Origin of the sequence: Kitasatospora sp. NPDC058170 (assembly GCF_042883905.1) — a bacterium.
Lineage (GTDB): Bacteria > Actinomycetota > Actinomycetes > Streptomycetales > Streptomycetaceae > Kitasatospora.
On record NZ_JBHVUV010000028.1, the window covers coordinates 1 to 113,475 of the forward strand.

Annotated in this window: 95 protein-coding genes and 1 pseudogene (1 of these 96 only partly in view); 40 read left to right on the plus strand and 56 right to left on the minus strand. The window is 73.9% G+C overall.

Annotation, left to right across the window (positions count from 1 at the left end):
* Positions 1–103: 103 nt before the first annotated feature.
* From ACFVVX_RS28380 to ACFVVX_RS28390, 3 genes are all read right to left on the minus strand, one after another.
* On the minus strand, positions 104–2,422 hold the full coding sequence (locus tag ACFVVX_RS28380) for an acyltransferase family protein (RefSeq protein ID WP_387949587.1): 2,319 nt from the start codon (positions 2,420–2,422) through the stop codon (positions 104–106).
* Between the two features lie 229 nt (positions 2,423–2,651).
* A complete protein-coding gene (locus ACFVVX_RS28385; protein ID WP_387949589.1) occupies positions 2,652–4,385 on the minus strand; it encodes a glycosyltransferase family 2 protein in 1,734 nt (577 codons plus the stop codon).
* Between the two features lie 130 nt (positions 4,386–4,515).
* Complete coding sequence (locus ACFVVX_RS28390) at positions 4,516–5,376, minus strand: helix-turn-helix domain-containing protein (protein ID WP_387949591.1); 861 nt, start codon at positions 5,374–5,376, stop codon at positions 4,516–4,518.
* Positions 5,377–5,492: 116 nt separating this feature from the next.
* Here ACFVVX_RS28390 and ACFVVX_RS28395 point away from each other — a divergent pair, with 116 nt between their 5' ends.
* The gene (locus ACFVVX_RS28395) at positions 5,493–6,266 is read left to right on the plus strand and encodes an SDR family NAD(P)-dependent oxidoreductase (protein ID WP_387949593.1); all 774 of its coding nucleotides are present in this window, start codon (positions 5,493–5,495) and stop codon (positions 6,264–6,266) included.
* A 73-nt stretch (positions 6,267–6,339) separates the two neighbouring features.
* On the opposite strand, the gene ACFVVX_RS28400 is transcribed toward ACFVVX_RS28395, so the two are convergent.
* Entirely contained in the window at positions 6,340–6,915 is a 576-nt protein-coding gene (locus tag ACFVVX_RS28400; RefSeq protein ID WP_387949595.1) for a GNAT family N-acetyltransferase, read from the minus strand.
* Positions 6,916–7,340: 425 nt separating this feature from the next.
* On the opposite strand from ACFVVX_RS28400, the gene ACFVVX_RS28405 reads away from it, so the two are divergent.
* Positions 7,341–8,252, plus strand: a complete 912-nt coding sequence (locus ACFVVX_RS28405) for a lysozyme (RefSeq protein ID WP_387949597.1) — start codon at positions 7,341–7,343, stop codon at positions 8,250–8,252.
* A 190-nt stretch (positions 8,253–8,442) separates the two neighbouring features.
* On the opposite strand, the gene ACFVVX_RS28410 is transcribed toward ACFVVX_RS28405, so the two are convergent.
* The 3 genes from ACFVVX_RS28410 to ACFVVX_RS28420 form a co-directional block, all read right to left on the minus strand.
* The gene (locus tag ACFVVX_RS28410; RefSeq protein ID WP_387949599.1) at positions 8,443–9,648 is read right to left on the minus strand and encodes a cytochrome P450; all 1,206 of its coding nucleotides are present in this window, start codon (positions 9,646–9,648) and stop codon (positions 8,443–8,445) included.
* Between the two features lie 91 nt (positions 9,649–9,739).
* On the minus strand, positions 9,740–9,958 hold the full coding sequence (locus ACFVVX_RS28415) for a ferredoxin (protein WP_387949601.1): 219 nt from the start codon (positions 9,956–9,958) through the stop codon (positions 9,740–9,742).
* A gap of 218 nt (positions 9,959–10,176) precedes the next feature.
* Entirely contained in the window at positions 10,177–10,395 is a 219-nt protein-coding gene (locus ACFVVX_RS28420; protein ID WP_387949603.1) for a hypothetical protein, read from the minus strand.
* Positions 10,396–10,460: 65 nt separating this feature from the next.
* On the opposite strand from ACFVVX_RS28420, the gene ACFVVX_RS28425 reads away from it, so the two are divergent.
* Positions 10,461–10,796, plus strand: coding sequence for a hypothetical protein (locus ACFVVX_RS28425; RefSeq protein ID WP_387949605.1), 336 nt, complete (start codon positions 10,461–10,463; stop codon positions 10,794–10,796).
* 25 nt (positions 10,797–10,821) lie between these two features.
* Here the strand turns inward: ACFVVX_RS28425 and ACFVVX_RS28430 are convergent, their stop codons facing one another.
* The 19 genes from ACFVVX_RS28430 to ACFVVX_RS28520 all read right to left on the minus strand — a co-directional run bounded on the left by ACFVVX_RS28430 (position 10,822) and on the right by ACFVVX_RS28520 (position 28,831).
* Entirely contained in the window at positions 10,822–11,763 is a 942-nt protein-coding gene (locus ACFVVX_RS28430) for an NAD-dependent epimerase/dehydratase family protein (RefSeq protein ID WP_387949606.1), read from the minus strand.
* A gap of 63 nt (positions 11,764–11,826) precedes the next feature.
* Positions 11,827–12,717 (minus strand): aminoglycoside phosphotransferase family protein, encoded by an 891-nt coding sequence (locus ACFVVX_RS28435; protein ID WP_387949758.1) that lies wholly within the window; start codon positions 12,715–12,717, stop codon positions 11,827–11,829.
* Between the two features lie 180 nt (positions 12,718–12,897).
* On the minus strand, positions 12,898–13,146 hold the full coding sequence (locus ACFVVX_RS28440; RefSeq protein WP_387949608.1) for a hypothetical protein: 249 nt from the start codon (positions 13,144–13,146) through the stop codon (positions 12,898–12,900).
* Between the two features lie 96 nt (positions 13,147–13,242).
* A complete protein-coding gene (locus ACFVVX_RS28445; RefSeq protein WP_387949610.1) occupies positions 13,243–13,650 on the minus strand; it encodes a hypothetical protein in 408 nt (135 codons plus the stop codon).
* Between the two features lie 222 nt (positions 13,651–13,872).
* Entirely contained in the window at positions 13,873–14,970 is a 1,098-nt protein-coding gene (gene hypE, locus ACFVVX_RS28450; RefSeq protein WP_387949760.1) for a hydrogenase expression/formation protein HypE, read from the minus strand.
* A 7-nt stretch (positions 14,971–14,977) separates the two neighbouring features.
* Positions 14,978–16,102 (minus strand): hydrogenase formation protein HypD, encoded by a 1,125-nt coding sequence (gene hypD / locus ACFVVX_RS28455; protein ID WP_387949612.1) that lies wholly within the window; start codon positions 16,100–16,102, stop codon positions 14,978–14,980.
* Entirely contained in the window at positions 16,099–16,473 is a 375-nt protein-coding gene (locus ACFVVX_RS28460) for a HypC/HybG/HupF family hydrogenase formation chaperone (RefSeq protein WP_387949613.1), read from the minus strand. The genes hypD and ACFVVX_RS28460 overlap by 4 nt, the downstream gene beginning before the upstream one ends.
* Before the next feature lie 14 nt (positions 16,474–16,487).
* Positions 16,488–18,812 (minus strand): carbamoyltransferase HypF, encoded by a 2,325-nt coding sequence (hypF, locus tag ACFVVX_RS28465; protein WP_387949614.1) that lies wholly within the window; start codon positions 18,810–18,812, stop codon positions 16,488–16,490.
* Positions 18,809–19,651, minus strand: a complete 843-nt coding sequence (gene hypB / locus ACFVVX_RS28470; protein WP_387949616.1) for a hydrogenase nickel incorporation protein HypB — start codon at positions 19,649–19,651, stop codon at positions 18,809–18,811. The genes hypF and hypB overlap by 4 nt, the downstream gene beginning before the upstream one ends.
* Positions 19,652–19,656: 5 nt before the next feature.
* Positions 19,657–20,028: a hydrogenase maturation nickel metallochaperone HypA gene (hypA, locus tag ACFVVX_RS28475; protein WP_387949618.1), complete on the minus strand. Its 372-nt coding sequence runs from the start codon at positions 20,026–20,028 to the stop codon at positions 19,657–19,659.
* Positions 20,029–20,152: 124 nt separating this feature from the next.
* Complete coding sequence (locus ACFVVX_RS28480; protein WP_387949619.1) at positions 20,153–20,254, minus strand: DUF6893 family small protein; 102 nt, start codon at positions 20,252–20,254, stop codon at positions 20,153–20,155.
* Positions 20,239–20,889 carry a hydrogenase maturation protease gene (locus ACFVVX_RS28485; protein ID WP_387949622.1) on the minus strand — a complete coding sequence of 217 codons (651 nt, stop codon included), beginning with the start codon at positions 20,887–20,889 and terminating at the stop codon, positions 20,239–20,241. Before ACFVVX_RS28485 ends, ACFVVX_RS28480 begins: the two co-directional genes overlap by 16 nt.
* A complete protein-coding gene (locus ACFVVX_RS28490; protein ID WP_387949624.1) occupies positions 20,886–22,262 on the minus strand; it encodes a hypothetical protein in 1,377 nt (458 codons plus the stop codon). Before ACFVVX_RS28490 ends, ACFVVX_RS28485 begins: the two co-directional genes overlap by 4 nt.
* Complete coding sequence (locus ACFVVX_RS28495; protein WP_387949626.1) at positions 22,259–22,921, minus strand: DUF6084 family protein; 663 nt, start codon at positions 22,919–22,921, stop codon at positions 22,259–22,261. The genes ACFVVX_RS28490 and ACFVVX_RS28495 overlap by 4 nt, the downstream gene beginning before the upstream one ends.
* On the minus strand, positions 22,918–23,571 hold the full coding sequence (locus ACFVVX_RS28500) for a DUF5947 family protein (RefSeq protein ID WP_387949628.1): 654 nt from the start codon (positions 23,569–23,571) through the stop codon (positions 22,918–22,920). The genes ACFVVX_RS28495 and ACFVVX_RS28500 overlap by 4 nt, the downstream gene beginning before the upstream one ends.
* Positions 23,568–24,062, minus strand: a complete 495-nt coding sequence (locus ACFVVX_RS28505) for a hypothetical protein (RefSeq protein WP_387949629.1) — start codon at positions 24,060–24,062, stop codon at positions 23,568–23,570. Before ACFVVX_RS28505 ends, ACFVVX_RS28500 begins: the two co-directional genes overlap by 4 nt.
* Positions 24,059–25,840 carry a nickel-dependent hydrogenase large subunit gene (locus ACFVVX_RS28510; RefSeq protein ID WP_387949631.1) on the minus strand — a complete coding sequence of 594 codons (1,782 nt, stop codon included), beginning with the start codon at positions 25,838–25,840 and terminating at the stop codon, positions 24,059–24,061. Before ACFVVX_RS28510 ends, ACFVVX_RS28505 begins: the two co-directional genes overlap by 4 nt.
* 94 nt (positions 25,841–25,934) lie before the next feature.
* Positions 25,935–26,990, minus strand: coding sequence for a hydrogenase expression protein HypE (locus ACFVVX_RS28515; protein WP_387949632.1), 1,056 nt, complete (start codon positions 26,988–26,990; stop codon positions 25,935–25,937).
* Between the two features lie 164 nt (positions 26,991–27,154).
* On the minus strand, positions 27,155–28,831 hold the full coding sequence (locus tag ACFVVX_RS28520) for an enoyl-CoA hydratase-related protein (RefSeq protein ID WP_387949634.1): 1,677 nt from the start codon (positions 28,829–28,831) through the stop codon (positions 27,155–27,157).
* 293 nt (positions 28,832–29,124) lie between these two features.
* Here ACFVVX_RS28520 and ACFVVX_RS28525 point away from each other — a divergent pair, with 293 nt between their 5' ends.
* The 3 genes from ACFVVX_RS28525 to ACFVVX_RS28535 all read left to right on the plus strand — a co-directional run bounded on the left by ACFVVX_RS28525 (position 29,125) and on the right by ACFVVX_RS28535 (position 31,349).
* Complete coding sequence (locus ACFVVX_RS28525) at positions 29,125–29,868, plus strand: TetR/AcrR family transcriptional regulator (protein WP_387949636.1); 744 nt, start codon at positions 29,125–29,127, stop codon at positions 29,866–29,868.
* Positions 29,869–29,963: 95 nt separating this feature from the next.
* Positions 29,964–30,278, plus strand: a complete 315-nt coding sequence (locus tag ACFVVX_RS28530; RefSeq protein WP_387949637.1) for a hypothetical protein — start codon at positions 29,964–29,966, stop codon at positions 30,276–30,278.
* A gap of 6 nt (positions 30,279–30,284) precedes the next feature.
* The gene (locus ACFVVX_RS28535) at positions 30,285–31,349 is read left to right on the plus strand and encodes a M14 family metallopeptidase (RefSeq protein ID WP_387949639.1); all 1,065 of its coding nucleotides are present in this window, start codon (positions 30,285–30,287) and stop codon (positions 31,347–31,349) included.
* Positions 31,350–31,458: 109 nt separating this feature from the next.
* Here ACFVVX_RS28535 and ACFVVX_RS28540 read toward each other — a convergent pair whose 3' ends face one another.
* Positions 31,459–32,088, minus strand: coding sequence for a TetR/AcrR family transcriptional regulator (locus ACFVVX_RS28540; protein ID WP_387949641.1), 630 nt, complete (start codon positions 32,086–32,088; stop codon positions 31,459–31,461).
* Positions 32,089–32,206: 118 nt separating this feature from the next.
* On the opposite strand from ACFVVX_RS28540, the gene ACFVVX_RS28545 reads away from it, so the two are divergent.
* From ACFVVX_RS28545 to ACFVVX_RS28560, 4 genes are all read left to right on the plus strand, one after another.
* Positions 32,207–32,983, plus strand: coding sequence for an SDR family oxidoreductase (locus ACFVVX_RS28545; RefSeq protein WP_387949643.1), 777 nt, complete (start codon positions 32,207–32,209; stop codon positions 32,981–32,983).
* Positions 32,980–33,768 carry an SDR family oxidoreductase gene (locus tag ACFVVX_RS28550; RefSeq protein ID WP_387949644.1) on the plus strand — a complete coding sequence of 263 codons (789 nt, stop codon included), beginning with the start codon at positions 32,980–32,982 and terminating at the stop codon, positions 33,766–33,768. Before ACFVVX_RS28545 ends, ACFVVX_RS28550 begins: the two co-directional genes overlap by 4 nt.
* The gene (locus ACFVVX_RS28555) at positions 33,765–34,751 is read left to right on the plus strand and encodes an NADPH:quinone oxidoreductase family protein (protein ID WP_387949646.1); all 987 of its coding nucleotides are present in this window, start codon (positions 33,765–33,767) and stop codon (positions 34,749–34,751) included. The genes ACFVVX_RS28550 and ACFVVX_RS28555 overlap by 4 nt, the downstream gene beginning before the upstream one ends.
* Before the next feature lie 137 nt (positions 34,752–34,888).
* Complete coding sequence (locus ACFVVX_RS28560; protein ID WP_387949761.1) at positions 34,889–38,110, plus strand: tetratricopeptide repeat protein; 3,222 nt, start codon at positions 34,889–34,891, stop codon at positions 38,108–38,110.
* Positions 38,111–38,162: 52 nt separating this feature from the next.
* Here ACFVVX_RS28560 and ACFVVX_RS28565 read toward each other — a convergent pair whose 3' ends face one another.
* Positions 38,163–39,026 carry an NAD(P)H-binding protein gene (locus ACFVVX_RS28565; protein WP_387949647.1) on the minus strand — a complete coding sequence of 288 codons (864 nt, stop codon included), beginning with the start codon at positions 39,024–39,026 and terminating at the stop codon, positions 38,163–38,165.
* A gap of 126 nt (positions 39,027–39,152) precedes the next feature.
* Between ACFVVX_RS28565 and ACFVVX_RS28570 the strand changes: the two genes are divergently transcribed.
* Entirely contained in the window at positions 39,153–39,566 is a 414-nt protein-coding gene (locus tag ACFVVX_RS28570; protein ID WP_387949648.1) for a winged helix-turn-helix transcriptional regulator, read from the plus strand.
* Between the two features lie 110 nt (positions 39,567–39,676).
* Here ACFVVX_RS28570 and ACFVVX_RS28575 read toward each other — a convergent pair whose 3' ends face one another.
* The 3 genes from ACFVVX_RS28575 to ACFVVX_RS28585 form a co-directional block, all read right to left on the minus strand.
* A complete protein-coding gene (locus tag ACFVVX_RS28575; protein ID WP_387949649.1) occupies positions 39,677–40,969 on the minus strand; it encodes an alpha/beta hydrolase family protein in 1,293 nt (430 codons plus the stop codon).
* Between the two features lie 154 nt (positions 40,970–41,123).
* Positions 41,124–42,341 carry an acyl-CoA dehydrogenase family protein gene (locus ACFVVX_RS28580; RefSeq protein WP_387949651.1) on the minus strand — a complete coding sequence of 406 codons (1,218 nt, stop codon included), beginning with the start codon at positions 42,339–42,341 and terminating at the stop codon, positions 41,124–41,126.
* A gap of 3 nt (positions 42,342–42,344) precedes the next feature.
* Positions 42,345–43,385, minus strand: a complete 1,041-nt coding sequence (locus ACFVVX_RS28585) for a phosphotransferase family protein (RefSeq protein ID WP_387949653.1) — start codon at positions 43,383–43,385, stop codon at positions 42,345–42,347.
* A gap of 133 nt (positions 43,386–43,518) precedes the next feature.
* Between ACFVVX_RS28585 and ACFVVX_RS28590 the strand changes: the two genes are divergently transcribed.
* Positions 43,519–44,613 carry a hypothetical protein gene (locus ACFVVX_RS28590; RefSeq protein WP_387949655.1) on the plus strand — a complete coding sequence of 365 codons (1,095 nt, stop codon included), beginning with the start codon at positions 43,519–43,521 and terminating at the stop codon, positions 44,611–44,613.
* Between the two features lie 63 nt (positions 44,614–44,676).
* On the opposite strand, the gene ACFVVX_RS28595 is transcribed toward ACFVVX_RS28590, so the two are convergent.
* The 3 genes from ACFVVX_RS28595 to ACFVVX_RS28605 form a co-directional block, all read right to left on the minus strand.
* Positions 44,677–45,576, minus strand: a complete 900-nt coding sequence (locus ACFVVX_RS28595; protein WP_387949656.1) for a Gfo/Idh/MocA family protein — start codon at positions 45,574–45,576, stop codon at positions 44,677–44,679.
* A 118-nt stretch (positions 45,577–45,694) separates the two neighbouring features.
* A complete protein-coding gene (locus ACFVVX_RS28600) occupies positions 45,695–46,363 on the minus strand; it encodes an O-methyltransferase (protein ID WP_387949658.1) in 669 nt (222 codons plus the stop codon).
* A gap of 141 nt (positions 46,364–46,504) precedes the next feature.
* The gene (locus ACFVVX_RS28605; RefSeq protein WP_387949660.1) at positions 46,505–47,173 is read right to left on the minus strand and encodes a DedA family protein; all 669 of its coding nucleotides are present in this window, start codon (positions 47,171–47,173) and stop codon (positions 46,505–46,507) included.
* Between the two features lie 598 nt (positions 47,174–47,771).
* Between ACFVVX_RS28605 and ACFVVX_RS28610 the strand changes: the two genes are divergently transcribed.
* Entirely contained in the window at positions 47,772–49,145 is a 1,374-nt protein-coding gene (locus ACFVVX_RS28610; protein ID WP_387949662.1) for an MFS transporter, read from the plus strand.
* 124 nt (positions 49,146–49,269) lie between these two features.
* Here ACFVVX_RS28610 and ACFVVX_RS28615 read toward each other — a convergent pair whose 3' ends face one another.
* Both ACFVVX_RS28615 and ACFVVX_RS28620 read right to left on the minus strand, forming a co-directional pair.
* Complete coding sequence (locus ACFVVX_RS28615) at positions 49,270–50,265, minus strand: alpha/beta hydrolase (protein ID WP_387949664.1); 996 nt, start codon at positions 50,263–50,265, stop codon at positions 49,270–49,272.
* A 37-nt stretch (positions 50,266–50,302) separates the two neighbouring features.
* The gene (locus ACFVVX_RS28620; protein WP_387949666.1) at positions 50,303–51,370 is read right to left on the minus strand and encodes an alcohol dehydrogenase catalytic domain-containing protein; all 1,068 of its coding nucleotides are present in this window, start codon (positions 51,368–51,370) and stop codon (positions 50,303–50,305) included.
* Between the two features lie 146 nt (positions 51,371–51,516).
* Between ACFVVX_RS28620 and ACFVVX_RS28625 the strand changes: the two genes are divergently transcribed.
* A complete protein-coding gene (locus tag ACFVVX_RS28625; protein WP_387949667.1) occupies positions 51,517–52,164 on the plus strand; it encodes a CGNR zinc finger domain-containing protein in 648 nt (215 codons plus the stop codon).
* 73 nt (positions 52,165–52,237) lie between these two features.
* Here ACFVVX_RS28625 and ACFVVX_RS28630 read toward each other — a convergent pair whose 3' ends face one another.
* Positions 52,238–53,650, minus strand: coding sequence for a hypothetical protein (locus ACFVVX_RS28630; RefSeq protein ID WP_387949669.1), 1,413 nt, complete (start codon positions 53,648–53,650; stop codon positions 52,238–52,240).
* Between the two features lie 476 nt (positions 53,651–54,126).
* Between ACFVVX_RS28630 and ACFVVX_RS28635 the strand changes: the two genes are divergently transcribed.
* Positions 54,127–55,416 (plus strand): MFS transporter, encoded by a 1,290-nt coding sequence (locus ACFVVX_RS28635; protein ID WP_387949671.1) that lies wholly within the window; start codon positions 54,127–54,129, stop codon positions 55,414–55,416.
* Positions 55,417–55,423: 7 nt separating this feature from the next.
* Here the strand turns inward: ACFVVX_RS28635 and ACFVVX_RS28640 are convergent, their stop codons facing one another.
* From ACFVVX_RS28640 to ACFVVX_RS28680, 9 genes are all read right to left on the minus strand, one after another.
* On the minus strand, positions 55,424–56,191 hold the full coding sequence (locus ACFVVX_RS28640; protein ID WP_387949673.1) for a ricin-type beta-trefoil lectin domain protein: 768 nt from the start codon (positions 56,189–56,191) through the stop codon (positions 55,424–55,426).
* Between the two features lie 377 nt (positions 56,192–56,568).
* Positions 56,569–56,925 carry a hypothetical protein gene (locus tag ACFVVX_RS28645; RefSeq protein ID WP_387949674.1) on the minus strand — a complete coding sequence of 119 codons (357 nt, stop codon included), beginning with the start codon at positions 56,923–56,925 and terminating at the stop codon, positions 56,569–56,571.
* A gap of 124 nt (positions 56,926–57,049) precedes the next feature.
* Positions 57,050–60,373, minus strand: coding sequence for a tetratricopeptide repeat protein (locus ACFVVX_RS28650; protein WP_387949676.1), 3,324 nt, complete (start codon positions 60,371–60,373; stop codon positions 57,050–57,052).
* A gap of 15 nt (positions 60,374–60,388) precedes the next feature.
* Entirely contained in the window at positions 60,389–60,778 is a 390-nt protein-coding gene (locus tag ACFVVX_RS28655; protein ID WP_387949677.1) for a trypco2 family protein, read from the minus strand.
* Positions 60,779–61,024: 246 nt separating this feature from the next.
* Complete coding sequence (locus ACFVVX_RS28660; protein ID WP_387949679.1) at positions 61,025–61,861, minus strand: class I SAM-dependent methyltransferase; 837 nt, start codon at positions 61,859–61,861, stop codon at positions 61,025–61,027.
* A gap of 127 nt (positions 61,862–61,988) precedes the next feature.
* Entirely contained in the window at positions 61,989–64,310 is a 2,322-nt protein-coding gene (locus ACFVVX_RS28665) for a transporter substrate-binding domain-containing protein (protein WP_387949681.1), read from the minus strand.
* On the minus strand, positions 64,276–64,656 hold the full coding sequence (locus ACFVVX_RS28670; RefSeq protein ID WP_387949683.1) for a hypothetical protein: 381 nt from the start codon (positions 64,654–64,656) through the stop codon (positions 64,276–64,278). The genes ACFVVX_RS28665 and ACFVVX_RS28670 overlap by 35 nt, the downstream gene beginning before the upstream one ends.
* Positions 64,657–64,911: 255 nt before the next feature.
* The gene (locus ACFVVX_RS28675) at positions 64,912–65,706 is read right to left on the minus strand and encodes a spermidine synthase (RefSeq protein WP_387949685.1); all 795 of its coding nucleotides are present in this window, start codon (positions 65,704–65,706) and stop codon (positions 64,912–64,914) included.
* Between the two features lie 131 nt (positions 65,707–65,837).
* Positions 65,838–66,794, minus strand: coding sequence for an alpha/beta hydrolase (locus tag ACFVVX_RS28680; protein WP_387949687.1), 957 nt, complete (start codon positions 66,792–66,794; stop codon positions 65,838–65,840).
* Between the two features lie 209 nt (positions 66,795–67,003).
* Between ACFVVX_RS28680 and ACFVVX_RS28685 the strand changes: the two genes are divergently transcribed.
* Positions 67,004–68,416 carry a selenium-binding protein SBP56-related protein gene (locus tag ACFVVX_RS28685; protein ID WP_387949689.1) on the plus strand — a complete coding sequence of 471 codons (1,413 nt, stop codon included), beginning with the start codon at positions 67,004–67,006 and terminating at the stop codon, positions 68,414–68,416.
* A 133-nt stretch (positions 68,417–68,549) separates the two neighbouring features.
* Here the strand turns inward: ACFVVX_RS28685 and ACFVVX_RS28690 are convergent, their stop codons facing one another.
* The 4 genes from ACFVVX_RS28690 to ACFVVX_RS28705 all read right to left on the minus strand — a co-directional run bounded on the left by ACFVVX_RS28690 (position 68,550) and on the right by ACFVVX_RS28705 (position 79,297).
* Positions 68,550–68,987 (minus strand): nuclear transport factor 2 family protein, encoded by a 438-nt coding sequence (locus ACFVVX_RS28690; RefSeq protein WP_387949691.1) that lies wholly within the window; start codon positions 68,985–68,987, stop codon positions 68,550–68,552.
* An 86-nt stretch (positions 68,988–69,073) separates the two neighbouring features.
* Positions 69,074–70,294: an FAD-dependent monooxygenase gene (locus tag ACFVVX_RS28695; protein ID WP_387949693.1), complete on the minus strand. Its 1,221-nt coding sequence runs from the start codon at positions 70,292–70,294 to the stop codon at positions 69,074–69,076.
* Between the two features lies 1 nt (position 70,295).
* Positions 70,296–77,558, minus strand: a complete 7,263-nt coding sequence (locus ACFVVX_RS28700; RefSeq protein WP_387949694.1) for an amino acid adenylation domain-containing protein — start codon at positions 77,556–77,558, stop codon at positions 70,296–70,298.
* Between the two features lie 755 nt (positions 77,559–78,313).
* On the minus strand, positions 78,314–79,297 hold the full coding sequence (locus tag ACFVVX_RS28705; RefSeq protein WP_387949696.1) for a helix-turn-helix domain-containing protein: 984 nt from the start codon (positions 79,295–79,297) through the stop codon (positions 78,314–78,316).
* Between the two features lie 132 nt (positions 79,298–79,429).
* Here ACFVVX_RS28705 and ACFVVX_RS28710 point away from each other — a divergent pair, with 132 nt between their 5' ends.
* The 9 genes and pseudogenes from ACFVVX_RS28710 to ACFVVX_RS28750 all read left to right on the plus strand — a co-directional run bounded on the left by ACFVVX_RS28710 (position 79,430) and on the right by ACFVVX_RS28750 (position 85,160).
* On the plus strand, positions 79,430–80,575 hold the full coding sequence (locus ACFVVX_RS28710) for an NAD(P)-dependent alcohol dehydrogenase (protein WP_387949698.1): 1,146 nt from the start codon (positions 79,430–79,432) through the stop codon (positions 80,573–80,575).
* A gap of 378 nt (positions 80,576–80,953) precedes the next feature.
* Positions 80,954–81,193, plus strand: coding sequence for a hypothetical protein (locus ACFVVX_RS28715; RefSeq protein ID WP_387949699.1), 240 nt, complete (start codon positions 80,954–80,956; stop codon positions 81,191–81,193).
* Positions 81,159–81,677, plus strand: a complete 519-nt coding sequence (locus tag ACFVVX_RS28720) for a DUF6879 family protein (protein ID WP_387949701.1) — start codon at positions 81,159–81,161, stop codon at positions 81,675–81,677. The genes ACFVVX_RS28715 and ACFVVX_RS28720 overlap by 35 nt, the downstream gene beginning before the upstream one ends.
* A 9-nt stretch (positions 81,678–81,686) precedes the next feature.
* Positions 81,687–81,893, plus strand: a pseudogene (locus ACFVVX_RS28725) (helix-turn-helix domain-containing protein); the annotation flags it as partial.
* Between the two features lie 51 nt (positions 81,894–81,944).
* A complete protein-coding gene (locus ACFVVX_RS28730; RefSeq protein WP_387949763.1) occupies positions 81,945–82,541 on the plus strand; it encodes a DUF5753 domain-containing protein in 597 nt (198 codons plus the stop codon).
* A 99-nt stretch (positions 82,542–82,640) separates the two neighbouring features.
* Entirely contained in the window at positions 82,641–82,802 is a 162-nt protein-coding gene (locus tag ACFVVX_RS28735) for a hypothetical protein (protein WP_387949703.1), read from the plus strand.
* 113 nt (positions 82,803–82,915) lie between these two features.
* The gene (locus ACFVVX_RS28740) at positions 82,916–83,248 is read left to right on the plus strand and encodes an ATP-binding protein (protein ID WP_387949704.1); all 333 of its coding nucleotides are present in this window, start codon (positions 82,916–82,918) and stop codon (positions 83,246–83,248) included.
* Entirely contained in the window at positions 83,245–84,690 is a 1,446-nt protein-coding gene (locus ACFVVX_RS28745) for an ASCH domain-containing protein (protein ID WP_387949706.1), read from the plus strand. The genes ACFVVX_RS28740 and ACFVVX_RS28745 overlap by 4 nt, the downstream gene beginning before the upstream one ends.
* A complete protein-coding gene (locus ACFVVX_RS28750; protein ID WP_387949708.1) occupies positions 84,687–85,160 on the plus strand; it encodes a low molecular weight phosphotyrosine protein phosphatase in 474 nt (157 codons plus the stop codon). Before ACFVVX_RS28745 ends, ACFVVX_RS28750 begins: the two co-directional genes overlap by 4 nt.
* A gap of 228 nt (positions 85,161–85,388) precedes the next feature.
* Here ACFVVX_RS28750 and ACFVVX_RS28755 read toward each other — a convergent pair whose 3' ends face one another.
* From ACFVVX_RS28755 to ACFVVX_RS28765, 3 genes are all read right to left on the minus strand, one after another.
* Positions 85,389–85,910, minus strand: coding sequence for a DUF6114 domain-containing protein (locus ACFVVX_RS28755; protein WP_387949710.1), 522 nt, complete (start codon positions 85,908–85,910; stop codon positions 85,389–85,391).
* Between the two features lie 2 nt (positions 85,911–85,912).
* Positions 85,913–86,578, minus strand: a complete 666-nt coding sequence (locus tag ACFVVX_RS28760; protein ID WP_387949711.1) for a DUF6230 family protein — start codon at positions 86,576–86,578, stop codon at positions 85,913–85,915.
* 140 nt (positions 86,579–86,718) lie between these two features.
* Complete coding sequence (locus tag ACFVVX_RS28765) at positions 86,719–87,492, minus strand: TetR/AcrR family transcriptional regulator (RefSeq protein WP_387949712.1); 774 nt, start codon at positions 87,490–87,492, stop codon at positions 86,719–86,721.
* Positions 87,493–87,873: 381 nt separating this feature from the next.
* Between ACFVVX_RS28765 and ACFVVX_RS28770 the strand changes: the two genes are divergently transcribed.
* From ACFVVX_RS28770 to ACFVVX_RS28810, 9 genes are all read left to right on the plus strand, one after another.
* The gene (locus tag ACFVVX_RS28770) at positions 87,874–88,542 is read left to right on the plus strand and encodes a Tat pathway signal sequence domain protein (protein WP_387949714.1); all 669 of its coding nucleotides are present in this window, start codon (positions 87,874–87,876) and stop codon (positions 88,540–88,542) included.
* Positions 88,543–88,711: 169 nt separating this feature from the next.
* A complete protein-coding gene (locus ACFVVX_RS28775; RefSeq protein ID WP_387949716.1) occupies positions 88,712–89,581 on the plus strand; it encodes an AAA family ATPase in 870 nt (289 codons plus the stop codon).
* The gene (locus tag ACFVVX_RS28780) at positions 89,578–91,116 is read left to right on the plus strand and encodes a VWA domain-containing protein (protein WP_387949718.1); all 1,539 of its coding nucleotides are present in this window, start codon (positions 89,578–89,580) and stop codon (positions 91,114–91,116) included. Before ACFVVX_RS28775 ends, ACFVVX_RS28780 begins: the two co-directional genes overlap by 4 nt.
* A gap of 611 nt (positions 91,117–91,727) precedes the next feature.
* Entirely contained in the window at positions 91,728–91,910 is a 183-nt protein-coding gene (locus ACFVVX_RS28785; RefSeq protein WP_387949720.1) for a thiazolylpeptide-type bacteriocin, read from the plus strand.
* Positions 91,911–92,109: 199 nt separating this feature from the next.
* Positions 92,110–94,761 carry a lantibiotic dehydratase gene (locus tag ACFVVX_RS28790; RefSeq protein ID WP_387949722.1) on the plus strand — a complete coding sequence of 884 codons (2,652 nt, stop codon included), beginning with the start codon at positions 92,110–92,112 and terminating at the stop codon, positions 94,759–94,761.
* Between the two features lie 148 nt (positions 94,762–94,909).
* Positions 94,910–96,064, plus strand: a complete 1,155-nt coding sequence (locus ACFVVX_RS28795; protein WP_387949724.1) for a lantibiotic dehydratase C-terminal domain-containing protein — start codon at positions 94,910–94,912, stop codon at positions 96,062–96,064.
* Positions 96,061–97,938: a hypothetical protein gene (locus ACFVVX_RS28800; protein WP_387949726.1), complete on the plus strand. Its 1,878-nt coding sequence runs from the start codon at positions 96,061–96,063 to the stop codon at positions 97,936–97,938. The genes ACFVVX_RS28795 and ACFVVX_RS28800 overlap by 4 nt, the downstream gene beginning before the upstream one ends.
* Positions 97,935–99,986, plus strand: a complete 2,052-nt coding sequence (locus ACFVVX_RS28805; RefSeq protein WP_387949728.1) for a TOMM precursor leader peptide-binding protein — start codon at positions 97,935–97,937, stop codon at positions 99,984–99,986. Before ACFVVX_RS28800 ends, ACFVVX_RS28805 begins: the two co-directional genes overlap by 4 nt.
* An 88-nt stretch (positions 99,987–100,074) precedes the next feature.
* Complete coding sequence (locus ACFVVX_RS28810) at positions 100,075–101,781, plus strand: thiopeptide-type bacteriocin biosynthesis protein (protein ID WP_387949730.1); 1,707 nt, start codon at positions 100,075–100,077, stop codon at positions 101,779–101,781.
* Positions 101,782–101,878: 97 nt separating this feature from the next.
* Here ACFVVX_RS28810 and ACFVVX_RS28815 read toward each other — a convergent pair whose 3' ends face one another.
* Positions 101,879–102,742, minus strand: a complete 864-nt coding sequence (locus tag ACFVVX_RS28815) for a siderophore-interacting protein (RefSeq protein ID WP_387949731.1) — start codon at positions 102,740–102,742, stop codon at positions 101,879–101,881.
* 92 nt (positions 102,743–102,834) lie between these two features.
* Between ACFVVX_RS28815 and ACFVVX_RS28820 the strand changes: the two genes are divergently transcribed.
* From ACFVVX_RS28820 to ACFVVX_RS28835, 4 genes are all read left to right on the plus strand, one after another.
* On the plus strand, positions 102,835–103,638 hold the full coding sequence (locus ACFVVX_RS28820) for a TetR/AcrR family transcriptional regulator C-terminal domain-containing protein (protein ID WP_387949732.1): 804 nt from the start codon (positions 102,835–102,837) through the stop codon (positions 103,636–103,638).
* A gap of 103 nt (positions 103,639–103,741) precedes the next feature.
* Positions 103,742–105,088, plus strand: a complete 1,347-nt coding sequence (locus tag ACFVVX_RS28825; RefSeq protein WP_387949764.1) for a D-alanyl-D-alanine carboxypeptidase family protein — start codon at positions 103,742–103,744, stop codon at positions 105,086–105,088.
* A 164-nt stretch (positions 105,089–105,252) separates the two neighbouring features.
* Entirely contained in the window at positions 105,253–107,076 is a 1,824-nt protein-coding gene (locus ACFVVX_RS28830) for an alkyl/aryl-sulfatase (RefSeq protein ID WP_387949734.1), read from the plus strand.
* A gap of 113 nt (positions 107,077–107,189) precedes the next feature.
* Entirely contained in the window at positions 107,190–107,606 is a 417-nt protein-coding gene (locus ACFVVX_RS28835; RefSeq protein ID WP_387949735.1) for a PPOX class F420-dependent oxidoreductase, read from the plus strand.
* On the opposite strand, the gene ACFVVX_RS28840 is transcribed toward ACFVVX_RS28835, so the two are convergent.
* Positions 107,590–108,519: an alpha/beta fold hydrolase gene (locus ACFVVX_RS28840; protein ID WP_387949737.1), complete on the minus strand. Its 930-nt coding sequence runs from the start codon at positions 108,517–108,519 to the stop codon at positions 107,590–107,592. The two genes, ACFVVX_RS28835 and ACFVVX_RS28840, sit on opposite strands and share 17 nt — an antisense overlap.
* 228 nt (positions 108,520–108,747) lie before the next feature.
* On the opposite strand from ACFVVX_RS28840, the gene ACFVVX_RS28845 reads away from it, so the two are divergent.
* A complete protein-coding gene (locus ACFVVX_RS28845) occupies positions 108,748–111,117 on the plus strand; it encodes a lamin tail domain-containing protein (RefSeq protein WP_387949739.1) in 2,370 nt (789 codons plus the stop codon).
* A gap of 131 nt (positions 111,118–111,248) precedes the next feature.
* On the opposite strand, the gene ACFVVX_RS28850 is transcribed toward ACFVVX_RS28845, so the two are convergent.
* Complete coding sequence (locus ACFVVX_RS28850) at positions 111,249–111,929, minus strand: hypothetical protein (protein ID WP_387949741.1); 681 nt, start codon at positions 111,927–111,929, stop codon at positions 111,249–111,251.
* A gap of 325 nt (positions 111,930–112,254) precedes the next feature.
* Here ACFVVX_RS28850 and ACFVVX_RS28855 point away from each other — a divergent pair, with 325 nt between their 5' ends.
* On the plus strand, positions 112,255–113,475 hold the 5' portion of the coding sequence (locus tag ACFVVX_RS28855; protein WP_387949766.1) for a TerD family protein. It continues 888 nt past the right edge of the window; only the first 1,221 of its 2,109 coding nucleotides appear in the window; it begins with the start codon at positions 112,255–112,257; its stop codon lies beyond the right edge, outside the window.

Genomic DNA, 113,475 nt, shown 5'->3' on the forward strand with positions numbered 1-113,475 from the left:
ACCCGGCAAACCCGCCACCCGGCCCCCGCACCGCGGGGGGGGCCCGGCGTCGGGTGACCCACGGCCCGCGGGCCCCCGCCACCGAAGCGCGCTTCCGCGCCGCTCACCCCTCCGGGAGCAGCCCCCGGTCCAGCCGGGGCACCAGTACCTGGGCCACGGTGTTGGTGATGTGCCCGGTGTCGCGGTACAGCACCACGCCCTCCAGTACCGCCGGGCAGTCCGGCCCGGTCCCGGGGCACAGCAGCGGGCCGAGGTCGAGCACCCGGACGCCGTACCGTGCGGCGAGCCCGCCGTCGATCACCGGGTCCGGCTCGAAGGCCGATTCCCGCGGGAAGAAGCAGGCGTCGGAGCGGCCGTCCGAGGCGGCCAGACAGGTCGGGATGTCCTTGCCGGGCATCGGCGTGTCGCCCAGGTAGGCGAGCGGTGCGCCGACGGCGGAGAGCCGGTCCAGGGTCCGGGTCCAGCCGTCGGCCCGTTCCGCCTGGGCGCCGTACCGGTTGAGGCCCGCCATCAGGATCAGCCGCGGCCGGGGGCCGGTGGCCAGCCGGGTCAGGGTGTTCTCGCGCCAGCGGTCGCACTCCTCGAAGGTGCGGCCGAGGACGTTGTTGCGCACCGTCAGGGTGGCCAGCGGGCAGCCGGGCTTGACCAGCACCTCCAGGGCCCAGTTCCGCCGCTCGGCCATGCCGAGCGCGCCCGAGATCCACTGGCCGGCGTGCGAGTCGCCGATCAGGACGATCCGGTCGGGGCTGGCCTCGTTGCCGAACAGGCAGCGCGGGCTGTTCTCGGCGCCGAGCGGGATCTCGCAGCCCTTGCCGGGCGGGAAGTCCTCCCGGGCGCGGGCCAGCGAGGGCGTCAGGGTGAGCACCCGTGTGCCGGGGGCCAGCAGGGCCGGGCCTTCCGCCGCGCCGGCCGGGGCGCTGACGGGTGCGTCGGCGCTGCCGAGGGCGCGGACCGTGCCGCCGCCGAGGGTCAGCCCGGCGATCAGCGGGATGACCAGGGCGCTGGCGCCGACCGCGAGGCCCCGGCGCGGGGCCGGGCTGCTGCCGTAGCGCAGCGGCTGCTCGACCAGCCGCAGGGTGAGCCAGGCCGGCAGGGCGCTGGCCGCGGTGAGCGCGACCAGAGTCGTCCACGGCAGGCTGCCGTACCGGGCCTGGGCGATCGTCAGGACCGGCCAGTGCCACAGGTACCAGGCGTACGAGAGGCGGCCGGCCGCGCGCAGCGGAGGGGTGTCGAGGAGCCGGCCGACGTCGGTGCGGCCGAGTGCGCGGTGCGCGGGGCCGGCGAGCAGGACGGCGGCGGTGCCGAGGACGGGGAGCAGGGCGGCGCTCCCGGGGAAGGGGGTGTTGCGGTCGTAGTGGAAGACGGCGACCAGGACGGCCGCCGCGCCGCCCCAGCCGAGCAGGCGCAGCGCCCAGCCGGTGGCCTGGCCCGCCCGTCCGGCGCGGGGCAGCCATCCGGCCAGCGCCGTGCCGAGCAGGGCGGCGCAGGCTCCGGCGGCGAACTCCCAGAGCCGGCTGGCGGTGGAGAAGTAGCCGAGCGGCGCGGAGCCGGCCGTCCAGCGCACGCACAGCAGCAGCGAGACGCCGCCGATGGCGACGGTGGCGAGGGTGATAGCCGCGGTGCGGTGGCGGCCGCGCAGGTAGCGGGCGAGGCCGAGCAGCAGCACGCCCCAGAGCAGGTAGAACTGGTTCTCCACGCCGAGCGACCAGAAGTGCTGCAGCGGGCTCGGGTCGCGTTCGGCGGCGAGGTAGTCGGTCTGCTGGCCGACGAACCGCCAGTTGGCGAACTGCCCGGCGGCGGCGATCAGGTCGCGGGCGAGGTCGGTGCCGCGCAGCGGGTCGAGCAGTGCGCCGCCGGCGGCGGCGGTGGCGACCAGGACGACGGCGGCGGCCGGCAGGATGCGGCGGGCCCGGCGGGCGGCGAAGTCCCACAGGCCGATGGGGCGGCCGATCAGCACGCCGGTGATCAGGAACCCGGAGATGACGAAGAAGACGTCGACGCCGACGTAGCCGCCGGTGAAGGCGGGGACGGCGGCGTGGAAGGCGAGGACGGACAGCACGGCGACGCCGCGCAGGCCCTCGATGTCGGGGCGGAAGGACGCCCGCTTGCGCGGTTCCTCGGTGGCGGTCGCCAGGGCGGTGCCCTGAGCGGTCACCAGGGTCGTGCCCGGGGCGGGCGCCGGTTCGGCGGCGGACGCAGGCTCGGTGGCGGGCACCCGGTCGGCGCGGACCGCCTGCGCGACGAGCGCGTTCGAGACGAGGTCCCCGGCGGCGAGGCCCTCGGCGGCGCGGTCCGTGGCGGCGACGGCCGTGGGTGCGGCAGCCGGGGATGCGGCAGTCAGGGGTGTGGCAACAAGGGATGTGGCAGTAAGGGGTGTGGCGGCGCCTGACGTCGAGGCGCCGGCTGGTTCGGCCGTTGACACGGCGGAGCTCCTTGCAGGGGGCTGGCAGCGGTGGTGGGGCCGCCGGGCCGATGGGGCGGCCGGGCGGCGGAGTCCGCGCCGGTGGGGCGACGCGCAAGGAAGGCGGAGCGAGCAGGGCTCGGGCTGTCGGCAGGGGTCGGGCAGCAGCACGGGGGCCCACGGAACCGGCGGCCGGGTCGGCCTCCCGGGTCGTCTCGCGACCCTCCGTCAGAACATCAGCGGGTCAGCGTCAGAACATCAGCGGGTCCGCCCACCCGGAGGCGAGCACGCCGCAGAGCAGCAGCACGGCGGTGACCGCGACCGCCTCCGCGTGACCGAAGCGCAGGTCGGAGGTGCGCCGGGCGGGCGGGGCCACGTCGGGGACCGCGACGGTGGCGCCGTTGCCACCGCGCAGCAGCGGCCACAGGGACCGGATGAGCGGGATCATGGTGTAGGCGGTGAGCGAGAGCAGGGCCGTCAGCGCCCAGTACGGCTGCCAGCCGTGCAGCGCGATGGCCCGGGCGAGTCCGGCGGCACCGGCGAGGATGACGAGTCCGAGCCAGCCGACGCCGATCCGGGCGACCGTCCGCGCCAGCGAACTCCCGCCGGAGACCGCACCGGTGGGCACCCATTCGGCACTGCGGCGGCGCACCGCGTGCGCGATGGCGACCACGTGGCAGAGTCCGCCCAGGAGTTGGACCCGGGTGACCTCGAACCGCCAGCGGGTGCGGGACATCGCGGGCAGCAGCACGAGGGCGACCCAGATCGGCGGCAGGAACGGCAGGACCTGCCAGGGCTCGATCTCCTCGGGCGCGAAGAACAGCATGATCAGCGCCGGCAGCGGGATGGCGAAGACGTTCACCGCGCTGGTGAGGTAGCCGAGGATGCCGTTCCAGAAGCAGAGCCGGGCCGAGCGGGAGAGCGGGCCGCGCCGGAAGCCGGGGTCGCTCACCAGGGCGAGCGAGCCGAGGCACCAGCGGTACTGCTGGCTGATGAAGGCGGGCAGGCCGGTGGGGGACATGCCCTTGGCGACCAGCGCGGGCACGTACCGGGTGGTCCACCCGGCGCGGGCCAGCGAGAGGCCGGTGTAGAGGTCCTCGCTGTGGTCGATCTCCGCGAAGCCGCCGACCCGCTCCAGGGCCGCCCGCCGGTAGAGGGCGTTGGTCCCGCAGCAGACGGTGCCGTCCTGGGCGTCCCGGGAGGGCTGGATCCAGCGGTAGAAGATCTCCTGCGTCGCGCCGGCGGCCCGCTCCAGCCAGGACATGTCCGGGTCGGTGTCGAAGCACTGCGGGCTCTGCACGATGCCGACCTCGGGGTTGTCGAGGTAGGGCACCAGGTGGTTCAGGAAGTCGGGGCGCGGGCAGAAGTCGGCGTCCAGGACGGCGATGATGTCGCCGTTGCCCTCGGCCAGGCCGTGGTTGAGGTTTCCGGCCTTCTTGAACCGGCCCCGGTCGGGGCGGGCGCGGTACTGGAAGCCGTAGGACTCGGCGAGTTGGCGCACCTCGGGTCGGGCGGCGTCGTCGAGGACGATGACGGTCAGCGCGCCGGGCCAGCGGACGGCGGCGCAGTGGCGGTAGGCGTTGTCGAGGACGGCGAGCGGCTCGCCGGCGGTCGGCAGCAGCACGTCCACGCCGGGGTACCGGGCGGGCCGCCAGGCGCGCATCAGCAGGTCGTGCGAGTCGCGGGTGAAGCGGCGGGCGCGCTGACCGTCGGTGAGGGAGAGCAGCCAGGTGACGGCGTTGAGCACGGTCATCACCAGGAAGGGCCAGAGCAGCGGCCGGCTGAGCGCGAACAGGCCGAGCGTCGCGGTGGCACCGGCGTAGGAGAGGGTGGCGCAGAGCAGCACCCATCGGCGCTGCGGGCCGAAGTACCAGTAGAGCTCCTGGTCGTCGGGTGGGCTGGGCAGTCGGAGGGACGCGTCGACGGGTATCCGGCGCGGACCGGTGTCGAGTGCGGGCATGGCGGTGCCATGGAGTACGGGCATGCGGAGATAGCCCCCCTGGGCTTGGACGGAACGTGGCCGTTCGCGCCCCAGCCTCTCACATTGGCCTAGACCAATCGTTAACGAGGTATGACATCTTCGCGTTGCCGCAGGTCAGGACTTTGACGAAGCGTCACGATCGATCGCTCGTGGAGCGTTCCTCCAGTGCCGCGCGGAAGACCTGCCGGGCCCGGCTGCCCGGCGGGGCGAGGCAGACGAACACGTGCCGGCCTTCCTCGGGTAGGGCGAGCACGGTGTACTCCAGCACCTCGGCGTCCAACTCGGGGTGCCGGACGTGCAGTCGGCCCTGCCGGGGCGGGCCGGCCCGGTGACGGTCCCAGAGCGCCGCGAACGCCGGGCTCTGCGCGGACAGCTGCCGCACCAGGGCCGCCAGCGCCCGGTCGCCGGGACGGTCGGCGTGGTGCGCGCGCAGGCCCGCCACCAGGTCGGCGCCGATCGAGCCCTCCAACTCCCGGTTGGCGGGCGTCTCGTCACCGTACGGGCAGCAGAACACCTGCCAGAGCAGGTTCCGTTCGTGCGGCGGGCGCTGCTCGGGCCAGGCCATCAGCAGACCGGCCGGGCGGTTCCAGGCGAGCAGGTCGAAGCTCGGGCCGGTGACGAACGCCGGTGCGGCGTCCAGGGTTTCCAGCAGCGCCAGGGTGGCCGCGGAGAGCGCGGGAGCCTCCTCGGCGGGGGTCACCGGTCCGGTCGTCCGCTGCCGCTGGTGCTCCGCCAGCCGGTGCAGGTAGGCCCGTTCGGGGGCGGCCAGGTTCAGCGCCTCGGCGATCCCGTCCAGCACCGGGCCGGTGGGGACGCGCTGGCGGCCCTGCTCCAACCGCGCGTAGTAGTCCGCCGAGATGCCCGCCCGCACGGCCACCTCCTCGCGGCGCAGACCGGGCGTGCGGCGGCGGCCGACCGCGGGCAGGCCCGCCTCGGCGGGCGCGAGGCGACGGCGGCGGGCGCTCAGGAACGCGCCCAGCGGGGTCTCGGACATGCGCCCACGCTGCCACAACCGCGCGCCCGCAACCAGGACCTGGCAGTCCCAGGCTGGGCCGGCCGCGGAAGGACCGGCCACTGGTACCCCGCCCCCGCCGGCGGCAGGCTCGGGGCATGGGACTTCTCGACGACAAGGTCACGATCATCACCGGTGCCGGACGCGGCATCGGCGCCGCCGCCGCGCGGCTCTTCGCCCGGGAGGGCGCCCTGCTGGTGCTGGCCGCCCGCACCGGGGCCGAGGTGGAGGCGCTGGCAGCCGAGCTGCGGGCGGGCGGCACCCCGGCGGTGGCGGTGGCCGCCGACCTCACGACCGCGGACGGCGCCGAGCGCACCGTGGCGGCCGCACTGAGCGCGTTCGGGCGGCTCGACGCGGCCTTCGACAACGCCGGTTCGGGTCCCGTCCCCGCGCCGCTCGCCGAGCGCAGCGAGGACGACTGGGACGAGGTGCACGCGCTCAACCTGCGGGGCAGCTGGCTCTGCCTGCGCGCCCAGCTACGGGTGATGGCGGCGGGCGGGCGCGGCGGGTCGGTGGTGCTGAACAGCGGCGTGGGGGCGCTGGTCGGCGGCTTCGGCGACGGTGTCCAGCAGGCCGCCAAGCACGGCCTGGCCGGGCTGGTGAAGGCGGCGACCGCCGACTACGCGGGCCACGGGATCCGGGTCAACGCCGTCGCGCCGGGCGTGGTCCGGACGCCCGCGACGGAGGGGTTCTTCGCCGCGGGCCCGGAGTTCGAGGAGACGGTGGCCCGCTCCACCCCGCTCGGCCGGCCCGCCCGGGACACCGAGATCGCGGAGGCGGCGGCCTGGCTGCTCAGCGACCGCGCCTCCTACGTCGCCGGGGTCACGCTCCCGGTGGACGGCGGGATCACGGCCACCTGGCGGCTCTCCTGACCCCGGCCGCCCTCTCCCGCCCCGGCCGGGGTCAGCCGCCCCGACGGCCCCGAGCGCACCGACCGGACGGGACCTACTCGGCCGACCCCTTCGAGAGCGCCTTGGTGAGCGTCTCGAACCGCAGGTCCGGCCGCAGCGGGACCCCGAAGCGCTCGTCCCCGTACGGGAAGGGCGTGTAGCGGCCGGTCCGACGGAATCCGCGGCGCTCGTACCAGGCGATCAGGTCGGACCGCTGCTCGATCACCGTCATCTCCAGCTCGCCGACGCCCCACTCCTCGGCCGCGACCCGCTCGGCCTCCGCCAGCACCAGCCGCCCGACGCCGCCGCCCTGGCGGCCGGGACGCACCGAGAACATGCCGAAGTAGGCGCGCTCGCCGCGGCGCTCCAGCTGGCAGCAGGCGAGCAGCTCGCCGGCCCGCTCGGCCAGCAGCACCACGCCGTCGGCGTGGGTGACGGCGGCGGTGACGCCCTCGGCGTCGGTGCGCTGCCCCTCCAGCAGGTCGGCCTCGGTGGTCCAGCCGGCCCGGCTGGAGTCGCCGCGGTAGGCGGACTCGACGAGCTCGACCAGGGCGGGGACGTCCGCGGTGGTCGCGGTCCGGAAGTCGAGGTCCTCGGTGGTGGTCCGGGTCTCGTGGGGCGTCTCGGGCATCGGTGGTGCGGTCCTTTCCGTCCAGCGGTGGTGCGGGCACGCGAGGAGCACGGCCCCCCGGCATCGTGCCACAGGGCCCGGACCGCCCCACCGGCCGGTCGGCCGCCCCGGCCGCTGCCCCGAGCAGCGCCGAGCGGCCCTGCACGGAGCCCCCTCGCCCCCCGCACGACCCCGTCCCGCCCCGCCCCTCCCCGCAGGCGAACCGGAGGCGGCCACAGGCCGACCACCGCCCGACCGGACGGCGAACTCCGCCCGCACCCCGATCTCCCAAGTCACCCTGAGCGGAGCACACGTGACGATCGTTCAGGACGTGACGCGCGAGGCCTGGCGGCCCTGGCGGGTACATGGCTACTCTCTCAGCGGCCGCACTACCCGGCCGCCAACCAGCCCTCACGGGCCACCAGCACCGGACCAGAGGAGTGTTCATGCCCAGCACTTCCCGCTCCGCCAGGCTCCACCCCCGCCACACCGCCCGACGCCGGCTGTCGGCCCTCGGCTCCCTCGCCGCCGCCGTCGCGCTGGTCACCGGCCTCGCCGCCCCCGCATCCGCCGCCGAGCCCACCGCTCCGGCCGAACAGCCCGAACAGGCCGCCCTCGCCGAACAGGGCGCGCAGCGCCCCGTCCTGCACCCCGACCTCGACTTCGCCGGCTCCACCGTCGCGGCGCACGAAGGCAGAGCCGGCACCCCGGGCGCCCTCGCCCTCAGCGTCACCCAGACCCCGGGGCTGGACGTCGCCAGCTACCAGGGCAACGTCAACTGGGCCTCGGTCAAGGCCAACGGCGCCCGCTTCGCCTACGTCAAGGCCACCGAGGGCACCACCTACACCAACCCGTACTTCACCCAGCAGTACAACGGCTCCTACAACGCCGGCCTGATCCGCGGCGCCTACCACTTCGCCCTGCCGGACCGCTCCTCCGGCACCGCCCAGGCCAACTGGTTCGTCGACCACGGCGGCGGCTGGTCACGCGACGGCAGGACCCTGCCGCCCGCCCTCGACATCGAGTACAACCCCTACGGCGCCACCTGCTTCGGCCTCGGCCAGAGCGCCATGGTCAGCTGGATCCGCTCCTTCAGCAACACCGTCCACACCCGCACCGGCCGCTATCCCACCATCTACACCACCACCAACTGGTGGTCGACCTGCACCGGCAACAACGGCGGCTTCGGCACCACCAACCCCCTCTGGATAGCCCGCTACGCCTCCTCCGTCGGCACCCTCCCGAACGGCTGGAGCTACCAGACCATCTGGCAGTACGCCGACTCCGGCACCTTCCCCGGCGACCAGAACGTCTTCAACGGCGCCTACGACCGCATCCAGGCCCTGGCCAACGGCTGATACCGCGGGAACCCGTCCGGGCCGAGCTCAGGAGAAACGATTCCTCGCCCGGCCCGGACGGACCCCGGCCCGCCCGCTTGACGTCTACGTCGGCACCGTCACCGCAGCCGCTCGCGTCATCCGGCTCCGCACATGATCGCCCGGACAGCTCCGCCTGGTACTCCGGTGGGAGTTCTCCGTCGGGCCCCGCTCACCAGGTCACGGGCAGTGACCGCATCCCGTAGATGAACGACTCGGTGCGGAACTCGCGCTCGCCGGCCGGCCGCAGCCCCGGCAGCCGGCGGAACAGCGTCTCCAGGGCGATCTGGAGTTCGGCGCGGGCCAGCGGCTGGCCCAGGCACTGGTGCACGCCGAAGCCGAACGCCAGTTGCCGCCGGGCGTCCCGGTACAGGTCCAGCTCGTCCGTCGCCCGATGGCCGGCGCCGCCGAACACCGCCTCGTCCCGGTTGGCGGTGGAGAGCATCGCCATCACGCCCTCCCCGGCCCGGACGGTGACGCCGCCCAGCTCCACGTCCTCCAGCGCCACCCGGGGCAGGCCGGTGTGCACGATGGTCAGCAGCCGCAACAGCTCCTCCACCGCGCCCGGCAGGGTGGCCGGGTCGGCCAGGCCGGGGATCTGCTCGGGGTGCTCCAGCAGCAGCGCGGTCGACAGCGCGATCATGTTCGCGGTCGTCTCGTGCCCGGCGACCAGCAGCAGCACGCCCATGGCGGCCGCGTCGTCCGGGGTCAGGTCGTCCCGCGCCGCGAGTCGGCTGAGGACGTCGTCCTCCGGCTGTGCGCGCTTGCGGGCCGTCAGGTCGCGCAGATATTCCAGGACCCCCTCCTGGGCCTCCCGGAGCTGCTCCACGGTGCTCTCCCGGTTGAGCATCGTGCGGCTCAGGCTCTGGAAGCGGTCGTGGTCCTCGTACGGCACGCCGAGCAGCAGACAGATCACCAGCGAGGGCACCGGCAGCGCGAACTCGGTGACCAGGTCGGCCGTGGTCCGGCCCGCGGTCATCCGGTCCAGTGCCTCGTCCACGATCCGCTGGATCTCCGGGCGCAGCTCCTCCACCCGCTTGACCAGGAATTCCCCGGTGAGCATGCGGCGCTGGCGGGCGTGCTCGGGGTCGTCGAGCCGCAGGAAGTCCGGATTGTCGGTGATCAGCTCGCGAGCGCCGGCGATCAGCAGCGGGAAGGACGGGTGGCGTATGTCGGCGCTGAACCGGCGGTCGGACAGCACGGTGCGGACCTCGGCGAAGCCGGTGACCAGCCAGCATAGGTCGCCGTCGGGCAGCTTGGCCCTGGTCACCGGCCCGGTGGCGGCGGCCTCGGGGTACGCGGGCGGCGGGCCGAAGGGGCAGCCGCCGGAGTGCCGGGCCGGCAGTGGGAGGACGGGGGTGGTGGGTGTGGTGGTCAAGGCGGGGGTCTCCTCACGTCGCGGGTGTTCTAGTGGGGTTCGGGGCCCGGGAAGGTTCCCGGCGGCCTGCGGGGCCGGCGGCGGGGGTCCGTCAGGCCCCGGCCCGCGCGGGCTCGTCCCCGGTGACGGTGATCGCCCGGCCCGGGCAGAGCTCGGAGGCGAGTCTGACGTCGTCGAACTGCTCGGGCAGCAAGACGGTCTGACGGAGCCTCACGAGACTGTCCCGGTCGTCCTGGTCGAAGACCGCGGGGGCGTTCGTCACGCACATGCCGGAGCTGCAGCAGCGGTCCCGGTCGACGCTCACCTGCATGTCGGGCACCTTTCGCCAGGGCGGCGCCGACTGCCCGGCGGCCGCCTCTCGTTGTCACGGTCAACCTAGCCATCGCTGGTCCGTTCACGGAGGGGTTCGGTGGCCGGATCGAGAATGGCTGATTCGGCCCCCGTGCGTGAACCCCCGTTGCGGCGCAGTGCGTTTCAACCCGCGGTACTTCGCCGGACGGGTCGGCGGACCCGTCCGCGCGGACGGCCTCACAAGCCTTCGGCGGTGGCCAACTCCCGTACGGAGGCCACCGGGTCGGCCTCGGCGGCGCTCCTGTCCGGCCGGTGGCGCACCACCCGGGCGAACCGCGGGGCCGCCCCGGCGGGGTAACGGGGGCTGCGCCGGAGGCCGTCGGAGGCGACCTCGACGACCGGTTCCGGCCGGACCAGCACCATCCGGGAGTCCCGCCCGGTCTCCCGGGCGGGCAACTCGGCGGTCTGCCGGGCGAGCGTCCGGTCGGTCCGGGTTCGCCGGTCGCCCGGGCCGTCGCCAGGTGTTCCCGGATGCCGGTCGGCCCGCTGTAGCCGAAGGGCCGCAACTGGGGTGCCAGGATGGCGAAGTAGCGCTGGGCCTCGAGCGCCTTGTCGTAGGGGCGGCCCGCGTAGCTCATGCCGGCATCGTCGCCGCCACCGGCACCCTCCCCGGCCTGCTCGCCCCCTTCCTCACCGGCCGGCTCCTCGACAGCGCGGCCGACGCCTCCGCCGGCTACCGCACCGCCTTCCTCGTCGCCGCCCTGGTGATGGCGGCGGCCGGAGCACTCGCCCTGATCGCCATCCGCCCCGAGCGCGACGCCCGCCGCCTGGGGCTGGACGCGCCCGGCCGCCCGTGACGCCTCCGGGCCGCCCTCGCCGCCGTCATCCAGCCGTGGCCAGGCGCGTACGCCACCAGTCCACCGTCGCCCCGACCTGCTCCTCGACGGGGGTGGCCCGGACGGTGAACTCGGCCTCGTAGGCGCTGGAGTCGACGACGAACGGGCGGTCGAACTGGTAACGGACCTCCTTCAACTCGCGGATCAGCGGGGAGAAGAGCGACGCCACGCCCAGCACGGCCGGCGAGAGCCTGCGCACCGCGACCGGTCCCGTCCCCGACCGGGCGGCCAACAGGTCGACCATCTCCCGGACGGACCGCGCGGGCCCCGTCGGGACGTGCCAGGCCCGTCCCCAGGCCCGTTCCTCCCCCGCCGCCTCGACCAGGGCCCTGGCCACGTCGGGGAGGTAGCTCCAACTGTGCGGGGCATCCGGATCCCCGAGCGTGGAGACCGGCTTGCCGCGAAGCAGCCGCGGCACGACCCGTCCGGCCAGGTATCCGCCATCGGTCACGCCGGGGCCGAAGAAGTCCGAGGCCCGCACCTCGACCGCCCTGATCCGGCCCTGCTCGTGCAGGGTCCGCGCCTGCTCCCAGACGGTGGCGCGCACCCGCCCCTTGGGTCCGGTGGCCGCGAGCGGCAGTTCCTCGGTCATCGGGCCGTCCACCGGACCGTATCCGTAGAGGTTGCCCAGCATGACCAGGACGGCCCCGGTCGCCTCGGCCGCCGCGCCGACCGACGAGGCCAGCGCCGGCCACTCACCCGCCCAGCGGTGGTAGGGCGGTGCGGCACAGTTGAGGATAGCGGCCGCGCCCTGCGCCGCCTCGGTCAGTGCGCCGCTCCCCGCCGCGTCCGACGCGACGTGCTCCAGGCCCGGTTCCGGGCTCCGGCCCGACCTGGTGACGACCCGGACGGAATGGCCCTGCTCGGCCAGCAGCCGGGCAGTGGCCGCCCCGGCGGGCCCGAATCCCACAACGACATAAAGGCTCACTCCGGCACACTAGCGCGCGTGTGCGGGTGGTCCCACGTCAGGGGCCGTGGCCCGTCCGGACGTTCAGGCACCGCCGTGGATGTCGGCGAGGGCGTCGGCCGCCGCGCGGTGGCCGACGCCGGCGAGCACGGGGTTCGTGACGCGGTAGTGGTGCTCGGCGACGAGCCCGAAGCACAGCGCCCAGCCGCGCCCCCGGGCCCAGGTCGCGTCGTCCAGGCCGGCCTCCGCACGGAACAGCTCGCGCGTCCCGGGAGTCAGGAGGGTCCAGGCGGCCATCATGTCGCACGCCGGGTCCCCGGAGCCGACCCCGCCGAAGTCGATGACGGCGCTGAGCCGGCCCTGCCGGGCGAGCAGGTTCCCCGGCTGGAGGTCGCCGTGCAGCCAGACGGGAGGCCCCTGCCACTGCGGAAGGCGCAGCACGTCCTCCCACGCGGCGGTCGCGGCGGTCGCGTCGACGATTCCGTCGGCGCCCAGGTCCCGGATCGCGGCGCGGACCTCCTCGTCGTTCGGACCCAGCGGTCCGCCACGGAAGGACGGTGGTGCGCCGGTGGCGTCGACGCTCCGCAGCGCCGCGACGAAGCGCCCCAGCCGGACGGCGGCATCCCGCAGCTCCACCAGGGGCTCGTCGAAGAGGTCCCGACCGTCGAGCCAGCGGTACACCGACCACGGTGACCCGAAGCCCTCACCCGGGACGCCCTGGCCGAGCGGCACCGGCACGACCAGCGGCAGGTGGGGTGCGAGGCGCGGCAGCCAGCGGACCTCCTTGGCTATCTGCTCGACGGAGGCGGGAATCCGCGGCAGCCGGACGACCAGCTCGGCTCCCAGCCGGTACATGGCGTTGTCCGTACCGGCCGAGCGGACCTTCGTCACGGGGAGGTCCGCCCACTGCGGGAACTGCGCGGCGATCAACCGACCGACGAGCGCCTCGTCCGTCTCGACCTCATCGACATGCATCGTCACGCCGGGCACCTCCTCTTCGTCGGGGCGGGCCTGACCAGTGCTCACCACCGCACTGCACCCGCGGAGACGGGAGCCTACGCACCCCGTTCGATCGAGCGCCAACGGTTTTCCCGATCCGTCGGCCCGCACCGGGTGGCGGTCTGCCCGACCGCCACCCGGGCCGGCAGGCGGGGCTCAGCGCAGCCGGGCGGTCAGCCTGCGGAGCGCGGAGGGCAGAGCGCCCGGCCGACGGTCGGCGCGGTCGGCGGCCCGGCCCGTGGGCGGTCGCTCGAACCCGGTCTCACCGACGGGCGGTTGCCCGGCGAACAGGTCGGCCGACGGGGCGGAGGGCTTGTTGGCGGACCGGCCGGCGGACAGCGCCGCGCTGCGGGCGGCCTCGGCGCGCACCAGCGCGCCCATGGCCGTGTAGACGTCGAAGGGCATGACGGAACTCCTGCGGTGTGAAGCTGACGGTGGACGCACGGGGCGCGGCCCGGGGGCGGACGGGGGTCGACCCCTTCGATCGCGGCCCGAGGCCTGTCAGCAGCGCAGGACGACCCCTCGCCCGGCGTCGGGGCGGGCACGGTCGGTGTGCCGGTCGGCGGCGGGACCGGGAGAGGACCGGGGTGCGGGGCCCACCGCCGAGCGGGGCCCGGGAGTGAGCAGGCCCGGCAGCGGCGCGCGGGAGTGGCCGACCCGGTGCGTGGAGGCGCCGGCCGGGGCGTTGCCGTGGTCACGTCGGCGTTCGCCGGGCTCAGGGCAGTCGTCCGCGTCGAACGGCACGGCGGGGGCGGCGGGGAGCTCCTCGGCCGCGGTACAGCGGTCCAGCGCGAGCCGGTGCAGGGAGTCGGCGGTACCGGCCCCGGTCACCAGGGCGATGACGGCGGCCAGCAGCACCGCGAGCGCGCAGCGCGTCGCGGAGCCACCGATCCGAGCCGTACGCCCCATTGCGGAACCCTCCGACGACATCCCTGTCCAGCCAACCGCCTGCCGCTGCCGCCACGCGCCCGCCTCACCCGAAAGGGCACCGGAATTCACTCCTCCGGGTCGGCGGACGCGGGGCGCCAGCGGGGCGGCACAGGCCGGGCAGCACAACCGGCCCAGCACAGGCGGCCCGGCGCGGGCGGCCCGGCGCGGGCGGCCCGGCGCGGGCGGCCCGGCGCGGGCGGCTCAGCAGATGCGGGGCAGCTGCTCGCCCAACGGGAGGTCGACGACCCGGGTGCCGCCCAGCGGTGTCCGGGCGACGACCATGCTCGGGTGGTCGGCCACGCATTCGCCGATCACGGCCGCCCCGGCGCCCATCGGGTGCGCCCGCATCGCGGCGAGCACCGCCTCGGCCGCGTCCCGCGGCACGAACGCGACGAGTTTGCCCTCGTTGGCCACGTACATCGGGTCCAGTCCGAGAATGGCGCAGGCGTTGGCGACCTGGTCCGGGATCGGCACCCGCCGCTCCTGGACGACGACGCCGACCCCGGCCGCCGCGGCGATCTCGTTGAGGGCCGCGGCGAGTCCGCCCCGGGTGGGGTCGCGCAGGACGTGCAGGTCCGGGGTGACGGCGAGCATGGCCTCGACCAGCCCGCCCAGCGGCGCGCAGTCGCTCTCGATCTCCACGCCGAACTCCAGGCCCTCCCGGACGCTCATGATGGCGACGCCGTGCAGTCCGATGGTCCCGCTGACGATCACCACGTCCCCGGGCTCGGCACGCTGGGGGCGGATGTCGACGCCGTCCGGGACGATGCCGATCCCGGCGGTGTTGAGGTAGATCCCGTCCCCGTGTCCGGCCTCGACGACCTTGGTGTCACCGGTCGCGATCTGGACCCCCGCCGCCCTGGCCGCGCGCCCGATCGCCTGGGCGACCCGGCCGACGACCGCCGTCTCGACGCCCTCCTCCAGGATGAACCCGCAGCTCAGGTAGGCGGCCCGGGCGCCGCTCATGGCGAGGTCGTTGACGGTGCCGTTGACCGCGAGGTCGCCGATGCTGCCGCCGGGGAAGAACAGCGGGCGAACGACGTAGGAGTCGGTGGAGAAGGCGAGCCGGGCGCCGCCGAGGGTGAGCACCGCGGAGTCGCCGAGGCCGGAGAGGATCCGGTTGCCGAAGGCCGGCACGAAGATGTTCTCCACCAGTTCGGCGGACATCGCACCGCCCCCGCCGTGGCCCATCACCACCCGGGGGTAGTCGCGCAGCGGGAGCGGGCAGCTCCAGCCCGAGAAGTCCGGCGCCTCGACGCCCGCATCGACGAGCGGATCGGTGATCGTCTCGGTGAGGATGTCGCTGTCAGCCAACGGGGCTCGCCTCCCGGGGAACGGCCGGCACACCGAGCCGGCGGTAGAGGTAGTACGCGGCGCAGGCACCCTCGTTGGAGACCATCGTCGCGCCGAACGGGGTACGCGGGGTGCAGGTCGTGCCGAAGGCCTCGCACTGGTTCGGCTTGATCAGCCCCTGCAGCACCTCGCCGCTGCGGCACTGCGAGGGCTCGCGGGTGTTGATGCCGGCCACGTCGAAGCGGTACTCGGCATCGTGGTCGCGGTAGCGCTCGGACAGCCGCCAGCCGCTCTGCGGGATGACGCCGATACCGCGCCACGCCCGGTCGGCCACCTCGAAGACGTCCTCCAGCATCGCGCGGGCGGCCGGGTTGCCCTCGTCGCGGACGGCGCGCCGGTAGGCGTTCTCCACGGTGTGCTCACCCCGCTCCAGCTGGCGCACGGCCCGCCGGACGCCCTCCAGGATGTCGAGCGGTTCGAAACCGGTGACCACGAGCGGCACCCGGTACCGCTCGGCGAGCGCCGGGTACTCCCCGGTGCCCATCACACTGCACACGTGGCCGGCGGCCAGGAAGCCCTGCACCCGGCAGTCCGGGGACTGCATGATCGCCTCGATGGCCGGCGGGACCCTCACGTGGGAGACCAGCATGCTGAAGTTGCCGATGCCGTGCTTCCGCGCCTGGTGCACCGCCATGGCGTTGGGCGGCGCCGTGGTCTCGAACCCGATGCCGAAGAACACCACCTGCTTGCGCGGGTTCTCCCGGGCGATCCGCAGCGCGTCGAGCGGCGAGTACACCACGCGGACGTCGCCGCCCTCGCCGCGCACCCGGAACAGGTCCCGGTCGGTTCCGGGCACCCGCAGCATGTCGCCGAAGGAGCAGAAGACCACGTCCGGCCGGGAGGCGATCTCCAGCGCCTTGTCGATCACCTCCAGCGGGGTGACGCACACCGGGCAACCCGGGCCGTGGATCAACTCCACCTCATCCGGGAGGAGTTGGTCGATCCCGTGCCGGATGATGGTGTGCGTCTGGCCGCCGCAGACCTCCATCAGCGCCCACGGCCTGGTCACGGTGGCCCTGATGTCCTCGAGCAGGCCGCGGGCCAACTCCGGGTTGCGGAACTCCTCCAGGTACTTCACCGCCCCGCCTCCTCGATCGCCTCGGCACCGGCCGGGCCGGCAACCGCACCACCAGGACCCGCACCACCAGGACCCGCACCACCACCAGCACCGGGGACGCCGGCCGCACCCGCAGCCGCCTCCCACGGATCGCCGAACTCCTCCTGCAGGAGACCGAGTTCGGCGAAGAGCTCCAGCGTCTTGAGAGCCGACTCCTCGTCCAGCCGCTGCAGCGCGAACCCGACGTGCACGATCGCGTAGTCGCCCACCACGAGGTCCGGCAGGTACTCCAGGCAGACGTCCTTGACGACACCGCCGAAGTCCATGACCGCCATCCGGGTGCCGTCGCGTTCCTCGACGTCCACCACTCTTCCAGGCACCGCCAGGCACATGGGCGCCCCTCCTCTCAGTCGGCCGACCGCGCGGCCACCATGAGCTGGCCCAGAGCCAGCCCTCCGTCGTTGGGCGGCACCCGGCGGTGGCGCAGCACGGTGAAGCCGTCCTCCCGCAGTCCGCGCGCACAGGCCGAGAGCAGTACCGCGTTGGCGAAGACGCCCCCGGTGAGCGCGACCGTCCGCACGCCGTGCCGGTCCCGGGCCGCCGCGCACCAGGACCGGACCAGGGCCGCCACCCCGGCGTGGAAGCGTGCCGCGATGAGGCCGGCGGGGGCTCCGGAGCGCAGGTCCGCGACCGCCGAGCGGAGCACCGGTGCCGGGTCCGCCAGCAACGGCCCCGCGGAGGAGCGCAGTTCGAAGGCGTAGCCGTCGGCCGGGCCGTGCGCCTGCGCCGCGGCCTCCAGCTCGATCGCCGCCTGGGCCTCGTACCCCGCCCGGTGGCACACCCCGGCCAGCGCGGAGACGGCGTCGAACAGCCGGCCCATGCTGGAGGTCGGCACGCAGTTCAGTTCGAGCTCCAACTGGCGCTCCAGCACCAGCCGTTCGTCGTCCGGGCAGGCGCGTACGCACGCCAGGTCGGGCGTCCAGGCAATGCCCGCCGAGCGCAGGTGCGCCAGCGCCACCCGGTACGGCCGGGCGACCGCGGCGTCGCCGCCGGGCAGCGGCACGTAGGCCAGGTGCCCCAACCGCTCGAAGCCGTCGTAGTCGGCGAGCAGCAACTCGCCGCCCCAGACGGCGCCGTCGTCCCCGTAACCGGTCCCGTCGAAGGCCACCCCGAGGACGGGCTCGGTGCCGTCGAGTCCGTGCTCGGCCATCACCGAGGCGATGTGCGCGTGGTGGTGCTGGACGGGGAGCACCGGCCGGCCCTGTGCCGTGCGCCGGGCGAGTGCACCGGACCGGTAGCCGGGGTGCCGGTCGCAGACCAGCAGTTCGGGCTTGACCCCGGTGAGGGCGCCCAGGTGCTCCACGGCCCGCCCGAAGGCGTCGAGGGTGGCCAGGTCGTCCATGTCCCCGATGTGCCCGGACAGCCAGGCGTCGCGGCCGTGTGCCAGCGCGAAGGTGTTCTTGAGGTCCCCGCCGACCGCCAGGACCGGCCGGACGGGCCGGGGGAGCGGCAGCGGCAGCGGCGCGTGGCCGCGCGACCGGCGGAGCGTCAGCGGCTCGCCGTCGACGACCCGGATCACCGAGTCGTCGCAGGGGACGTGGATCCGGCGGTCGTGCAGGAGCCAGCCGTCCACCAGCGGGGCCAGCCGATCCCGGGCCTCGCGGTCGTCGGTGACGATCGGCTCGCCGGAGAGGTTGGCGCTCGTCATCACCAGCGGCCCGGCGCCGGGAGGATCGCCGGGCAGTCCCAGCAGCAGGTGGTGCAGCGGCGTGTAGGGCAGCATCACCCCGAGGTCCGGGCTCCGCGGGGCCACCGCGTCCGCGAGCGTCTCCCCGGTCGGAGGGCGGCCGGCGGCGCGCCGCAGCAGGACGATCGGGCGGACCGGTCCGGTGAGCAGCTCCCGCTCGACCGGTCCGACGCAGGCCAGCGCCTCGGCCTCCTCGATCGAGCGCGCCATCAGCGCGAACGGCTTGTCGGCGCGGCCCTTGCGCCGCCGCAGGGTCGCCACGGCCGCCGGGTCGGAGGCGTTGCAGGCCAGGTGGTAGCCGCCGAGGCCCTTCACCGCGAGCACCGCCCCGTCGGCCAGCATCCGCCGGGCCCCTGCCAGCGCCTCCTCCCCCGCCAGGGCCGGGCCGCCGGGGCGGACGAGGGAGAGCCTCGGCCCGCACGCCTGGCAGGCCACGGGCTGGGCGTGGAACCGCCGGTCGGCCGGGTCGCGGTACTCGCGGGCGCAGTCCGGGCACATCGGGAACCCGGCCATCGTGGTGGCCGCCCGGTCGTACGGGAGCGCGGTGACGATGGTGAACCGCGGGCCGCAGTTCGTGCAGGTGATGAACGGGTGCCGGTGGCGCCGGTCCCCCGGGTCCGCGAGCTCCCGCAGGCAGTCGGCGCAGGTCGCGGTGTCCGGCGGGATCAGGGCCCGCCGGGGCCCGCCGGACAGCGAGGCCACGATGGTGAACCCCGGTGCCCCGGTGGCGCTCAGCGGCCGGTGCTCGACCGCGGTGACCTCGGCCAGCGGCGGGGCGTCGGCACGGACCCGTCGGCAGAAGGCGTCCAGCGCCTCGACCGTGCCCTCGATCTCCGCCACCACGCCCTCACCGGTGTTGGTGACATGGCCCGCCAACCCGAGTTCGGTGGCCAGGGAGAAGACGAACGGCCGGAAGCCCACCCCCTGGACGACTCCGCGCACGGCGAGCCGCCGGCGCTCGGTCGCGGTCGGACCTGTCGTCAAGACCGGCCCGCCGACGTGTGCGCGTGCTCGTGCGTGTGCCCGTCCCCGTGGGTGTGCCCCGCACCGTCCCCGTGGGTGTGCCCCGCACCGTCCCCGTGATCGTGATCGTGATCGTGCCCGCCCCCGTGCCCGTCGCCGTGATCGTGCCCCGGCGCGCAGGCCAGCACCGGGCGGTGCACCGGCCCGCCGGCGAGCACCGCGAGCGCACGCTCCAGCAGTTCGCCGCGCCCCTGCCCGGTGCGGGCCGAGTTGAACAGCACCTCCACACCCGGGTTGACCCGCGCGACGTTGGCCAGGAACCCCTCCCGGTCGAACTCGGCCGCCTCGGCCAGGTCGGTCTTGGTGACCACCACCAGGTTGGCCAGGCCGAACGCCGTCGGGTACTTGAGCGGCTTGTCCTCGCCCTCGGTGACCGAGGCCAGCGCCACCCGCAGGGACTCGCCGAGGTCGTAGGAGGCCGGGCAGACCAGGTTGCCGACGTTCTCCACGAACAGCAGCCGGGTGTCGGCGGGCAGCCAGCCTGCCAGGTGGCCGCGGAGCATGGCCGCCTCCAGGTGGCACAGCCCGTCGGTGAGGACCTGCTTGACCGGCATGCCCGAACGGGCCAGCCGCAGCGCGTCGTTCTCGGTGGCGAGGTCCGCGGTGAGCGCCGCGACCGGCACCCCGCGCTCGCGCGCCAGCGTCAGTTCGGCCTCCAGCAGCGCCGTCTTCCCACTGCCCGGACTGGACAGCAGGTTGACGGCCACGCAGCCCCGTTCGGCCAGCTCGGCACGCAACTCCTGTGCGCCGGCGTCGTTCTTGGCGAGTACGGCCTGGTGCAGCTCGACCATTCGGCACATGGTGTTCAGCCCTCCCGGACGATGGCCGAGTGGTCCGCCCACTCGGCGCTGAGGATCCGCAGCTCCCGACCGGACAACAGGGCGACCTGTCCGGAGGAGCAGTGCGGGCAGGTGAGGTCCGGGGGCATCCCGACCGCCCACTCGGTGTCGCAGCCGCTGCAGCGGGCGCACGCCGGCACGGTCTCGGTGACCAGCTCCGCACCGGCCACCACCGTGTCCGTACAGGCCAGTTCGAAGCAGAAGGCCAGGGCGTCGGGCACCACTCCGGCGAGTTCGCCGACCTGGAGCCGGACCGACCTGACCTTGTCCGCACCGGCCTCGCGGGCGGCCTGGGCCACCTGGTCCACGACGGCCGCCGCGATGGACATCTCGTGCATCGGCCTCACTCCCGGGTCGCTGGACAGCCGCTTCAGTAGAGAGCGCGGTGGCGGCGCGGGCTTCGAGCCGCGCCGCCACCGCATCCGAGGTCAAGCCGTTTGCAGTAGTGGGTCCGCGGGCCTCTCACATGCGCGAGATCCGCACGTAACGCCGCAGGTCGTCCAGGTTCCGCACGAGCGCGAAGGCGGCCGCCAACACGACCGCGCCGATCACGAACTTCCGCATGGTGACGCCTTTCTGTCCGCTCTGTCCGCCCGTTCGCCGGGCCGATCGTCTCGTTGTGCGGGCTGCTCCGCCCGCCCGCCGGGCCGCTCCGCCGGTTCGCCGTGCCGGGTCGCCGGTTCACCGGGCTGCTCCGCCCGCTCGCCGGGCGTCCGGTCCTCCTCCACGGTCCGCAGGATCAGGTCCACGGCGTGGTCGGCGGCCCGGTCCACCGCCGGGCTGAGCCCGATCCCCTCCTCCAGGGACTCCGGCTCGCAGCCCACCACCAGGATCCGGCCGGGCGGCGTGCCGCCCGTGCCGGCGCTCAGGGTGGCCAGCAGGGCGAGTACCGCGTCCGGACCCATCCGGTGCCCGTCCAGCAGGGCGGCGTCCGCCGCCTCCACCGGGCCGGCATCCGCCTCGATCAGGTACACGGTGCCGGGCGGCCCTCCCCGCATGGTGGCGTCCACCAGGATCAACGTCCGGTATCCGTCCAGGAGTTGGTAGGCGAGGTGAACGCCCCGGACACCGAAGTCGACCACCTCCACGTCCTCGGGCAGCGGTCGGGCCCGCAGCCGCCCCACAGTCTCCACTCCGAAGCCGTCGTCACCGAGGAAGATGTTGCCGACCCCGGCGACCAGGACGCGGCCGCCGCTCATGACTCCTCCAGCGGTTCGACCTCGTCCGGCTGGAAGTACCGGAAGCGGCCCTGCGCCCGCCAGAGGTCCGCGCCCGGATCGCCCTCGATCGTGACGGCCAGGTGCACCGAGCCGTCGACGTCGTGCAGCACGGCCTCCACCAGCGCCGTGCGGCCGTGCAGGAAGAGGTCCTGGGCGTCGGTGCGGCGCCGGCCGGGCTTCAGCAGCACGCGGCTGCCCGCCCCGACCGAGTGCTCGCCCACCTGGACCCGGTCCCGGTCCGGGTCGACGCCGGTGTCGCCGCCCGGGTCCCACCAGGGCTGCCCGTCTACCTGCTCGGTCGGGGCCGCGGTGACCTCGCGCAGCGCGCGGACGGCGCCGTGCAGGCGCTCCAGCACCTCGGGAGGCATCGAGTCGGCGAGGTCGATGACGGCGCCGGCCCGCGGGTCGGTACCCCGGGCCTCCCGCTTCTCCCGGTCGGTCAGGGCCGCCGTGCGCAGGGCGAGGATCTCGTCGATCTCGGTCGCGTCGTAGAGCTCGCCCGGGCTCTCGGGGGCCACCTGCGGGTGGTCCTCCAGGATGATCGGCGAGGACAGCAGGACGTCCGCGCGCCCGTCGCTCCCGGCCAGGACCGGCCAGGTGTGCTCGTTGCGGCACTCGGCCGCCGCCGCCCTGGCCCACTCGGGCGGGTCGGTGGCGGAGAGGAAGCGGCCGCGTTCGAGGCCGAGCAGCAGGTGCGCGGAGACCAGCGAGCGGGCCAGCGCCGCTTCGCGCCCGGCACCCGCCGGCGGCCGCCAGTCGGAGGTGTTCTCCACCACCGCCGTCAGCCGCAGCGTCCCGTACGGGCCCGGCACCTCCTGCACGCTCAACCGCAGGACCCCGTCGACCTGTTCGTGACGGCGCAGCAGCCGCCCGACCGGCCGGCCGTCCTCCTGGACGGTCTCCTTTTCCTCGCCGGCCGCCAGCCGAAACGCCCTGACCACCTCACCGGCCGCCAACTCGTCGACCGGGAAAACGAGTTCGACCCGCTCCTCGACGCCCTCGTCCCAGGGCACCAGCACCCGGTCGGCCAGCGCGAGTTCCTCCACCGTCTCGAACGCCCTGGCGCCGACGGCTCGTTGGACGGTGCGCCGGCGGGCGTGCAGGAACCGCAGCTCGACCGCCAGGCGGTCGCCGCGGCGCGGCTCCAGCAGGCACTCGGTGCGCTGGTGCGAGTGCTCGGCGCTGTCCCGCCCGTACCCGGGGGGCACCAGCACCCCGAACTGCCAGCGCAGCCGGTTCTTGGCCGCGGAGGCGCGGTAGGGGTAGAGGACGTAGCCCTCCAGGAGGACCGCGTCGGCGATCTTCCGGGCGGTCGCGAAGCGGTCCACCCGTTCTTCCGGTACGGCCGTCATCGGACACCCTCCTCGATCCGGGCGGCTCCGAGGAGTTCGCGGAGCGTCGCCTCCCACGACGTCAGCGCCCGGCTGGAGCGGTAGGCGAGCAGCTCGTCCATCAGGTCTCCCGGCAGCCGCAGCCAGCCGCAGCCGGGGAAGTGCTGCTCGATCATCTCCCGCCAGACCGCGACCGGCAGCCGCACCGCGGCCTCCCGGTCCCAGGGCACCGGCACCACCTGGAAGCCGCCGGGGCCGGCGAACGCGGTGCCCGAGAAGAGCAGCAGCACCGGGACCTCCCCGCCGTCGAGCGCCCGCAGGTAGCGGGTGGCGGCGATGTCCAGGTCGTAGGTGCAGGGCACCGGCAGGTCGACCTCGGTGGTGCCCGTGAAGCCCGGGACCATCAGGGCGACCTGCGCCAGCTGGATCGGGTGGAGCGTGGTCGCCCAGCGCTCGCGCTCGCCGAACAGGTCGGCCAGGCGGCCGCCCTCGGTCTCGTCGTAGCCGCGGCGGGCCGGTTCGATCCGCAGCTGGCAGCGCAGCGCGAGGGCGTGCACCCGCACTCCCTCGGGCGCCGTGATCCGCAGCCGGAAGACCAGGGTCGGCCCGGCGGCGTACGGGTCGGCCCGCACTCCGGTGCAGCCGAACCGCAGGCCGTCGCCGATCGCGTGCTCGCTCATGCCGGCTCCTCCTGGGGCAGCGCCCTGGCCAGGCCGGCCACGCGGGCGAAGAACGCGTCGAGTTCGCCGCGGGCCTCGGCCCCGCCGTCGAAGCCCTGCCAGAACAGCCGCATCCGGCCGACCAGTTCGTAGCAGACGTCGATCGGGACGAGGAAGCACTCGATCCGTCCTGCGGACCGGCGCAGCAGCAGCGCCTCGACGTCCGGCTCCAGCAGCCCGGCGAGCCGGCTGCCGGAGAGCGCCGCCTGCCAGGTCTCCTCGTCCAGCTCGCTCTCGGTCGCGCCGGCCGGGCTCGGGTAGAGCGCGACCAGGCGGTCCAGCGCCGCGTTGCGGAACAGGAAGGCGGTGCCGACCGGGATGCGCAGGGTGGCCCAGGCGTCCTCGTCCAGTCCCCTGCCGGGGTCGGCGAGGTAGCGGTCGGGCACGCCCCGGTAGCGGCCGCCGGCGGCGCCCGGCTCCCGGAACAGCACCCCGCAGGCCGTACAGGCGCAGACCAGCGCCCGCTCCTCGGTGTCCACCAGGTGCCGGTGCCCGGGCGGCAGGGTCAGGCCGCAGAAGGAGCAGCGCTCCGGCTGCGGGGGCGAGGGCTCGCGGAGCCTGCGCAGCAGCGCCGTTCCCGGCCTGGTCGACGCCGGCCGGACGGCGCTCACCGGGCCTCGGCCGGGGCCGGCGGGCGGGTGCCGATCTGCAGCAGCTGCGGGGCGCGGGCCAGGTCGACCGCCGTGACCTCCGGGGCGTGGCAGGCGAGCGCGCCCTCGATCGCCTCGCGTGCGGCCTCCTCCGTCCCGGCGCAGCCGCACCCGCCGCTCGCCGTCCGGGCGAGCCGCAGGGTGCCGTCCGCCGGGTCGAAGCCGAGGACCCGCACCGGGTGCTCGGGCAGGGACGCGAGCGCCCGTTCGATCCGGGCGGCGACCGGCTCCGGGTGGAGGTCGTGCAGCACCAGCAGGCCGGCGGCGGCCGGGTCGTCGAGCACCGCCGAGAGCGCGCTCTCGGGGACGAGCGCGACGATCCGGGCGAGCCCCTCGCCGTAGAAGGCCATCAGCTCGCGCACCAGGTCCTCGGCGACGGCGGCCTGGCCGCGGCCGGCCAGTGAGTCGAGGGCCTCCTGGACCCGTCGGCCGGTCTGCTCCGCGGTGGTCACGCGAGCCCGCTCAGGCCGGTGGGGACGTGCATCTTCTGCACGGTGCGCCCGCCGCCCACGTACATGTGCACGCCGCAGGGCAGACAGGGGTCGAAGCTGCGGACGGCGCGCATGATGTCGATGCCCTTGAAGTTCTCCGGGGAGTTCTCCTCGAAGATGGGCGTGTTCTGCACCGCGTCCTCGTACGGGCCCGGTGTGCCGTAGCTGTCCCGGACGCTGGCGTTCCACGGGGTGGGCGGGTACGGGTGGTAGTTGGCGATCTTCCCCTCGCGGATCACCATGTGGTGCGAGAGGACGCCGCGCACGGCCTCGGTGAAGCCGCAGCCGATGGACTCGTCGGGCACCTCGAAGCGCTCCCAGGTCTGGCTGCGCCCGGCCCGGACCTCGGCGAGCGCCTTCTCCGCGAAGTGCAGTGCGGCGGCCGCGGCGTAGGCCTGGAAGTAGGTGCGGGCCCGGTTGCGCTCGATGGCGTTGGACCACTGCGGGATCTTCCACTCGAAGCTGACCTCGGGCTTGGTCATCGAGCGGGGGAGGTTGATCTGCACGCTGTGGCCGGTGGCCTTGACGTAGCCGATGTCCACCAGGCCGGAGAGGGCGGTGGACCAGAGGCGGGCGATCGGGCCGCCGCCGGTGTCCAGGGCGAGGTGGTCCTTGCCGTCGAACCAGCGCGGGGACATCACCCAGCTGTACTTGTCGTCGAAGTCGCGCTTCTGCGGGGCGGGGATGGTGTGCTGGTTCCAGGGGTGGCGGGGGTCCACCGGGTTGCCGAGCGGGTCGTGGGTGACGAACTGCTCCCGGCCCTCCCAGTCCTGGTAGTACGAGCTGCCGAGCAGGATCCGGATGCCGAGGTTGATCTCGGTGAGGTCGTTGGTGACCAGCTTGCCGTCGACCACCACGCCCGGGGTGACGAACATCCGCCGCCCCCAGTCCGACATGTTGCGGTAGGTGAAGTCGCAGTGGTCGGGGTCGTTGAGCGCGCCCCAGCAGCCGAGCAGGACGCGCCGCCGGCCGACCTCCTCGTACCCGGGGAGCGCCTGGTAGAAGAAGTCGAAGAGGTCGTCGTGGAGCGGCACGACCTTCTTCATGAACTCCACGTACCGCATCAGCCGGGTCAGGTAGTCGGTGAACAGCTGCACGGTGGCGACCGTGCCGACGCCCCCCGGGTAGAGCGTGGACGGGTGCACGTGGCGCCCCTCCATCAGGCAGAACATCTCCCGGGTGTACCGGCTGACCTGGAGCGCCTCGCGGTAGAACTCGCCCTCGATGGGGTTGAGCGAGCGCATGATGTCGGCGATCGTCCGGTAGCCGTGGTCGCCGGCGTGCGGGGCGGGGGTGCGTTCGGCGAGGTCCAGGACGCCCGGGTTGGTCTCGCGGACCATCTTCTCGCAGTAGTCCACCCCGACCAGGTTCTCCTGGAAGATGTTGTGGTCGAACATGTACTCGGCGGCCTCGCCGAGGTTGATGATCCACTCACCGAGGTGCGGCGGCTTCACCCCGTACGCCATGTTCTGCGCGTAGACGGAGCAGGTGGCGTGGTTGTCCCCGCAGATCCCGCAGATGCGGCTGGTGATGAAGTGCGCGTCCCGCGGGTCCTTGCCGCGCATGAACACGCTGTAGCCGCGGAAGACCGAGGAGGTGCTGTAGCACTCCGCGACCCTCTTCTGCTTGAAGTCGATCTTCGTGTGGATGCCGAGGCTGCCCACGATCCGGGTGATCGGATCCCAGGACATCTCCGTCAGGCCGCTGCCGTCGCCGGCCGCCCTCGTCGTCTGTGTCATCGTGCCTGCTGCGCCCTTCTGGGGAAACGGGAGGATCGGGAGTGGCCGGGCGGGGGGCCGCCCGCGCGCGGCGGTGCGGCCCCCTGCCCGGTTGTCACCGGGGCGGTCGGTAGCCCGTGGTCAGGCGGTCGCCGGAGTGCCGCCACTTGGGTTCCTTGTCGACCGTGTGGGTCGTGATCGAGCGAAGCCGGCGGATCGCCGCGCCGTACGCCGAGCTGGCGGCGGTGGACACGGTGGAGCCGGGCGGCGGGTCCATGAACGGCATGAACTTGTCGGGGAAGCCGGGCATCGTGCAGGCGATGCAGATGCCGCCGACGTTCGGGCAGCCGCCGACACCGTTGATCCAGCCCCGCTTGGGGACGTTGCACTTCACCACCGGGCCCCAGCAGCCGAGCCGGACCAGGCACTCGGGCGTGCCGTACTCGGTGGCGAACTGGCCCTGCTCGTAGTAGCCGCCGCGGTCGCAGCCCTCGTGCACGGTGGCGCCGAACAGCCAGGTCGGACGGAGCTTGTCGTCCAGCGGGATCATCGGCGCGGACCCCGCCAGCTGGTACAGCAGGTAGGTCAGGGTCTCGGAGAAGTTGTCCGGCTGGATCGGGCAGCCGGGGACGCACACGATCGGCAGGCCGGCCTTGGACTTCCAGTCCCAGCCGAGGTAGTCGGGTACGCCCATGGCGCCGGTCGGGTTGCCCGCCATGGCGTGGATGCCGCCGTAGGTCGCGCAGGTGCCGATCGCCACGACCGCGGTGGCCTTGGGCGCCAGCCGGTCGAGCCACTCACTGGTGGTGATCGGCTGGCCGGTCGCCGGGTCGTCGCCGAAGCCGCACCAGTACCCCTCCGGTTTGATCCGCTCGTTGGGGATGGACCCCTCGACGACCAGGACGAAGGGGTCGATCTCGCCCCGGTCGGCCTTGAAGAACCATTCGACGAAGTTGTCCGCGCCCTGGACCGGACCGCACTCGAAGTCGATCAGCGGCCAGTGCACGGCGATCTTCGGCAGGCCCGGCAGCGCGCCGGTGACGATCTCCTCGATGCTCGGCTGCATCGCGGCCGTGAGCGAGACGGAGTCTCCGTCGCAGCTCAGGCCCGCGTTGATCCAGAGAATGTGCACCACGTCGGATTCGGTGGCGCTCGTTGTCGCAGCACCCATGAGGATGCCTCCTCGCAAAAGGGGTGAGCCGGACAATATGGGCTCTCCAGAGTCATAGCAGCCGTGGCGCGGACACGCCGGTCCGGAGGGCCGAAGCGGTCGCCCGGACGGCCGCAACCCGGCGGGGCCGTCCGGGCGGCCGGGCGTCCCCGCCCAGCGGGCGGCTACCCCTCCGGGGGCGGTGCCAGCTTGCGGACGAAGGCCGAGCGCAGCGCGTGGTACGGCTCGTCGGGGGAGAAGAACTGGCGGTGCATCACGGACAGCTCCTCCGCCCGGTAGGCCGCCAGGGGCCGGGCGCGTTCGTCGGCCTCGCGGGCGGCCTTCTTGGCGGCGATCCGCTCCTGGAGGGCCGGGGACGCGGCGAGCAGCCGGGCGAACCGCTCGGTCTGCGCCGTGAAGTCCCCCGGGGCGGCCTCGATCACCCGGTCGACCAGGCCGATCCGGTGCGCCGCGCCGGCCGTCAGCGGAAGGGCCCGCCCGGTGAGCCGCGCGGCCTCGGCCGTGCCCGCGCGCCGCGGCAGCGAGTACGTCCAGTACTCGGAGCCGTACAGGCCCATCAGCCGGTAGTGCGGGTTGAGCACGACGCCCTCGCGGCACCAGACCTCGTCGGCCGCGAGGGCCAGCATCACCCCGCCGGCCGCGGCGTTCCCGCCGAGCGCCGCCACCACCAGCCGGTCCGTGGTGGTCAGGACCTCCAGGACCAGGTCGTCGATGGCGTTGATGTTGGCCCAGGACTCGGCCGCCGGGTCGGCCGCCGCCTCGATCACGTTCAGGTGGATGCCGTTGGAGAAGAAGCCGCGCCCGCCGCCCAGGACCAGCACCGAGGTCGGCCGCCCGCAGGCGAACCGGTAGGCGGCCAGCAGCCGGCGGCAGTGGTCGGTGCTCATCGCCCCGCCGGGGAGGTCGAGGTGCAGCCGGCCGACGGCGCCGTCCTCGGTGTAGCGGATGTCCGTCCAGGTGTCCTCCCCCTCCTGCGGCATCAGCGGCGCCGCCACCTCGGGCAGCTCCGGCAGCAGCCCGCCCAGGGCCGACACCGCGGGGAGCTTGAAGGTGGCCGGGCCGCCCGGGCTGCGGCGCCGGCGCAGCTCGGGGATCCACACCGCGCCGTCCGCCGTCGCCCGGCAGACCGCGCCCGCCCGGGTGGCGATCAGCTCGCCGGGGCGCCCGCGCAGCCGGCCCTCGCGCCGGCCGCCGTGCAGGTACCACTCGGCGCCCAGCAGCGTGTCCAGCACCCCGGGCCGGGAGTCGGCCGTCCGGAGGCGGTGCAGGACGAGGTCGGTGGGGTCGCTCCCCCAGTCGATCCGCCGCAGGTCCTGGGAGAAGTGGGGCCGGGTACGGATCGCCGCCGGCCGGTCGGGGCCGTGCTGCGGGCGGGGCCTCCACCGCCCGGTGGCGAAGCGTTCGACCGCGAGCAGCACGGCGCCGACGGCCGCCTCGGTGACCTCGCCGCGGTACAGGTCGCTCTTGGCCTCCTCGGGCAGGACACACTCGGCGTCGGCCCAGATGTCACCCCCGTCCATCACCGCGCCGGCCTGCAGCACCGTCACCCCCCACCGGGCCTCACCCTCGTGGACCGCCCAGTCCAGCGCGGAGGGGCCGCGGTCGCCGGGAGGGCCCGGATGCACGATCAGGCAGGCGGTCCTCGACCAGACGCTCTCGGGCAGGGCCGTCGTCAGCATGGGCGCCACCACCAGCTCCGCGCCGGACGTCCGGACCGCCGCCCGCAGGCCCTCCTCCGCCGTGCCCAGGTGGACCGCCACGCTGTGCGCACGGTCCTGGAGTTCCGCGAAGACACGCTGCGTCAGGCTGTTGAACGCGGTCGCCACCAGCAGAATCCTCATCAACCGCCTCCGGGCTGCATCGACCAGTCAGTCACCGGGCCGATGCTGTATCACCCGGAGGCCGGGCCGAAGGAACGCGGCGGTCGCGGTCACCCGCCCGGCGCAGCGGCCCGGCACTGCGGCCCCGTGCCAGGGCGGCCTGCCGGGGCCGGGCCGGCCGGCGAGCGCACTATATGCCGGAAATTTACCTTGTATCCTGGTGCTGTCCGCCCGACGCGGCACCGGCGGACCCGGCTCGGGGGTCCGGTCCAGGTGGGGACCGCGGTGGCGGGGCGCACGTGAGGAGCGCGGACATGGTGGAGCAGGACGGCACCGAGCGGCGGCGGCGACTGAGCCGCCCGCTGGTGCTCGCCACGGCCGTGGCCCTGGTCGACCGCGAGGGGCTGGCGGCGCTGACCATGCGGCGGCTGGCCGCCGACCTGGGTGTCGAGTCGATGGCGATCTACCGGTACACGCCGGGCAAGGAGGCGCTGGTCGACGGCCTGGTCGAGGCGTTCTTCGCCGAGGTCAACGACCGGCTGCGGACCTCGGCCGACCACGACCGGGCCGAGGGCGCCGCCGGCCCCGCCGTGCCGGCCTGGCGGGCCGAACTGCGGCGGATCGCCCGCGCCTTCGCCGCCGTGGCGCACGCCCATCCGGAGATCCTGCCCCTGGTGGCCACCCGGCCGCTCAGCGTCCCGGTGGCCCGCCGGCCCGCCCCGGCCCTGCAGCTCACCGAGCACATCCTGGCCGTGCTCGGCCGGGCCGGCTTCGACGACACCACCGCGCTGACGGTGTACCGCGCGTTCGTGGCCTGGAACCTCGGCTGCCTGCTGGTCGACAAGCGCCAGGTGGTCGACAACCCCGACGAGCCGGACCCGCTGCTGCGGCTGGGCCTGCACCGGCTGCCCGCCGCCGACTACCCCCGGCTGCGCGCCCTCGTCCCGCGGCTCGCCGACTACGACGACGAGCGGGAGCTGCTGGCCGGCCTGGACAGCCTGCTGGACCGGATGCCCGAGGCCCCCCTTGACGCCTTCTACGACGGAAGCGCAGGCTGAGGATACAAGGTACGCATCGGACATATACGTACGTCAGCGCCCCGTGCCGTCGGAATCGCTGATGTGAGACCCGACGGCGCCCGAAAGAGGTCGCCATGTCCACTGCCCGTTATGACATCCACCGCGTCCGGGTGACAGCCAAGGACGCGGAAACCCTGCGCACACTCCTGCGCGAGGTCCGCCCCGACGTGGGCGGCCGCGCCCGCCAGGGCGAGGACGGCTCGTTCACCATCGACGCCTACGTCCCCGCCGAGCGGATCGCGTCCCTCTCCCGCGAGGGCGTCGAGGCGATCGACGCCGGGAGCGCCACGGAGGCCGGGCGCACCGCCCAGGCCGACGTGGGCCGGGGGGACCGGTTCGCTCCCGAGGCCGCCTATCCGCGCGGCCTGGCCGCCAAGGTGAGGGACTGACCCGCCATGCCGTATCTCAACATCACCGAGGTCGAGTCCGCCGTGGTCGGCCTCGCCAACGCCTTTCCCCGGCTCACCGGACTCGTCGAGCTGCCCGAGCGGTCCGCCGAGGGCCGTTCGAGCCACGCCCTGCGGATGGGCGCGGAGTCGCTGGCCCCCAAGGACGACGTGCTGCTGATCGGCGGCGTGCACGCCCGCGAGTGGGGCAGCTGCGAGATCCTCGTCCACTTCGCCGCGGACCTGCTGGAGGCCTACACCACCGGCACCGGACTCGCCTACGGCGGCACCTCCTTCAGCGCCGACCAGGTGCAGCGCATCCTCAACGAGCTGGACGTCGTCGTCTTCCCGCTCGTCAACCCGGACGGCCGCCACTACAGCCAGACCGTCGACCCGATGTGGCGCAAGAACCGCAACCCGGCGAACTCCGGCGGCGACCCGGACCTGATCGGGGTCGACATCAACCGCAACTACGACTTCCTCTTCGACTTCACCACCGCGTTCGCCCCGACCGCCGGCCCCCGGGTCTCGACCGATCCGCTCGACGAGGTCTACGAGGGCCCGGAGCCCTTCTCCGAGCCCGAGACCCGCAACGTCCGCTGGCTGCTCGACGAGTTCCCGCGGACCCGCTGGTTCGTCGACGTGCACAGCTACTCCGAGGACATGCTGTTCGTCTGGGGTGACGACGAGAACCAGTCCGTGCAGCCCCTGATGAACTTCCGCAACCCCGCCTTCGACCGCAAGCGCGGCGTGGCCGGCGACCTCGCCTACGCGGAGTTCATCCCGAAGACCGATGCCGACGCCGCCGTCCTGCTCGCCGAGCAGTTCTGCCAGGGCGTGCAGGGCGTGCGCGGCCGCTCGTACACCCCGATGTCCGCGTTCCACCTGTACCCGACCAGTGGGACCAGCGACGACTACGCGTTCTCGCGCCACCTCGTCGATCCGGACAAGGGCAGGGTCCTCGCCTTCACCATCGAGTGGGGCACGAGCTTCCACCCGCCGTGGGCCGAGATGCGGAACATCGTCCTCGACGTCGACGCCGGGCTCGTGCAGTTCTGCCTGTCCGCCGCCTGACGCCCGACGTCCGACATCCGACGTCCGAACACCTGCCGTCTGCCGGCCCGGCCCTGTCGCCGGGTCGGACCGGTCGGACCGGTCGGACCGGTCGGACCAGGCGGACCGGTCAGACCCGGGCGCCCAGCATCCGCAGCACCAGTTCGCCGTAGCGGCGGCCCAGCTCCTCCGGCGTCTCGCTGCTGCGGTCGGTGTACCAGCGGGAGACGTCGATGCCCAGCGAGGTCACGGCGCGGGCCGCCGTACGCACCTCGGCGACCTCGAAGGCGCCGGCCGCGACGCCCGCCGCGATGAGGTCGGTCACCTCGCGCTCGATGTCCAGGCGCAGCGCCGCGACCACGGCGTAGGCGTCCTCGGGCAGCGCGTGCAGCTCGTAGTTGACCACCCGGCCGACCGTCCGGGCCCGGGCGTGCCAGACGGTGAACTCCTCCATCACCCGGCGCATCCGCGCCACCGGGTCGTCCCCGCCGGCCGCCGCCGCCCGGACCAGCTCCAGGGTGGCCGCGTGCCCGGTCCGGCTGATCTCCGCCAGCAGGGCCGCCTTGGACGGGTAGTGGATGTACAGCGCGGCCGGGCTCATCCCGGCGGCGGTGGCGATGTCCCGGGTGGTGGTGGCGTGGAAACCGCGCTCGGCGAAGGACTCGACGGCGGCCTGCAGCAACCGGTGCGCCGCCTCGGGGCGGGCGTCGGTGCCGCCGGGCAGGGTGGGCCAGAGGTCGGCGATCGGCGTGCTGGTCATGACGCCATCCTCCCAGAAATGTCATACCGGCATCCCGGCCGGAGCGCCCCGGGGCGGGGCTGCGGACTGTTGACAGGTTCCCCCACCGACAGCATGCTAAGCAAGCGCTTAGTCAGCCATGTCGAAAGGACCCTCCGTGGTGCACTCCTTCAAGGGCCAGGTGGCCGTCGTCACCGGATCCAGCCGGGGCATCGGCCTCGGGATCGCACGGGAGCTGGTCGCCCGGGGAGCCAGGGTCTGCCTCACCGCGCGCAATCCGGAGCCGCTCGCCGAGGCCGTCCGCGACCTGGGCGGCCCGGAGGTCGCCCTCGGCATCGCGGGCAAGGCAGACGACCCGGCCCACCAGGAGGAGGCCGTCGCCGCCACCATGGCGGCCTTCGGCCGACTCGACCACCTGGTCAACAACACCGGCATCAACCCCGTCTACGGCCCGGTGCTGACCACCGACGAGGCGGCCGCCGCCAAGATCCTCGCCGTCAACGTGCTCGCCCCGCTCGCCTGGACCCGCCGCGCCCACGCCGCCTGGATGGGCGAGCACGGCGGCTCGGTGGTCAACGTGGCCTCCATCGCGGGTGTCCGCGCCTCGGCCGGGATCGGCATGTACGGGGTGAGCAAGGCCGCGCTGATGCGCCTCACCATGGAGCTCGCCGCCGACCTCGGCGGCCAGGGCATCCGGGTCAACGCCGTCGCGCCCGCCGTGGTCAAGACGCGGTTCGCCGAGGCGCTCTACGAGGGCCGCGAGGAGCAGGTCGCCGCCGCGTACCCGCTCGGCAGGCTCGGCGTACCGCAGGACATCGCGGGCGCGGTCGCCTTCCTGCTCTCCTCGGACGCCTCCTGGATCACCGGCCAGACCCTGGTCGTGGACGGTGGCATCACCCTCGGCGGCGGGCTGTGAGCGCCCCCGGGTTCGCCGGCCAGGGCGTCGTGGTGACCGGCGCGGGCCGGGGCATCGGCGCCGCGCTCGCCCGCGCCTTCGCCGCCGAGGGCGCCCGGGTGGTGGTCAACGACCTGGACGCCGGGGCCGCCCGCGCGGTCGCCGCCGAGTGCGGCGGCAGTGCCGTCCCCGGTGACGCGGCGGGCGCCGACGGCCTCGCCGCCCTGGTCGAGCGGGCCCGGGCCGAACTCGGCGAGATCGACGTCTGGTGCGCCAACGCCGGGGTCGCCCCGGTCGGCGGGGCCGATGCGCCGACCGCCGCCTGGACGAGCGCCTGGGAGGTCAACGTGCTCGCCCACGTCCGGGCCGCCGACCTGCTACTCCCCCGCTGGCTGGAGCGCGGCACCGGCCGGTTCGTCGCCACCGTCTCGGCGGCCGGGCTGCTCACCATGCTGGGTTCGGCGCCGTACGCCGTCTCCAAGCACGGCGCGCTCGCCTTCGCCGAGTGGCTCTCCGCCACCTACCGCCACCGGGGCCTGCGGGTGCACGCGCTCTGCCCGCAGGGCGTCCGCACCGACATGCTCACCTCGACGGGCGCGGTCGGCGAGGCGCTGCTGGCGCCGACCGCGCTGGAGGCCGAGGACGTCGCCGCGGCGGCCCTGGAGGGGCTGCGCGCGGAGCGGTTCCTGCTGCTGCCGCACGCCGAGGTGGCCGAGTACTACACCGCCCGGGCCACCGACCCGGACCGCTGGCTCACCGCGATGAACCGGCTCCAGCAGGGGCTGGAGAGGAGCGCGGCGCTGTGAGGGCCTGGCAGGTGGGCGAACTCGGTGAGCCGCGCGCGGTGATGCGGCTGGTCGACGGCGTGCCGCGGCCGGAGCCCGGGCCGGGGCAGCTGCTGGTCCGGGTGCGGGCCGCGGCCGTCAACTTCCCCGACGCGCTGATGGTGCGCGGGCAGTACCAGGTGCAGCCGCCGCTGCCGTTCACACCCGGAGTGGAGCTGTGCGGCGAGGTCGTGGCGGCGGGCGAGGGCGCCGACCGGGCCGCGGGCGAGCGGGTGATCGGCAATCCGGTGCTGCCCGGCGGCGCCTTCGCCGAGTACGCCCTGCTGGACGCGGCGGCCGCCTTCCGGGCACCCGACGCGCTGGACGACGCCGAGGCGGCCGCGCTGCACATCGGCTACCAGACCGCGTGGTTCGCCCTGCACCGGCGGGCCGCGCTGCAACCGGGCGAGACGCTGCTGGTGCACGCCGCGGCCGGCGGGGTCGGCAGCGCGGCGGTCCAGCTCGGCCGGGCGGCCGGGGCCCGGGTGATCGGCGTCGTGGGCGGCGCCGAGAAGGCGGCGGTGGCCCGCGAGTCGGGCGTCGACCTGGTGATCGACCGGACGGCGGAGGACTTCGTCGCCGTGGTCCGGGAGGCCACCGGCGGGCGCGGCGCCGACGTGGTCTTCGACCCGGTGGGCGGGGACGCCTTCACCGGGTCCACCCGCTGCATCGCCTTCGAGGGCCGGATCCTGGTGGTCGGCTTCGCCGGAGGCCGGATCCCGGCGCCCGCGCTCAACCACGCGCTGGTGAAGAACTACGGCATCCTGGGCCTGCACTGGGGGCTCTACAACACCCGTGACCCGCAGGCCGTCCGGGCCGCCCACGAGGAGCTGACCAAGCTCGCGGAGGCGGGCGTGGTCCGGCCGGCGGTGAGCGCCGTCGTCCCGCTGGCCGAGGCGGCGCAGGCCGTCCAGCGCGTGGCGGACGGGCTCAGCACCGGCCGGGTGGTGGTGCTCGGGGAGTAGGGCGTGTTCGCAGCGTCGCGCGCGGACCCGGCGGGACTCTGCCGACACCCTCGGTCCTGTCCGGCCGAGAAGACCGAGGAAGATGTCGGGTTCCGGCCCCACCGTGCCACCGGCGGGGCCAGACTCGGGTGGTGGCGATGGGGGAACGGGCCGGGGAGCTCTACGCGAGGCTGCGGACGCTGCGGGACGCCGCCCGCGCGGCCCGGGTGCGGTCGGGCCTGCCGTGGTCCGCACGCGAGGCGGAGCGCCAGGTGCGCCGGTCGGCGCTGCCCGACGCGGAGCGGTTCCGTGCCCAGCGGATCAGCGACTGGGTCCCGGACGACCCGGCGGCGGCGAAGGTGCCCGCGCCGGCCGGCCACCAGCAGGTCCTCGCCCTCGTCGCGGTCTGGTCCGACTGGGCCGGGCTGCCCGTCGACGCGCGCGGCTGGTCCGACCTCCTGGACCGCGCCCAGCCCGTGCGCGCCCAACCCGAGCGCGGCCGGGACGCGGCCGGCCCGGACCCCGCCGCCGTGCCGCCCAGGCTCGCCTCGCTGCCCGGACTGCCCGACGGGCTGGCCGGCCGGGAGAGCGAACTCGGCCTGCTGCTCGGCCTGTTGGGCCCGGCCGACGACGGCGGCGCCGTCACCGGCGGCGAGCAGGCGGCGCAGGGGGCGGCGCAGCAGGCCGTGGTGGTGGCGTCGATGGCCGGGCTGGGCGGGGTCGGCAAGACCACGCTGGCCCTGGCGGCCGCCCACGAGGCCCTGCGCCGGGGGTGGTTCGACGGGGTCCTGTTCGTGGACTTCCACGGCTACGACCCGCAGCCCCTGCAGGCCGCCCAGGCCCTGGAGTCCCTGCTCCGCACCCTGGAGCCGACGACCGAGCACATCCCGCCGTCCGCCGACGACCGGGCCGCCCTCTACCGCGCCCGGCTCGCCGCGCTCGCCGACCAGGGCCGCCGGATCCTGGTGATCGCGGACAACGTCTCGCAGCCCTCCCAGGTACGGCCCCTGCACCCCGGGGCCGGCGCGCACCGGCTGCTCGCCACCTCGCGGCACACCCTGCCCACCCTCGGCGCCCGCCTCCTCGACCTCGACGTGCTACAGCCCGACGGCGCCCTGGAACTCCTCGACCGGGCCCTGCGGACCGCCGACCCGGCCGACGGGCGGGTCACCGCCGACCCGGGCGCGGCGGCCGAGGTCGCCCGGCTGTGCGGATGGCTGCCGCTGGCCCTGCAGATCGCCGCGGCGCTGCTGATCCGCTCGCCCGGCCGCAGCCCCGCCCGGCTCGCCGCCGAGCTCACCCGCACCGGACGCCGGCTCAGCCGGCTGGACGACGGCGAGCGGACGGTGCGGGTCTCCCTCGACCTCTCCTACCGGCTGCTCACCGACGAGCAGCGGGAGCTGTTCCACCGCCTCGCCCTCGCACCGGGCCAGGACTTCGCCACCTGGGCGGCCGCCGCCCTCGCGGCACCGGACGGGCCCGACGACCACACCGGCGACCATACTGGCGGCCACACCGACGGGGACGGCGTCGGCTTCGGTCCGGAGGACGTCGAGGAGGTGGAGGAGCGTCTGGACGAGCTCGCCCGCGCCCACCTGCTGGAGCGCGGCCCCGGGCACCCGGGTCGGTGGCGGATGCACGACCTGGTCCGCGAGTACGCCCTGGAGGGCGGGGCCGACGCCGGACGCGAGCAAGCCCTCGCCCGGCTCCTGGAGGCGTACTCCGCGCTCGCGGGCGCCGCCGGCGACGACCTGTACGCGCTCCCCGGCGGTGAGGCGCCGGGCCTCTTCGCGGACCCCCCGGCCGCCCTCGCCTGGCTGGACACCGAACGGGCCAACCTCATCGGCGCGGTCCACGCCGCCCGGCGGGCCGGGCTCCACCGCCTCGCCCGGGAGCTGCCCCTCAACCTGGGCCGATACCTGAACCAGAACCGGTACTTCGACGATCTGATCGACATCACCGAGGTGGCCCGCGAGGCCGCCCGGGCCGTCGGCGACCGGCTCGGGGAGGCCAGGACCTGGAACAACCTGGGGCTCTCGTTCGGCAACCTGCGCCGGGCCGACGAGGCCATCGACGCCCACCGGCGGGCCATCGCGCTCTTCCAGGACCTCGGCGACCTGCAGGGGGAGGCCAGGGCCTGGAACAACCTGGGCCTCGCCCTGCGCCTGGTGCGCCGGTTCGACGAATCCGTCGAGGCCCAGCAGCGGGACATCGCCATCTCCCGCGAGCTGGGCGACCGGCACGGCGAGGCCACCGGGCTGACCAACCTCGGCACCGCCCTCAACCTGGCGCGCCGGCTCGACGAGGCGGTGGCGGTCGGCCGCGAGGCTGTCGAGCTCCTGCAGCGGACGGGCGACCGGTACGCCGAGGGCATGGCGTGGCACAACCTCGGCACCGCCCTCAACGGCGTGCGCCGGTTCGAGGAGGCCGCCGCGGCCCACGAACGCGCCATCACGATCCACCGGGAGACCGGCGACCGGCACAGCGAGGCCGGGGCGGTCAACGGCCTGGGGGCCGCCCTGATGGAGCTGCACCGCGTCGAGGAGGCCGTCACCACGTTCGAGCACGCCATCGCGCTCCACCAGGAGGTCGACGACCGGCACGGCGAGGCCATGGCCCGGGACAACCTGGGCACCGCCCTGCGCCGGTCGGGCCGCTCCGACGAGGCCGTCGACGCCCACCGGCAGGTGGTGGAGTTCCTCCGGGAGACCGGCGACCCACACGGCGAGGCCGGAGCCGCCAACGGCCTGGGCGCCGCCCTGAGGGCAGCTCATCAGCCGGCGGAGGCCGTCATCGCCCTCGAGTACTCCGCCGGACTCCTCGACGAGCTCGGCGACCGGCACCAGGAGGCCATGAGTCGGAACAACCTCGGATCCGCCCTGCACGATCTGACCAGGTTCGACGAGGCCGCCGCGGCCTACGAACGCGCCATCGCGCTCTACCGGGAGTCCGGCGACCGCAACGGGACGGCCGGCGCCCTGAACGGGCTGGGCGTCGTCCTGCGCGACCTGGCCAGGTTCGACGAGGCCGTCACGACCCTGACCGAGGCCGCCGCGCTCCACTGGGCCGAGCACGACCGCCGCGGCGAGGCCATGGCGTGGAACAACCTGGGCATCGCGCTCTGTGACGCCGACCGGCTCGACGAGGCCGTCGCGGCGGGCGAGCGGGCCGTGGCCCTGTACCACGAGCTGGGCACCCACTACGAGGAGGCGACCGCGCGGTGGAGCCTCGCGGCCACCCTGGTCGCCGCCGGGCGCGACTCCGGCCCCCAGTGGGCGGCGGCCGCCGCCGCGTTCGAGCGGGCGGGCGCCGCGGAGGAGGCCGCGGAGTCCCGGCGGCTGGAACGCGAGGAGCCGGGGCCGCAGGCCGCCGCGCACTGATCGCGGCCGGCGCGCCCCCGGGCGCCCCTCCCCCGCCGCCTCACCCGCCGCCTCACCGGCCCGCGTCGGCGCCCGCCGCGATGACCTCCAGCGCCGGGCGGGCCGGGCGGCCGAGCAGGGCGCGGAGGTCCCCCTCCGGTACGGCCCCCGCCAGGAAGCCGTTGGCGATGGCGGAGTAGGTACCGGTCACCATCGGCACCTGGAAGGCCTGGGCGCCCGAGGCGGCCACGGCGGCCCGGGCCTCGGCGAGGGTGCCCGGGCGGTACGCCACCGTCCGGCCGCCGGACCGGCTGAGCGCCTCGGCCACCTCGGCGCCGCCGACCGCCTGCTCGCCGACCAGCTCGTAGACCCGCCCGGCGTGCTCGGCCGGGGCGAGTGCGACCGTCGCCGCGACCTCCGCGAGGTCGGCCCGGGCCACCGCCGCCAGCCGGCCGTCGCCGAGCGGCGCGGTGATCACACCGTGCTCGTCGGGCGCGGCCAGGTCCCTCAACAGCTCGGCGTAGAGGCCGTTGCGCAGGATCGTCCAGCGCAGCGTCGGCGACTCCCGCAGCCGCCGCTCGGTCCAGCGGTGCGCCAGGGCGTACGCCAGGTGGTCGCCGTCCCCGGAGAGGCTGGTGTAGATCACGTGCTCGACGCCGGCCCGCTCGGCCTCCTCGATGGCGGCGCGGTGACGGGTGATCACCACGTCGTCCTCGCCGTAGCCGGCCGAGATCAGCAGCAGGGTCCGCACGCCCTCGAAGGCCGCGCCCAGCGTCGCCGGGTCGTCGAAGTCCACCCGCCGGACGGGCAGGCCCGCCGGGGCCTGCTCCGGGGTGCGGGTGCCGACGACCAGCCGGTCGGACCCGCCGGCCCGCTCGGTGAGCTGCTCCAGCACGAGTCGGCCGAGACCGCCGTTGACGCCGGTGACGAGAAGCATGGGGGTCCTCCGTTGATCGGTGCACTTGGTGTGTTCACGCCGGTCGGGCCGTCCAACTGGGCGGGACGTTCCGTCGACTGGGACCATCCTCGGTAGCCTGGGCGTTCGGCGTAAGGAGGCACTTCGATGTCAGTGGGGCACACCGCGGTAACCACCCCCCGGCCGGTGGTCTGGTGCGAGGACGGCGTGGACTGCGGCATCCGCGACCTGCTGGACCGGGTCGGCGACAAGTGGTCCGTCCTGGTGGTGGTCGAACTCGCCCAGGGCGTAAGGCGGTTCCGCGAACTCCAGCGGGCGCTGCCGGGCATCTCGCAGCGGATGCTGACGCTCACCGTCCGCCGTCTGGAGCGGGACGGCCTGGTGTCGCGCACCGTCCACCCGACCGTCCCGCCGCAGGTCGACTACGAGCTGACCGCGCTCGGCCACAGCCTGACCCACCTGATCCGGGCGATGGCGGACTGGTCCTACGACCACCACGACGCGATCGTCGCCTCCCGGCAGGACTGGGACACCGCCAACCCGGACTCCGAGATCCGCTGAGCCCGGCGGCACCGGGGCTCGGCGCTCGGGCCCGGTCGGCGGCTCAGGAGCTCGGCGGCCCGGAAGCTCGGCGGCTCAGGGGCTCGGCGGGCTCAGCGGGCTCAGCGGGCTCAGCGGGCGAACTCCATCTCCGGGAAGCGCGGCGAGGGGCCGTCCAGCAGGTGGTCGTCGTGGCCGCGCAGCCAGCGGTCGAAGAAGGAGGCGACGTACGCCCGGGTGGCGAGCACCGCCCGCTCCGGCCGCACGTCGCCGACGTCCCCGCGCAGGGCGTCCGCCGAGACGGCGCCCTGGCGGGCGAGCTGCGGCAGCAGGGACTGCGCGTCCGTGTACGAGCCGTGCCGGGAGCCGGTCAGGGTGACGTCGGCGCGCCAGCCCCGGGAGTGCTGCCAGAGGGCCGCCCAGCCCGGCTGGCGGTGGTAGTCGCCGGAGTCCGGGCTCTGGCTGCCCATCAGCAGGAACGGACGGTCCAGCCCGTCCTCGGCGACGCTGGTCAGGTACACGCCCGTGCCGTCCGGCCCGGGGAAGTGCAGCTGGCCGTCCATGTTGACGCCCGCCGCGATCCGGGGGTCGTCGTGCATGGTCTGGACGGCGGTGGACCCGCCCCCGGAGTGGCCGACCATGCCGATCCGCCCGAGGTCCAGGGACGCCCCGAGCCCGGCGGGCAGGCGTCCGTCCGTCCGCAGCGCGGCGAGCTGGTCCAGCACGAAGCGGGTGTCGTCGACCCGGGTCTGGATGACCTTGCGCAGCACCGCGCCGATGTCCAGGCCGGGCTGGCCGAACATCGGCGGCAGGACCGACTCGGCCATGCCGCCGCCCGGGAACGCCACCTCGGAGGCGTCGTAGGGGTGGTCGACGGTGACCACCACGTACCCGCGCGAGGCCAGGTCCTCGACCAGACCGGTGCCCCAGGTGCGGGGGTCGCCCAGCCCGGCCGAGTAGAGCACCACCGGTCGCGGGGCGCCGGCGCCGCCCGGCAGCACGGGCGCGTCCTGCCGGGCGTGGGTGCGGATCCCGGACCAGTCCGTCCGGCCGGGCTCCGCCTGGTAGTTGAAGGAGGACGCGCCGTCCTTGCCGCCGAAGTGCCCGGCCGCGCGCGGCTCCATGAAGCGGGCCCGCTCGTCGCCGTGGGCTGGGCGGGTGGTCGGGTACCAGAAGCTCACCATCAGCTCGCGGGCCTGCCCGGGCTTCCACGGGTCCTGCCGCCCGGTGTCGACCAGGTGCAGCGCGGTGGTGCCGACCGGGTACGGCCCGGTGGGCTGCGGCAGCCAGGCCTGCGCCTGCCGCTGCTCCACGCCCGGTGCCGCCACCGCCGCCGGCGCGGCCGCCACACCCAGGACCGCCATCGCCGCCATCAGCGCGGCGATCCCCGTCCGCGGCCCCCGCGCCTGTCCCCGCTTGTCCATCGCTGCCCAGCTCCCTGTTGTCGACGCCCGCCGCCCACCGGCCGGCCCGTACGGGCGACAGTACGGGCCGGGGTGGTGCACGAACGTCATACCGCAGAGCCAACTCCGGTACCGCTACCTGGGTATGACACGTCCGGGTTCTGGGCTAACGGAGTTACCGGTACCGCTTCAGTTCGCGCCGGGCCAGCGAGCGCTTGTGGACCTCGTCCGGCCCGTCGGCCAGCCGCAGCGTGCGGTTGCCCGCCCAGAGCCGGGCCAGCGGGGTGTCCTGGCCGACCCCGGCGGCGCCGTGGGCCTGGACGGCCTTGTCGAGGATCCACTCGACCGTGCTCGGGGTGGCGATCTTGATGGCCTGGATCTCGGTGTGCGCGCCGCGGTTGCCGACGGTGTCCATCAGCCAGGCGGTCTTGAGCACCAGCAGCCTCAACTGCTCGATCCGGACCCGGGATTCGGCGATCCAATCCTGGACGACGCCCTGCTCGGCGAGCGGGCGGCCGAAGGCGACGCGGTCGAGGGTGCGCCGGCACATCAGCTCGACGGCGCGTTCGGCGATGCCGATGGCGCGCATGCAGTGGTGGATCCGGCCGGGGCCGAGCCGGGCCTGGGCGATGGCGAAGCCGGAGCCCTCCTCGCCGATCAGGTTGGCCGCCGGGACGCGGACGTCCTCGAACTGCACCTCGGCGTGCCCGCCGTGGTCGGCGTCGTCGTAGCCGAAGACCTGCATGCCGCGCCGCACGGTGACCCCGGGGGTGTCGCGCGGGACGAGGATCATGCTCTGCCGGCGGTGCGGTTCGGCGTCCGGGTCGGTCCGGCCCATCACGATGAGGATCCGGCACTCCGGGTTCATCGCCCCGGTGATGTACCACTTGAGGCCGTTGACGACGTACTCGTCGCCGTCCCGCTCGATCCGGGTGGCGATGTTGGTGGCGTCGGAGGAGGCGACCTCCGGCTCGGTCATCGCGAAGGCGGAGCGGATCTCGGCGTTCAGCAGCGGCCGCAGCCAGCGCTCGCGCTGCTCGGCGGAGCCGAACTGGGCGAGCAGCTCCATGTTGCCGGTGTCGGGGGCGGCGCAGTTGAGGGCGGGCGGCGCGAGCTGGGGGCTGCGGCCGGTGATCTCGGCGAGCGGCGCGTACTGGAGGTTGGTCAGGCCGGCGCCGCCCTCGTCCCGGTCGGGCAGGAAGAGGTTCCACAGGCCCTGCTTGCGCGCCTCGGCCTGGAGCTCGGCGACGATCGGCGGGATGGACCAGGCCGGCCGGGCGGGGTCGGCGAGCTGGACCTCCAGCACCGGCTCGGCGGGGTGGACGTGCTGGTCCATGAACGCCAGCAGCCGCTCGCGCAGTTCGAGCGTCCGGGCGTCGTAGGAGAAGTCCATCGGTCAGCGCTCCTTGAGGGTGGTGAGGCCGTGCCGGACGAGGACCGGGGCGATCTCGCCGGCCCGCTCGAAGCCGGCGCCGAGGGTGCGGCCCTGCTGGAAGCGGAAGTGGATGCCCTCGGCGACGACGGCGAGCTTGAACGAGGCGAAGGCCACGTACCAGTCGAGGTCGGCCGCCTCCCGGCCGGTGCTGCGCGCGTAGTGGGCGACGAGTTCGCCGGCGGGCGGGAAGCCGGGGGCGGTGGCGGCGGAGGGGATGATGCCGCCGCCGACGCCGGCCAGCTCGGTGTACATCACCAGCAGGCCGACGTCGGTGAGCGGATCGCCGAGGGTTGACATCTCCCAGTCCAGGACGGCGGTGATGGCGTCGTGCTCGTCGACGAGCACGTTGTCCAGCCGGTAGTCGCCGTGCACCAGCGCGGGCGCCGGGGAGACCGGCAGCCGGTCGAGCAGCAGGGCGTGCAGGCGGTCGACGCCGGGCAGTTCGCGGCTGCGCGAGGCGTGCAGTTGGGCGGACCAGCGGCGGAGCTGGCGGTTGAGGTAGCCCTCGGGGCGGCCGAAGTCGGCGAGCCCGACCTCGGCCGGGTCGATCCGGTGCAGGGCGGCGAGGGTGTCGACCAGCCGTCGGCCGAGGGCGTGCGCCCGCTCCTCGCCGAGGACGGCGAGGCCGGCCGCGTCGCGGTGGGCGGTACCGGGCACGTACTCCATCAGGTACCAGGGCGCCCCGAGCACCTCCGTCCCGGCGTCCAGCAGCAGGGTGGCGGGGACGGGCACCCCGGTGTCGCGCAGCGCGGTCATCACCCGGTGCTCGCGGCCCATGTCGTGGGCGGTGGCCAGGACGTGCCCGAGCGGCGGGCGGCGCAGCACCCAGCGCGCGGTGCCGTCGCCGAGCAGATAGGTGAGGTTGGAGCGGCCGCCCTCGATCAGCTCGGCCCGCAGCAGCCCCTGGACGGTGCCGGGCAGCGCGCGGTCCAGGTGGGCGCGGAGCCGGCCCAGGTCCAGGCCCGGCGGGTCGGCGACGGCGTCGGCGGGGGTGTCGGGCATGGGCTCACTCCTGAGGTCGGTCGAGCTGACTAAGCGCTTGCTTAGCATTCAGCCGAGCGCGCCGCCCTGTCAATGCCCGCCCGGCGCGCACCCCGCCCACCGCCGCCGCGCCGCGACCGCCACAATGGGCGGCATGAGGTTGATCCACTCCCTGGCCGGTGTGCTGCTCCTGGTGCTCACCGTCGCGAGCGTGCTGCGCACCCTGGTCGTCCCGCGCGGCCTGTACTCGGCACTGGCGCACCGGCTCTGGCGGGTGCTGCGGCCGCTGCTGCGGCTGTCCGCGGCGCCCTTCGGCACCTACCGCGCGCAGGACCGGGTGCAGACCTGGCTGGCGCCGCTGATGCTGCTGGGCATGCTCGGGGTATGGCTGGGCGGGATGCTGATCGCGTACACGCTGCTGCTGCACGGCACCTCGGAGCTGGACTGGGCGGTGTCCTTCCGGGAGGCCGGCTCCAGCCTCTTCACCCTGGGCTTCGCCAGCGGGGAGCGGCTGCACCTGTCCGCCATCGACTTCATGGCCGCCGCCAGCGGGCCGCTGGTGATCGCCCTGCAGATCTCCTACCTGCCGACCCTCTACGCCGCCTACAACCGGCGCGAGGTGGAGGTGACCCTGCTGCAGTCCCGGGCCGGGGAGCCCGCCTGGGGTCCGGAGCTGCTCGCCCGCCAGTCGCTGGTGGACACCGAGACGGCCCTGCCCCAGCTGTACCGGGACTGGGAGCGGCTGGCGGCGGACATCGGCGAGAGCCACTCCAACTACCCCGTGCTGCTCTCCTTCCGCTCCCCGCAACCGCAGCGCAGCTGGGTGGTGGGCCTGATCGCGGTCATGGACGCGGCCGCGATACACCTGGCGATCAGTCCGCGCTCGGCTCCGCCGGAGGCCCGGCTGGTGCTGCGCGCGGGCTTCACCGCGCTGCGCGACATCGCCCGCTCGCTGAGGATCGGCTTCGACGCGGACCCGACGCCGGAGACCCCGATACGCCTGAGCCTCACCGAGTTCGACGCCGCGGTGGCCATGATCACCGCGGCCGGCTTCCCCCGGGAGCGGCCGGTCGCCGAGGCCTGGCCGCACTTCCACGGCTGGCGGGTCAACTACGAGGCCCTCGCCTACGAACTGGCGCGTCGCAGCGACGCCGTCCCCGCGCTGTGGACCGGCCCCCGCGACTTCCGCGCCGCCACCATCCCCCCGGCCCGCCCGGCCGACCGCCGCCCGGGCTCCCGCCAGAACTAGTGCCGCGTCAGGCAACCTTCGCCCCGGGCCGGCCCTGTCCGCCGGTCCGGTCCGCCGGTCCGGTCAGACCTCGACCGGGCCGCCGTCGGCCAGCGAGCGCTCGGCGGCGGCGAGGACCTCGACCACCCGCAGGCCGAAGGCCGCGTCGCAGGGGTGCGGCTCGCCGGTGCGGGCGGAGTCCTGGAGGGCGTCCAGGGCCCGGTGCAGTGCGGCGAGCGGGCCCTCGCCGCGCTCGGGCAGCTGGACGACGCCGTTGCTGCCGCGCAGTTCCATCCCCGTCCCGCCGGCCGCGACGGGCGCGGTCAGGCTGAGCGCGAGGGTGCTGGAGGCCCCGCCGACGTGCCGCAGGACCAGGTGGACGGTGTCCAGCGGGCCGGCCACCGCCGTCACCTGCGCGGCGTCGCCGAGCACCGGCAGCAGCAGCGAGAGCGCGTGCGGGCCGACGTCCCACAGCGCGCCCTTGTCCAGTCGCCACGGCGAGGCCGCGTACGGGCTGCTGCTGCCGGGGGCGAAGACCGAGCCGAGCCAGTCCGAGCGGCCGGTGAACCAGCCGCCGAGGGCCGCCTGCTTCTCGATCCACGGCAGCTGCTCGCCGCCGAAGCGGACGGTGAAGAAGACCACCGAGGCGACGCCGTGCGTGCGCGTCGCGTCCACCACCCGCCGGGCGTCGGGGACGGTCAGCGCGACCGGCTTGTCCAGCAGCAGGTGGCAGCCGGCCTCGGCGGCGCGCACCGCGAGATCGGCCTGGACGGCCGGGGGCAGCGCGATCGAGACGGCGTCGACCTCGGCGAGCAGCCGGTCGAGGTCGGCGTGGCCGGGCACGCCGTGCGCCGCGCCGAGCGCGGCGGCCGCCTCGGGGCGCCGGCCCCAGACGCCCGCGAACTCGATCCCGGGGTGTTCGGCCAGCACGGGCGCGTGCACCCGCTCCGCCCAGGGGCCGGTGCCCAACAGTCCGATCCGCACGTCCTCGTCACTCCTCGGTGTTCTGCTGCTCTGGCGCCTTCGCGCTCTGCCCCCGGGGTCCGGGTCGGGGTCCGGGTCTGGGTCTGGGTCGGGGTCGGGGTCCGGGTCGGCCGGGGCCCTACCGCTGGACCCGGACCAGGGTGAAGCCGTCGTAGCCCTTGCTGCCGACCGTCTGGACCGACGTCCCCGAGACCCGCGGCTCGGCGGCGATCAGCTCGTGCAGCCGCCGGGTGCCGACGGTCGCCGGCTCGGTGCTGTCGGCGTCGGCCACGGCGCCGCCGCGCACCACGTTGTCCACGATGATCAGCGAGCCCGGCTTGGTGAGCTTCAGCGCCCAGGCGAAGTACTCGGGGTTGCTCGGCTTGTCCGCGTCGATGAAGACCAGGTCGAACGGCTCGGCGCCCTCCTCCGCCAGGGCGGCGAGCGAGTCGGCGGCGCGGCCGAGCCTGACCTCGGCGACCTTGTCCAGGCCGGCCCGGGCGAGGTTGCCGCGGGCGACCCCGGCGTGGGTCGGGTCGATCTCCAGGGTGATCAGCTCGCCGTCCGCGGGCAGCGCCCGGGCCAGCCAGATCGCGCTGTAGCCGCCGAGCGTGCCGACCTCCAGGATCCGCCGGGCGCCCTGGGTGAGGGCCAGCAGGTGCAGCAGCTTGCCCTGGTTGGGCGCGACGGCGATGCGCGGCAGCCCGGCCGCGTCCGCGGCCGCCCGGGCCGCCTCCAGCACCGGGTCGTGGCCGACCAGGGTCTCGGAGAAGTACGCGTCCACCGCGTCCCACGTCTGCTGGCTCAACCGGTCCTCCAGGTGCTGCGTCGCTCCGTCACCGCCGGGATACGCCCAGATGCTACCCCTGCCACCCCGCCCGGGCGGGAACGCCGCAGGCCCGCGACCGACGGCAGGGCGTCGGTCGCGGGCCTGCGGCCTGCGGGATCGTCAGTCGGCGACGGGCGTGCTCACGGGGGCCGCCGACTCGGCCGCCGCGTCCTCGGCCTCGTGCGCGGCCCGGGCCTTCGCCGCGCGGCGCTTCATCAGCCACGCCGAGAACGCGCCGCCGAGCGCGGCCAGGATCAGGCCCACCCAGGAGAACTTCGACAGCCACTGCTCGGCGACCTTGCCGACCTGGTACACCAGCAGGGTCGTACCGCCGGCCCAGACCACGCCGCCGAGCACGTTGGCGATCAGGAACTTCCAGTACGGCATCTTCAGCGCGCCGGCCAGCGGCCCGGCGAAGATGCGCAGCAGCGCGATGAAGCGGCCGAAGAAGACCGCCCACATGCCCCACTTCTGGAACGAGCGCTCGGCGCTCGACAGGTGGTCCGGCCCGAAGTGCCTGGGGAACTTCCGTCCGAGCTTCTCGAACAGCGGCTTGCCGCCCTTGCGCCCGATCGAGTAGCCGATCGAGTCGCCGATGATCGCGCCCAGGATCGCGCAGATCGCCACCCACCAGGGGCTGACCACGCCGCGCGCGGACAGCAGCGCGGCCGACACCAGGGCGATCTCACCGGGCAGCGGGATGCCCAGGGACTCCAGCCCGATGATCAGCGCGACCAGGGCGTACACCGCGCCCGGTGGGACGCTCTCGATCCAGGCGTCGATGTGCAAGGCCAGTACCTCCGTGACAGGACGAGACCCCGCTGTGGGAAGAGCCGGCCCCGGCCGGCGGTCTCGACGTTTCTCCGAATGGCGGCGCACCAGGCCGCTCCCCGAAAGTGCAGCCTAACGTGCCGGGCGGCCTGTCCCCCCGGCCGATCACCCTCGACTACGACGTACGGGGCATCCGCTTGGTTCCCTGGTGGGACCGGCTTCGCCGGTCCGATCCGGCGGGCACGGGCCACCCCGGTCCCATCCCGCGGGGACGGGCCGCACTCGCGCCGGGGCGGCCGACACGCCCGCGGGGGCCCGGCGGAGGTGAGAAGGCTCACCCACGGCGCCCGACCGGCCGGGCGGACCGCGCCCGGGCCCGGCAGGACTGGGCGGACGCCGTTCCGGCAGGGTCGCAGGGCCCGTCCGGTTCGGGACCAAGGCCACCGATTCCACGGACCTTCGGCCGGTCGGGGAACCGCCCGGCCCGGGCAACCGTGAACGGTCGCCCGGTTGGTCCGGGCGCAGGGGCCGCCCGCCGGGCGGCCCCGACTTCTGCCGTCTACCCGGCGCACGCCGTGCGGGAGCACCGCCGTGCGCTCCGGAGGACCCGAATCCCATGTCCCGAACGATCGACAACGCCCCGTATACCGCCTTCCACCGGAGGCTGGCGCTCGCCTGCTCCGGTGGGCCGCTGCTCGACGGCTACATCCTGAGCATCGTCGGCGTGGCCCTGATCGGGATGCGTCCCGAGCTCGGCCTCTCCACCTCCGAGGTCAGCCTGATCGGTGCCGCCGCGCTGCTCGGCATGTTCGTCGGGGGCGCGCTCTTCGGCGTGCTGACCGACCGGATCGGCCGGGAGGTGATGTACACCGCCGACCTGCTGGTGATGGTCGTCTGCTCGGTGCTCTCGTTCTGGGTCGACACGGTGTGGGCGATCGCGCTGCTGCGCTTCGTGCTCGGCCTGGCGGTGGCCGCCGACTACCCGATCGCGACCTCGCTGCTCGCCGAGTGGCTGCCGGCCCGCCACCGCGGCCGCCTGCTCGGCCAGCAGATCATCGCCTGGTACGCCGGATCCGTCCTCGCCTATGTGACGGGCTACCTGTTCCTGCGGTTCGGCGGCACGGGCAGCTGGCGCTGGATGCTGGCCAGCTCCACCGTGCTGTGCGTGGTGTTCCTGGTGATCCGCCGCGGCTCGCCGGAGTCCCCGCGCTGGCTCGCCGCCCACGGGCGGGTCGGCGACGCCGTGCGCGTGGTCGAGAAGCACCTCGGGGTCCGGGTGGACGGCCGCGAGCTGATGCCCGATCCGGCCGAGGCCGGCGAGCGCAGCGGTCTGCGGCTGCTGATGACCCCGCCCTACCGCCGTCGCACGCTGTTCTGCGGCCTCTTCTTCCTCTGCCAGGTCGGACCGCTCTTCGCGATGCTGACCTTCGGTCCGCAGATCCTCTCCTCCTTCGGCATGCCCGGCGGCACCGTGCTCGACACGCTCGGCACGGGGCTGGTGAGCCTGGTGTTCCTGCTGGGCTGCTTCCCGGCCCTGCGGCTGATCGACACCTGGGGCCGGCGTCCGGTGATCATCTGGTCGTTCGCCCTGATGATCGTCCCGCTCGCGCTGCTGGGCGTCTGGCCCGCGGCCCCGGCCGCCGTCGCCGTCATCGCGCTGTGCGCGTACGCGTTCCTGTGCGGCGGGCCCAACGTCCTCGACTGGACCTACCCGAACGAGCTCTTCCCGACCGAGATCCGCGCGACCGCGGTCGGCGTCGCCACCTCGGTCAGCCGCATCGGCGCGGCCGTCGGCACCTATCTGCTGCCCCTGTCGCTGACCGGGCTCGGTACCGGCCCGACCATGCTCATCGCGGCCGGCACCACGGCCGTCGGGCTGCTGGTCTGCGTGCTGTGGGCCGAGGAGACCCGCGGGACGGCGCTGGGAGCCGCGTCGACCGGCACCCTGTCGGCCGTCCCCGCCCAGCGCGCACCGCAGCCGGCGCGCTGACGCCCGACCGCCCGTTGGGGGGCGTGTGACGGCACGGGGGGCGCGGCCACGGTGGCCGCGCCCCCCGTGTTGTCACACCCCCGGGGGCCGCCGCCCACCCGCCGAGGCCCGCGGCGGCGCGGTGTCAGGCTGCGGACGAGGGGCCGGACGAGGGGGCGTGGAACTGGCGGGTGAGGTAGTTGGACCAGGTCTGGTGGAGCGTGGTGGCGAGCCGGGAGTGGGGGGCGATGAGGTCGAAGGCGTGGTAGGCGCCGGGGTAGAGGTGGAGTTCGACCGGGACGCCGCGGGCCCGCAGGCGGGTGGCGTAGTCGAGGTTCTCGTCGCGGAAGCAGTCGAGGTCGCCGACGGTGATGAGGGTGGGCGGCAGGGCGCCGAGGTCGGTGGCGCGGGCCGGGGCGGAATAGGGGCAGACGTCGTCGGTGCCGGCGCGGTCGCCCAGGATCGCCTGCCAGGCGAGGAGGTTGGTCGAGCGGTCCCAGATGCCGATGTCGGTGATCTCGTGGCTCGACGCGGTGCGGTTGCGGTCGTCGAGCATGGGATAGGTGAGGGACTGGAACAGCGGTGTCACGCCGCCGCGGTCGCGGATCAGCAGGGTCGTGGCCGCCGCGACGCCTCCGCCGCCGCTCTGTCCCGCGATGCCGATGCGGGTGCCGTCCAGGTCCAGGGCATCCGCCTCGCGGCCGAGCCACTGGTAGGCGGTGAAGCCGTCCTCGGCGGCGCCGGGGGCGGGTGTCTCGGGGGCGAGCCGGTAGTCGACCACGGCGACGGCGCAGCCGAGGCTCGCGGCCAGCCGGGTGAGCCACGGGTCGTCCTGGGCGGCGAAGCCGAGTACCTGGCCGCCGCCGTGGAACCAGACCAGGACCGGCAGGGGTCCGGGCGCCTCGGTGGGGCGCAGCAGGCGGATCGGTACGTCGGGGCCGTCCGTCCGGCTCGCGAGGTGCGTCTCGACGGTGACCGACGGGTCGCCGGGCTCGGCTTCGGCGGCGGCCTCGGCCTGGGCGCGGAACGCCGCGCGGGTCGCGGGGAGGTCGGTCAGGTCGAACGCGCCGTTGGGGGTCATGGGGACGGCGTCGAGGGCCAGGCTCAGTTCCTGGTCCATCAGTTGACGGGATGCGGGCATGGTCGTTCCTGCTTTCGGGCGGGGAGGGGGAGGCGGTTCAGGGGCGGAACGAGTCGATGACGACCACGCCGGTGGGTCCGTACGTCTCCAGGGACTCCAGGACCTCGCTCGCCTCGTGGAGGCCGACGGTGCGCGAGACGATGCGGCCGGGGGCGAGGCGGCCGGCGGCGATCATGTTCAGCATCGTGCCGAAGCGCTGGCCCTGCATGCCGAAGGCGCTCAGGAACTCCAGTTCCTTGACCATCATGACGTCGACCGGCAGCGCGACGTCCCCCTGTTCCGCGGAGGTGGTGTGCCCGAGCTGGAGGTGGCGGCCGCGGGTGCGCAGGGAGAGGACGGAGTTGCGGCAGGCGGCGGCGATGCCCACGGCGTCGACCGACACGTGCGCACCGCCGCCGGTGAGGGTCTTCACCGCTTCGGTGGGGTCGTCGGTCGCCGCGTTGACGGTGTGGACGGCACCGAGCGCGCGGGCGGCGTCCAGCTTGTCGTCCGTGATGTCGATCGCGATGACGTTGGCGCCCGTCGCCGCGGCGATCTCGACCGTCGACAGCCCCATGCCGCCCCCGGCGCCGTACACCGCGACCCATTCGCCGCCGCGGACCTTCGCCTGGTCGACGACGCCGTGGAAGGCGGTCATGTAGCGGCAGGCCAGCGCGGCGACGTCCACGAAGCCGACGCCCTCCGGTACTTCGACCAGGTTGACGTCGGCGAAGCGGACCATGACGTACTCGGCGAAGGCGCCCCAGTAGGAGACCCCGGGCACCAGCGAGTCCACGTGCTCGCAGACGTGCTGGTTGCCGCTGCGGCACATCTCGCAGTCGCCCTCGCCGGGGTTCATCGGGAAGATGACGCGGTCGCCCTCCTTCCACCCCCGTACCTCGCGGCCGACCTCCACGACGGTGCCGGCGAACTCGTGGCCGAGGACGAACGGGGCCTCGACGCGCGGGCCGCCCGTCCAGAACTCCCCCGCCCACAGGGCCCAGTCGGTCCGGCAGATCCCGTTCGCCCCGACCCGCAGGATCGCGCCGTCCGGCGGGCAGACGGGGTCGGGCACGTCGCGGATGACGAGCGGCTTGTGGAGTTCCTCGATGACTGCGGCGCGCATGGTGCGGCCTCCTCGTGGTGCGGGGGTGACGGGATCGGGGGTGTGGCGGGACCGGGCGGCGACCGCCCGAAGTCCACCGGTTCAAGCGGTGGACTTGGAAGCTAGCCGCTTGTTCGGAATCGTGTCAACCGCATAAAGTGGTGGACATGGACGACAGTGGTGACAGTGGCGACAGGAACGGCACGGATGCCAGGGACGGCGGTCGCGAGGGGCGCCAGCGCGCCAAGGCCGACTTCCGCTTCGACGACGCGCGGTTGTGCTTCGCCTTCGCCGGCACCCTGGCCGACCGCGGCGCGGACGCGCCCTTCGAACGGCTGGCCCGGCCGGAGGACTTGAGCCGCTGGGCCGTCGAAAGCGGCTGCACGACAGCGGCGCCGCCCTGCACCGAGGCCGACCTCGGCCGCGCCCGGCAGCTGCGCGAGGCGATCCAGCGGACCGGGCGCGCCCTGGCGGACGCCGCGCCGCCCTCGTTCGAGGACATCGTGCTCGTCAACCTCGCCGCCGCCGAGCCCCCCTCGACGCCCGAGCTCGCCCCCGGCGCGACCACCGTGCGCTGGCGCGGCGACACGGTCGGGGCGGCGCTCTCGATGGTCGCCCGGGATCTGATCGCCCTCTGCGCGTCGGAGCACCGCACCCGTGTCCGCATCTGCGGGAATCCCGACTGCGGTGTCCCCTTCGTGGACACCTCCCGTGCGGGTGCCCGCCGCTGGTGCTCAATGAAGACCTGCGGCGCCCTCGCCAAGAAGCGCGCCTACCGGGCGAGGCTGCAGACACCCGCCGACGGCGCCCGGTAGCGCGGGTCACCTCCCGGTCACCGCTCCTCGCTCCCCACTCGCCCGCCTTCGTGAAGCCGGACGGCAGGCACGGTCAGCAGGGGCCGCAGCCGCCGGGCGGCGGGCAGGGCGGGCAGGTGGGGGCGGCCACGACGCAGACGGTGACGGAGTCGGTGTTGTCGGCCGGGCGGAGGTCGGTCTCGGTCGCGTGCGCCGTGGCGGTGTTGGTGACCGGGCCCGTGACGGTGGCCTTGGCCTGGAGGGTGAGGGTGGCGTAGGCGCCCGCGGCCAGCGTTCCTACGTTCCACCGGCCGGTGGCGGGGTTGTAGGTGCCGGTGCCCGGCGCGGCGGAGACGAACGGCAGACCGGCCGGGAGGGTGTCGGTGACGGTCACGCCGGTCGCGGTGTTCGGTCCGGCGTTGTGGACGGTGACGCGGTAGGTGACGGTCTGGCCGACGGTGACGGTGGTGGCGTCGGCGGACTTGGTGACGCCGAGGTCGGCCGCGGGGAGGACCTGGGTGTCGACCTGGCCGGAGGTGGCGGTGAGGGGTTCGGGGGTGGCGCCGAGGCGGTTCTCGTAGGTGGCGGTGGCGGTGTTGGTGATGTGTCCGCCCGCGCTGGCCTCGTCGATGGTGACCCGGTACTCCACGGTCGTGCCGTTCGGGAGGGTGTCGGTGTTGGGCAGGCTGCCGCCCTGGGTGGCGGTGGCGTCGTTGCCGAGGTTGAACACCACCCGGTTGCCCACCGGGTCGAAGGAGGCCTGGTCGTCGCCCCGCTGGTCGGTTTTCGCGCCCCGGTTGGGGCCGCTGACGATGCGCAGGGACCCGGGCAGGTAGGTGGTGCCGACCGGGACGGTGTCGGTCAGGACGAGGGCCTCGGCGCTGCCGCCGCCCTCGTTCCTGGCCACGATGCGGTAGGTGAGGACGTCGCCCACCTGGAGGGGCCCGTCGGGGATGGCGTACTTGGTGAGGACGACGGTGGGGGCGGTGCCGAAGAAGATGCCGTCGAGGAAGTTGCCGACCGACTGGTTGCCGCCGGCGGCGGCGACGGAGCGGAAGGCGAACCGGGTGGTGGTCTGCCCGGCCGGGACGGTGTACGTCCCGGTGTAGAAGCCCCAGGCGGTGGTGCCGTCGGTGAACTGGCGCTGCTGGACGGTCGCGCCGGGCCTGCCGATGTCCAGGGCCAGGGTGTCCTGGCCGAGCCGCCCGCGGTGGTAGAGCCGCCAGTACAGGGTGGCTCCGGGGGCGGTGGGCAGGTCCTGGTAGAGGGTGGACACCTGGTTGGCGTTGAGTTCGGCGAACTGGGCGCCGTCGGCGGAGGGGACGCCGTTGAAGCCGTCGTGCCAGATCTCGATCAGGTGGTCGGTGGCGGTGCTGAGCCAGCCCGGGACGTGGTTCGGGCTCTGGGTCTGGGAGGCGTCGGGAAGGAACGCGTTGCCGCCGGCGATGGGGGGCTGCTCGAAGCTGCCGTTCACCAGGGCGATGCGGGACGGGACGGGAGTGGTCACGGTCTTTCCCTTCGTTCGATGCTGCGAGCCGGACGCCGGCCGGTCGGAGCCGGCCCAAGGAGCGGGCCCCAAGGAACCGGTCCCGAGGAGCCAGTCCCGCGAACCCGCACGGGCAGGCCGCCGGTGCACGGCGAGCGGCAGGGCCGGTCGGAGTGACCGGGAGCGAGGCCGTACCCGGATGCGGTGGTGGGGGGTGGAGGAAGGTGCCCGCGGCTTGGCGGCACGCACCGGCCTCCCGGAGCACGGGAGGCGGCGGCCGTGGGAGGCGTCCGATCTCAGCGTGCGCAATGGTTCCTGTACGCACGAGAGCGTGCGGCGGGGCTCCCGGAGCGCACGGGGGAGCGATCCGCACGGATCGCGCCCCAACCCTGCGCGGTCCGCGCGACGGCGGCGGCGCCGGAGGCCGGCGTAGCATCCACCCGCGCGCCCTTCCCCTGCCCAGGAGTTGACACTCCGACAACCGACCGGAGACCCGTATGCCTGTCGCCGCCCCCGACCGGGCCGACGCCGCCCGGACCGCCCCGGACCGCCGGCCGCTGGGCGCCCTGCTGACCGCGAACCTGGTCTCGATCACCGGCAACGCCTTCGCCGGCATCGGTGTGCCGTGGTTCGTCCTGCAGACCACCGGCAGCGCCTCCAGGGCGGGTCTGGTGGCCGCCTGCGGAATGCTTCCGCTGGCGGTCTCCGCGCTCACCGGCGGCCCGGTGATCGACAGGATCGGCCGGCTGCGCGCGGCGGTCCTATCGGACCTGGTGTGCGGGACGGCCGTCGCGCTGATCCCGCTCCTCCACTGGGCGGGCGTCCTGCGGTTCTGGCAGCTGTGCCTGATCATGGCCGTCAACGGGCTGTTCCAGGCGCCCGGAGAGACCGCACGCCAGGTCCTCACCCCCGATCTCGCCGACCACGCGGGCGTTCCGCTCGCCCGCGCCATGAGCCTGTACACCGCCGCCTCCCGAGGCGCCCGGCTGCTCGGCGCCTCGGCCGCCGGCGTACTGATCGCGCTCTTCGGGGCAGGGCCAGTCCTCCTGCTGGACACGGTGTCCTTCGGACTCTCGGCCCTGCTGATCGCCCTCGGCGTCCGGCGCGTCCCCGCCGCCGCCCCCCGACGCGGCGCGCACCCGACAGGCCCGCGGGCGTACCTCGCCGAACTGCGCGAAGGCCTGGCCTTCCTGCTGCGCCAACGGCTGCTGCTCGCCGTCACCGCGGTGCTGATGGTCACCAACGGCCTCGACCAGGCCTGGAGCGCCGTCCTGCTGCCCGTGCACGCCGAGCGCGACCTCGGCGGACCGGTCGACCTCGGCCTGCTTGCGGGCCTCTTCGCCGCCGGCGCGCTCGCGGGCGCGTTGCTGCACGCGACGCTGGCCGACCGGCTCCCCCGCCGACCGCTCTACATCTGCTGCCTGCTCGTCAGCGGCTGCCCGCGCATGCTGGTCGCGGCGTTCGCGCCCGGCCTGCTGCCCCTGGGGGCGACGCTGGCGCTGGCCGGCCTCGCCGCCGGGATCTGCAACCCGATCGTCTCGACCGTGCTGTACGAGCTCGTGCCCGACGCCCTGCGCAGCCGGGTGACCGGTGTCCTGGCCGCGGGTGTCCTGATGGCGACGCCGCTCGGCGGCATCGCATCCGGCTACCTGGTGGACCGGGCCGGGCTGACCACAGCCCTGGCACTCCTCGGCGGGGCCTACCTCCTGATCACGCTCTGCCCGCTGGTCCTCCCGGCCTGGCGCCGAATGGACGGACCGGGCACCCCCGGGGCGGTCAGGAGCTAGTGCCGCGTCAGACGGGCAGGTGCCAGACCTGGTTGGCGGCGCCGTTGCAGTCCCAGATGAGGATCTGGTTGCCGTTGGTGGTGGAGTACGCGAAGTCGTCCAGGCAGCGGCCGGACATCGGGTTGTACAGCGAGCCGTCGGGCCGGGGCTGCCACTGCTGGGCGCCGCCACCGTTGCAGTCGTAGAGCTGCACCGGGGTGCCGATGGCGGTGTTGCCGCCCTTGACGTCCAGGCACTTGCCGAGCGCGCGGACGGTGCCGTCGACGGCGATCTTCCACGTCTGGGCGGTGTTGCCGAGGCAGTCCCAGATCTGCACGGGGGTGCCGTTGGTGGTGTTGCCGTCCTTCACGCCGACGCACTTGTTCCCGTAGCCGGTGATCTGGCCGACCGGGCCGGCCGGGACCGCAGGGCCGAACGAGATGCCGATCCAGAACAGCCCCGACATGCCGCACGTCGCGACGGCGCTGGTGTTGCCGACGGCCGCGCCACTGTTCCACGCCGCCGAGAAGTGCGGAAACCCGGAGTCGTCGTAGTCCACACAGGTAGCCGAGAGGATCCAGGTCTGCATCGGGTCGATGCCCGAGCAGGTTCCGACGAAGGTCAGGCCGTTGGCGGTGATGGAACACTTGTCGGCCGGACCGGCGGCCTGCACGACAGGCGCGGCCTGGGCGCCGCCGGTCGATGCGGACGACGCGGCGCCGGCGGTGGACGGCGCGGTGAGCGCGGCGGCTGCCGCAAGCAGGGCGGTGGCGAACAGGGCGGCGGTACGACGCATCGGAAGGTCCTTCGTGAGACGGGGAACCGGGCAACCCGCCTGCCAGAAACCGTGATGACGGTGCGACAGTTGTGTGGGCCGCGTGAAAGCCTGGGGGGATGTGTGGCCACGGTCAACCACGCGGGGCGACGATCACGCCAACGGTCCGTCCACGGACGGGGGGTGGTACAAACAGACGGGCGAAAAGACAGCAGGCCGGGGCTTCGGACGATCCGTCCGGAAAGCACCCGACCCGTCGGACGCCGGTGGTGCCGGTCGCTCGGTCGGCCTTGCGGCGCGGATTGCCGAACCGGATTGCCGAACCGGTCACCCCTTTAGGCGCGGACGTCCGTCTTCGCCTGCGGAGAGACTCCGAGCGCGGCCCGTCATCCCACCGGCTACGACCCCTCGGGCCGCTGGGCGAACTCCAGGACGGTGACGGAGGGCCGGCGGGTGGCCAGCGGCGGGACGGTGAGGGCGAGTGGCAGCAGGGCGCCGACCAGCCCGCGTCCTCCGGTCGGCCGGACGTCCCGCACCGCGGCCACCGCCGGGCCGGCGGTGCGGAGCTTGTCCCGCTCGTCCGCGTCCATCGCCCAGGGCATCGGCGGCGCCTGGTAGCCGTGGGTGCGCATCCTGCCGCTCCGGGTCAGCCGGCCGAACCAGTGCGGCACGGCGTCCAGCACCAGCGAGCCCCCCGGGAAGCGCTCGGCACAGCCCGCGATCAGGGCCCGCACCCTGGCCGGCGGAAGGTACATCAACAGGCCCCAGGGGCGGCAGACATCTGCCGGGATGACAGGAGCTGCGGAAGCGGATCGTGAACGTGGTGGGGAGTTCCTTCGCGGGCGCTGCGCCACCGACGGGAGATGATGTGAGCGGGGCTCAGCCGTCCGGAGACTCGAAGCGATTGACGTCTGCGATGTCACCGATGAAAGAGCCCGGGGTGTCCTGCTCCAACCGCTGGTAGAGGCTGAGCGCCGCGTCACGGGCCTCCCTGAACTCCCTCGAGCGGCCCAGAGCGAGCAATGTCTTGGCGTGTCTGGCGTAGGCGGCCGCGCATTCCTCGGAGAGCTCCTCGCGAAGTTCCTCAGGCAGCCCTGCCAGGATGGCCACCGCTTCGGCTGCCGAGTGTTCAGCATCTTCGTTGCGCTTCATGTGGGAGAGGAACTGGCCCTGGTTGCACAGAGCGCTTAGCAGGCCGCTCACGTCGGACGGGTCCTCGTGGAGCACCGCCCGAAAGACCTGGGCGGCCTTGTTGTTCACCCTGTAGGCCACCTGCCCGCACGACGCGGCGGTCAGCGCCAGCGACTGCACCAGGAAGGACCCGCCGAGCAAGGGCAGGTAGTCGCGACCGTGAGCGGTTACCAGCTCACGGGCCAGACCGACTGCCTCGTCCGCGATCGCCACGGCATCAGCCGTCGCACCCATCTCAGCATTCAGCTTCGCCAGCTCGTGCATGGTCAGCACGTAATCCACCTGCTGGATCGTTGGGTTGGATCGGGCCAGGCGACGCTTGATCGATGCAACCTCCGCGAGGGCTTCTCGTGCGCCGCTTAGATCCCCGAGACGCTGTAGAACACGTGCCTTGTTACTCAGAGTGGACGCCAGTTCGTCGAGATAGGCGTCAGGGTGGTCCTGGGCCACAGCCCTGCGGAGGTGCAGCGACTCCTGGGCCGCCTCCAGTGCCTCGGTGAGATTGCCCGCCTGGTAGTGGCGGAGTGTGAGCGTGTTGAGCGACCGGGCAAGGTCCGGTTGTACCAACGGGTCGCGGGTGACCAGTTCGCGCCGCATGCCAACCGAAGCGCGAGCCGCCTCCAGCGCTTCGTCGAGGTCGCCCGCGTCAGCGAGATTGTGGGAGAGGTTGTTCAGTACCCCTGCCAGGAAAAACAGCCGATCAGCCGTGCTCTTCGGCTGCCAACTGATCACCATGGCAACGCTCTTCCTGCTCTCCCGTACGGCCTCTTCTACATGCCCCAGCCGTCCGAGCGCGGCACCACGCTGGTTCAACAGCAGTCCCTGAAGCAACGGCTGTGCGGTGGGCGCGGTGTCGAGGACGCCCAATGCAGACGTCACGACGTCGAGGGCCTCGTCGTAGCGGAGGGCAGCCATAAGCCTCAGGGCGAGGTTGTACTGGGAGGTCGCCCGCTGCACTTCGGGAGTCGCCGACGACTGCTCGTCGACGACCTCCGCAAGTAACTGCTGCATCCGAACGCTCCACGAGGCCAGCGCCTGGGTCAGCACAGGAATTTGCACTGCGAGTTCCTGCAACTGGTCCGGCGGCAGCAGCTCCTCCACAAGAATCCGGTCGAGCGTAGCGATCAGAATCGTTGGCTCCGCACTGCGGATTCCGGCAGCCACAAGACGGGACGCCAGCAGGGCCGGAAATGCACGCACAGCCGCTTGCAGGACTTTCTCCAGGGGCTCGGCCTCGACGTGCACGGCTGCCCTGCTCAGCACGAGGAGGGAGTTCACGCTCTCCTCCTCGTTGAGTACCTCCAGGAGCCGCAGGAAGATCTCGGGTTCGGCCGCCACCCGCGTGCCCACGAGGTACTCGCCCAGGGGGTCAGGTTCCAGGGGGCCCCACTGCCAGGGGCCCCCGTCGAAGTCCTCGGGGCGGGGGTAAAGATCGCTCAACCAGTCGGCCACGGCCCAGCGCACTGACTCCGGATGGTCGCCGATTCGCGGCACCCGACAAAGGATCTCGCGGGCGCGGCTACTCGAGACCGGCCCCACCAGCGTGGCAACAACGACGGCGTTGCGCAGCGCGGCGTCGCCGAGCCCGTCAAGCGGCGCCCGCCTCGAAGTCTCCCGCCAATAGGCGGCCTCGTGCAGCAACAGCGTCTCTTGGGCGTTCTTCACCTCAGAGGGGGCATACGGCGTGAGAATGCTCGCGAGGGCCGCCATGTGAATCTCAAGGACGGTCCGTGGCGGCCTGCCCGCAAAGACCCGGTGCGGAACAGACGCTCCGCCGCGCGGCGCGGCAACGGCCAACCCGAGCGCCGCCGCGCCGCGCGTCAGGTCGTCCACGGCCGCGTGAAACGCCTGGGCCTCGTCCACCCCAAGCGATGCAGTGTCCGGGATCGACCAGCGTCGGGCCCTGCCTGTCACGTCGACCGTCTCTGGTCGGCTGTCGGAGCGCACGTCGTCCCACCACTGGCCGACCGCACGAGCGATGAGGAGCACCTTGAACGGGGCAGTGTGCGGGCGGCTGCTCAGGTGGTCAAGCAGAACGCCAAGCTTGTCCACGCGGCTCTCCGCGTAGTCGATCACGAGCAGGACGGGCGCAGTCGCGCGGGCGAGCAGCCGATGCTGCTCCTGACTGCTCCGCCTGCTCAGATTCACGACGGCAAATCCCAGTGCAGCGAGCTGGTGGCCCAGTTCGCGAGCCACTCGGGTCTTCCCGGCGCCGCCGCAACCGGTGAGGAGCGCCACCGACAGATCGTTGCCCGAGGTACTCCAGGCCACCATCTCGTGAAGCAGTTCACGGCGTCCTGAGAACCGAACGGTCTCGGCCCTGGGGTGGAGCAGTGTGGCTACGGAACGAGGCACCAGAGGAACCACTGCTTCGACGCTGTCCGCGAGTTCGGCCGGTTCGAGGTGCACAGCCGTACCCGTGTGCTGGCCGATCAGCTCTCGGAATTCGTCGTCCGCGAGGAGCACATAACTGGGGACAGCTTCGAGCCTACTGTGCGGCCACCCCGGAAGGTCCGCAACTGCGACGCCCACGAGGGTGCCCAAGCACCAGACGGCTCCGCCGGACAGACCCGCCCAGGGCGACGCATGCGCAGACCCCAGTGGTGGACTCCCCTCCAGGGCTAGTACGTACCGGTCGATTTCGACGGCTTCCAGCGGATCCAGCGATCCCCGAAACGCCGCAGACCCGATGCGTCCCTCCCGGCCAGCCAGCGCTGTGAACCCGAGAACCGAGATGTCGGTCTGGTCCGACGCCACCAATCGTCCCCAGCGCACAGGGGCCAGATCGCACACCAGGTCCTCGTCAGCCAGCAGGAGAGCCGCGTCGTACGGGCTGTCCGAACGCGCCCAGATCACCTGGCTCCGTGTCGGCTTACCCCGGGGCGTCCGTACCGTTGCGTGTTTGTGGTTTCCCAGCACGTGCTGTGCCGTGAGGACAAGTCGCGGTGCAAGGACATAGCCAGACCCCTGCCCCGCCGCTTCCACGACCGCGAGCCGGCGTCTCTCCTCCACTGCGGATCCCGATCCTCAACGCCCGAAGGAGGAATCCAGCTCCCCCATCTCAGGCGGGTTCTCGTTGCCGATCAGGAGCGGATCGCCAGATCGTCCCTTCGGTGTGAGGACGAGCTTCACCCGGTGGACATCCTGCTTCGCGACCTTTCCAGAGACGTCCGCAGACACCACCGCGCTGAAGATCCGGCTCACCCCTACTTTCGCCGTGCCTTCCTTGGACAGGGTGAAGGCGAACTCCAACTCGATGGGGCCAACCTCGAACTGGACATCACTCGACGCTCCCGCAGTAGCCGCGCTCAGCAGCTCGTCGCGAAGCGCCTGCACAGCCTCGCCAACCCCGATACTCTCCGCCACATCTCCACCGTTCTGGCCGCCCGCAACCCCGAACCGCTGTACAGCGGGCACGCCTCTCGATCCTGACACGCCAGTACGTACTGTACGGCCCTGCAGGCACGTGCCGTTGCCATCGGGAAACGCGCACTCACAGAAGCGTTTCATCCCTGGCTCTGGGATGCATGTTCCGGGCCAGGTGGGGGAGTTCTCGCCCTGTACCTAGGTGTGGTGTCTGGAAAACCGTCCCTCGACAGCGACGGTAGCGGCCACATACGAAGTGGCGATCACTTGAACGAAACTAACCTCTCATCCCACCGGCTACGACCGCTGAGGCCGCTGGGCGAACTCCAGGACGGTGACGGAGGGCCGGCGGGTGGCCAGCGGCGGGACGGTGAGGGCGAGTGGCAGCAGGGCGCCGACCAGCCCGCGTCCTCCGGTCGGCCGGACGTCCCGCACCGCGACCACCGCCGGGCCGGCGGTGCGGAGCTTGTCCCGCTCGTCCGCGTCCATCGCCCAGGGCATCGGCGGCGCCTGGTAGCCGTGGGTGCGCATCCTGCCGCTCCGGGTCAGCCGGCCGAACCAGTGCGGCACGGCGTCCAGCACCAGCGAGCCCCCCGGGAAGCGCTCGGCACAGCCCGCGATCAGGGCCCGCACCCGGGCCGGCGGAAGGTACATCAACAGGCCTTGTGCGGTGATGAGTACCGCGCGCTCGGGGTCCACCTCGTCGGCCCATCCGAGGTCGGTGGCGTCGGCGGCCAGGTAGCGCTGGCGCGGGCCGGGCGGCAGCAGCTTCTCGCGCAGCGCCACCGGTTCGGGCAGGTCCACGGTGAGCCACCGGGCCCGCCCGTTGTCGACCCGCCAGTACTGGGTCTCCAGCCCCTCCCCCAGGCAGACGACGGTGCCGCGCGGCTCCCGGGCCAGGAAGTCCGCCACCTCGCGGTCGAAGCAGGCCGTCCGCAGCGCCTGCAGCTGGGCCTGCGTGCCGCTGGTGCCGAACCGGTCGGCGAACGGGTAGTCGATCCGGTCGACCAGCTCGACCGCCTTGGGATCGTGCAGTACCGCGTCCGGACGGCGGGCCTCCACAGCGCGCTGGTACAGCGTCCACAGAGCCGTCTCCGGTACCGCCTCCAGCTCCGGCCGCTCCCCGCTGCTCATTGCTCGCTCCCTCGGACATGATCCCCGGCACGGACCCGCCGATTCTGACACCCGGGGCGCGCGAAGACGGCGCGCGCCGGTCCGACGCGCCGTCGGGCGGCCCGGTGGCCGGGTGGTCGGGGGCGGCTCAACTGGGGGCACCGTTGATGACGGAGGTGCCGATGGCGCCGTCCTCGACGCCCCACTTCGCCAGGATCGCCTGGTACGTGCCATCGGCCATCAGCGACTGGACCGCGCCCTGCACGGCCTTGGTCAGCGGCGATCCCTTGGCGACCACGATCCCGTAGGGGGCGGTGTCGGTGGTCGCCCCGATCTTCTGCAGCCCGCCGCCGGTCTCCTTGACCTCGTAGGCGACGACCGGCGAGTCCGCCAGCATCACCTGGTCCTGGCCCGAGACGACGGCCGCCGTGACATCGGTCTGCTGGTCGAACTTGTCGCCGTCGTTCGGGATGGCGGGCTTGCCGGCCTTGACGCAGGCCGGATTGATCACGTCCTTGATGCTGTCGGCCTGGGTGGTGCCGTTCTGGACGGCGACCTTCTTGCCGCAGAGGTCGTTCGGGTCGATCTTGTCGGGGTTGCCGCTCTTGACCGCCATGCCCGTGCCCGCCGAGAAGTAGGTCACCATGTCGACGGTCTGCTCACGCTCCTTGGTGTCGGTGAAGGAGCTCAGGCCCAGCTGGTAGGCGTTCGTGGTGATGCCCGGGACGATCTCGGTGAAGCCGACGTTCTGAACCTCGGCCGTCAGCCCCAGCTTCCGGGCGATGGCGACAGCGAGATCGGCGTCCATTCCGACGATGTTGCCCTGGGCGTCCTTGAACTCGTTCGGCGCGTAGGACGCGTCGGAGGCCACGGCGAGCTTGCCGCTCGCCTTCAGGCCGGCCGGGACAAGTGCGGCCAGGGCCGGGTCGGCGGCGACCTTGGCGGCGGGATCCGCCTGCGGAGTCGTCTGGGACTGCGAGGCGGCCTGGGACTGCTGGGTGCTCTGCGCCGCCGTCGGGGGCGGGGATCCGGACCGGCTGGTGAGGACCACCACGACCACCGCGCCCACGACCAGCGCGAGGACTCCCGCGAGAAGGGCTCGGGCCCTGCGTCCGCGCGGCATCAGCGACCGCGAGGGCCGACCCGTCCCGGGGTGGTCGGGAGGGCGGCCCGCACCGGCGGTGTCCGCGGGCCGGACGTCCGCGTCCGGGACGCCGGCGGGCGATGCTGGCGCGACCGCTCCCCCGGCCGAGGGCGGCTCCACCGACGGGAGGTCGTGCGCGGCCGCGTCGTGCGGGGCCGTGTCGTGCGCGGCGGTTTCCGCTGCGGCCTCGACCTCCGCCGGTAGGTCGTCCGGCGCGGGAACGTCAGGCACAGGAGTGTCAGACGCAGGAACGTCCGGCGTAGGAACGTCCGGCGTAGGGGCGTCAGGCGCAGGGGCGTCGGGGAGCGGGCCGTCGACCGTCCCGGCCGCCAGCAGGGCGGTGGCCGCCGCGGCCACCTGGTGGATGTCCGAGTCGGCGACCTGCTCCAGGGTCTGCCGTGCCGTCAGCGCCCTGGCCGGGTCGTCCCCGGTGAGCCATTCGCCCAGGGCGGCCACGGCGCCGAGACGGATGGCGGGGTGGGGGCTGTCCAGCCCGCTGCGCAGCGCTTCGGGCAGGTCGACGGGAACCACGGCTATGCCGGCCGGGCTGCGGGCGAGCAGGATCTTGCCCTCGGCTCCGTAGAGCCACCGCTGCGGGGTCTGCCGGCTTCCGAGCGTCCGCACCTGGTCGAAGGCGTAGGTGTAGGCATCGTCGACCGAGATGTAGCCGTCGTTGTCGCCGTCGGCCGCGCCGCTGCGGATGCCGTCGACCAGGGCGCTGGTGAACACCGAGCCCGGCAGGACCGATCCGGGTAACGGCTCGCCCTCGAAGGAGTACTCGCTGGCCCGCGACGCGGTCAGGACCACCCGTCCGCGGCCCTGGCCGTGGAACCGTTCGCCGAGCCCCAGGTCGGCCTCCCCCTTGATGCCCGGGGCGAAGGCGCCGCTGAAGCAGCAGTCCAGGATGACCACCAGTCGCCGGGCCCGGCAGTCCTCCAGAAGGTCCAGCAGCCACTGCGACTCGACCCCGGTGGCCGCCATCCGGGACTTCCGGGTGTCCGTGGCGGCGAAGTACAGTCGGCGGCGGACGTCCACGAGCCCGTGGCAGGACAGATACACCAGCAGCAGGTCCTCGGGATCGCGTCCGGTCAGGAACTCCTCCAGGGCCAGACGCACCTCCTGGGCGGACCGGTCGATCACCCGCTTGACCGTGAACGCGCCGACCTGCGGATCGGCCAGGACCGCGCTCAACTCGTCCGCGTCGTGGGCCGGCGCCCGCAACTCGCGCAGCGACTCGTCGGCGTAGCGGGTGGTTGCCACCACCAGGGCGAACCGGTGCTCGGCGGGCAGCTCAGGCGATGGCCGTGTGACGGGCGAGCCAGTCATCGATGATCTTTTCCTGTTGCTCCGAGGTCACCCCGGAGAGCTTCAAGACGTCGCCGCCGTACGTGACTTCCACGGCACGATTGGTCCGTCCGGCCCAGCTCCTGACCGCGCCGACCACCGCGCGCAGCGTGTCGAGTGTTCCGAACTGCACGACCAGCCAGCCGGCCAAGGTCGCCAGCCCCTTGGCGTTGTCGGGCGCCGAGGCCGCGTCGACCGGATCGGCCGCGGCCACGTCGACCTCGTCGAGCAGTTCGGCGCGCAGCAGGCTCGCGAGGTCTGCCAGGTCCTCCGGATCGAGGTCGGGGGCCGGTTGGACCTGCAGGGTCAGCCCATCAAGGTTCGCCATGAAATGCGCCCCTTCCCGGGTGCCTACCGGCATCCCTACAGCCATCATCACCCGGAACCGGCCGGGCGGCAGCTGTGGCGGGTCTTCCACCCCGAGGGCCGATCGCACACGTCCCGGCACCCGCCGCGCCCACCGTGTCGACCATCGGCGGGCGGGGCCGGGGGGCCTTCGGTCGGGTGCCCTCCGGAGACCGGAGGGCCGCAGGCCACCGGCTCAGGCCTCGGGCCTCGGGCCTCGGACCTCGGACCTCGGGCCTCAGCCGATGCTGAAGGCGCCGTCCGGCGGGGGCGGGGAGTCGGTGGCCGAGGCGTCCGTGACCGGAGGGGTGCGGCCGACCAGGGCGGCCAGGTCCGGGCCCTCGGTCAGCCGGGCCGGGAAGATGTCGGCGGCCAGCCGGCGGCTCAGGTCCGCCACCGGGAGCGGGCGGGCGGAGCCCACCAGCAGGATGTTGCCGTAGCGGCGGCCGCGCAGCACCGGGGCTTCGGCGATCAGGCACGTCTCGGGGAAGACCGCGCGCAGCGTCGCCGCCTGGGCGCGGGCGAAGGCCAGCGGCGGGCCGTCGGCGAGGTTGGCCGCGTAGCAGCCGCCGGGCCGCAGGGCGGCGGCTGCGAGCGTGAGGAACTCGGTGGAGGTCAGGTGGGCGGGGGTGCGCGAGCCGTGGAAGACGTCGGCGACGACCAGGTCGAGCGATCCGGCGGGCACCGCGGCGAGGGCGGCGCGGGCGTCGGCGACCTCGGTGGTGATGTCCGCGCCCGGCACCCGCCAGGGCAGGTGCTCCTCGATCAGCGCGAGCAGCGGCCCGTCGACCTCGACCACGTGCTGCCGCGAGCCCGGCCGGGTGGCGGCCAGGTAGCGCGGGACGGTGAGCGCGCCGCCACCGAGGTGCAGGGCGTCGAGCGGCCGCCCGGCCGGGGCGAGGGCGTCGGCCAGGTGGCCGATCCGCTGGGTGTACTCGAATTCGAGGTGGGTCGGGTCGGCGAGGTCGACGTAGGACTGCGGGGTGTCGTCCAGGGTGAGCAGCCAGCCGCCGTCGCGGTCGATGTCGGGCATCAGCTTCGCCCACCCGAGGTCGGTCCGCCGCCCGACCGGCACCGGCTCCGGCTCTACGGGCTCTCCCGGGCCCCCGCCGTTCCCGACCCCGGAGGCACCGGAAGCCCCGGAGGCACCGGACGCCGAGGAGGTCACGCGGTCACCGGCAGGTAGGCGCCGAGCCACCGGTCGAGCTCCTCGAACAGCTGGGCGCGCGCCGACTCCCCGGACAGCACGAGGTCGTGCATCCCGCCCTCGATCCGGACGGTGGTGACGTGCCCGCCCAGGCGCGGCGCGAGCGCGGCGATGTCGTCGGCGCGCAGCACCGCGTCGGCGTGGTGCAGGGCGGCCTGCCACTTGGTGGTGGCGATGGAGGAGGTGGAGGCCATCAGCAGCACCGGGCAGTCGATGCCGAGGCCGCGGCGGACCTGGCGCTGCCCGCGCTGGATGGCGGCCAGCCAGCCGGCGTACAGCGGGAAGCCCTCGGCCGGCTTGAGCCTCAGGTCGAAGTCCCAGCTGCCGCGGTGGTCGCGGTGCAGGCTGTGCACGTAGTGCGGGTTGAGCGTGGAGGGCAGCTTGCGGGTGGCGGCGAGGCGGCCGATGGCCTCCACGGCGGGCGCGCCGATGGCCCGCACCGGGGCCGCGGCCGGCAGCGAGAGGAACGGGCTGTTGAGGAACAGCCCGTCGACCACGCCGCGTCCGGCCCGGCGGGCGGTCCACAGGGCGGTGACCAGACCGCCGGTGGAGTGGCCGTTGACCAGCAGTTGGGTGTGCCCGTCGACCTCGCGGATGATCCGGACGGCCTCGTCCAGCTCCTCGTCGTAGGCGGCGAGGTCGCGGACGAAGTTCGGCGACTGGTGCGGGCGCAGCGAGCGGCCGTACTTGCGCAGGTCGAGGGCGTAGAAGGAGTAGCCGAGCCCGGCGAAGTGGTCCGCCAGGTGCGTCTGGAAGAAGTAGTCCACGTAGCCGTGCACGTACAGGACGGCGCGGGTGCTGCCGGGGACGAGTCGGCGGACGAGGGTGGCGCTGACGGCGCCCTCCTCGTCGGGGGCGAGCGTCAGCTCGGCGGCCTCGTAGGGGGCGCCCAGGATGTCGGTTCGGAACTCCACGGGCCGACTGTACTGGCTGGGCGGCCGCCGCCCGGGCTTCGGCGGGGCGGGCGGGGTGTGATGCCCGCCATGCGTTCGCGGCCCTCCGGCGGGGCGGGCGTGCGACCCCCCGCCCGCTCCCGGTGCGCCTGCTGTGCGCCCGTGATCCTGTGGAACGCTACCGGAACCACTGCCACTCCCCTGACGTAAAAGGCGAGTTGAGGAATCACATGACCACGGACCACCACCCGCGGCACACCGATCCGTCGCTCTACCGCTCCCCCTCCGAGGCGATCGCGGCGCCGCCGGAGAAGCTGGCCTACGTCGCCGGGTTCGACCGGTCGGCGCAGCGGCCGGACGCGCTGCTCACCGTCGACGTCGATCCGCAATCCCCCGACTACGGGCGGGTGCTGAACTTCGCCGAGCTGCCGACGCTCGGCGACGAACTCCACCACTTCGGCTGGAACGCCTGCTCCAGCGCGCTCGCGCACGCCTGCCACGAGAACCCGGAGCGGCGCTACCTGCTGCTGCCGGGGCTGCGCTCGTCGCGGCTGCACGTGATGGACACCAGGCCGGATCCGGTGCGCCCGCGGCTGGTGAAGACGGTCGCGGCCGAGGAGCTGGCGGCCCGGGCGGGGTACTCGCGCCCGCACACGCTGCACTGCGGGCCGGACGGGGTCTTCCTGTCCTGCCTCGGCGCGGCGGACGGGGACGGGCCCGGCGGGGTGGCGCTGCTCGACCACACCACCTTCGACGTGCTGCGGGCCTGGGAGACGGAGCGCGGGCCGCAGCACTTCGCCTACGACGTGTGGTGGCACCTGGGGAGCAACGTGGGCGTCACCAGCGAGTGGGGGACGCCCTGGATGGTCGAGGACGGGGTGGTGCCGGAGCTGCTGCTGGGCCGCAAGTACGGTCACGCGCTGCACTTCTGGGAGCTGGACTCGGGCCGGCACCTGCAGCGGATCGACCTCGGGGACCAGTACCAGATGGTGCTGGAGCTGCGCCCGGCGCACGATCCGCAGGCGGAGTGGGGGTTCGTCGGCGTGGTGGCGAACGTCGAGGACCTCTCCTCCTCGGTCTGGCTCTGGTACCGGGAGGGTCCGGCGTTCACCGCGCGCAAGGTGATCGAGATACCGGCCGAACCGGCCAAGGCCGAGGACCTGCCGCCCGCGCTGCAGCCGTTCGGCGCGGTGCCGCCGCTGGTGACCGACATCAACCTGTCGGTGGACGACCGCTGGCTGTACGTCTCCGCCTGGGGCACCGGTGAGCTGTTCCAGTACGACGTGCAGGACCCGTTCCACCCGCGGCTGGCCGGCTCGGTGCGCCTGGGCGGGGTCGCGGCGAAGACGCCGCACCCGGCCGAGCCGGGCCGCCCGCTGAGCGGCGCGCCGCAGATGGTCGAGATCAGCCGGGACGGGCGGCGGCTCTACCTCACCAACTCGCTGTACGGCGCCTGGGACGACCAGTTCTACCCGGACGGCATCGAGCCGTGGATCATCAAGCTGGACGCCGACACCGAGGAGGGCGGGCTCGCGGTGGACCCGCGGTTCTTCCCGCACGGGGAGGACTTCCGCGGTCTGCGGGTGCATCAGACCCACCTGGCGGGCGGCGACGCCTCCTCGGACTCCTACTGCTTCCGCTGAGCCGTTGAGCGGGCGCCGTCACCCGTCCGCCGTCACCCCGTCCGGCGGCTCCGGACGGGGTGGCGACGGACGGGTGGGCGGCGGACGGGTGGCGTCCGGACCCGGGCGGCCGGGTCCGGACGCCACCCGCGGCTCAGGCCGCGTTCTCCCGGGCGGCGGGCTCCGCGCCGATCGCCCGCGCGAAGTTCTGCGTGTCGAAGTACTCGCGCATGCCCGTGATCCGGCCGCCGCCGAGGGTGAAGACCGCGACGATGGGGTTGTCGAACGGCGTGCCCTGCCTGGTGACGGAGCTCGACACGCACTCGATCACCACGTGGCCCGCCTCGGCGATCACGTTGCGGACGTCGATGGTGTACTCCGCCTCCGGGTCCAGCAGGGCCGTCATCTCGGTGAAGAAGCCGGTCAGGACCTTGTCCCGGCCGGTCCAGGTGCCCGAGATCGGGAGGTCCCCGGCTATCCAGTACTCGACGTCCTCGGCGAGGACCTCCAGCACGGTGGGGATGTCGCGCTCGCGGAGTGCGCGCAGGTACCGCAGGACGACGTTCTTGGAGTCGGTGGCGCTGTCGGTCATGGGGTTCTCCCTCTACTTCTCGCGGTTGTCTCGGATATCTCGGATATCTCGGCTGTCACGACTGTCGTGCGTTCGCCAGGCCGGTCTCAGCGCTGGACGAGGTGTGCGGCGGGGGCCGTGCCGGCCGGGACGCCGGGGTAGGCCAGCGCCTTCTTCATCGTGAGCGCGAGCAGCGAGCTCGGCGCCACCCGCAGGTAGGCGTTGCGGAGCAGCCTGGGGAGGGCGCCCTCCAGCTGCTCCATCCCGGCCATCTGGCGCGAGGTGTCGACCAGCCACTTGGTGCGTTCCCGCCGGGCGTCCTCGTAGCGGCGCAGGGCCCGTGACGGATCGTCCGCCGAGGCCAGGCTCTGGGCCAGGACCACCGCGTCCTCCATCGCCGAGCTGCCGCCCTGGGCGAGGCTGGGCAGCATCGGGTGGGCGGCGTCGCCGAGCAGGGTGACCGGACCGTCGCCCCACTGCTGCAGGAAGGGGCGGTCCTGCACGGCCACGGCCATGATGTCCTGCTCGGGCGTGACCCGGATCGCCTTGCCGACCTCGTCGGCCCAGCCCGCGTAGGAGCGGGCGAGCTCCTCCTTGCCGCCCTTGCCGCCGACCCAGGTGCGGGCGGTCTCGGCCGGCATGTTCTGGGTCGCCCACCAGTAGGTGCGCCCGTGGCCGATGTCGTGGATGCCGAAGCGCTTGCCGGCGCCCCAGTAGTGGCCGCTGTACCCCGTGACCATCCGCGGGTGGGAGTACGGGGTGACGGCCATCCAGGCGATGAAGCCGCTGTAGCGCGGCTCGCCCTCGGTGGCACCGGTCAGCTGGCGCCGCACCACCGAGTGGATCCCGTCGGCACCGACGAGCACGTCGCCGCGGGCCTCGCGGCCGTCCTCGAAGTGCACCCGGACCCCGTCGCCGTCCCGCTCGTAGCGGGTGGCGACGGCTCCGAGCGTGATCGGGCAGTCTCCCGCCGCGTCGAGGAGTGCGGCCTGGAGGTCGCCGCGGTACAGGCACACGCTGGAGACGTTGTTGAGCACCTGGTCGATCTTCTTGTGCGGCAGCGCGAAGAGCCTTCGGCCGTCGGGGTGCATGATCTCGATGTGCTCGACGCCCTGTCCCAGGCTGTCGAGTCCGAGGTCGATCCCCAGGGTGCGCAGCGCCACCATCGCGTTGCTCCCGACCGAGATGCCGAAGCCCGCGGGGAGGAGCTCGCCGGCCCGCTCGTACACCTCGACGTCCAGTCCCGCCCGGCGCAGCGCCACGGCGGCGGTCAGACCGCCGATCCCGGCCCCGATGACGAGGGCCTTCAGCGGACGCTTTCCAGTCATGTCAGTTCTCCCCGGAATCGGTGGGCCGATCGGCCCGGTCGGTGCGCAGCACCGCGGTGATGGCCGCGGCGATGTCCTGGACGTACGGCTCCTCGACGACCTGGATGTGGTCGCCGGGAACGGAGACCGTCTCGATGCGGCCGGTGGTGAGGCGCTGCCAGCCGTTCGTCGGGTCGCGGTACTGGCTGCCGGCGATGTCGTGCACCGGCTTCAGCAGCTCGGGCAGTGAGCCCTCGGCGCGGATCACGGTGATGTCCTGGTCGATGGTGTCCGGGCGGTTGCCGACCAGGGCCTCCCAGTTGGCCTGGAAGACGTCGAAGAGCCGGCGCAGCGCGGCGTCCGAGTCGCCCGGCTTGAGGAGGCCGGTGCGGATCGCGAGTTGGGCGATGTGCGCGAAGGTCTCCTCCTCGGTGTCGAACTCCCGGAAGTCCTCGGCCGGGACGTCGCTGCCGCCGCCGAGCCAGAGCATCTCCCAGAAGAACCAGGTGAGCAGGGACTTGCCGCCGACCAGTCGGCCTCCGTCGGGGCCCAGCGCGATCGAGTCGATCATGATGAGGTGCGAGACCTCCTCGCCGGACCGCTTGAGCTGACAGGCCATCTCGAAGGCCACGATCCCGCCGAACGACCAGCCGCCGAGGGAGTAGGGGCCGTGCGGCTGCACCCGGCGCAGCGCCTCGACGTAGCTGCGGGCGAGCGCGGGGACGGTCCTCAGCGGTTCGCTGCCGGCCTCGCCGCCGGCGGCCTGCAGTCCGTACAGCGGCTGCTCCGGCGACAGGTGCCTGGCCAGCGGGACGTAGCAGACCACGTTGCCGCCGGTGGGGTGGGCGAGGAAGAGCGGCGGGCGCGAACCGCTGCTGCGCAGCGCCACGAGCGGGTCGAAGGCCGCCGGCGCCGTGTCGGCGGAGCGCAGGCGCTGCGCCAGGTCGGCGACGGTCGGTGCGGCGATCAGGGCGGACAGCGGGACGGCCCGGCCGAAGCGCTGTTCGATCCGCACGACGAGCCGCATCGCGGTGAGCGAGCTGGCCCCCAGGTCGAAGAGGTTGTCGTGCACCCCGAGGACCGGCTGCTGCAGGAGCTCGGCGGCGATCTCCACCAGGCCCTGCTCGTACGCGTCGGCGGGCGGGGTGAAGGCGGCGGCCGCCGTCTGGACGAGCGGCAACCGCCGCAGGGCCGCGTCGTCCCGCTTGCCGCTGGGGGTGAGCGGCAGGCCCGGCAGCCACTCGAAGTGCGCGGGGAGCATGTAGTCGGGCAGGACGGTCCGCAGGTGCCGCTTCATCGCCTCCAGGTCCGCCTCGGCCGGCTCGCCGACCAGGTAGGCGGCGAGGAAGGACTCGGGCCCGCGGCGGCGGGCCACCACCGCCACCTCGCGCAGGGCCCGGTGGGCGGTGGGGGCCGCGGCTATCGCGAGTTCGACCTCTGCGGGTTCGACGCGGAACCCCCGGACCTTCACCTGCGAGTCCGCGCGGCCGAGGCAGACCACCTCGCCGCCCGGCAGCCGGTAGCCGAGGTCGCCCGTGCGGTAGAGCCGCTCCGGAGTCGGCCGGTAGGGGTGCGGGACGAAGCGCTCGTCGGTCAGCTCGGCCTGGCCCTCGTACCCGTCGGCGAGGCAGCTCCCGCCGAGGTGGATCTCCCCGGTGACGCCCGGCGGCACCTGGCGCATCCGGGAGTCCAGGACGAGCACCTCGGCGCCGTCGATCGCGGTGCCGATGGGCGGGAGCGCGGGGAAGGCGTCCGGCTCCCCCGTCATGGTGAAACGCGTGACGACGTGCGTCTCGGTGGGGCCGTACTGGTTCTCCAGGAGGGCCCCCGGCAGTGCGGCGCACAGGCGGCGGATCTCCTCGGTGACCCTGAGCTGTTCGCCGGCGGAGATCAGCACGCGCAGGCGGCGCGGGACGAGCCCGAGCGCCGCCGCCGTCTCGGCGAGCTGCTGGAGTGCCACGTAGGGGAGGAAGACGCGTTCCACGCCCTGCTCGTCGAGCAGGCGCAGCAGTGCCGCGGAGTCGGGCCGCTCCGCCTCGCCGACGAGCTGCAGGGTGGCGCCGGTGCAGAGGGTGGAGAAGATCTCCTGGAAGGCGACGTCGAAGCCGAGGGGCGCGAACTGCAGGGTCGGGCCGGTGACCGCGCCGCTGGGCACCCCGAGCTGCCAGGAGATCAGGTTGGCCAGCGCGCGGTGCGGCATCGTGACCGCCTTCGGGCGGCCGGTGGAGCCGGAGGTGAAGAGGATGTACGCGGTGCTCCCGGGCGCGATCCGCACCCCGGGGCGCGGCGGGGCGTCCTCGAACGCGCAGAGCGACTCGGCGGGCAGCAGGACGGACCGGTCCTCGACCAGGTCGGCGTGCCGGGCGCCGGCGATCACCCGGAACGGGCGGGCCGTCTCCAGCATCGCCGTCAGGCGTTCGCGCGGGTAGCCGGTGTCCAGCGGGACGCAGGCGCCTCCCGCCTTGGCGACGCCGAGGATCACGGCGACGGTCTCGGGCGAGCGGTCCATCGCGACGGCGATCCGGGCGCCCGGTCGGGCGCCTTCGGTGATCAGGCGGTGTGCCACCTGGTCGGCGGCCCGGCCGAGCTCGCGGTACGTCCAGCGCCTGGGGCCGTGCGCGACGGCCACGGCCTCGGGGGTGGCGTCGACCTGCCGGTCGAAGCGGGTCACCACGTCGGGCTGCTCGACAGGTTGCTCAGCGGCCGTCGACTCGGGGTGCCGGTACTCGGGGTGCCGGTACTCGGGGTGCCGGTACTCGGGGTGCCGGTACTCGGGGCTGAGGAAGCCGAAGTCGGCCTCCTCGTGGGGGTGGTCGACGAGGCGCCCGAGGATCCGGACGTAGGCCTGCGCGTAGAGGTCGGTCTGGGTGGGGCTGGTGGTCCGGCTGTCGGCGTCGATCCGGAGCTGGATGCCGTGGTCGACCGGGTCGACCATCGCGTTGACCATCAGCCGGAAGTTGGTCTCCTCCCAGGTCTGCACCGACTTCAGCTCCACTCCCGGGAGTTGGAGGACGGGTGCCATGACGTGGAAGTGGATGAAGTTGAAGGCGGTCTCGACCGGGGCGTCGCCGCCGCGGTCCTTCTGGATGGCGCTGAGCGGGTAGTGCCGGTGGGCGTAGCCGTCCTGCTCCGTGCGGAAGGCCTCCCGGGCCTCCTGCAGCCAGGTCCGCGGCGCGTACCCGATCCGCACCGGGACGGTGTTCAGGAACAGGCCCAAGGTGCGTTCCGCGCCGTCCTGTTCGGCCCGGCCGTGGGTGACCAGGCCGGTGCTGACCTCGTCCTGTCCGGAGAGCAGCCGCAGGGTCAGGCAGTGGGCCGCGAGCAGGACGGACTTCACCGGCAGGGCGTGCTCCTGGGTGAACGCCCTGATCCGGCCGCCCAGTTCGCGGGGCAGGTCGAGCCGGTGGGCGGCCGGGGCGGTCGCGGTGGGCGGTTCGGCGGGCCTGACGTTCTCCAGGCGCAGGGTTTCGGCCCCCTCCAGCACCCCCCGCCAGTACGCGCCGGCGGTCTGCGAGTCCAGTGCCCGCCGCTCGTCGCGGACGTGGTTGGCGGGCGAGGGGACGGCCCCGTCGGCCACCGCGTCGATGCCGGCTCCGAGGGCGTGCAGGTAGTCCTGCAGCAGTTCGCGGACCAGGTTGGCGACGCTGCCGCCGTCGAGGAGCGCGTGGTGGAAGCTCAGCACCGCCTCGACACCCGACGCCCGCACGTACACCCGCAGCAGGTAGAGCGGCGCCTGCTTGAAGTCGTAGCGGTGGTAGCGCCGTTCCTCGACGTGCCGGAGGAGCTCGGCCTCGCCCTCGGCGGCCGGAACCGCCCGCTGGTCCACGATCTCCAGGCCGCCGTACGCGGCGGAGTGCACGATCTGGACCGGCTCCGAGCAGCCCCCGAGGTCCATCGAGGAGCGCAGCGCGGGATGCCGTGCGACCAGCGCGTCGAACGCCCCGCGGAAGGCGTCCTCGTCCCACGCCATCGCCAGCGTGTACCGGAACACGTCGTGGTACGTCGCCGAGCGGTCGTGCCGCAGGCTGTGGTAGATCAGGCCCAGTTGCAGCCGGGTCAGCGGGAAGGCGTCCTCGATGCCGGCGGTGCCGCACAGGACGGCGCGGTCGGCGTCGGCGAGCAGCTCCCAGGGGGCGACGGCCTTCTCGGCGCCGCCGGCCGGGTGGGCGCGGGAGCGGGCGGCCAGCGCCGCCACCGTCGGGTTCTGCGCCAGGTCGTTGAGCGAGAAGTGCACCCCGAGCCGCTCGGCCACGGCCCGGACCCGCAGCATCAGCAGCGAGTCCCCGCCCAGGGCGTAGAAGCTCTCGTGCACGCCGACCGACTCCACCTGGAGGACCTGCGCCCACACCGCCGCCAGCACCGCCTCGACGCCGTCGCGCGGGGCCGCGGCCGGCGCCCGGCCGCTCTCGGGCGGCGGGGCGGGAAGCGCCCGGCGGTCCAGCTTGCCGTTGGGTGTCAGCGGCAGCCGGTCGATCCGGACGAAGTGCGCCGGGACGGCGAACTCCGGCAGCGTCCTGGACAGGTGCGTGCGGAGGTCCACCGGGTCGATGGCCTCGTCCGCCACGTAGTACCCGACGAGGTGCGTCCCGCGGGTCTCCGACGTCCGGTCGACCACCGCCGCGGCGCGCACGCCCGGTACCGCCGACAGGCGGCTCTGCACCTCCCCCGGCTCGATCCGGTTGCCGCGGATCTTCACCTGGTCGTCGATCCGGCCCAGGTACTCCAGGGTGCCGTCGGCGAGCCAGCGGGCCAGGTCGCCGGTGTGGTAGAGCCGGCCGCCGGGTGTGAAGGGGTCGTCGCCGAAGCTCGCGCGGGTGAGGTCCGGCCGGTCCAGGTAGCCGCGGGCCACCCCGACCCCGCCGATGCACAACTCACCGGGGAAGCCTGCGGGTTGGGGCTCGCCCTGCGGGTCGAGGACGTACAGCCGGAGGTTGTCGATGGGGCGCCCGATCGGCACCCGCGCCACCGGCCGGGCGGGGTCGGCGGGGCAGTCGAACCAGGACACGTCGACGGTGGCCTCGGTGGGGCCGTAGAGGTTCACCAGCCTCGGCGCGGCGGCCGGGCCGGCGAAGACCCGGTTGAACTGGTCCACCCGGGCCGGCGGCAGGGCCTCGCCGCTGCAGAAGACGAACCGCAGGCCTTCGGTGCCGCCGCGCAGTTCGGGCGACTCCTCCAGCAGGTCGAGGAAGGGGCCCAGCATCGAGGGGACGAAGTGCAGCACGGTGACCCGCCGGTCGGTGATGCTGCGCAGGATCTCCCGGGGGTCCTTGTGGCCGTCCGCGGGCAGCAGCGCCACGGTCGCGCCCTCGACGGCCCACCAGAACAGCTCCCAGACGGAGACGTCGAAGGAGGTCGGCGTCTTCTGCAGGATGACGTCGGAGGCGCCGATCGGGTAGCGGCGCTGCATCCACGCCAGCCGGTTCACCACGGAGCGGTGCTCGACCATGGCGCCCTTGGGCTTGCCGGTCGAGCCGGAGGTGTAGATGACGTAGGCGAGGTCGCCGGCCCCGGCGAGCGGCTCCGGCGCCGTGTCCGGGCCGTGCAGCAGCTCGTCGATGCCGAGCACCCGCGTCCCCTCGGGGACGGGCGGGGCGCCGACCGAGGAGCGGTCGACCAGGACGGCCTTCGCGCGGCTGTCGGCGAGCAGGAAGGCGATGCGCTCCTGCGGGTACCCCGGGTCCACCGGGACGTACGCACCGCCGGACTTCAGCACGCCCAGGAGTGCGCAGAGCAGCTGCGGGCTGCGCTCCAGCAGGACGGCCACCCGGTCGTCGGGGCCGACCCCGGCCGCGCGCAGCGCCCTCGCGACCTGGTTGGCCCGGGCGTCCAGCTCGGCGTAGGTCAGCTCCCCGTCCGCGCCGCTCCCGATGACCGCGGTCCGCTCGGGGGTACGCCGGGCCTGCTCCTCGAAGAGGCCGGACAGCGTCGCGTCGGAGGCGTACGCCACCTCCGGGCCCAGACCGCCCTGGAGCACGGCCGCGCGCTCCGCGGCGGTGAGCAGCGCGAGCTCGCGGGCCGGGAGGTCCGGCCGGTCGAGACCGTTCCTGATCAGCGACCGGATGTGCCCGGCCACCGCCTCGATCGGGAAGTCCTCGTCGAAGACGTCGCAGGCGTGGTTCAGGTCCACCCGCACCTGGTCGGAGCCTCGGAAGTGGACGACGAGGACCGCCAGCGCGTCCTGTTCGTGGGCGGGCGCGTACCCCGTCCGCTCGCGGGACAGGCCCCCGGTGCTCTCCACCCCCGGCAGGCTCAGAAAGGAGATCGTGACGTCGAAGAGCCGTCGGGGCCCGCCGTCGCCCGGGCCCGCGTCCCGCAGCACGTCGCCCAGGGCGAGTCGCTCGTGCGGCCTCAGCCTCCTGGTCGTCCCGGTGATCCCGGCGGCGATCTCGTGCAGCGGCCGGTCGCCCTGGGCGGCGACCCGCAGCGGCAGGGTGTTGGCGAACTGGCCCACCGTCTGCTGTTCGTCGGCCGTGCGCCGGTTGAGGAACGGCACGCCGAGGACGACCTCGTCGCCCCGGTGGATCCGGTTGAGGTACTCGCCGAAGGCCGCGGCGACGTAGGAGAAGACGGAGTTCCCGCCAGCCCGGATCCGCGCGAGGTCGGCGCTCTCGACGAGGAAGGAGTGCCGGGCGCTCCGCCGGGCGCCGGGCGCGGCCCGCCGGGTGAAGAGCGCGGGCGAGACGCCGCCGAGGTACTGCCGGAAGAAGGCGCGGTCCTGGTCGTACTCGGCCGATTGCCGGTACCGCTCGTCCTCCTCCTGGAACCGCCGGTAGGAGGGTGCCGGGATCTCGGGGACGTCCGCGCCCGCCGCCCGGTCGTAGTCCGCGCGGGCCTGGGTCAGGACGGTGCTCACGCCGAAGCCGTCGGACGCGATGTGGTGCGCCTTCGCGACGATGTGCACGGTGTCGGCGGTCTCCCTGAGCAGGGTGGCCTCGAACAGCGGGCTGCGCAGCAGGGGCATCGGCCGGTGCAGCGTGGCATCGATCCAGGCACGGCAGGCGGCGGCGGGGTCGGGGGCGGCGGTGAGGTCGACCAGCTCGATCTCCGGCGGGTCGGACTCCGTCCACTGGACGGGGGCTCCGTCGACCTCGTCGATCCTCAGCCCGAGCGCGTCGTTGCGTCCGACCGTGCGCAGCAGGGCGGCCCGCAGGGCTTCGACGTCCGGATTTCCGACGAGCCGTTCATGGGCGATCACATTGAACTGGGGCAGGTTGTCGGCCTGCGCATCGGCGGCCCAGATGTCCCGCTGGTAAGCCGTTAACGGAAAAGCTGCTGACCTCGTCATCGATGGCCCCCTCGAGCTGTGGTGTGACACGGTGAAATCGGGTCGGCGCCGGCCGGACGGGCACGGGGCCGCGTCCGGTGGTGGCGGTCGTCGGAAATTCAGCCGGTATATCGCCGGTCGACGCGGAACGGATCGCCTGGGGAGGCGTCACCGGGGCCGCGGATCCGGGGTGGTGAACGGGAACGCCCGCCCAGGGCGGCGGGCGGACCGGTACACGGGCCTTACCGCCGCGCCTACCGCAGCCGTTCCCGCCGCTTCCGGCCGCTTCCGGGCACGCCGGGAATCCGCCGGGTCGACAGATCGACGGGTTCTGACGGCATCGGGGGGTGCCTGCTTTGAAGCACCCTGCAAGGAATTGTCGGCACGCCGGAAAGAGCCCGGCGCGCCCCCGCCCCGGAATACCGGGGGAAATGCTAAGAGAACATCAAGAAACTCACTGTGGCCCCCGGAAACTGGCACGACGGATATCGCATCTCACCCCGTAGCAGCGGGCCCCTGCGACCGGAACCCGTGCTGTTCGCCCTCTCACCGGGCTAGTCCGGAGCCTAGCCGGGGGCGCCGGAGGGACGCAATGAATGCAGCCCCCTATGCCTGGCGGTACCGGCCGAACCCCCATTGGACGCTGGGCAATCGGATGCATTGGCCGACGTCCAACCATGTATTGGCTCCCGTCCAACCTATCCTTTCCGCCGCCCGAAGCCGCGGAACCGGTCGCGGACACAGGGGTCGCACCCCTACTCGCCGGTTGTCGACCCCTATCGTGCCGACCCAGGCGTGGAGGTACCTGGAGCGGACGACCCCGGTACGGACAGGCCTGGAGCGGACGACCCCGGTACGGCAGGGCGACTCTGCGGGGAGTCGTCCGGGGCTCCGGCGGTCCGGCCCCGGCCGCCCGGCTCGCCGGTCGCGGCCCAGCTCGCCAGCAGGCGCAGCGACTCGGCGGAGGTCGAACCCGGCTCCGCGTGGTAGGTGACCAGCACCTGGTCGAGGTCGCCCGCCGGGCGCAGCGTCTCGTACTGCAGGGTCAGCCGGCCGACCACCGGGTGGTGCAGCTCCTTGGTGCCGTGCCCCTTGTCCCGGATGTCGTGCGCGGCCCAGAGTCGCCTGAAGTCCTCGCTCTTCAGGGAGAGTTCGCCGATCAGCGAGGCCAGCCGAGGGTCGTCCGGGTCGCGTCCGGCGTCCAGCCGCAGGATGCCGACCACGTCGGTGGCCTTGCCCTCCCAGTCGGCGTACAGCCCGTGCGCCGCCGGGTCGAGGAAGACGTGCCAGGCCATGTTGCGCTGCTCGGCGGGCATCGCGGAGAAGTCGCCGACCAGTGCGTTGCCGAGCCGGTTCCAGCCGATGATGTCCAGCCGCCGCCCGAGCACGTAGGCGGGCACGCCCTCCATCGCGTCGAGCAGCTGCTGGAGGGCGGGCCGCACCCGCTGCGGGCGGGCGGCGGCACGGGCGGGCCGCCGCCGGGCGGGCTTGGTGATCCGGTCGAGGTGCTCGCGCTCGGCGGGGGTGAGCCGCAGGACCCGGGAGATCGCGTCCAGCACGGCGGCCGAGACGCTCTCGCCGTGGCCCTGTTCGAGGCGGGTGTAGTACGCCGTGCTGACTCCGGCCAGCATGGCGAGCTCCTCACGGCGGAGCCCGGGGACCCGGCGGCGGCTGCCGTGGTCCGGAAGGCCCACGTCCTCGGGCCGCAGCCGGGCACGACGGGAACGGAGGAACTCGCTGAGTTCGGTGCGCTGGTCCATGTCAGCAGTATGCGGGCGCCCGTCCGGGCGAAGGTGATACCGCCAGTGGTACGCACGGCGGACGTACGGGCGCGCTGCGTACGTTGATCCCGGGTCTGGTTGGCCCGCGCCGCCGGGCGCAGCCTTGAGCACATGACGAACACGACCACCACGACAGTCGCGACGAGCACCACGAGCACCACGGCCGCTGCGGGCGCCACGGCCGCCGCCGGCACGACGAGCACGACCGGCGCGCGGACCGTCGCCGCGTACGCGGCCCCCGCGCCGAAGGCCCCGCTGGAGAAGACCGTCATCACCCGCCGGGCGCTGGGCGAGCACGACATCCTGATCGACGTCCGGTACGCGGGCATCTGCCACTCGGACATCCACCAGGTCGGCGAGGACTGGGGCGACGGCATCTTCCCGATGGTGCCGGGCCACGAGATCGCCGGCGTGGTCGCCGAGACCGGCCCGGGCGTGACCCGCTGGGCGGTGGGCGACCGGGTCGGGGTCGGCTGCTTCGTCGACTCCTGCCGCGAGTGCGACAACTGCCGGGCCGGGCTGCAGAACTACTGCACCGGCACCCCGGGCGCGGTGTTCACCTACAACGGCGTCGGCCGGGACGGCGAGCCCACCTACGGCGGCTACTCCGCGCAGCTGGTGGTGGACGAGGGGTACGCGCTGCGCATCCCGGACGAGCTGGAACTTGACGTCGCGGCGCCGCTGCTCTGCGCCGGGATCACGCTGTACTCGCCGCTCACCCACTGGGGGGCCGGCCCGGGCAAGAAGGTCGCGATCGTCGGCCTCGGCGGGCTCGGCCACATGGGCGTGAAGATCGCCCGCGCCAAGGGTGCCGAGGTCACCGTGCTCAGCCAGTCCCTGCGCAAGCGGGAGGACGGCCTGCGGCTGGGCGGGCACCACTACCGCGCCACCTCGGACCCGGCCACCTTCACCGAGCTGGCCGGCACCTTCGACCTGATCGTCAACACCGTCTCCGCCGATCTCGACCTGAGCGCCTACCTCGGCCTGCTGAAGACCGACGGGACGCTGGTCCAGGTCGGCGCCCCGGAGAAGCCGGTCTCGGTGAACGCGCACGCGCTACTCACCGGCCGCAAGTCACTGGCCGGTTCGATGATCGGCGGACTGCCGGAGACCCAGGAGATGCTGGACTTCTGCGCCGCGCACGGGATCGGCGCCGAGATCGAGCTGATCAGCGCCGACCGGATCAACGAGGCCTACGAGCGGGTACTAGCGAGCGACGTGCGCTACCGCTTCGTGATCGACGCCTCGACGATCTGACGCCCCGCACGACGCCCCGCCACGCTCCCCGCACGACGCCCCGCACCCCGGTGCTCTCCTCTTGATCGGCAAGACAGCAGCCCTTCCCATCCCAGGGAGGGGCTGTTCGCCTTCGCGCACCAATGGCACTCACGCTGATCGCCTTGGAAGGTCACCAGCCGACAAGAGTGAACCCATCATCTTTCCACCCATACTCGTGTACGGCCTCACCGCTCCCAACCCGCGCCAGGGCCAGGCCAAAGCCTCATGCCTTCGAGCCTGCCGACCGGCTTCTCCCCCTGCCCCCTGCTGCAAGTTCGCGCAAACTCATGGTGCCGGATCCCTGCGTCCTGCAAGATCGAACACACTGATCGTCCACCCCATGCAGGAGGGCCCACCATGGCGCTGCACATGCTTGGCAAGGACCCCAACAGCCCGGACGGTGACTCGCCCACCGTGTACTACGACGACGAGACGGACAACTACCTCATCCAGGGGTGGAAGGTCCCGGACCAGGATCGTCGGTCGCAGCTCAACCTGCCCGACCACGAGGACGTGGTCGAGTTCCCCAGGCGCATGATGCAGTTCTTCCCGGAGGTGAACGGTGGGCCAGACGCCCACGCTCAAGGAGCTTCTTGAGGAGTGCCAGGAGTCGGCGCTCCACTTGGAGATGCGTGACGGCTACATGCGCGACGACCCGATGTTCATTGCCTGGCAGGCTGGCCACCGGGACGATCCACAAGATCGCCCGTCCTGGTGGCGGCCTTGGCTGGACGTGATAGCTCAGACGGTCGAGCGGGGCGTCACTGTTCGCCGGGCCCGGATCATCTCCGAGCCAGTGAGCGACTACATTCGCTTTGAGTACGACGTCACCTTCACCAACGTCGCGGCCGGCGAGCAGGTCCGCTGGCTCCCCCGCCGGCAGGCAACCGACCTGGCGCTGCCGGGGAACGATTTCTGGCTCTTGGACAACCGCCGGCTCCTGGTGATCCACTTCTCAGGAGACGGTAACGTCGTCGATCGGGAGATCATCGAGAACTCTGCGGTTGTAGCGCTTTGCTCCCAGGCGTTTGAAGCCGTCTGGGAGCGCGCCACGCCGCATGCCCAGTACAAGGTGAACTGATCCACGCCCGTGTCACCGACCTCTCCTTCGTCCAGCGTTGAGAGGGCCAAGCAGTCCCTTGGCCAGCGCCTTCGTGAGCTCCGGAAAGACACTGGACTGACCGGACGGGCGCTGGCCGGCTTGGCGGGCTGGCACGAATCGAAGTGCTCTCGCATCGAACACGGGACCGCAACTCCAACTGATGCCGATCTTCGAGCGTGGGCTGTTCACTGTGGTGTACCCGAGCAGGCCGAAGACCTCATTGCCGTTGCTCGGGGCATCGAAGGCATGTACGTCGAGTGGCGCCGGCTGGAGCGCTCTGGGCTCAGGCGTGTCCAGGAGTCGGTGCTACCGCTCTGGGAGCGCACCGAACGCTTTCGCATCTACTCCCCCTGGTTGATCCCTGGCCCTCTGCAAACCGCGGACTACATCCGTGCGCTGCTTGAGTCCGCTCGTGCCAGGCGCAACCTGCCCGACGACGTCGCGGATGCCGTTGTGGTGCGTCTTGAGAAGCAGCGAGTACTGCAGGAGGGCAATCACCGCTTTGCGGTGCTCCTTGAGGAGAGTGTGCTGCGCTATCGCCTGGGCGATGTCGGGACGATGGTCGGCCAGCTCGGCCATCTTCTCTGGGCCGGCGCACTCCCCTCCGTCAGCCTTGGGATCATCCCCCAGGACGCCGACCGCACCGCACTTCGTCCGGTCGAGGGGTTCTTCATCTTCGATGACGTGCAGGCCAGCGTCGAGCTGGTCTCAGCACACCTCACGATCACGCAACCGTACGAAATCCGAATGTACGAGCAGACCTTTGCGCTGCTCGCACACCAAGCAGTCTACGGAGCGAAGGCACGTCTCCTGATCACTGAGGCGATCAACTCCTTGGAGTGAAGGTCCCGCAAGTATCTGCAAGCTCGTGGAGCCCCCGCTTGCGGCTCTCCTACCGTCTAAGCCGCGCCACCACACGGTACTCGGGCGGAAGGGGGCGGAATGCCACAGCACATCCCGACAGACGAGCGCTTCCATGTGATCAGCCTCAATCCGATCACCATCCATGCACCAACCGTCGAGCGCGCACGGCGACGGGCGCGGGTGATCGCGCAACTCGCGGAAGGACGCCGTCGCAGAGCTGCCCGCAAGGTGTCCTCGTGACCGCCCCGGCGCCGGCGCCGCCACGCAGTCCGACGACCGTGGCCCTTCGCTACCGGCCCGAGTCAGCGGCAGTAGCCAGGCGACTGATACGTCGCAAACTGCCGGAGTGGGGCATGGACGAGCTCATCGATGCCGCCGAGCTGATTGTCAGCGAGCTCGTCGGGAACGCAGTCAAGACCGGCTGCCAGACCTTCATGGTGGTCAAGGTCCGGCGGATCACCACGACCACCGTCCGCATCTCCGTGCGGGATGGCTCCCGAGTCCTATCGGTCATGGTCAGCGCGGGTCCCTGCGATGAACGCCACCGCGGTCTGGCCCTGGTGAACGCCATGACGGGTGGTCACTGGGGAGCAACGGCCGAGGCCTTTGGCAAGACGGTGCACGCCGACCTCGGACACCGCGCGGACAGCGACCGCAGCCCAAGATCAGAGGGGACGATCAGATGAGGACCACCGCACTTCGCTCACCAAACAACGTGCTCGCGAACGCAGTTGAGGAGGCCATCGACGTCCTGCGGCCCCGCATCCTGGCCAGCGACGTGGACGCCATCGAGTTCGTCGTCGGCACCCAGATCAACGGTCACCCGCACATCGGTACGCACCTTGTGCAGAGCCTGGCGTTCCTGGCTGCGCAGGAGGCACGTGATGCCTTTGGCATCGAGGCCCAGGTCACTTTCTTTGCCCTGGACAACGCGCCCTGCGAAGCCTTGACCGACTCCCAGACTGGCAACACCTACCAGCGCACCTACTGGCACACGCTCAGCACCCCCGGGCTCAACGCACTGCTCGCCGAGCACTACACGCCTCTGTTTGACGCCATGGCCGAGCGCACTGGCGTTCCCTACGAGGTGACCACCTACACCGCCCAGCAGGACACCGTCGAGTATCGCGCCGAGTTCCTCCGCACCCTGGACCACCTCGACGCCATCCGCTGGTGGCTCTCCCCCGCCCACGGCGCGGCACACATCCGCATACCCTGCCCCCAGTGCGGCTGGGCGGAGAAGTACGCGCAGCGCACTCGCCTGCTGGAACTGGACGACAGCGGCGCGCTGTTCACCTCGACCTGCCTTACCCACGGGCCGCACGAGGCGAACATCGACCCGTTTGGTGGTGGCTACCTCGATCTCTCCACCCTGTACCGCAACGTGGTCAAGGAACGGTGCTATCAGGACGACCGAGTCCTCCAGGTCATGATCAAGGGCGGCGACTGGGCGTTTGGCTGCCAGCTCGTGGACGGTGCCCACGCTGCCATCGGTGCCCCTGCGGTGGCACCCCTTCGCGTCTTCACACCGCTCATCCTCTCCCCCGACGGCGGGAAGCTCTCCAAGAGCCTGCTCACCGAGATGGAGCAGGCCGGCCAGACTACTTCTGGCTGGCTGCTCAACCCCTCCGCCTGGCCGGGAAGCGCCGAGGACTACCTCCAGGCCCTCAACGCCACCGCGGAACTCCTCCTGTCGGATCCACGGCACTTCTTCCGCTCGTACACCACGACCGAACTGGAACGGCTCATGACCACTCACCGACCGAATCCGCGGACCACCGGCGGCCACGGCCGCCCTCGCAACATGCAGATCTACAAGCAGTACTTCGACCTCATCGCCGACGGGTCCAAGACCGTCGAGATCCGAGTCGCCTACGAGTCGATGAAGCGCATCCGCCCTGGGGACCTGCTCAACTTCACCTGCCGAGGCGAGGAGTGCCTTACCCGTGTTACTCGCGTAGCCAAGTACCAGACCTTCAAAGAGATGTTCGGCACCGAGAAGGTCGAGGCCGTCAATCCGCACGCCACCGAGGCCGAGCAGCTGCGCGCCATCCACGCGATCTTTCCGCCCGAGAAGGAAGCCTTGGGAGTCCTGGCGTTTGAGGTCGAGCGGGTCAAGGCATCGTGAGCTGGCAGCCGCACCGGATACTCACGGTCTGCAAGGGCGGACACTGCAGGGCCCCCTTGGCTGCTGCAGTGCTTGCCCACCATGGCGGGGACACTGTCCAAACCCGAGCCGCAGCCGTACGGGACTGGCACATCGGCGAGCCTGCCCATCCCGTCATGGTGGAAGTGGCTCGGCAGCGAGGGTACGACCTCAGACCCCACCGCGGCGTACAGGTCGACCCGGAGCTTGTGCTGTGGGCCGACACCGTCATCGCCATGGACCAGGCGGTGTATGACGCGCTCCGGCGGCTCGCATCCCCGCCAACGCTCCAACTGTTCGCCGAGCACGATGTGCCCGACCCCTGGCAGCAACCCCGTGACGCCTTCGAGGTCTGCGTCTCAGTCGTCGAGCAGGGTGCGGTGCGACAGCTCGCACAACTCTCCGGCCGTGCGCCGGGCAACCCGCCGGTGGCACCTGGGTGGTCCTGCTGAGAAGGGCCCCGCCGGAATGGCGGGGCTCGAGCTGCTGGGCTGAAGATCGCGGTGGACTGTGGCCAAATGTGACGGGACGCCTCAGAGAGACAGCAGGCGCTCTGCCCCACGTGAGTGAAGTAGGGCTCCCGCACAGCGAGTTCGACCTAAGACAACAGGGACGGCGCCCCGCACCCCGGTGCTCTCCCATCACCGGGGGGCGGGGCGCCGCGTCGTGGCCCGGCCTGGTCACGCCCTGGCCGGGCCCGCCTTGTTCCGGGCGGCGCGGCCGCGCAGCCACCGGCGGCGCGGAGGCTGGTCGGGCAGCCACCCGAAGGTGAGGCAGCTGCCGAGGACGCCCAGGAGCATGCCGACCAGGAAGCCGCCCAGGTTGGAGGTGACCCAGCTGCCCAGCGATCCCAGCACGGCGAGGATCGAGTAGAACAGCCGCTGGGCGGGGTTGAAGAGGATCAGCACCCCGCAGATCGCCATCACGGCCGGTACCAGGTAGCCGGCCAGCCCCTGCATCCCGATGTGCAGGACGACGGGCAGCGGGGCCCGCACGGTGAAGAGGATCTCCACACCGCCGAGCAGCACCAACAGGCCGCCCCAGAAAGGCCGTCGGCCGCGCCAGCCGCGCCAGCGGCCGAGGACGGTCGGCCTGGCCGCGGGCGCTTCGGCGGTGGCCGGTGCGGCGGCTGGCGAGGCAGTGACGGCCGGTTCGGTGGCGGGTGCCGGGGCGGCCCCCGCGTCGGGTGCGGGATCGGTCACCGTCAGCAGCCCTCGCTGCTGAAGCTCAGCCGCAGGTTGGGCAGTTTGAACGCCGCCGCGGTGGTGGCGTAGTTGTGCTGCCGCAGGTTGCGGATGACGACGGTATCGGCCTGCTGCCCGAACACACCGGGCAGGCCCTGGACGCCGGCCTTGGTGTAGGTGCTGGCGTCGCCGCCGATCTCGATGTTGGTGAAGGAGGCGTCACCGGCGACCAGGTCGGAGTCGGTGGTGAGGTCGGTGGCGGTCACGGGGGTGCCCGCGTCACCGGCCCTGATCAGCAGGTTGATGCCGCCGAGGTCGACGCTCTGGCAGAGCTTGGTCAGCGAGGCCTGCTTGATCGCCGAGACGAGGACAAGGACCTGACCGCCGGTGTCCCCCTCGTTCGGGCTGCCCTCGATCATGTGGTCGAGGCTGCCGAACTGCTCGAAACCGACACCGTCGAGGCTGTCCGCGGTGACGGTGAACGGCATTCCGGAGATGGCGAACTGGGCGGCCAGGACGCCCTGCGCGGTGAGGGTCATCAGGACGGCGCCGACGGCGAGGGCCGGGACGGCCATCAGCGCGCTGCGCCTCAGCCGGACCCGCCCTCTGGCCTCTGCGGGCGAGGCGGGTGAAGCAGGTGAAGCGGTGCTCTCGGTCGTGGGGGCTGCGTCATCGGACGTGGCCATGTGTGTGCTCCCTCGGGTGGTGGGGACTTGCACGTACTGGCACGTTGTCCTGGCGCGGACAGCGTCCTGCGGCCGAACCGGTGCGGCCGCCCCTCGGCAGCGGGGCGGGCCGGTCGGGCCACAGGTGGATATCCAGGAAGCTACTGCCCGGTATCCGACCGGTCAATACGGGTGCACGAAGGATCATCACCCGCACCCGGCAGGACCGCCGGGGCCGGCAGGGCCAGCCGCCGGGCGGCCTCCGCCGGGCCGAGGAACGGCGCCAGGCAGAACAGGCTCAACACCGGGAGAAGGTCGGGCAGTTCGGCCGTCCGGCGGGCGTCGACACAGCGGTACAGGGTGGCGTAGACGCCGCCGACCACGGAGTCCACCAGCGCCTGCGCCGCCACCCCGCCGGGCGGGCCGGGCACCTCGGCGAAGAACGCCCGGAAGCGGGTGAGCAGTTGCTCCCGTTCGCGGCGCCCGGCCGGGCCGACCGCCTCGATCTCGATCACCGCCATGGTGGCGAACGCCGGGACGACGGCCAGCAGGTCGAGCATCGAGCGCAGCGCTTCGCGGATGCCCGTGCACCAGTCCGGCGCGGCGGCGAAGGCGGCCGCCATCCGGCGGATCACCACCCCGGTGCCGTGCCGGTGGGCGGCCAGGAAGGCGTCCTCCTTACCGTTGAACAGCTCATAGAAGACCGGTCTGGTCACCCCCGCCGCCCGACAGATGTCGCTCACCGTGGCGTGCTGGTAGCCGTGTTCGGCGACCGTGTGCACCAACCCGTCGAGCAGGCGCTCCCGTTGGGTGGCGGCGACCACGTCGGCGGGCAGCCGGCTCGGGCCGCGCTTGATCGATCGGGCCGGGTCGCGGCCGGTGCGCGCGCCGGGCAGCAGCAGCGCCTCGGCGCTCTGGACGGCATTCGGATCCATCGCCAACTCCTGTGCTCTGTATTGACATTGAGGCAAGGGCTGGTTTACAACACTCGCAGGTTTCCAATCCGGTGGCATCGGCCTCCCGGAAACCTCCACGCGTTCCGGCTGTCCAGTATGGCGAACGCATGCCCGGCGGTGGCAGCCGTCGACGTGCACCCCACGGCACCTCATCGCACTCCCCCGCGCTCCCTGCACCCCGCGCACAGCACGCACCTCCCGCACCCCCCTTTTCCCCGCCGTACGGGCGGGCCCGTGGCGCCGGGCCCGCCGAGTCGCGTACGCCTCGCCCCACACCCGTCACCCGCCCGGCCGGCCGATGCCGCGGGCCGGTCGCACGGGATCCCCCACCCGGCTCCCCACGGAGAGAGGCACCCCCTCATGCGCATCCGCCGCACCCTCGGCACCGCGGCCCTGGCCGCGCTGGCCCTGGCCACCGCCGCCGTCACCCCCGCCCAGGCCGCCGCCCCCGCCGTCCTCACCTACGGCGGACCCGGCGGGACCGCCGCCGCCGTCGGCGACGTCCTGACCGCCGACCTCGTCCCGGGCACCTACGCCACCTTCTACTCCAGCGCGAGCGGGACGAGCGGCATCAAGTGCGCCGTCTCCGCCTTCTCCGCCACCGTCACCTCGAACCCGGCCGCGCCGGGCGTCGCCGTCGAGCAGCTCAACAGCCACACCTTCGGCTCCTGCAGCGCCAACGTCCTCGGCGTGACCGGCGTGCAGAGCGTCACCGTCAACAACCTGCCGTTCACCAACGCCGTCAGCGACGGCGCGGGCAACCCGGTGACGCTCAGCCCGACCGCAGGACCGCTGCAGACCACGGTCGTGCTCAAGACCATCCTCGGCACCATCACCTGCGTCTACCGCGCACCCGGGAGCATCTCCGGCACCACCAGCAACACCGCCCAGACCATCGGCTTCGCCTCCCAGGCGTTCAACAAGTTCTCCGGCCCGAGCACCTGTTTCGCCGCCGGGTACTTCACCGCCACCTACGGGCCCGTCCTGGACACCTCCGTCGCGGGCAACCCGCACATCTACGTCAACTGACCGGACCGCCCGGTCCCGACCCGAGCGCACGCCCCCGGCACCCCCGGCGGGCGTGCGCCCTGTCGCGCGCGGACGCCCCGGCCCGCGCACCCCCGGCCACCCCGGGACAGCGATGTGACTCGCCGGTAGGGTGCTGCGGACGGACACGGCGACGGGGAGTTGAGGGCGGATGGGCGACGGGACGGGATTCTTCGAGTCGGTCGAGGACGCGGCGGCGAAGCTGGCCGAGGCGGGGTACCTGGCGTCCACCGCGGTGGCCACCACCGTGTTCCTGGCCGACCGGCTGGGCAAACCGCTGCTGGTCGAGGGCCCGGCCGGCGTCGGCAAGACCGAACTGGCCAAGGCGGTGACGGCGATCGGCGCCGCCCGGCTGGTGCGGCTGCAGTGCTACGAGGGCATCGACGAGGCCCGCGCGCTCTACGAGTGGAACCACGCCAAGCAGCTGCTGCGGATCACCGCCGGCCGGGACGAGGACTGGGACCAGGCCCGCACCGACATCTTCGGCGAGGAGTTCCTGCTCACCCGCCCGCTGCTGACCGCGATCCGCGGCGACGAGCCGACCGTGCTGCTGATCGACGAGATCGACAAGGCCGACGTCGAGATGGAGGCCCTGCTGCTGGAGGTGCTCAGCGACTTCCAGGTCACCGTGCCGGAGCTGGGCACCATCACCGCGAGCCGCCGCCCCTTCGTCCTGCTCACCTCCAACGCCACCCGCGAGCTGTCCGAGGCCCTGCGCCGGCGCTGCCTCTTCCTCCATCTGGACTACCCGGACGCCGAGTTGGAGCAGCGGATCGTCCGACTCAAGGTGCCCGGCCTGGACGACACGCTGGCCGAGTCACTCGTCCGGGTGGTCGGCGCGCTGCGGGCGATGGAGCTGCGCAAGGCGCCGTCGGTGGCGGAGACCATCGACTGGGCCCGCACCCTGCTCGCGCTCGGCGCCGACACCCTGGACGAGGCGGTGGTGCGGGCCAGCCTCGGGGTGATCCTCAAGCACCAGGACGACGTCCTGAAGGCCGCCCAGAAGCTCACCCTGGCATGAGCCCGGCCCGCACCGGAGGAACGACGGGCGGCACCGGCGGAACGACGGACAGCACCGGCGGAGCAGTCGGCGGCACCGGACCAGCAGCGGGCGGCACCGCCGCACGGCTGACCGGGTTCGTCCGGGCGCTGCGCGGGCACGGCCTGCGGATCGGACCGGCCGAGACCGTCGACGCGGCGGCGGTGCTCGACGCGCTCGGGCTGGCCGACCGGGAGCAGGTGCGCGCGGGGCTCGGCGCGGCGCTGCTACGCGGCGAGGGGCAGCGCGCGGTGTTCGACGCCACCTTCGACCTGTTCTTCCCGCTCGGTGTCGGCGACCCGGAGTCCGCCCGGGCCGCCCGGACGCCCGGCGCGCCGGACCAGGACGAACCGGACCAGGACGCCGCGCCCCCAGACCTGCGCTCCGGCCGCCGTGACGGCCGGCAGGAGGGGCTGCGCGAGGACCTGCGCGAGCGGATCGCCACCGCTCTCGCCACCGACGACCGGGCCGCACTCGCCCGGCTGGCCGGCGAGGCGGTGGCCGCCTTCGGCCGGTACGGCTCCGGCTCCACGCCGACCTCGGACGGCTGGTCCGCCCACCAGACCCTCGGCCACCTCGCGCCCGAGACCCTGCTCGCCCGGGTCCTGGCGGCGCTGCGCGAGGGCGGCACACCCGACTTCACCGACCGCCTGGCCGCCGACGAGATCCGCCGCCGGATCCAGGTCTTCCGCACGATGGTCGGCACCGAGGCCCGCCGCCGGGTGGCCGAACTGCGCGGCACCGAGCGGATCGCCGAGCGGGCCATCGCCCCCAGCCCCGACCGGATCGACTTCCTGGCCGCCGGCCGCGACCAGCTCGCCGAACTGCGCCGCACCGTCCAACCGCTGGCCCGCAAGCTGGCCACCCGGCTGGCCGCGCGCCGCCGCCGGGCCGCCCGCGGCCAGATCGACCTGCGCCGCACACTGCGCCGCTCGCTGTCCACCGGCGGGGTGCCGCTGCGGCCCGCGTACCGGCGGCGGCGGCCCGCCCGGCCGGAGATCGTGCTGCTGTGCGACGTCTCCGGATCGGTGGCGGGCTTCGCCGACTTCACCATGCTGCTGGTCCGGGCGATGAGCGACCAGTTCAGCAAGGTCCGGGTGTTCGCCTTCGTCAACCGCACCGCCGAGGTGACCGACCTGGTCGCGAAGGACGGCGCGGACCCGGCCCGGCTGGCCCGGTCCATCCTCACCGGCGCCAAGGTGATGGGCTACCACGGCAACAGCGACTACGGCTCGGCGCTGGGCGAGTTCGCCGAGCAGCACCTCGACGCGCTCGGCCCGCGCACCAGCCTGCTGATCCTCGGCGACGCGCGCAACAACCACCGGGACCCGAACCTGCCCGCGCTGCGCGCGATCGCCGGCCGGGCCCGCCGGGTGTACTGGCTCAATCCGGAGGCCCCCGCGCTCTGGCGCACGGGCGACTCGGCCGCGGCCGCCTACGCGGAGGTGGTGGAGATGCACTCCTGCCGCAACGCCCGCCGGCTGGGCGAGTTGATCACCCGGCTGCTGCCCGTCTGACCGCCGGCCGGTCCGGTCGGTGGCCGGTCGGTGGCCGGTCGGTGGCCGGTCGGTCGGTCGGTCGGGGCAGTCGGACCGGGCAGCAGCCGGACCGGGCAGCAGCCGGCCGGCGGACCCGGGGCAGCCGAACCCCAACCCCGGCCGGGCGCCGCCGGCTTGCGACACGCTTGCGATCCGCTTGCCGACTGACTGATTCCCTATCGCCCGCGGACGCCGTTCGGGTGCCCGCCCTACCCCGCCGCCGCAAGCGCGACGCATGCTCATGAACGGGTCAACAAGCCCTCCTTGAACGGTCCTTGAGGTCGACCCGACGCCGGTACCTGACCTGGTCATATGCGGCACCCCGGGTGGAAAGCCGCGGATTCCCGGCCGACCGGACTCCCTGCCGCCAGCTCTCCGGCGCCGCCGCGGCGACGCTCCGGGCCGCTGCGGAGGCAACCGGCCAATCTGCCGACGGGCTCTGCCGAGGCTCTAACCGGCCGCCCTAGACTCGCCGACAGGCCGCCGGACACCCCGGCCCGGGCCCGTTTCCACCGGACTTCCGGCATGCCCCGACCCATCCATCCCGTCAGGCGCATCTCGGCCTCGACTGCCTACCAAGGGAGTACACCATGTCCGACTTCACCGCAGACCAGGGCTTCGACCTGCAGGACCTCGACCTCAGCGAGCTCACCGTGACCGCGCTGCGCGACACCGCCGCGCTGCCCGAGAACGGCGCCTCGTGGGGCTCCTGCTCCTGCCAGGCCTCGTCCTCCTGTGCGCAGCAGAACATCGTCGTGGACGTCCAGGCCTGACGAGTCGTCACGACCGTTGATCATCAGGGCGATTGATCGGGTCCAGTCCTCGCCCCCGAGGGATCTGACCTCGACCGGCTGACCGCCACGGCGTCGCGCGACGGCGCCACGCCGAACGCCCTCCAGGCACAGCGCGTCCCCGCACGGCCGGTCCCCACCCGGGACCGGCCGTGCTCCACTGCCCGACGGGAGCCCCGCCATGCCGTACCCCGCCCAGTCCGCCGCCGCGGTGCGCGTACCGCCGGCCAGGACCGCCCCGTACGCGCTGATCCGCACCACGGCGCTCCCGCTGCCCGCCCAGTCGGCCGCCGCCGCCGCGCTCCGCGTCCTGGTGGACCGACTCACCGCCGTCGAGGCCGAGGAGGCCGCGCTGCGCCCGGCCCTGGGCGACGACCTCTTCGCCAGCCGCGCCGCGCACACCGAGGAGTTCCACCGCCAGGTCGTGCTGCCGCTGCGCCGCGCCCTGTACAACGGGCGCACGCCGGGCGTGGCCCTGCTGGAGCGGCTCGACGACCTTCCTGCCCGGGTGCCCCGCCTCGCCGACTGGCTCGCCCTGCAGGAGCGCCGCACCGACCTGCTCGACGAGTTGGAGCTCGCCACCCCACCGGCCCTGGCCGCCGAACGCGCCGCGCTCGCCGCACTCTGCCGTTCACCCGACTTCACCCGCGCCATCGCCCTCACCAGCGCCGACCTGCTGCGCGCCGTGACCACCGCAGGCCGGGGCGAGGGCGGGCGCCGGGCCCGCAAGGAGGAGCCCACCGTGCTGCGGCACGCCCTGCGGGCCGCTTCCAAAACCAGCCCGCTCTCCTGGTTCACCACCGTCGGCTGGGCTGCCGACACGACGGCCGCCACCACCACCGATGCCACCACTGCCGCCACCGCTGCTGCCACGGCCCCCGCCACCGGCCGAGCGGCCCTGCGCGCGGTGGTCAGGGAGAACCGGACGCTCGTCGGGGCCCTCACCGAAGCCCTGCTCGCGGAGCCGCGCCGCCGCCGGGCCCTGCCCCACCGGATGACCAGCAGCGCCCGGGTCGCCGACGGCCGCGCCCACTACGCCCGCAGCCAGGTCCTGTTCGCCGGCGGCCGCCACCTCGTCACCCGCGAGGAGAAGGTCGAACTGGCCGCCCGCGCACCGCTGGACGTCCTCGCCGCACTCACCGCCGACCCCGCACCGTGCGCCCTGCTCGCCGAACAGCTCGCCACCGCGCTCGGCCGCCCGCCCGGCGACCCCTCCGTCACCGGCTTCGTCGACCGGCTGACCGAGACCGGACTGCTGGTGCCGTCCGACCCCGTCCACCCGCAGGACCGGGCCCCGCTCCGGCGGCTCGCCGACTGGCTCCGCGGCTGGCCCGAGGACGCCGACCTCGCCGACCGGATCGATCAACTCGCCGACGCCACGGCAGGATTCGCCACCACCCCGGCCGACCGGCGCCCCGCCCTGCTCGCCACCCTCGGCGCGGACTGGCACCGGCTCCTCGCCGACACCGGCCGACCCGTCCCGGCCGACGCCGCCCCGCTCACCGTGCTCAGCGAGGACGTCGTCGCCCCCGGAGCACTGCCCGCGGACCGCCTCCTGGACCAGGCCGACCACGCCGCGCTCGGCGAACTCACCGCGCTCGCCGAGCTGTTCGACCTCGGCCACCTGATGCGCCGGGCCGCCCGCGACCGCTTCGTCGCCCGCTACGGCCCCGGCGGGAGCTGTCCCCACCCCTGGGAGTTCGGCGCCGAACTGGCCGCCGCCTGGGAGGACGCCGGCCGGCCCGCCGACCCCGCCCGGATCCCCGGCGAGCGAGAGGAACTCACCGCCCTTCGCAGGGAGTTCATCGCCACCGGTCCGGCCGGGGACGGCCCCGAGGTCGTCCTGCCCGCCGACCTGGTCCGCGACCTGGCCGCCCGGCTGCCCGACTGGACGGCCGCCCGCCCGCTCAGCTACTCCTACTTCGTCCAGCGCGACCACGCCGACGCGCTGCTCTGCGTCAACCACGTCTACGGCGGCTGGGGCAGGTTCACCAGCCGCTTCCTGGACACCACCGCCCCGGGCGCCGCCGACGCCGTCACCCGGCAGATCCGGCACGGGCTGGGGGACGGTGCCAGGGCCGCCCAGATCCGGCCTGTCGGCGGCTTCAACGCCAACCTCCACCCGCTGCTGCTCGCCGACGAGATCGGCCCCGACCGGCGCTGGACCTCCCTCGCCGAGCACGACCTCGACCTGGTCCACGACCCCGTCGGCGACCAGCTGCGGTTGCGGCTGCGCGCCACCGGCGAACTCCTCGACGTCCTCTATCTCGGCTTCCTCGCGCCCGTCATGCTGCCCCAGCGGATCGGCCCGCTCCTCGCCGACCACCCGAACGGCGTGGTCGACTTCCGGCCGCTGCTGCCCCGCCGGACCCTCCCGGCCCCGGGCGGCGAGGTGGTCCGCACCCCCCGGCTGCGCCACCGCCACCTGGTCCTGGCCCGCCGCCGCTGGCACCTGCCGGCCCCGGTCCTGGACGCCCTGCGCGCCGATCTCGCCGCCGACCAGGAGGTCCCCGTCGCGACCGCCGCCCGCTGGCGCGCCCTGCTCGACCTGCCCGACCGGCTCTTCCTGCACCCCGTGCCCGCCGCGCCCGCCGGACGCCCGGTCGAGGACTTCCTCGCCCGGCTGAACGCCCCCAAGCCGCAGGCCCTCGACCTCGGCAACGCCCTGCACCTGCGCTGCCTCGCCAAATGGCTCACCCGCCACCCGGGCGGCGCCGTCCTGGAGGAGGCCCTGCCCGCCGCCGGCGGCCACGACCGCCCCCGCCACGCGGTCGAACTCGTCGTCGAGGCCTACCGCCCGGCCCGGCCCGCCCGACCCGGCCCGCAGCCGTGACCGGCCGCCCCGATCCGAGCCCGGCGATCTCGGCCCCGCGCCAGCGCCCCAGCCCCAGCCTGAGCCCGTGCCCCAGCCCGAGCCCGAGCCCGAGCCCGACGACCGCGGCCCCGACCGGTCCGCCCGACGTTCGCGAAGGAGACACCCGATGAGCCACCCGGCCGGCGGCCCGCCGGACAGCACCGCACGCGACGTCGTCCTCTACTACCGCCAGCCCAGCAAGGCCCCACTGCTGCGCGAGGCCGTGCTGCCGCTCGCCGAGCAGGCGGCCGCGTCCGGGCTGACCGTCCACGTCGAACGCCACTGGCTCCACGGCCCGCACGTGCGGCTGCGGCTGCGCGGCCCGGCCGAGCTCGTCACCGCGACCGCCGAGCGGACCGCCGACGCCCTGCGCGACCGGGCCCGCACCCACCCCTCGGTCGCCGACCTCACCGAGCACGAGCTGCTCGAACAGGCCGCCGCGGCCGGCCGCGCGGAACTGATCGCCCCGCCGTACGGCCCGCTGGTACCGGACAACACCGTCCGTGTCGAGCCCGTCGACCAGTCCTCCCTGCGCGCTCTGCTCGGCGCCGACGGGCTCGCGCTCCGCGACGACCTGCTGCGCCTGGGCCTGCCCGCGCTGCGCTCCGCCTGCGACGTCCTCGGCGCGCACGGCGACGCCCCGGCCGCCCGGGTCCGGCTCGCCGTCGCGGCACTCACCGCCCATGCGAGCGCCCACCCGGACGGCCTGGTCGGCGGCCACTACTCCTACGTCTCGCACCTGGAGGACTTCCTCGTCCACGACGACCCGCACGGGCGGCTGCGCGCGGCCTTCGAACAGCGCCGGCAGGCCACCCGCCCGACGGTCACCGCCCTGGTCTCCCGGATCGCCGGCGGCGCGACGGACGGCTGGGAACGCGTCTGGGCCCAGTGGTCCGCCGACGCCTGGCAGCTCACCGCGGCGCGGCTGGCGGCCGGCGCCGAACTCGGCGGCGACCCGCAGGAGTACCGCGAGCGCGCCGCCGCCCTCGGCGATCCAGCCACCGCCGAACGCTGGGACCGGGACGCCCGCACCCGCTACAGCGAGTTCCACCGCCTGCTCAGCCGCTCCGACCCCCAGGGGACGATGTGGAGCCGGCCGGACTATCTGATCTACCGCGCCTGCACCAACGCCCTCTACCGCCTGCTCGCGATCTGCGACGTCCAGCCGCTGGAGCGCTACCTCGCGGCCCATCTGGTGGTGCAGGCCGTACCGGAGGTCACCGGCCACGACTGGCGGGACCGGCTCGGCGCAGTGGTCGACGCCGTGGAGCGGTCCGCGTGAGCGCCGACCGCGCCCGGCCGCACACCGCGCCGCCGGCCGAACCGTCCACAGCGCCATCGGCCGGCCTGTCCGCGTCCCCGACCCCGACAGCGTCCACGCCGTCCACGCCGTCCACGCCGTCCGCACGGCCAAGGCTGCGCCCGGGGGTCGCCGCGACACCCCTGCAGGCGGGGCTGCACCTGCGCGGCCGGGACGGCATCGTCACGCTGGAGGGCAGCCGGGCGCTCCCGGCCCTGTGGCAGCTGCTCCGCGACCGGCTCGGTGAGACTCCGGGCGCTGATCCGGGCACCGACCCGGGCGCCGACCCGGGCCTCGGGCCGAACGCCGACCCCCGGGTCGAGGCCGCGCTCACCGCCCTGACCGCCCGGCTGCGCGAGCACGACCTGCTGGTCGAGCACCCTGACGGGGTCGAACTCCCGCCCTGGCCCGGCTCGGTGGCCACCAGCCCGGCCGAGGCGGCCCGGGCCCTCGCCGCCGCGCGCCCGGTGATCACCGCGGCACTCCCCGGCCATCCGCTCGCCCTGGCCCTCGCCCGTGCCCTCACCCTGGCGGGCACCACCCCCGAGATCACCGTCGACGAGGGCCTGCCCACCGACCGGGTGCTGGCCCTTGCCGCCACCTCGCCGGTGGCCGTGGTGGTGGACGCCGACGACGGCTTCGTCACCGCACCCGCCGACCCGGCCCGGGCCCTCGCGGACGCCGAGGCCCTCACCACCCGCCTCCGCCGGACCGACGAACCGACCGACCCACCGGCGGACGCGCCCGCCGACGCGCCCGCAGTGCCCGGCACGCCGCCGGCCCTGCTCGCGCTCCTCGCCGGGGCCGCCGCCCAGCGCCTGCTCTGTGCCGTCACCGGCCTGCCCGATCCGTCCGACCCCGACCAGGACCCGCGCCTGCTGACCGGCCGCCCCGCCGTCCTGCTCGCCCAGGCCCGGCCGCCCCGGGCCGACTACCACCCCTGGGCCGCCGGTCCCCCAGCCCCCGGCCACCCCCTGGACGCCCCCGCCCCGGTGGACCTCGCCGAGGCGCTGCGCCGCGCCGACGCCCTCGGGGACCCGCGCCTCGGCGCACTCGACGCCCCCATGGCCGGCAGCCTGCCCCAACTGCCCGCCGCACTGGTCTCCTGCCGCATCCCGGCCGGCACCCTGGTGTCCGGGGCCGTCCGGACGGACCTGGCCCGGCTGGAGGCCGTCTGCCGGTCCGCCGAACTCCACCTGGTCGCAGCCCCGTCCGCCGGAGCCGGAGCCGCGGCCGGGGTCGGGGCCCAGGGCGCGGTGGTCGGCGCCACCGCGGAGCACGCCCTCGGGCGCGCGCTGCGCCGTGCCGCCCTCGCCCTGCCCGCCGAGACCGGACCGGCGCTGTCCGAGGACGGCCGGCACGACCACCCCCAGGCGCGGCACTGGTGGACCACGCTCCGCCGACTGCGCCCCGAGGCCGCCATGACGGTCCGGCGGCTCGGATCGGAGGAGGTGTTCCTCGCGACCGTCCGGACCTCCGCCGGCCCGCCCGCCCGGGCGGTGGAGGCCACCGCGGCCGACGCGGCCGCCCTCGCCGCGCTCGCGGCCCTCACCCGCGCGACTGCCGCCGACCTCGCCCTCGGTGCGGCCCACCACACGGCCCTGTCGGGGGCCTGCGCCCCGCTCGCCGCCGCCGGGATCCGGCCCGCCGAGTGGGCGGACGAGGGCTGGACCGACCACTGGCTGACCGTTCTCGCGGACCGCGAACCGGATCTGCGGGCCGCCCTCGACCGCCTGACCGGCCTGCGTACCGCGCTCTGGCGGCCGACCGGCGCACCCGACCACCCCGTGGCCGCCGGGCTGCGCGCCTGCGGCTTCACCGTCCTGATCCCGGCCGCCTCCGGAGGGCACCGATGACCACCTCGGCCATACCCGCCCCGGCCACACCCGCCCCGGCCGCCCCCAGCTCAGCCGCCCCCGCCCCGACCCCACCCGCCCCGACCCCACCCGTCCTGGACCCGGCCGGCGCCCTGGCGACCACCACGGGCACCGCCCTCGTCCACCTCACCGACTGGACCCTCGACCTGGCCGAACAGCTCAGCCGCCACGCCCTGAAGCACCCGGTGCGGTTCGTGCCGGTGCGCGAGGACGGGGCCCTGACCGTGATCGGCCCGGTGCTCCACCCCCGCGCCGCCGCGTGCCTGCGTTGCACCGAGTACCAGCGGCTGGCCACCGCCGGCGGCCGGGTCCCCTGGCACAGCCCCCGGCTGGCCCTGGGCGGCACCGGCACCCCGGCCCTGACCGAGGCCGTCGCCCTGCTCGCGGCAGACCTGCTCGCCACGGATCTCCCCGCCACCGACCTGCCCACCACGGACCTGCCCACCACGGACCTGCCCGCCACGGATCTGCCAGCCACCGACCGGCTCACCGCGAAGGCGGCCCCCGCCCCGCCCGGCGCGACCGTGCACATCGTCCACGGGAACCGCGCCACCTGGTCCACCCACCGCGTCCGCCCGGTCGGCGGCTGCCCGGTCTGCCACCCCCTGCCGGCGGACCGCGCCGATGCCGCCCGGCCGCCCGCCGGGCCCCGGCCGCTGCCCGACCCCGCCGTCCTGCGCGGCGCCAACGACCGCACCGGCCCGGACCGGCTGCGCGCCGAGCTGTTCGACGAGCGCTTCGGCCCGGTCCGCAGGCTCTTCCGCACCGAGGACTCCGCCTTCGCCCTCACCACCGCCTGGGTGACGGACGGCCGACTCATCGACGCCGGCGGCTACGGCCGGGCCCGCGACTTCCGCACCAGCGAACGCATCGCCCTGTTCGAGGGCGTGGAGCGGTTCGCCGGGATGCGCCCCACCGGGCGGCGCACCGTCCTGCGCGCCGGCTACGCCGAGCTCGGCCCGCAGAAGGCCGTCGACCCCGCCCGGCTCGGCCTGCCCGACCCCGCCCACCACGGCCACCCCGACCGCCGCACCGTCCCCTACACACCGGACCTCGTCCTCGACTGGGTGTACGGCTGGTCGCTCACCCAGGGGCGCGCCCTGGCCGTACCCGAGCACGTCGCCTACTGGGAGGTCCCCGACACGCCGGACCGGCCGCGTCCACGCGTGGTCTACGAGTCCTCCAACGGCTGCGGACTCGGCAACAGCCCACAGGAGGCCGCCCTGTACGGCCTGTTCGAGGTCGCCGAACGCGATGCCTTTCTGATGGCCTGGTACGCCGGACTTCCGCTGCCCGCCGTCACCGTGCCCACCGACGACCCCGAGGTCGCCCACCTCGCCGACCGCGCCACCCTCCTCGGCTACCGGCTGACCCTGCTCGACGCCACCAACGACCTCGGCATCCCCGCGGTGATCGCCCTCTGCCGCTACCAGGGCAGCCACCCCCGCGCCCCCCGCGCCTTCCTCGCCGCCGGGGCCCACCACGACCCGCGGGCGGCGATCCGGTCCGCGGTCGCCGAGGTCGTCACCAACGTCCAGGAGGCCGCCCACCGGCCCAACGGCCCCGGGGGCGTGCGCGACCCGGCCCGGCTGCGCCCGATGCTGGACCGGCCCGAGCTGGTCATCACCCTGGACGACCACGTCGGCCTCAACACCCTGCCCGAGGCCGGACCCCGCCTCGACTTCCTGTTCGCCCCCGGCCCCGAGGCGCCGTGGCAGGCCCGCTGGCCCGGCGCACCCGAACCGGTGACCGACCTGGCCCGGCTCCTGGACGGCACCGTCGACCGGTTCGCCGCCGAGGGCCTGGAGGTCGTGGTGGTCACCCAGGACGAACCCGGCGTCCGCGACCGGCTCGGCCTGCACTGCGCCAAGGTGATCGTCCCCGGCACCCTCCCGATGACCTTCGGCCACGTCAACCGCCGCACCCTCGGCCTGCCCCGGCTGCTGGACGTGCCGCACCGGCTCGGCCGCACCGACCGCCCGCTGCGCCACGACGAACTCCCGCTCCACCCGCACCCGTTCCCGTGACCCCGGCCGCCCCCGGCCCCGGCGCCGCAGCCGGCCCGCTCCCGACCACCCCCGCTCCAGACCCCCGGCCCGCCCTCGTGAGGACCTCATGACCACCCACCAGCACCCCGGCGCCCCCGAGGCCGCGGCCACCGAGGCCTGGCAGAGCCTCCACCTCGCCCTGCACACCACCCGCGAGGACGCCGACGCCTTCCTCACCGACGACCTCGCCCCCCTGCTGGACGACCTGACCGGGCAACACCCCGGTGCCCACTGGTTCTTCATCCGCTACGGCGAAGGCGGCCCCCACCTGCGCATCCGGCTGCGCGGCACACCCGCCGCCCGGCCCCCGGCCGAGGAGCTCACCGCCGCCCTCGCCCGGCTCGCCGCCGGCCGCACCGCCGTCGACGGCCCCTGGCCCTCCCGCCACGGCGAGGTCCAGGCCGTGCCCTACCGGCCCGAGACCGAGCGCTACGGCGGCCCGGCCGCGCTCCCGATCGCCGAGGAGGTGTTCGTCCACTCCTCCCGCGCCGCGGTCCGGGCGCTGCGGGCCACCCCCGAGCCGACGGCCCGGCTGCCGCTCGCCCTCGACCTCGCCCACACCACCGCCCACGCACTCGGCCTGGACGAACTCGCCGCCGGCCAGTGGCTGCGGCGCCACGCGGCCTCCTGGCGCTGGACCACCGAGTTCGAGCCGCTGCCCGGCAGCGCCGTCCACACCCGGGTGAACTCCGTCTTCGCCCTGCAGCGGCAGGCCCTCGCCCGCCGCGCCCGCGCCCTGCGCGAGGGCCTCGACACCGGCACCGCCGCCCCCTGGCTGGCCGAGTGGGCCGAGCAGGTCCGCGCCGCCGACACCCGGATGCGGGCCGCCGTGCCGTCCGACCAGGCCCACCGGCTGCCCTGGATCTGGGCCTCCCAGCTGCACATGCTGCTCAACCGGCTCGGCGTCGGCCCGGACGAGGAACGCGCCGTGTGCCGCCTCGCCGCCCGCAGCCTCCTGGAGACCGACGACGCCCCGACCTTCTTCCCCACCGACCACCGCGCAGCCGACCACCAGTACCTGGAGCGCAGCAAGTTCCAGATCGGCCGGCCCGAGGACACCACCCTGCGCGAGCTGCCGCCCGCCCCGGCGGCCCGCCCCGGGCCGCTCGCGATCCCACTCGCCGCCGACCCCCTGCCGAACCTCTCGCTGGCCGAGGCCCTGCAGGGCCGCACCTCGGCCCGGGGCCCGCTGCACGGCCCGCTCACCGCGGCCACCCTCGGCGGCGTCCTCTGGTCCGCGCACGCCCCGAGCCACGAGTCCCGGCAGCCCCTCGCCGACGGCACCACCCGTACCCGCCGGCACCGGCCGTACCCCAGCGCCGGCGCCCTCTACACCGTCCGACTGCGCCTGGTGGCCCGGGACGTGACCGGTCTTCCGGCCGGCACCTACCACTGCGAACCGGAGCACCGCACGCTGCGACGGATCGGCCCGGCCCCGGCCCTCGCCGAACTCAAGGCCCTCTCCTCCTACCTCTCCCGCCGCGCCGACGACCCGGACTTCGTCGGCATCGACGACGCGCCCGCCCTGCTGGCCGTCTACCTCGACCTCGGCCTCCTGCGCCGCCGCTACGGCCTGCGGGCGCTGCGCCTGGGCCTGTTGGAGGCCGGCCACGTGGCCCAGACCCTGCTGCTCACCGCCACCGCCTTCGGTCTCGCGACCACCCCGCTCGGCGGCCTCCACGACGACCTGGCCCACGAGTTGCTCGCCCTGGACGACCTGGACGAACCCGTCCAGTACCTCCTCCCACTGGGCCGCACCACCGCCCCGGCCTGATCCGGCCGCCCCTCGCGACGGGCCCTCATCACGGGTCGGCGTCCCGCGTGCCGACGGGCGGCCGGGCGCGGGTCCGCCGCCCGGCCGCCCCGGCTTGTCACGGCGTGCCCTGAGCCGCCGCCAGCCGCTCCCGGGCCTCGGCCAGGTCCTCCTCGGTCGGGGCGTCGTCCTGGCTGAGCCGGTACCGCCAGTAGCCGCCGAACTCGACGGCCTGCCGGGCCAGTCCGCGCTCCTCGACCAGGTGGCGGCGCAGCGCCCGGACGGCGCCCGCCTCGCCGGCCAGCCAGGCGAACGGGGTGCCGCCGGGCAGTTCGGCGGCCCGGACGGCGGCGGTCAGCGGACCGCCGGGGGCGGCGCCGTCCCGGTACACCCAGTGGACGGTCAGCTCGGCGCGGGTGTCGAAGGCCTGCCGCTCGGCGGCGTCCGCGACCTCGATGAAGGCGACCGCCCCGACGCCGGCGGGCAGTGCCTCGACCAGGGTGGCGATCGCGGGCAGCGCGGTCTCGTCCCCGGCCAGCAGCATCCAGTCGGCCCCGGCGGCGCTCTCGGCCGGCGACACGGGCCGGGCGTAGAGCTCGGACGGCCCGACCATGCCGAGCCGGTCCCCGGGCCGGGCGCGTTCCGCCCAGCCGCTCGCCGGCCCGGTGTCGCCGTGCAGCACGAAGTCGATCTCCAGCAGGAGGGTCCCGGGCCGTCGGCGGCGGATGGTGAAGCCCCGCATCCAGGGGCGTTCGGCCTCGGGGACGGCCAGGTAGGCCTGGTACCAGCCCATGGCGTCCGCGGTCGCGGCCGGCAGGACGGGTGCCGTCTGTCCGCTCCTCGGGAAGCAGAGTTTCACCTGCTGGTCGGGCGCGCGGCCGACGGAGTCGTCGAGCGCCTGCGCCTCGAAGGTGATGCGGGCCATCCGCGGGGTGATCCGCGCGACCTCGACGACCTGGACGAACGTGACGGGCAGTTCCACCGTCGAACCCTCCGGTTTCGGCTCCACTGATAACCTTACGGCATAAGGAGTTACCCGGACGAGGTTACTTTACGGCATAAGGAGTTGCAACCGTGGTCGTGTTCGCCGGACAGGGCGATGCCCGCCGCTCGCTGTCCCTGCTCTGGCGCGCCCCGGGCGGGCCGGACGAACCGCGCCCCGCCCGCAGCGGCCCCAAGCCGGGCCTGAGCGTGGACGCGATCGTGGCGGCCGCGATCGCGGTGGCCGACGCCGAGGGGATGGGTGCGCTCTCCATGCGGGCGGTCGGCGAGCGCCTCGGCCGCACCGCCATGGCGCTCTACACCTACGTGCCGGGCAAGGACGAACTGGTCGACCTGATGCACGACCGGGCGCTGGCCGAACTGCCCACCGGGTACGACACCGCCGCCGGCTGGCGCCCCGCCGCCACCGCCTGGGCGGAGGACGCCTACGCCTTCTACCTGCGCCACCCCTGGGTCCTCCAGGTCTCGCAGGCCAGGCCGGCCCTGGGCCCGGCCGAGCTGGGCGCGATGGAGACGGTGCTGCGGATCCTGCACGGGGCGGAGCTGGAGCCCCGGCTGCTGCGCGGTGTGGTCGGCGCACTCTGGCAGTTCGTCCGCGGGATGGCCCGGGTGGCCGCCGAGGCCGGCGCGGCGGCCGCCGCCACCGGGGTGCCCGACGAGGAGTGGTGGTACGCCCGCTCGGCCCAACTGGCCGAGGTGGCGCCGGACTTCGCCGAGCGGTTCCCGCTGCTGACCGCGCTGGAGAGCGGCGCCGCACCCGCCCCCGGGAGCGGCGCCGACCACCTGGTGGACCAGGCTCGCGACACCTTCCGCACCAGCCTCGCCGTCCTGCTCGACGGCGTCGAGGCGGCGGTGCGGCCTCAGGACGTGCGCTGAGGCCTACGCCGGCGCCGACGGCCGGCCGCCGCCGCGGGGCCCGGACGGAGCAGCGGGCGCGGCGGCGCGGGCGCGACGCGGGTACGTTCGCGGTGTGCAGCAGATGTCACACCACGTCAGGCGGCTGTCGGCCGCCTGCGCCGTCCTCGCCCTGGTCACGCCGGGCCCGGCCGCCGCGGCCCCGGCGGCCTCCGGGACCGCGGCGCCCGTCGGGTCCGGGCAGGACGCGGCGGCCGTGGTCGGCGGCGCGCGGCTGGCCCGTCCGGCCGTCCAGGTGGCGCCGCTGGCCGGGGCGCCCGCGCTGCCGACCGGGCTGAGCGGGCGGTCCTGGCTGGTCGCCGACGCGACCACCGGCGAGGTGCTGGCGGCGCGCAACGCGCATCTGCCACTGGCGCCCGCGAGCACCCTGAAGATGCTGTTCGCGGACACCGTGCTGCCCAAGTTCGACCGCTCGCTGGAGCACCGGGTGGCGCCCGCGGAGCTGGCGAACCTGGGCGCGGGCAGCAGCCTCGTCGGCATCAAGGAGAACCTGCCCTACCGGGTGGAGGACCTCTGGCGGGGCGTCTTCCTCAGCTCCGGCAACGACGCGGTGCACGTGCTCGCCCACATGAACGGCGGGCTGGCGCAGACCGTGGCCCAGATGCAGGCCCGCGCCGAGTCGCTGCAGGCCCGGGACACCCACGTGGTCTCCCCCGAGGGCTACGACCAGGACGGCCAGGTCTCCTCGGCCTACGACCTGACGCTGTTCGCCCGGGCCGGGCTGCGCAACAGGGACTTCCGTGCGTACTGCTCCACCCGCACCGCGCGCTTCCCCGGCGGGGTGGACAAGACGACCGGGCAGCGCACCGCCTTCGACATCGCCAACACCGACCGGCTGCTCGGCAAGTACCCCGGCCTGATCGGGGTGAAGAACGGCTACACCACCAATGCCGGGGCCACCTTCACCGGCGCAGCCGAACGCGGCGGCCGCACGCTGCTGGTGACGGTGATGCACCCGGAGGCCCAGGCGACGGTGTACGACGAGGCGGCCGGACTGCTCGACTGGGGCTTCGCGGCGGCGGGGAAGGTCCAGCCGGTCGGGCAGTTGGTGGAGGAGGCCGGCGCCGCCGCCTCCTCCCCCGCCGAGGCCCCGGCGACGGGTGTCCTGCCGCGCGCGATCCAGCAGGCCGACCACGCGCTCGGCCCGGCCGGCTGGACGGCCGTCACGCTGTGCGGGGCGCTGGCGCTCTGGGCGGGCGGCCGGGCGCTGGCACGCCGGCGCCGGTACGGCGGTCCGGCTGCGGGGCCGACCGCCGGGGCGGTGGCCGTCGCGGCGGCGCCGCTCGCGTTCACCCGGACGGGTGCCACCGCGCTGGGCGGCTCGACGGCCGTGGGCGGGCGCGGCCGGCGTCGGATGGCGCGCTCCCTGCGGGCGGCGGTGGTGTCGGCGCGCCGACGACTGGGCACCTGACCGGGCCGCACCACCCCGGACCGCACCGCCCCCGGACGCACCGGCCCCGGGCCACACCACCCCGGACCGCACACCTGTCCGAAATGCGGCATTCGTTCCGCGGTGTTCTGATGGCGCAATGTGCGGGTCACCGCAGCCCGCCCACCTGTGGAACGGAGCGATGCATGACTGCCCTGCCCTTCGAGGACACCACGGATTTCGAGAACGCCGACCGGGGCTTCCTCGGCGCGCTGGTCCCTGCGGTGGTCAAGGCCGCCGACGGGCGCGTGGTCTGGGACAACGACGCGTACGACTTCCTCAGGGCCGACTGCCCGGACACCGCCCACCCCAGCCTCTGGCGGCAGGCGCAGCTGTGCGCGCGGCAGGGCCTCTACCAGGTGACCGACCGGGTCTTCCAGGTGCGCGGCCTCGACCTGTCCAACATGACGCTCGTCGAGGGCGAGCGCGGGGTGATCGTGATCGACCCGCTGATCTCCGCGGAGACGGCCGCCGCCGCCCTCGCGCTCTACCGCCGGCACCGGGGCGAACGGCCCGTCACCGGTCTGATCTACACCCACTCGCACGGCGACCACTTCGGCGGCGCCCGGGGCGTGCTGCCCCGCGGCACCGAGGAGGGCGTGCCGGTCATCGCCCCGACCGGGTTCCTGGAGCACGCGGTCAGCGAGAACGTGTACGCGGGCAACGCGATGACCCGGCGGGCCATGTTCATGTACGGCGACCGGCTGCCGAAGGCCCCGGACGGCCAGATCAGCGCCGGCCTGGGCATGACCACCTCCACCGGCACCATCACGCTCGTCCCGCCGACGACCGACATCACCCGGACCGGGCAGGAGGAGACCGTCGACGGCGTGCGGATCGTCTTCCAGCTCACGCCCGGCACCGAGGCGCCGGCCGAGATGAACTTCCTCTTCCCGGAGCTGCGGGCGCTGTGCCTGGCCGAGAACGCCACGCACAACATGCACAACATCCTGACGCTGCGCGGGGCCGTCGTGCGCGACTCCCGGATCTGGGCCCGCTACCTGGACGAGGCGATCGAGTACTTCGACGACCGGTACGACGTGGCATTCGCCTCCCACCACTGGCCCACCTGGGGCCACGACAACGTGGTGGCGTTCCTCTCCGAGCAGCGCGACCTCTACGCGTACCTGCACGACCAGACGCTGCGCCGGCTGAACGACGGCCTGACCGGGCCGGAGATCGCCGAGGAGCTGCGGCTGCCGCCGGGCCTGGAGCGGCGCTGGCACGCGCGCGGCTACTACGGCTCGCTCAACCACAACATCAAGGCCGTCTACCAGCGCTACCTGGGCTGGTTCGACGGCAACGTGGCCCATCTGTGGGAGCACCCGCCGGTGGAACAGGCCGTCCGGTACGTCGAGGTGGCCGGCGGGCCCGGGGCCGCGCTCGCCAAGGCCCGCGGCTACGCCGAGGCGGGGGACCTCCGGTTCGCCGCCACCCTGCTCAACCACGTGGTCTTCGCCGACCCGTCGGACACCGCCGCCAAGGAGGCCCTGGCGGCGGTCTACCGGCGGCTCGGCCAGGGCGCGGAGAACGGCCCCTGGCGCAACTTCTACCTGATGTCCGCGATCGAACTGCGCGAGGGCCCCGGGACGGTCCAGCTGGACGCGGCCAACCCGGAGCTGGTGACGGCCCTGACCGTCGAGATGCTGCTGGACTCCGTCGCGATCCGCATCGACGGCCCGCGCGCCTGGGACGAGGACCTGACGATCGACCTGGTCCTCACCGACCAGCAGCGCCGGTACCGGCTGACCCTGCGCAACGGCGCCCTCACCCACCGGTCCATCGCCCTCGACGCCGGCCGCCGGACCCCCGCCGGACTGACCCTCACCCTCACCCGACCGCAACTGCTCGGGCTGCTGGCGGGCGGGGGCCTGGCCGGCATCGAGCACGAGGGCGACCCCGGGCTGCTCACCCGGCTGTTCGGCCTCGTCACCACGACCGACAAGTCGTTCCCCGTCGTCACCCCCTGACCTCACCGCACCACCCCGCCCGCCGCCCGAACGCGACCCGGCCCTCCCCCCGGACCCGGACCGCGGACGGGGCGGACCGTGCCCGGGCCGGGGAGGCCCTAGACTCACCGGCTATGAGCGCCGCCACCCCGCCCCCGCCGCCGGACCGCCTCGAACGGCTCGTCAGGCTCTCCGCCGGGAGCTATCTGCTGGTCACCACGTACAAGAAGGACGGCACCGGAGTGCCGACCCCGGTCTGGGTGGTCCGGGACGGCGAGGCGCTCGGCATCTGGACGGTCGCCGACTCCTGGAAGGTCAAGCGGATCCGCAACCGCGCCGACGTGCTGGTCGGCCCGTGCGACGTCCGGGGCAACCCGACCGGTGAGGCGTACCCGGCGACCGCCGAGATCCTCGCCCCCGAGCGGGCGGCGGCCTACCGGACGCTGCTGCGGCAGAAGTACGGCCTGCTGGGCGTGCTCACCCTGCTCGGCAGCCGGCTGCGGCGCGGCGAGCGCGGCACGATCGGCATCCGGATCACACTGACCGACTGAGCCGTCCGCCCTCCGCCCGGGCGCAGCCGTCCAGGACGACCCGGGCGACCAACGCCGGGTCGTCGTTCATCGGCACGTGCCCGCAGCCGGGCAGCCGGACCAGTCGGGCGTCCGGGATCTCGCGCAGCGCGCGGACGCCCTGGCGGCGGAGCAGGATGCGGTCCCGGGTGCCCCAGGCGATGGTGACGGGCGCGGCCGTGACGTCCCCGGTGAAGCGGGTGGTGCGGCCGACGGCGAGGGTCTCCTCGAAGCCCGTCGCGCGGCGCAGCGCCCTCGTCTCGGCGACGGCCGCGGCGGGCGCGCGCAGGCCCGGGCGGGCGTAGATGGTGCTCATCAGCAGGGTGCGGCCGGCCGTGGAGCGGGAGAGCCGTTCGACGGCGGGCTCCGGCAGCAGCCGCGCGCCGAGGCGCATCCCGGCGAGCACCCCGAAGGCGTACCGGCGTTCCGCCTCGGTCCAGAACCCGGCCGGGGAGAGCGCGGTGACCGACCGGGCCAGCCCGGCCCGTCCGAGTCCGAGCGCCAGCAGTCCGCCGAGCGAGTTGCCCGCCACGTGCGGCCGCTCGACGCCGAGCGCGGAGCAGAGCGCCCCGAGCACCGGGACCACCGCGTCCAGCCCGTAGGGCACTCCCGGCGGCAGCGCCGGCGAGGTGCCGAAGCCGGGGAGGTCGACGGCGATCACGTCGTGCCGTTCGGCGAGCGCGGGCAGCACCGGCCCCCAGGCCTGCCAGTGGTGGCCGATGCCGTGCAGCAGCAGGAGCGGGGTGCCGGTGCCCAGTCGGCGGTAGCGGACGACCGCCTCGCCGGGGCCGTAGCGGGCGGGCAGCGGGACGGCCACCTCGGCGGCCTCGGCAGCCTCGGCGGGGTCGGCTGCGGGGGTCGGGCCGGTGACGGCGGCGGACTCGACGGGAGGCATGCGGCTCCTTTGTTGGACGTGGCGTCAGCAAGAATTACCCACCGGTAGCCTCCGCGGCAAGAGGTGGCGGCCGCCCGGTCCGCCTCGCGGTACGACGCCCGCCCCGCCGAACTGTTCTCCCGTTGTACGTCTGGCCGTTGGGCCCCGCCCGCGGTAAGGCAGGGATGGCGCTGCTAGACACGCAGCGCCCGAAGTTCCACTGGTCGTCAGGTCGTCAGGAGGACGCCCATGCGGCGTAATGACCGAGTCCGGCTCCGCACCGTGGCGGGGGCTTCCGCCGCCGTCGTGGTCGGTGCTCTGCTGGCCCTTCCCGGTGGTACCGCGCAGGCGGTCTCGCCGGACATCGTGATCAGCCAGGTGTACGGCGGTGGCGGCAACTCCGGCGCCCCGTACACCAACGACTTCATCGAGCTGTACAACCGGGGCACCACCACGGTGTCCGTGACGGGCTGGACGGTGCAGTACGCCTCGGCGGGCGGCTCGTCCTGGTCGCGGACCACGCTGTCGGGGTCGATCGCCCCCGGCCGGTACCACCTGGTCCAGGAGGCCGCCGGAGCCGGGGCGGGTGCGGCGCTCCCGACGCCGGACTCCACCGGGACGCTGGCGCTCAGCGCGACCGCCGGGAAGGTCGCACTGGTGACCAACGGGACGGCCCTGACCTGTGGTTCGGGCTGCGCGACGCAGCCCGGGGTGAAGGACCTCCTCGGGTACGGCGGCACCGCGAGCTCGGCCGAGGGCACGCCGACCGGCAACCTGTCCAACACCACGGCCGCCCTGCGCGCGGGCGGCGGCGCCACGGACACCGACAACAACGCGGCGGACTTCGCGCTCACCGCGCCCGCCCCGCGCAACTCCGCCTCCCCCGGCGGCGGCACGGGCGGCGGCACCCGAATACACGACGTACAGGGCGCGGCCCACCTCTCCCCCCGCAACGGCCAGTCCGTCGGCGCGGTGCCCGGTGTGGTGACGGCGGTCGGCGCGAGCGGGTTCTGGTACCAGGACCCGGTGCCGGACGCCGACCCGGCCACCAGCGAGGCGCTCTACGTCTACACGGCCGGCGCGCCCGGCGTCGTGGCCGGCGACTCGGTGACGGTCGGCGGCACAGTGAGCGAGTACCGTCCGGGCGGCACCGGCGGCGCCACCAACCTGACGATCACCGAGCTGACCGCCCCCACCGTGGCCGTCCTGGCGCACGGCGCGCCGCTCCCCGCGCCGACCGTGGTCGGCAGCGGCGGCCGGGTGCCGCCGGCCGCACTGATCTCCGGCACGGCCTCCGGCGACGTGGAGAGCGCCGGCCCCCTGAAGCCCGCCACCGACGGCATCGACTTCTGGGAGTCGCTGGAGGGCATGCGGGTCGAGCTCGACAACGCGGCCGTGGTCGGTCCGCGCACCTCGTTCGGTGAGATCCCGGTGGTGCCGCAGGGCAGCACCACCCGCACCGGCCGCGGCGGCATCCTCCTCCAGGCGAACGACGGCAACCCCGAGCGGGTGATCGTCGACGACGTGCTGGCGCCCACCCCGACCGCCGACACCGGGGACACCCTGACCGGCGCGACGGTCGGCGTCCTCGACTACACCTTCGGCAACTTCAAGCTGCTGGTCACCGCCACCCCGGCGGTCACCCACGGCGGCATCGCGCCCGAGACGACCGCGGCGCCAACCGCCGGCCAGCTGGCCGCGGCCACCTTCAACGTGGAGAACCTCGCCCCGGGCGACCCGCAGAGCAAGTTCGACGGCCTCGCGGCCGGCATCGTCGGCAACCTGCGCGCACCCGACCTGGTCGCGCTGGAGGAGATCCAGGACAACAACGGCGCCACCGACAACGGCACGGTGGCGGCCGACCAGACCCTCGCGAAGCTCGTCTCCGCCATCACCGCGGCGGGCGGCCCGGCGTACTCCTACCGGCAGATCAACCCGCAGAACGACCAGGACGGCGGCCAGCCCGGCGGCAACATCCGCCAGGTGTTCCTGTACCGCACCGACCGCGGCCTGAGCTTCACCGACCGGCCCGGCGCGGGCGCCACCACCGCCGACTCGGTGGTCGACAACGCCGGCACCCCCGCCCTCGCCTACTCCCCCGGCCGGATCGACCCCGGCAACGCGGCCTTCGCCGCCAGCCGCAAGCCGCTGGCCGGCGAGTTCCGCTGGAACGGCCGACCGGTCTTCGTGATCGCCAACCACTTCAACTCCAAGGGCGGCGACCAGCCCCTCTTCGGCCGCTACCAGCAGCCCGCCCGCCCCTCCGAGACCCAGCGGCACGCCCAGGCCGCCGTGGTGCGCGGCTTCACCGACCAGATCCTCGCGGTGGACCCGAACGCCTCGGTGATCGTGCTCGGCGACCTCAACGACTTCGAGTTCTCGCAGACCGCCGACATCCTGACCGCCGGCGGCGCGCTGGTCGACCTGCCGCGCACCCTGCCCCTCGCCGAGCGCTACACCTACGTGTACGAGGGCAACTCGCAGGTGCTGGACCACATCCTGATCTCGCCCGCGCTGGCCGCGACGGCCTACGCCTACGACATCGTCCACCTCAACAGCGAGTTCGCCGCCCAGCTGAGCGACCACGACCCGCAGATCGTCCGGATCCCGCTGCCGTAGGGTCCTGTCCGACAAGCCTCTGGCCCGCCCGCTACCGACCCCGTGCCCACCGACCCCGTGCCGACCGGCGCGGGGTCGGTGGCGCTTCGCCAGTGGCGCGGGGTCGGTGGCGCGAGGTCAGTGGCGCGAGGTCAGTAGCGCAGGGCCTTCACCACGACCGGGAGCAGCGTCTGGTCCGGCGGCTTGCGGCTGAACGCGACGGGCGAGGCCTTGTCCCCCGCCGGGAGCCCCTCGACGCCGACGATCGCGCTGTCCACCGTCTTGCCGCTGGTGTCGGTGAAGTCCACCTGCACCGCGTACGAGGCCGTGTCCAGCCCGCTGTTGGTGATGGTCACCACGACGGCGTGCAGCCCGCCGGTGTTCGCCCGCGCCAACCCGGTGATGGTGACGTCGCCCAGCGCGTTGCCGCCGTTCTCCAGCACGCCCAGCGCCGCCGCCGCCCGCTCCCGGGCCTGGACGCCCTGCGCGGACACCGACGCCTCGAAGGAGGCCGCGGCCGCGGCGGCCGACGCGGCCGCCGCCGAGACCGAGGCCAGCGCCGACTCCGCCGTCGAGGCGAGCGCGGAGGGCGGCTCCCCGGAGAAGGACGACGGGTTGGGCGTGGAGCTCAGCGTCGTCTCGGGCGCCGGCCCGGACGACGAGCTGATCGACGGATTGGTCGACGAGCTGCTGCAGGCGGCCAGCACGCCGACGCCGGTGACCATCGCCACCAGGGCGACCGCCCGTGGTGCCGTCCACCACCGGCGGCCGGCCGCGCCCGCACCACGCGCACGGCTCGGAGGACTCTTCGGGAGGGTGTGGAGTTCGCGCACCGGGGATCGCTCTCCTGAATCGGTGTCCGACGGCCAGGGCCCGTACCTCCCCCATGCTTCGCAACAACCGCAGCGACGGCGAGACGTGCTGACCCGTTCGAGTGGGCGCCCGCCTCGGTCCGCGGGGAGCCGCGGTGCCCGGGGGGCAGGAACATCACATTCCGATTGCGTGCATACAATCTGCAAGAAGCCTGGCCGGAGCACCCGTCAGAGGGACTAGGCTCCCTGCTGGTCGGACTGGGCAGACGCCAGCGGCAGCAACAGTTGACGGCTGCGCCGTTCCGTCGGCGCGGCCCCGTTCCTCTGGGGGACATCCGTGCAGGACATGGTCAAGGGTGCCAACGTCGGGTTGGCGGCGCTGAGCGAGAGCGCCGATTCCGTCCTGGTGAGCCTGGGCTGGAGCAGCCCCGACGGCGACGGGGACGCCGACGTCTCGGTGCTCCTCCTGACCGCGGACGGCAAGGTGCGCAGCAACGCCGACTTCTTCTTCTACAACCACCCGGCCGCCGAGGACGGGAGCGTCGAGCTCCTCGGGCGGACCCCGACGGAGGCCGGTACCGAGGACCGCATCCGGCTCGACCTGGCCGCCGTGCCCGCGGACGTCGAGCGCCTGGTGATCGCCGCCAGCCGCCACCAGCGGGCCGCGTTCGGCCGGCTGGACGACCTCCGGCTCGAACTGTCCGACGGCACCGGCGAGCGGCTGCTCGGTTTCTCCATCACCGACGCGGACAGCGAGAGCGCGTTCGTCTTCGGCGAGATCTACCGGCGCAACGAGGAGTGGAAGTTCCGCGCCGTCGGCCAGGGGTACGACACCGGGCTGGCCGGGCTGGCCACCGACTTCGGCATCGACATCGAGGATGACGAGGGCGACGGCGACGGCGACGGCGACGGCACGAGCGACGCCGGGACGGACGACGGGGGCGAGGGCGGCTCCCCGTCGGCCGAGAGCGGGGCGGCCGAGAGCGGGGCGGTCGAGAGCGGGGCGGCAGCGACCGGGGCGGCGACCGGCGCCGAGCCGGCGGGCCCGGCCGACCCGCAGGCCAAGGTGCTCGTCCCGGCCCAGGCCCCGCCGCCCGCGGCCGCGCCCACGGCGCCCGCGGACCCGGCTGCCCCGGCCGCGCCCAAGCGGCTGCGGACGGCACGGAAGAAGGTGACCCTGCCGAAGACCGCCAAGCCCTCGCTCGCCGAGAACGACGGCTGGCGCCGGGCCCGGCTCTTCCCCGCCACCAGCCTCAAGAGCGACCACGAGCGCGAGGTCCGGGCGACCTCCGTCCTGCTGTCGGTGATGGCCGAGGTCCCCGAGTTCGGCCGCCGCCTCACCGCCGCCTTCGGGGCGCCCGCCGGCCGGATGGAGACCTTCGCCGAGGTCTCGCTCCCCCACGGCGACTCCCCCAAGCGCCCCGACGGCGTCATCCGGGTCGAGCGCGCCGGGCGGCTGTGGACGGCCCTGCTGGAGAGCAAGACCAACGGCAACCCGCTCAAGGCCGACCAGGTCCAGGACTACATGGACATCGCCGCCCGACGCGGCTACGAGGCGGTCATCACC

What these genes read in the sequence shown, in the direction of transcription:
- ACFVVX_RS28615 (WP_387949664.1), bottom strand. Translation starts at nt 50,265, where the DNA reads ATGCCCGCATCCCGTCAACTGATGGACCAGGAACTGAGCCTGGCCCTC.
- ACFVVX_RS28490 (WP_387949624.1), bottom strand. Translation starts at nt 22,262, where the DNA reads ATGACGGCCGTACCGGAAGAACGGGTGGACCGCTTCGCGACCGCCCGG.
- ACFVVX_RS28565 (WP_387949647.1), bottom strand. Translation starts at nt 39,026, where the DNA reads ATGCTTCTCGTCACCGGCGTCAACGGCGGTCTCGGCCGACTCGTGCTG.
- ACFVVX_RS28560 (WP_387949761.1), top strand. Translation starts at nt 34,889, where the DNA reads ATGGGGGAACGGGCCGGGGAGCTCTACGCGAGGCTGCGGACGCTGCGG.
- ACFVVX_RS28845 (WP_387949739.1), top strand. Translation starts at nt 108,748, where the DNA reads ATGCGGCGTAATGACCGAGTCCGGCTCCGCACCGTGGCGGGGGCTTCC.
- hypA (WP_387949618.1), bottom strand. Translation starts at nt 20,028, where the DNA reads ATGCACGAGATGTCCATCGCGGCGGCCGTCGTGGACCAGGTGGCCCAG.
- ACFVVX_RS28610 (WP_387949662.1), top strand. Translation starts at nt 47,772, where the DNA reads ATGTCCCGAACGATCGACAACGCCCCGTATACCGCCTTCCACCGGAGG.
- ACFVVX_RS28510 (WP_387949631.1), bottom strand. Translation starts at nt 25,840, where the DNA reads ATGACACAGACGACGAGGGCGGCCGGCGACGGCAGCGGCCTGACGGAG.
- ACFVVX_RS28440 (WP_387949608.1), bottom strand. Translation starts at nt 13,146, where the DNA reads ATGCCCTTCGACGTCTACACGGCCATGGGCGCGCTGGTGCGCGCCGAG.
- ACFVVX_RS28575 (WP_387949649.1), bottom strand. Translation starts at nt 40,969, where the DNA reads ATGGACAAGCGGGGACAGGCGCGGGGGCCGCGGACGGGGATCGCCGCG.
- ACFVVX_RS28775 (WP_387949716.1), top strand. Translation starts at nt 88,712, where the DNA reads ATGGGCGACGGGACGGGATTCTTCGAGTCGGTCGAGGACGCGGCGGCG.
- ACFVVX_RS28770 (WP_387949714.1), top strand. Translation starts at nt 87,874, where the DNA reads ATGCGCATCCGCCGCACCCTCGGCACCGCGGCCCTGGCCGCGCTGGCC.
- ACFVVX_RS28830 (WP_387949734.1), top strand. Translation starts at nt 105,253, where the DNA reads ATGACTGCCCTGCCCTTCGAGGACACCACGGATTTCGAGAACGCCGAC.
- ACFVVX_RS28810 (WP_387949730.1), top strand. Translation starts at nt 100,075, where the DNA reads ATGACCACCCACCAGCACCCCGGCGCCCCCGAGGCCGCGGCCACCGAG.
- ACFVVX_RS28625 (WP_387949667.1), top strand. Translation starts at nt 51,517, where the DNA reads ATGGACGACAGTGGTGACAGTGGCGACAGGAACGGCACGGATGCCAGG.
- ACFVVX_RS28695 (WP_387949693.1), bottom strand. Translation starts at nt 70,294, where the DNA reads ATGACTGGAAAGCGTCCGCTGAAGGCCCTCGTCATCGGGGCCGGGATC.
- ACFVVX_RS28535 (WP_387949639.1), top strand. Translation starts at nt 30,285, where the DNA reads ATGCCGTATCTCAACATCACCGAGGTCGAGTCCGCCGTGGTCGGCCTC.
- ACFVVX_RS28590 (WP_387949655.1), top strand. Translation starts at nt 43,519, where the DNA reads ATGAGGTTGATCCACTCCCTGGCCGGTGTGCTGCTCCTGGTGCTCACC.
- ACFVVX_RS28745 (WP_387949706.1), top strand. Translation starts at nt 83,245, where the DNA reads ATGAGGACCACCGCACTTCGCTCACCAAACAACGTGCTCGCGAACGCA.
- ACFVVX_RS28705 (WP_387949696.1), bottom strand. Translation starts at nt 79,297, where the DNA reads ATGGACCAGCGCACCGAACTCAGCGAGTTCCTCCGTTCCCGTCGTGCC.
- ACFVVX_RS28435 (WP_387949758.1), bottom strand. Translation starts at nt 12,717, where the DNA reads ATGCATGTCGATGAGGTCGAGACGGACGAGGCGCTCGTCGGTCGGTTG.
- ACFVVX_RS28390 (WP_387949591.1), bottom strand. Translation starts at nt 5,376, where the DNA reads ATGTCCGAGACCCCGCTGGGCGCGTTCCTGAGCGCCCGCCGCCGTCGC.
- ACFVVX_RS28715 (WP_387949699.1), top strand. Translation starts at nt 80,954, where the DNA reads ATGGCGCTGCACATGCTTGGCAAGGACCCCAACAGCCCGGACGGTGAC.
- ACFVVX_RS28760 (WP_387949711.1), bottom strand. Translation starts at nt 86,578, where the DNA reads ATGGCCACGTCCGATGACGCAGCCCCCACGACCGAGAGCACCGCTTCA.
- ACFVVX_RS28635 (WP_387949671.1), top strand. Translation starts at nt 54,127, where the DNA reads ATGCCTGTCGCCGCCCCCGACCGGGCCGACGCCGCCCGGACCGCCCCG.
- ACFVVX_RS28710 (WP_387949698.1), top strand. Translation starts at nt 79,430, where the DNA reads ATGACGAACACGACCACCACGACAGTCGCGACGAGCACCACGAGCACC.
- ACFVVX_RS28520 (WP_387949634.1), bottom strand. Translation starts at nt 28,831, where the DNA reads ATGAGGATTCTGCTGGTGGCGACCGCGTTCAACAGCCTGACGCAGCGT.
- ACFVVX_RS28515 (WP_387949632.1), bottom strand. Translation starts at nt 26,990, where the DNA reads ATGGGTGCTGCGACAACGAGCGCCACCGAATCCGACGTGGTGCACATT.
- ACFVVX_RS28620 (WP_387949666.1), bottom strand. Translation starts at nt 51,370, where the DNA reads ATGCGCGCCGCAGTCATCGAGGAACTCCACAAGCCGCTCGTCATCCGC.
- ACFVVX_RS28795 (WP_387949724.1), top strand. Translation starts at nt 94,910, where the DNA reads ATGAGCCACCCGGCCGGCGGCCCGCCGGACAGCACCGCACGCGACGTC.
- ACFVVX_RS28690 (WP_387949691.1), bottom strand. Translation starts at nt 68,987, where the DNA reads ATGACCGACAGCGCCACCGACTCCAAGAACGTCGTCCTGCGGTACCTG.
- ACFVVX_RS28730 (WP_387949763.1), top strand. Translation starts at nt 81,945, where the DNA reads ATGTACGTCGAGTGGCGCCGGCTGGAGCGCTCTGGGCTCAGGCGTGTC.
- ACFVVX_RS28665 (WP_387949681.1), bottom strand. Translation starts at nt 64,310, where the DNA reads ATGACTGGCTCGCCCGTCACACGGCCATCGCCTGAGCTGCCCGCCGAG.
- ACFVVX_RS28790 (WP_387949722.1), top strand. Translation starts at nt 92,110, where the DNA reads ATGCCGTACCCCGCCCAGTCCGCCGCCGCGGTGCGCGTACCGCCGGCC.
- ACFVVX_RS28385 (WP_387949589.1), bottom strand. Translation starts at nt 4,385, where the DNA reads ATGCCCGTACTCCATGGCACCGCCATGCCCGCACTCGACACCGGTCCG.
- ACFVVX_RS28525 (WP_387949636.1), top strand. Translation starts at nt 29,125, where the DNA reads ATGGTGGAGCAGGACGGCACCGAGCGGCGGCGGCGACTGAGCCGCCCG.
- ACFVVX_RS28485 (WP_387949622.1), bottom strand. Translation starts at nt 20,889, where the DNA reads ATGAGCGGCGGCCGCGTCCTGGTCGCCGGGGTCGGCAACATCTTCCTC.
- ACFVVX_RS28640 (WP_387949673.1), bottom strand. Translation starts at nt 56,191, where the DNA reads ATGCGTCGTACCGCCGCCCTGTTCGCCACCGCCCTGCTTGCGGCAGCC.
- ACFVVX_RS28445 (WP_387949610.1), bottom strand. Translation starts at nt 13,650, where the DNA reads ATGGGGCGTACGGCTCGGATCGGTGGCTCCGCGACGCGCTGCGCGCTC.
- ACFVVX_RS28415 (WP_387949601.1), bottom strand. Translation starts at nt 9,958, where the DNA reads ATGCAGGTGAGCGTCGACCGGGACCGCTGCTGCAGCTCCGGCATGTGC.
- ACFVVX_RS28835 (WP_387949735.1), top strand. Translation starts at nt 107,190, where the DNA reads ATGAGCGCCGCCACCCCGCCCCCGCCGCCGGACCGCCTCGAACGGCTC.
- ACFVVX_RS28785 (WP_387949720.1), top strand. Translation starts at nt 91,728, where the DNA reads ATGTCCGACTTCACCGCAGACCAGGGCTTCGACCTGCAGGACCTCGAC.
- ACFVVX_RS28405 (WP_387949597.1), top strand. Translation starts at nt 7,341, where the DNA reads ATGCCCAGCACTTCCCGCTCCGCCAGGCTCCACCCCCGCCACACCGCC.
- ACFVVX_RS28740 (WP_387949704.1), top strand. Translation starts at nt 82,916, where the DNA reads ATGGACGAGCTCATCGATGCCGCCGAGCTGATTGTCAGCGAGCTCGTC.
- ACFVVX_RS28545 (WP_387949643.1), top strand. Translation starts at nt 32,207, where the DNA reads ATGTCGAAAGGACCCTCCGTGGTGCACTCCTTCAAGGGCCAGGTGGCC.
- ACFVVX_RS28530 (WP_387949637.1), top strand. Translation starts at nt 29,964, where the DNA reads ATGTCCACTGCCCGTTATGACATCCACCGCGTCCGGGTGACAGCCAAG.
- ACFVVX_RS28400 (WP_387949595.1), bottom strand. Translation starts at nt 6,915, where the DNA reads ATGCCCGAGACGCCCCACGAGACCCGGACCACCACCGAGGACCTCGAC.
- ACFVVX_RS28570 (WP_387949648.1), top strand. Translation starts at nt 39,153, where the DNA reads ATGTCAGTGGGGCACACCGCGGTAACCACCCCCCGGCCGGTGGTCTGG.
- ACFVVX_RS28540 (WP_387949641.1), bottom strand. Translation starts at nt 32,088, where the DNA reads ATGACCAGCACGCCGATCGCCGACCTCTGGCCCACCCTGCCCGGCGGC.
- ACFVVX_RS28825 (WP_387949764.1), top strand. Translation starts at nt 103,742, where the DNA reads ATGTCACACCACGTCAGGCGGCTGTCGGCCGCCTGCGCCGTCCTCGCC.
- ACFVVX_RS28670 (WP_387949683.1), bottom strand. Translation starts at nt 64,656, where the DNA reads ATGGCGAACCTTGATGGGCTGACCCTGCAGGTCCAACCGGCCCCCGAC.
- ACFVVX_RS28805 (WP_387949728.1), top strand. Translation starts at nt 97,935, where the DNA reads ATGACCACCTCGGCCATACCCGCCCCGGCCACACCCGCCCCGGCCGCC.
- ACFVVX_RS28840 (WP_387949737.1), bottom strand. Translation starts at nt 108,519, where the DNA reads ATGCCTCCCGTCGAGTCCGCCGCCGTCACCGGCCCGACCCCCGCAGCC.
- ACFVVX_RS28700 (WP_387949694.1), bottom strand. Translation starts at nt 77,558, where the DNA reads ATGACGAGGTCAGCAGCTTTTCCGTTAACGGCTTACCAGCGGGACATC.
- ACFVVX_RS28480 (WP_387949619.1), bottom strand. Translation starts at nt 20,254, where the DNA reads ATGCGGAAGTTCGTGATCGGCGCGGTCGTGTTGGCGGCCGCCTTCGCG.
- ACFVVX_RS28460 (WP_387949613.1), bottom strand. Translation starts at nt 16,473, where the DNA reads ATGTGCCTGGCGGTGCCTGGAAGAGTGGTGGACGTCGAGGAACGCGAC.
- ACFVVX_RS28580 (WP_387949651.1), bottom strand. Translation starts at nt 42,341, where the DNA reads ATGGACTTCTCCTACGACGCCCGGACGCTCGAACTGCGCGAGCGGCTG.
- ACFVVX_RS28780 (WP_387949718.1), top strand. Translation starts at nt 89,578, where the DNA reads ATGAGCCCGGCCCGCACCGGAGGAACGACGGGCGGCACCGGCGGAACG.
- ACFVVX_RS28765 (WP_387949712.1), bottom strand. Translation starts at nt 87,492, where the DNA reads ATGGATCCGAATGCCGTCCAGAGCGCCGAGGCGCTGCTGCTGCCCGGC.
- ACFVVX_RS28675 (WP_387949685.1), bottom strand. Translation starts at nt 65,706, where the DNA reads ATGCCCGACATCGACCGCGACGGCGGCTGGCTGCTCACCCTGGACGAC.
- ACFVVX_RS28660 (WP_387949679.1), bottom strand. Translation starts at nt 61,861, where the DNA reads ATGAGCAGCGGGGAGCGGCCGGAGCTGGAGGCGGTACCGGAGACGGCT.
- ACFVVX_RS28685 (WP_387949689.1), top strand. Translation starts at nt 67,004, where the DNA reads ATGACCACGGACCACCACCCGCGGCACACCGATCCGTCGCTCTACCGC.
- ACFVVX_RS28395 (WP_387949593.1), top strand. Translation starts at nt 5,493, where the DNA reads ATGGGACTTCTCGACGACAAGGTCACGATCATCACCGGTGCCGGACGC.
- ACFVVX_RS28735 (WP_387949703.1), top strand. Translation starts at nt 82,641, where the DNA reads ATGCCACAGCACATCCCGACAGACGAGCGCTTCCATGTGATCAGCCTC.
- ACFVVX_RS28645 (WP_387949674.1), bottom strand. Translation starts at nt 56,925, where the DNA reads ATGTACCTTCCGCCGGCCAGGGTGCGGGCCCTGATCGCGGGCTGTGCC.
- ACFVVX_RS28495 (WP_387949626.1), bottom strand. Translation starts at nt 22,921, where the DNA reads ATGAGCGAGCACGCGATCGGCGACGGCCTGCGGTTCGGCTGCACCGGA.
- ACFVVX_RS28585 (WP_387949653.1), bottom strand. Translation starts at nt 43,385, where the DNA reads ATGCCCGACACCCCCGCCGACGCCGTCGCCGACCCGCCGGGCCTGGAC.
- hypB (WP_387949616.1), bottom strand. Translation starts at nt 19,651, where the DNA reads ATGTGCCGAATGGTCGAGCTGCACCAGGCCGTACTCGCCAAGAACGAC.